The organism is Streptomyces sp. NPDC087901, assembly GCF_044742205.1.
In the GTDB taxonomy this organism is placed as follows: Bacteria; Actinomycetota; Actinomycetes; order Streptomycetales; family Streptomycetaceae; genus Streptomyces.
Map to the genome: position 1 here is coordinate 55,654 of NZ_JBIUUC010000005.1, position 113,879 is coordinate 169,532.

Consider the following 113,879-nt stretch of genomic DNA (forward strand, 5'->3'; position numbering starts at 1 on the left):
AGGCATCCGGTCGAGCGCGGCCACAAGCCCGGCGAGGTCGTGTCCCAGGAGGTGGCAGGCCGCCACGGAGGCGAGTGCGTTGGAAACCGAGAAGCGCCCCGGCACCGGGATCGCCGCCGGATACTTGTCGCCTTCGTGGTGGAGGGTGAAGCGGGTACCGAAGGCGTTCATGCTCAGGTCCGTGGCACGGTAGTCGGCCGGCGCGTCGATTCCGTATGTGGTGACCATGCCCGGCATCGTCGGCACGATCGCGGCCCCCACCGGGTCGTCCGCGTTGACGACGGCGCTGCGGCACAGCCCTTGGAAGAGGCGGAGCTTGGCGTCGCGGTAGTGCTCCATGGTGCCGTGGTCGTCCAGGTGGTCCTGGGTGAGGTTGGTGAAGATGCCCACGTCGAGGAAGGCACGGTCCACCCTGTGGTGCAGCAGGCCCATCGAGGTGGCCTCCAGAACCACGGTGCCGACGTCCTGGTCGCGCATGTGTCCGAGGAGGTACTGGAAGTCCGGCGACTCCGGCGTGGTCAGGACCGAGCGGGGCATCGGGATGAGTTCGTCACCGATCCGGCTGCCGGCCGTGCCGATCACACCGACTTTCGCGCCCTCGGCGATCCTCAGTACGGATTCCACCATGTACGAGACCGAGGTCTTCCCGTTGGTGCCGGTGACGGCAACCATGTCCATGGACCGGCCGGGTTCTCCGAAGTACCGGGATGTGACGACTGCCGCCGCGGTCCGCGCGTCCGCCACCCGCACCACGCACGCACCGGTGGCCGCGGCCCGCACGGCCGCCAGGATCTCCGGTGCCTCGCTCTCCAGGAGCACGGCGACGGCTCCGCGCGCCAGTGCCGGGCCGACGGCCTCGGGACCGCCCTCACGGTGATCGGGCACGGCGATGTACAGCGAACCGGGCACGACGCGATGGGCGTCGAAGCAGGCTCCTGCGGTGATCGGGGTCTCCGGATCACCGAGGAGGACCTCGTGATCGTGACCGGCCAGCAACTCCCTCAGATTCATGCAGGGGTCCTCTCGAAAATGCGGCTCGGCCCGTCGGCCGCCGTCGTGGGATCGCCGACGGCGTGCCGCGGGAGCTGCGCATGGTGCGGGGTGCTGCGGTCTGCGCAGCGAAGGGGGTGGAACGGCTCCGGTGGCGGAGCGGGAGAGCGCGGCCGGGACGGGGAGTGCGTCGCGGTGCGGCCGGCTGCGGTGAGGTCCTGGTCAGCCGTGACCGTGCAGGGCGCGGCAGCGCGCCCGGGGAGCGGCGGGGCCCAGCAGGTGAGGCACCTGTCGCAGGCACTCCCTCACCGCATCTGTATGACCCATGAGTGGAGTGTACGTCCCGTGGACCGTGCCAGATCCCGGTCGCCTTCCCTGCCATGGTCAGAGGTTGTCCAGGTGGGGCTGTCGGGGCGGTGACGCGGCTGCCCCGGCCGGTCCCGGTGACCCGCCCGGCTCACGCGCCGGGGGCCTGCCACGCGGGAGCGGTGTGCTCCGCGTGACAGGCCCCCGGGACCGGTCGGCCTGGATCAGGCCGTGTGCAGCGTCAGCCCGTACCGGTTCAGGATCTCGTTGATCGGCTGGTGCCAGGTCTCACCGCCGGAACTGCAGTTGCCCCACCCGCCCGAGGTGACGCCCTGTGCCTGGTCCCCGCTGATGAAGGATCCGCCCGAGTCGCCCGGTTCGGCGCAGACACTGGTCTTGGTCATCTCGTGGACCGCGCCCTGGCTGTAGTTCACCGTCTCGTTGGTGGCGAGCACGTTCCCGCAGTGCCAGTGCGAGGTGGAGCCCGAGCGGCAGATCGAGGCGCCGACCGGGGCCACGGCAGAGCCACGGACCAGCTGATCGGAGACGGTGCCCCAGCCCAGGACCACGGGGACGGTCCACCAGCCGTTGCCCACGCTGACCCAGGCGTAGTCGTTGTCGGGGAAGGAGGATCCCTGGAAGTTGCCTATCCCCGATCCGTCCCAGCCGCTGACGGACGCGCCCGCCTGTCCGCAGTGTCCGGCGGTGACGAAGCCGCCGTACACGGAGAAGCCGATGGAGCACCGGACGTTCCCCGTGTAGTAGGGGTCGCCGCCCACCGTCCCCGCGGAGAAGGTCCGCGGCGCCTCGGCGATCCGCTCGACGGCCACGGGGCCGGCGTCCCGGGCCCGTTCGACGAACTTCCGGACATCGTTGTCGGACCGCGCCGAGGAGACGACGTTCACGACTATCTTGTTGGCCTCCGGGTCGACGTGCCAGCTGCTGACGCCGGCGGGCGCAGGGAGCTGGTCGATCCGCGCCTTGGCGGCGTCGAGGCTGCGCGCGGTGTGCGTCACCAGGCGGACGGCGGCGCCCGTCGCCCGTACGGCAGCTGCCTGCTTCTCGCTGGTGACGGCGACCGTGAGACCGCCCGTCGACCGGTCGAACCAGGAACCGCCGTACGAGGCCCCGGCGGCGCGTTGCGCGTCGGGCTGTATGGCGGTCGCCGTCTTCTCCGCGGAGAGCCGCGCCCTGGCCTGGCTCTCCGTCAGGCCGAGGTCCTTCTGCATGGCGGCCAGCAGACCGGCGGACGCCTGTGGCGTGCCGGTGGCGGTGCGGAATTCGGCGGAAGGGGCGTCCGCTGCCGAGGCGGACGGGAAGCCTGCGCCCGCCCAGGCTCCGACGAGGAGGACGGCGGACAGGGCTGTGCGTAAAGCCGTGGTGCGTCTCATGGTGTTGGCCCTTCTGTTGTTCCGGCGACGTGGGGGAGGAACAGCAGGCGTCCGGGAGACGACTCTTTTGAGAGCGCTCTCAGAGTGTGCCGATCCGGACTGTAGCCGAGCACCGTTAGCAGGTCCATGCCAATGACATCGCGGGGCCGCGCCGACGGGCCCGTCTCAGGGTCTCGCCGGGCAGTAGGCGAACGTGTTCCACAGCTCGCGGAGAGCCTCGCCGTCACGCCAGAAGTCGGGCCCCGCAGCAGGGTCCGCCGCCCCCCAGATCCTGATCGCGTCGCCCGAGACGTCGCCGACCTGCTGCCACCCCGGTTCACCGGTGGCCGCGAATCCCGCCCAGGCCGCGACCATCCGGGCCGAGAGTCGGTGGTCCTCCGGAGTCGGCGGACCACCGATCAGGAACTGGACTCTCTCGTCGGCGATGTTCCCGAAGGCGAAGGGAACGTCCGCACAGTGCCAGGCGTACACCCCCGGCTCCGCTTCACGCCGCTGCCGGGCGAATCGCGACAGGAAGGTGCGCCCGCCGCTCCGCGCATGCGCGGCGACGAGCCGGTTGCTGTACTCGCCGTACATCAGGTCCCCGCACAGCGCCAGACGGATCTCGCACACGGACGCCTCGGGCGCGATGCGGCGATAGCCCTCCGGCACGGAGTCCGGGAGCCCGAAGTCCTCGGCCAGGCGCGCCAGTTCGGACTCCGTCGTCACCTCGGCGCAGCTCCCGACGGCGTCGAACAGCCAGTACTCCTGGGTGGTGTGACAGACGAGGAGATCGACGTCCGAGGCCTCCCCGGCCGCGATGAGGCCCAGCGGATCGGCACGCAGGAGACGGCCGTCGGCGACCGGGCCGAAGATGACGGGGTCCCAGTACAGGTGTCCGGAGTGCGGATCCTTCCGGTACTCGTCGACGACCGCGTCGGAGCCCTGCACCAGGGCTAGCGGGGAAGCGGCTGCCAGTCCGGCGTGCGTCGCGGGGACCCCCGCCGAGGCGGCCACCTTCTGCAGGACGTGCTCGGCAAGTTCCGGTGCGAAGACCGGGCCGACCGCACTGTGCGCGATCGCCCGCCGGAACAGCCCCCGTGCCCCGTCCATGACCATCAGGCAGGCCACGGATGTCGCTCCGGCGGACTGCCCGGCCACGGTCACATTGTCCGGCTCACCGCCGAAGGAGGCGATGTTGTCGCGTACCCACTCCAGTGCGGCGATCTGGTCGAGCAGCCCGCGGTTCGGCGGACAGGTGTCCTCGCCGTCGGACGGTACATGGCCGAAGCCCTCGAACCCGAGACGGTAGTTGAACGTAACCACCACAAGGCCGGCGCGGGCGAGCACCGTGCCGTCGAAGTCCGGCTGGGCGCTCGACCCGAAGGTGTAGGCCCCGCCGTGGATCCAGACCAGCACCGGCAACGGGCGGTCCTCCGTCCCGTTCCCGCGTTCGGGGGTCCAGACGTTGAGGGCGAGGATGTCCTCGTCACCGGGCGACCACCGCGGAGCGCCCGGCAGCTCCGCCGACTGCGGCGAAACGGGGCCGTATTCCACGCAGTCGCGGGTCCCCTCCCAGGCCCGGCGCGGGCGCGGCTCCCTGAACCGGTCGGCGCCGAAGGGCGGTTCGGCGTACGGAATACCGAGTACGGCGACGACGCCCCGGTCCGGGGCGCGTCCGCGTACCCGGCCGCTCACCGTTTCGAAAACACTCATCAAGGGCTGCTCCGCCGTCCTTCACTCCCCCGCCCCGGCCGGGCGGCACGAAGATCAGAATGGCAGAGCAGCCGGTCTCGGTGCGAGCGGATTGACCGTCACCGCGCAGGGTGCGTCAACGCGTGGAGAACGCGTGCACGGTCGTCGTCCGGTAGGATCGGCCGGGGCGCAGCACGGTGGAGGGGAAGGACGGCTGGTTGGGCGAGTCGGGGAAGTGCTGGGCCTCCAGGCAGAACGCGTCGCCCTGCCGGTAGAGGCGGCCGGAGGTGCCGGTGAGGGTCCCGTCGAGGAAGTTCCCGGTGTAGAGCTGCATGCCGGGTTCGGTGGTGTACATCTTCATGACCCGGCCGGATCCGGGGTCGGTGACGGTCAGGGCGTACTCGGGGCGGGACGTGATGCCTTTGTCCAGCACGTAGTTGTGGTCGATCCCCTTCGCGATCACGGTCTGCTCGTGCGGGGTGCGGTCCTGCGTGCCGATGCCTCTGGTGCGGCGGAAGTCGAAGGGGGTGCCCGCGACGGGGGCGAGTTCGCCGGTCGGGATGAGCGTGGAGCCGACCGGGGTGTAGCGTGCGGCGGCGAGTTCCAGCAGATGGCCGTCGATCGTGCCGCTCCCCTCCCCCGCCAGGTTGAAGTAGGTGTGGCTGGTGAGGTTGACGACGGTGGCCCGGTCGGTCGTGGCCTCGTAGTCGATGCGCCATGCGCCGCGCGGGGTGAGGGTGTAGGTGACGCGGACGGCCAGGGTGCCGGGGTAGCCGGCCTCGCCGTCCGGGCTGGTCCGGGTGAGGATCAGGCCCGTGTCGGCGCCGCGGGTGAACGGCTCGACGTCCCAGATCCGCTTGTCGAAGCCCCGGTCGCCGCCGTGCAGGCTGTTCGGGCCGTCGTTGACGGGGAGCTGGTGGGTGGTGCCGTCGAGGGTGAACCGTCCGTCGGCGATGCGGTTGCCGTAGCGGCCGATCAGCCCGCCGAAATAGGGCGACTTGGCCACGTAGTCGTCGAGGTTGTCGAAGCCCAGGGCGACATTGGCGGTTCTGCCGTGGCGGTCGGCTGTCTCCAGGGACTGGATGACGCCGCCGTAGGAGAGGGCTCTGAGAGTTGTCCCGCCGTTGCTCAGGGTCCAGCGGTGCACCGCCGTGCCGTCGGCGAGCCGGCCGAAGAGCTCCTTGACGGGCGTGTTGCCGGTTGCGCTGCGACGGCCGTCGGTCGCGCGGGCGGTTCCTGCCGCGGTGACGGTGATGCCTGCGGCGGCCGCGGCCGTCAACACGGTGCGTCTGGTGGTGCTGGGCATGGGTGACTCCTTGACGGGGAGGGGAGTTACGAGCCGACCTTGCGTTTGTTGTAGACGTCGAACCCGACGGCGGCGAGCAGCACCAGCCCCTTGATGACCTGCTGGTAGTCGGTGCCGATCCCCACGAGCGACATGCCGTTGTTGAGTACGCCGAGCACGAGGCCGCCGATGATGGCGCCGAAGACCGTGCCGACGCCGCCGCTCATGGAGGCTCCGCCGATGAACGCGGCGGCGATGGCCTCCAGTTCGAAGTTGGTTCCGGCCTGGGGCACGCCGGCGTTGAGGCGGGCGGCGTAGACGATGCCGGCGAGCGCCGCCAGTACGCCCATGTTCACGAAGACGAGGAACGTGACGCGCTGGTCCTTGACGCCGGAGAGCTTCGCCGCGGCGCGGTTGCCGCCGAGCGCGTACACGTGGCGGCCGATGATCGCGTTGCGCATGACGTAGCCGAAGCCGATGAGGAGGACGGCGAGCAGGAGGAGCACGACGGGGACGCCGCGGTAGCTGGCCAGGGTCATAGTGAAGGCGAGTACGGCCGCGCCCATGGCCACGCACTTGGCGAGGAAGATGTTCCGGGGCAGGACGTCGAGTTCGTAGCGCTGCTGGCGGCGGCGGTCGCGGACCTCCTGGAGGAGAGCGAAGACCAGCAGTGCGCAGCCCATGAGGAGGGTCAGGTTGTGGTAGTTGGTCTCGGGCCCGATCTCCGGAAGGTATCCGGTGGAGATCTTCTGGAAGCCCTCGGGGAACGGGCCGAGCGAGCGGCTGCCCAGGAGGATCTGCGTCCCGCCGCGGAACAGCAGCATTCCGGCCAGCGTGACGATGAACGAGGGGATGCCGACGTACGCGATCCAGAAGCCCTGCCAGGCGCCCGCGACCGCTCCGACGATCAGCGAGAGCACGAGAGCGAGGACCCAGGGCATGTCGTGCTGGACCATCATGACCGCGGCGGCCGCGGAGACGAATGCGGCCAGTGAACCGACGGAGAGGTCGATGTGCCCGGCGATGATGACGATCATCATCCCGATGGCGAGAACCAGGATGTAGCTGTTCTGGAGGACGAGGTTGGTGACGTTGTTCGGCTTGAGCAGGACCCCGTCGGTCCATATCTCGAAGAGGACGACGATCAGCCCGAGGGCGATGAGCATCCCGTACTGGCGCATGTTGCGGCGGACCGCGTCCAGGAGGAGGGTGCTGGTCGTGGGAGGCGCGGCCAGGGCTTGCTTGACGGTGCGCTGCGGGGTGTCGGTGGGGGCCTGGGGCATTCCTGCTACCTCTTGTCGCTGGTCATATGGCGCATGAGGACCTCCTGGGTGGCCTGCGCGCGCGGGACTTCGCCGGTGAGCCGGCCGGCGGCCATGGTGTAGATGCGGTCGCACATGCCGAGCAGCTCGGGAAGTTCGGAGGAGATGAGCACAACGGCCTTGCCCTGGGCGGCCAGCCGGTCGATGACGGAGTAGATCTCGTACTTCGCGCCGACGTCGATCCCGCGGGTCGGCTCGTCGAGGATGAGGACGTCCGGACCGGCGAAGATCCATTTGCCGAGGACGACCTTCTGCTGGTTGCCGCCGGAGAGGCGGCCCACCTGCTCGAAGACCGTGGGGGTCTTGATGTTCATGGAGGTGCGGTACGACTCGGCGACGCGGGTCTCCTCGTGCTCGTCGACGATCCCGCGCCTCGACACCTTGTCCAGGGCGCCGAGGCTGATGTTGCGGCCGATGGTGTCGATGAGGTTGAGGCCGTACTGCTTGCGGTCCTCGGTGACGTAGGCGATCTTGTGGCGGACCGCCTCGGAGACGGTGCGGGTCCGGATCTCCTTGCCGTCCTTGAGTACGGTGCCGCTGATGTTGCGGCCGTAGCTGCGGCCGAAGACGCTCATGGCGAGTTCGGTGCGGCCGGCGCCCATCAGCCCGGCGATGCCGACGATCTCGCCGCGCCGGGCCAGGACGGAGACGCGGTCGACCACCTTGCGGTGCTGGTCGATCGGGTGGTGGACGGTCCAGTCACGGATTTCCAGGGCCGGGTGCGCTCCCGGGTCGCCTTCGTACGGCGTGCGTTCGGGAAAGCGGTGATCGAGGTCGCGGCCGACCATGCCGCGGATGATGCGGTCCTCGGTGGTCGATCCGGCTCTCACGTCAAGGGTTTCGACGGTCCGGCCGTCGCGCAGGACGGTGACGGAGTCGGCGACCGCCGTGATCTCACCGAGCTTGTGCGAGATGATGATCGACGAGATGCCCTGGCCCTTCAGCTCCTTGATCAGGGCGAGGAGCTTGGCACTGTCCTCGTCGTTGAGGGCGGCGGTCGGCTCGTCGAGGATCAGCAGTTCGACCTTCTTGGAGAGGGCCTTGGCGATCTCGACCAGTTGCTGCTTTCCGACGCCGATGTCCGCGACTCTGGTCTGCGGGTGCTCCCGCAGACCGACCCGGTCGAGGAGGACGGCCGCGTGGCGCAGGGTCTCGTTCCAGCTGATGAAGCCGCGTGTGGCGTGTTCGTTGCCGAGGAAGATGTTCTCGGCGATGGAGAGGTACGGCACCAGGGCGAGTTCCTGGTGAATGATCACGATGCCGCGTGCCTCGCTGGCCCGGATGTCCTTGAACGCGCAGCCCTCGCCCCTGAACCGGATCTCGCCCTCGTAACTGCCGTGCGGGTGCACCCCGCTGAGGACCTTCATCAGGGTCGACTTCCCGGCGCCGTTCTCCCCGCAGATGGCGTGCACCTCACCCTGGGCGACGGTCAGGGACACGTCGGAGAGCGCCTTGACACCGGGAAACGTCTTGATGATGGATCGCATCTCCAGGACGGGTACGGCGGCGGCCACCGGCTCCGCCGTCGGGGCCTTCATCGGAGGTCGCTCTCCTTGATGTAGCCGGAATCGACCAGCTCGGCACGGTAGTTGGTCTTGTCGACGCTGACCGGGTCGAGCAGGAACGACGGGACGACCTTCTTCTCGTTGTTGTACGTCGTGGTGTCGTTGACCTCGGGCTTCTTGTCGTTCAGTACGGCGTCGGCCATCTGGACGGCCTGCTTGGCGAGGGCGCGGGTGTCCTTGTAGACGGTCTGCGTCTGCTGTCCCGCCATGATCGACTTCACGGAGGCGACCTCGGCGTCCTGACCGGTGACGACGGGGTACGGCTTGGATCCGGTGCCGTATCCGTCCGATTTCAGGGCCGAGATGATGCCGATCGAGATGCCGTCGTAGGGGGAGAGCACCGCGTCGACCTCGGCCGATGAGTAGGCGCTGGTGAGGAGGTCGTCCATGCGCTTCTGGGCGGTGCCGCCGTCCCAGCGGAGCGTGGTGATCTGGTCCAGCTTCGTCTGTTTGCTGCGGACGACGAGCTGCTTCTTGTCGATGTACGGCTTGAGCGTCTTCCAGGCGCCCTGGAAGAAGTAGCGCGTGTTGTTGTCGTCGGGCGACCCGGCGAACAGCTCGATGTTGAACGGCCCCTTCTCGGCACCGGACTTCAGCCCCAGCTTGTCGAGGATGTATCCGGCCTGGAGCTCACCGACCTTCTCGTTGTCGAAGGAGGCGTAGTAGTCGACGTCCGGACTGCCGAGGATTAGCCGGTCGTACGAGATGACCCTGATGCCCTGCTCCCCCGCCTGGTGCAGTACGTCGCTGAGGGCGCGGCCGTCGATGGCGGCGATCACGAGGACGTCCACACCCTTGGTGATCATGTTCTCGACCTGGGAGACCTGCTGGTCGACGTCGTCCTCGCCGTACTGCAGATCGGTCTTGTATCCGAGCTTCTTGAACTCGGCCGCCATGTTCCTGCCGTCGGCTATCCAGCGTTCCGACGACTTGGTCGGCATGGCGATTCCGATGGTCGAGCCCTTGCCGCCCGTCTTCTTGGCCTTGCTGCCACCGTCGCTGCTCTGTCCGCAGGCGGCGAGGGTGACGGAGAGGGCGAGCGCGGTGAGGACCGTTGCGGTCCGGGCTACGCGCGGGGCGGACGCGGTTCGTGAGGTGCGCATGGTCGGTCCTCCGGGTGCGAGGGGAGCGGCTGGGCGGGCCGCATTGCCCTCATCGACTGTTCGGTATATCGGACATGGTTCGGCGTGTGCGGCATACGGAGACGCTCGAAAACCTGCCACCTCCGGGCATCCCTCCTGCGCGGCACGACAGTTGAGCTGACCGCTGTTCGAAATTTCGTCATGCGTTCGAAATGTGGGCGTGACGGTAGTGAGAGAGCGGGGAGACTGTCAATGGTTCACGCACGCGTGGTCGAGGCAACTCCCTCGACAGGGGGGCGGTTCCGGCCGAAGTGCCTGCCATCTCCGCCGTTCCGCCCAGCCGGAACGGCGGACCGCCCTCTGCCCGGAACGGCGCAGAACCCATGCCCGCGCCGGTCGCGCCGACACCCGGCATCACCCCGTGGTGCCGGAACCGGCCCGCGCTCGACGCCGCCACCGGATCATCGAGCGGAACCGGCCGGCATGGCGGTGGTCAGCCGGCCTGGCCGATCGCGCCGCGGAGCATGGCCACGGTGGTGGCCGCAGCGGCGCGTTCCGCCTCGTCGCCCGTGGCGCGTACCCGCTCCTCCAGCAGCACGACGGCCGCCTGGAGCACACCCACCCGCACCGGAACGCTCTGCATGGCCGTCAGCACGGCCGCCGCCTGTTCGGCAGGCGTCGCGGTCGCGGCCTGCGGAATGAGGGTGGAGATTCCGCGCCCGAGTGCACGGTCACGAGGCGGCTGAGCCGCGGCAGTGGTCACCGAGGAAGTCTGCCCCACCCGGGGCGCGGAATGGGTCAGCGACTTGGCCGCCGCACCCCTGATCCGCCCTGGAGGTGACCATGAACTCGCGCCAACAGAGCTGTCAGTTGATCGCGTTCGCGCGTGTTCAACGGCTCCAGAACATCGTCCTGCACAGCCGTCGCATCGGCCTGGAGGCTGTCGAGCAGTGCGCGGCCGGCCGGACTGACGGTGACCGTCACTCGCCGCCGGTCGGCCACGTCGCGCGCCCGCTCCACCAGTCCGGCCGTGCCCAGATCGTCGACGATCTTCACCATGTCACTGCGGTCGATGGCCAGTCGCGCTGCCAGTTGCCGCTGCACATGGGGCCCGAAATCCACGAGCGCGGCCAGCACCGCCATGTGCCGGAGCCGCAGGCCGCGGTCGGCCAGCCGCTCGGCAAGCCGGCTCCGGGCCGCCTTGCCGGTCCTCGACATGAGGTAGGTGGTGAATCCCAGGAGACTGGGCGGGATCTCGTTCTCGTTCACATGTATATCGTAGGCGCTTACCAATTATGGGTCAGCACCCACCATTGGAGGAGGGCGTCATGCCGGCTTGCCGCGCAGGTCGAAGACGAGGCGGCCAGACACCCTGCCCCTGAGGACCTCGTCGATCGAGGCGTTGATGTCCGCCAGGTCGCGGCTCTCGCGCACCACACGGGTACGGCCGAGGCCGTGCAGCCGGAAGACCTCGGCCAGGTCCTGCCGGGTGCCGACGATCGAGCCGACGATCTTCGTGCCGTTCAGAACGGTGTCGAAGACCGGGATCTCCAGCCTGCCCTCCGCCGGGAGCGCCACCAGAACGAGAGTGCCGCCCCGCCGCAGCGCCCCGTACGCTGCCGCGAACGACTCGTTGCTCACAGCGAGCGAGATGGCCGCGTCGACGCCGCCGAGACGGCGCGCCTCCTCGGCGACATCCTGGACGCGGGCATCGATCACATGGTCGGCACCAAGCTCCCGGGCGAGGGCCAGCTTCTCGTCGGTCACGTCGACGGCGATGGTCTCCGCGCCGAAGATCCGCGCGTACTGGAGGGCGAGATGCCCCAGGCCGCCGATTCCGGAGACGAGGACCCGGGTCCCGGGCCGCGCCCCGGACAGCTTGACCGCCTTGTACGTAGTGACGCCCGCGCACGTCAGGGGCGCCGCGTCCAGCGGGTCGATGCCGTCGGGCACGGGCACGACGTACGTGCCGTGGGCGAGGGCGTACTCGGCATGACTGCCGTCGACCGAGTAGCCGCTGTTCTGCTGCTCCAGGCAGAGCGTCTCCCAGCCGGAGACGCAGTGGTCACAGTGTCCGCATGCCTCGCCGAGCCACGGGATGGCCACCCGGTCCCCCACTGCGAGATGACCGACCTGGTCACCTGCCGCCTCGACGATGCCGATGCCCTCATGGCCGGGGACGAACGGCGGACTCGGTTTGACCGGCCAGTCCCCTTGGGCCGCATGGATGTCGGTGTGGCACAGCCCTGAGGCCTCCATGCGGACCAGGACCTGATGTCCGGCCGGGGTGGGTACCGGCCTGTCCTCGACAACCAGGGGCTCGGTGAAGCTGCGGACAACGGCGGCTCTCACGGGTGCTCCTCCGCTTCGATGTACGCGCCCGGCCGGCGCCTCTCGCACAGACCGGATGCGCAAGGCTCGAAACAGGATATTTCGATTGGCTGGTTCTCGCCTTCCCTCCCCTTCCCTCCCCACCCCCGCCCCGCCGGTCGCTACCCCCGTGCCCAGGTGCGCATGGCCGCCCGCGAGGAGAAGGCGGCGACATCCTTGTCAAGTGGCTGATCGGTGTACTGGTGGATACGCCAGGAAGCCTTGATGCGCGGCTTTCCGGCAGTGACGTAGTCGGCGATCCAGAGGCCGTCCCCGGCGTACGACGTGGTGTCGTGATTCAGCCAGAAGTAGCGGTTGCAGTAGAGCAGGACCTTGTGATGCGGCCGCAGCCGTTTGACCTCGCGGATGAAGCGGTCCTTCTCGGCATTGCTCGCATGGGTGCCCTCGCTGTTCTGCTCCCAGTCGACGGCCAGCAGCTCGCCCGCCTTTTCCGGCGCCCTGCTCAGGAAGTATTCCGCCTGCGCCGTGATATTCCCCGGCCAGAGGAAGTGGTAGAAGCCGACCACACATTCCGCGTCGCGGGCACGTTTCGTCTGCGCGGCCAGACGCGGATTGACGTACGAACGGCCCTCGGTGGCCTTGATGAGGACAAAATCCCGCCCGTCCGTTTCGAAGGACGACTGATAGGCGCTGACGTCGACACCGTGCAGCATGGGTACCGCCTCACACATGATCCGGGTGATTCCGTTTCCTTCTCTGTTACGTGCCCGCAGCCTGGGGGTCCCATCCGTCCGACGCGCCGGGAAATCAATGTGCCGCCGCACGGAATAGCTTCCGGGAGGGCGGAGTTGGTGAACCGACGAGAGCCCTTTCATGTACCGAACGCACCATCGGAAGGTCACACCCATGAAGATCGGCATCATCGGGGCAGGGAATATCGGAGGCAACCTCACCAGGCGCCTCACTGCGCTCGGGCATGAGGTGTCCGTAGCCAACTCGCGTGGTCCGCAGACGCTCACCGCACTCGTGGAGGAGACCGGCGCGACCGCCGTAACCGCCGCCGAGGCGGCGAAGGGCGCGCAGGTCGTGGTCATCACGGTCCCGCTCAAGGCCGTCCCGGCTCTGCCCGGCGGCCTCCTCGCCGGGGCCGCGGAGGGCGTCGTGGTCATCGACACCGGTAACTACTACCCGCGCGAGCGCGACGGCCGCATCGCGGCGATCGAGGACGGACTGCCCGAGAGCCTGTGGACGCAGGGGCAGATCGGTCACCCGGTCATCAAGGCGTTCAACGGGACGTACGCGCAGGACATTCTCTCCAACGGCCTGCCGAGGGGCAGCGCGGACCGTCAGGCCCTGCCGGTGGCCGGGAACGACGCTGCGGCGAAGCAGGTGGTCCGTGACCTGATCGACGAGCTGGGCTTCGACACCGTGGACGCCGGCGAGCTCGACGAGTCGTGGCGCCAGCAGCCGGGCACGCCGGTGTACGGCAACCGAGGTGATGTCGCGGCGATCGAGAAGGCTCTGGCCGCGGCGTCCGCCGAGCGGACCGCCGAGTGGCGGGCCTGAGATCCTGTGCGGCGCGCGGGTGCGATGAGGTGCAGACCTCGTCGCACCCGCTGCGCCGGCGGGGTGCAGCCCCCTTCGCGCCCACCTCGTCGGCAGGGCGCACACGCCATCGCACCCGCCCCGCCGTCAGTCGTCGAAGCCGGTGCTGCGGCTGATCCTCTCCCAGGCCAGCACCTCGGTGCGGGCGGTGTCGAGGCTTGCGAGGACCGCGTCCGTCGCGTCATTTCCGAGCGGCAGCCGTAGCGGGGTGTCCTGGGCGGCGAGCGCGGTCAGGATGGCGGCCGCCGCCTTGTCCGGGTCGCCCTCCTGCTTCCCGTCGGAACCCGGCAGGTTACTGCGGACCGGGCCCACCGTCTCCTCGTAGGCCGGAAGGGCCGCGGACTGGCGCAGGGCACCGCCGCCGGCGAAGCCCGTCCGGAACGACCCGGGCTCCACGATCAGCACCTTGATCCCGTGCGGGGCCACCTCGGCAGCCAGCGCCTCCGAGAGGCCTTCCAGGGCGAACTTCGTCGCCGAATAGGCGCCGACGCCGGGGAACGTGAACCGGCCCCCCATGCTGCTCATCTGGACCACGGCACCCGAACCGTTGCGCCGCATGTGCGGCAGCACGGCCCGCACCAGCGCGGCGGGCCCGAAGAAGTGCAGGTCCATGAGCGCGCGCAGCTCGCGGTCGCTCGTCTCCTCGACTGCGCCGATCAGCCCCATCCCCGCGTTGTTGACCACCACGTCTATCCGGCCGTACCAGAGCACGGTGTCCGCGACGACATCCGCGATGCGCGCCGTGTCGGTGACGTCCAGCTGCACGGCGACGGCCCGGTCGGGGTGTGCGGCCACCAGGTCGTCGAGCGTCTCCGGCCTGCGGGCCGTGGCAACGACGGTGTCCCCGGCCGCGAGAGCGGCTGTGGCGATGGCACGTCCGAAGCCGGAGGAGGCCCCGGTAATCAGCCAGACGCGGCCCGGCGCGTGGTCGCGGGCGGCGGCTGCCTCGTGTGCTTCGTGTGCGCTGGTCATGTCCAACTCCTGTGGTTCACAGTGGCGTTGCGGTGACTCAGTTATGTCATCCGGCTCCCGCGACGGTCCAAGACAGAGACTCGTCGGATCGATAAGCGCGCTTTATGATCGCTGCATGGAGCTGCGTCAGCTGCACTACCTCACCGTGATCGCCGAAGAGGAGAACCTGGGACGGGCCGCCAGGCGGCTGTTCGTCAGTCAGCCGGCTCTGTCGTACGCGCTCAAGAGCCTTGAGTCCGAGCTGGGAGTGCGGCTCTTCGACCGTCACGCCGGTGGCGTGACGGCCACCCCCGCGGGCCGCGACGTGGTCTCCGAGGCGCTGCTCACGGTCCGTCAGTCCGAGCGTGTGACGGCCGCTGCCGAGCGGCACACCCGAGGGGAGACCGGCGTGCTGCGGGTGGGATTCGAGGCGAGTGGCGCGGGCGAACTGACCACCCGGGCAAGGGCGGAGTTCGCCCGGCGCCACCCCGGGGTCCGGGTGGTGCCCAGGCGCTACGACTGGGGGCAGGAGGCCGCCGCGCTCCGGGACGGTCTGGCCGACGTCGCCTTCGTCTGGCTGCCCAACGATCTCACCGGCCTGCACAGTGAGCCGGTGCACACCGAGCCGCGCGTCGTGGGTCTGCCGGCCGGCCATGCGCTGGCGTCCCGATCCGGTGTCTCGGTGCTCGAGGTCGGGGACGAGCCGTTGCTGTGGACGGAGCGGGCGCCTCGCGAGTGGGTGGACTGGTGGGCCGTCAATCCCCGTCCGGACGGCTCGAGTCCACGTTGGGGTCCGACCAACGACAACGTCGAGGAGATGCTGGAACAGGTGGCGGAGGGAGCCGCGATCTGCTTCGCTCCCCTGAGCATGGCGCGGTACTACGCGCGGCCTGATCTCTCCTGGGTCCCGCTGACGGACGTGGAGCCGCTGCGCGTGGTGCTCGCCTGGGCGGCCGGCACGGACAACGAACTGGTCCGGGGTTTCGCCGGCGTGGTGCGGGAACTGGCCACCCTCCGGGCCGATGAGTGAATGACGTGGCCCGAGGTCCTCGCCTCCGGAGCGGCGGGGCAGGGCGGTTGCCCCCGCACCACGATTCGTGGTGCGGGGTACGGGGACGAGTCGAGGCGGGCCATGCGGGGCTATACCGGTGCGTTGTTCGGATTTCTGGCGTTCGCCACGCTCTGCTGTCTTCCGGTCCCGGTGGCCTTCGTGGTGGCGTACACCGCCTGGAGCGAGGGGGAGGACTGGGCCTGGATCGCGCTCGTCGCAGCGCTGGCCGGCTCGGTCCTGATCGTTGGCACGGCTCACAGGTACGCACGGAATCAGCATCCCCGGATCACACGACGGGACCTCGTGAAGGAGGAGAACTTCTCCTACGGGGAGGAGACCTTCGTGATGTGGGCTCCCCGGTCCCCGAAGGGGTCTCCCCGGGCGCGGCTGGTCCGGGCGGACGTCCTGGAGGCGTCCCTCGTGCAGTACAGCCCCGAGGGCAGCACGGGCTTCACTACGTACGGGAACGACCACACGCCTGACGAGTTCACACCCCTGATACGACTGAGGCTGCGGGTCCACGACGCCGGTGACGCCGGTGAGGCCGTCGATTCCGCCGGGTTCGAGCTGACGGACGACTGGCGGGTTCCGTCCGTCTGCCTCTCGGCCGTGACAGCGGGCCGCCTGGCCGTACTCGTCGAGCCGGACGGTCCACGGGCTCACGGGAAGGTGACCCCGCTGTGGCCGGGCAGTGCTCTGCTGGCCGGCACACGGACCTGCAGGGTGGTCGACCTCGAAGGGCGGCTGAGCGATGCGACCCGGCGGCCGGACCGGCTGTTGCGCCAGATGCGGATCTCGCGGTCGGCGGGAGGCATCGCAATGGCCGGTGACACCATCGGCCTGCGCCACCTGGACGCACCGACGGCGGCGCGGTACACCGCCGTGGCCGAGCGGGACCGCGCCTTCCCCGAGGCACGGGCACCGGTGAGCGAACCGGGGGAGGAATCCCGGTGGCTCGTGAACAGCCTCCCGGGCGAGCGGGCGGCGTTCGGTCACGTCGGCCGGTGGTCGCGCCGTGGTGGCGTCCTGGTCCGCGCCCGGTTTCTGGAGATGCGCGCCACGCGCACCTTCCAGGGCCACGGCCCGGTCCTGGACACGGTCATGCGCATCCAGCCTGCGGACGGCACACCGCAGTTCGACGCCGCCCGCCGCCTCACGGTGCCGATGAACTATCTCGCCGTCCTGCACCGCACCAGGGAGGTCGTCCTGCTGGCCCATCCGAACGGCGGGTCGTACCTCGTCGACTGGGCCCGCACCAACCTCCTCGCCGGCACCACCGCGGCCGGGGTCATCGCGCCCGACGGCCGGGAACTCCCCCTGACGGGACGCCCTGACGTGGTCTGGTCCCTGATGAACCTGCTGGCCACCCACGGCGTCTCGAACCCGGCTCCGGTCCTGGACCTCCGCCGACGCCGGATGAGCGCACTGGCGGGGGCGGTCCTGGAAGCCGTGCCGGAGGTGGCGTAGCGCCTCTCCGGGAAGCACCGGCCCAGCCCGGTCCGGCCTCTCGGAGCATCAAGGCGACAGGTCCTGGGCCGGGCCCTCCTGACGGGCCGGCAGGCTGTCCATGAACGAGCTGACGGAGAACACCGCCTGCCCGGGGCCGGGCAGGCCGTAGCCGGGAGGCGAGCTGAGCCCGTACTCCTCCATCGTCGCGCGGTACGCCTCCAGCAGCCGGATGTGGTACTCCAGCGGCGCACCGTCCGGGTTGGTCTTGCCGAGCGGTGTCGTCGGTTCGGGGCACCAGGTGGTGAAGCGCGGGGTGATGCCGTGCGACATGAAGAACCGCAGGCCTTCGGTGGTGGAGTCGATCGCCTCCTTCACCGTGGTGAAGCCGAACGGCTCGGCCATCTCCACACCCGCGACGAAGTTGGGGATGACGTTGCGGGCGCCGAAGACGTCGGCGGAGTCCAGGATGCGGCGGTGCCATTCGTCGCGGCCGACGTAGCGCTCCTTGCCGGGGCAGTAGAGCTCGAACAGCCGGCGGTCCCACACCTCGTAGTTGGGGTGGTAGATCTGCACGCCGTAGTCGTGGAAGCGCTGGACGTCGGACTTGGGCAGGGCCTGGGCGACGACCTTGCCGATCCAGCGGCCGGGGAAGCGCTCCTCGATGGCCTTGGCGTACTGGCCGTAGAAGTCGGCCTCGTCGCGTCCGCCGATGTGGGAGGTGATGGCGCCGCCGGTGAGGGTGTAGGCCGTGGAGGTCTTCGCCGTGTCGTACCGGTCGATGATGGCCAGTGCCTCCAGGACCTCCTCGACAGGCTTCACTCCGGTGTAGGGGCGTCCCGCCGCCTTGTGCTGGCGCCAGTTGTGGTTGATGTCGCAGTACTGGCACTCCTCCTTCGCGCCGAAGTACTGGCAGACGCGGAAGACCGTGAGGTAGACCAGGTATCCCCACTGGATGGTGGGCGCGACCTCCATGACCGACTTGCCGTTGCCGAGGGTGTGGCGGTAGTAGTCCGGCATCGGAGGCAGACCTACGTCGGAGATCCGCCGGCCGTCGAGGTACAGCCCGAGCACACCGTCGTCGTCGGCCGCCACGCGGTAGGGGGACGCCGGGTTGACCCGCACGGAGACGACGGTGCGCCGCAGTTCGTGCGGGCCGCCGGTGAGGACGATCTCCTCGGGCGGCCGGCGCAGCGCGGCCGCGCCGAGCTCGGGAAGGGTGCCGTGGTCGAAGGAGAAGATGAAGTACGACTTGGGCTTGACGTCACCCCCCTCGTTGTCGCTGAGCGCGGACTCGTCGAAGGCCAGGCCGCCGCGCAGCAGGTCCTCCTTGATGACGGCCTCCCGCGGTACGTGCGGGAACTGCTCCATGAGCCGCTCGATCAGTCGGGTGCGGCTCGTGTCGGTACTGCCGGGGTCGGTACGGCTGGGCATGTGCGGGCTCCTGGATCCGGTCGTCGAAGGTGATGCGGGCAAGCCGTCCTGTCCAACGAACCGGAGCCGTGAAGCGTTCGCGCTCCGGTCCGGCGGAATGGCCGGAACCCGCCGCGGAGGCCTAAGTGACCGGTGAGTAAGGTGTGGGACCCGGGAGCCCGTCGGCCGTGCGGCCGTTCCGACGCCCCGGTGGTTACCGCAGTCGGCCGCGGAACGGGAAGTGCCTCATGCCCCGCACCATGTCCGTGTCCGACAGCATCGTGGTTCTCGCCGAACCCTCGTTCGTGTATGAGCGGTTGAGCGACCCCACGGCGATGGGGAGCTGGAGTCCGGAGAACAGGGGCGCGAAGGTGCTCGGTGAGCGTCGGGGCGCGTACGTCGGGATGGTCTTCGAGGGCCGCAACAAGCGCGGGGCCATGCGCTGGACGACCCGGTGCACGGTGACGGCTGCCGATCCGGGTGAGCGGTTCGCTTTCCGCGTCCATGCCATCGGGGCCAAGCGGCCGCGGCTGCCGGGCTCGATAGCCACCTGGGAGTACCGCTTCGAGGCCGTGGACGGCGGCACCAGGGTCACCGAGATCTGGACCGACGACCGCCGTGCCTGGCCGGACTTCCTGGCCAACGCCTTCGACCGGGCGGCGACCCGGGGGCACACCTTCGCCGAGTTCCAGCGCGGCAACATCCGCACCACGCTCCAGCGCCTGAAGGCGGCGCTGGAGGCCCCGGTGGACGACGAGGCCCCCCGGGCATGACGCGATGGCGGTCCTTCACCTCACCCAGTGCGCGGGACGCACGAGCGAGGGAGGAAGCCGGGTGGCGCCGTTCCCCCTGGCGGCGTTGAGCTGGGACTGCGTCAGGAAGAGCGCACCGGTCAGGTCGGTGCCCGACAGGTCCGCATCCCGGAAGTCGGCGCCGATGAGATCGGCGAGCCGCAGGTCGGCGCCGGAGAGATCCGCCGCGATGAGGTAGGCGCCACGCAGATCGGCTCCCCGAAGATCCGCTCCCCCCAGACGGGCGGCGATCAGATCCGCTCCGCGGTGGCTGCGCTTCTTCTTGCGGGGCGCGGTGGCGCGCACGAGTTCGCTGGTGCGCGCCAGCAGGGCGGCGACCTCGTCCCGGTGCGCTGCCACGTCCAGGCCGGCGAAGGCGTCGGCGTCGAGGCGGGTGAGGCGTTCGGTCGCCTCCAGGGTGCGCCGGATCTCACCGTGGAGGGAGCGGGCCGGTGCCAGGGTCGCCGCCTCCGTGAGGTACCAGAGGAGTTCGTGGAGCTGTCGCACGACCGGGAACACCTGAAACATCTGCTGGGCGCTCTCCGGTGCCGTACGCCAGTCCCGGCCGCCGAAGGTCTCCCCCGACACCTTCTGGCCCGCCCCGAAGCAGTCGTACACGGTGCAGCCGGCAAAGCCTTCGGTGCGCAGGCGGGTGTGGATGCCGCAGCGGAAGTCGTCCTGGAGGTTGCGGCAGGGTTTGCCGGCGTCCTTGTTGATGGCGAAGTCCGCTGACCGGGTGAGGGTCAGCGCGACGCAGCACAGTCCGAAGCAGTTCCCGCAGTCGGCGCGCAGAGCGGCACGGCCGGTGCCCTCCGCGCGGTCGGTGCCGGGGACTTGGTCTTTGTCGGGCACGGTACGTGGAGTCCTTCGGTGTGCGTGGTCCATGAGCGGCCGAGCCTACCGAGGTTCGGTGTGCCCTGCCACGATGTGCCCTCATCGGACGGCTCCCCCGGTGCCCGGCCGCCACGGACCGGGACCGCCCACGCCTCCCGGCGACACCACGGACCATAATGATGGGTAATACATCTTTTGGGAGGTGGCCACCATCGTGGCGAACGCACCAGTCGACAGCATTCCGGCCCAGCGGGTGCTGACCGATCCGGCGGGCCTTGCCCGGTACCAGCACGACGAGGCCGAGTGGGCTCCGTACGGGACTCCGCTGGCAGTGGTGCGCCCGCAGAACACCGAAGAGGTGCGGGACGTGGTGCGCCACTGCATCACCCATCACATCCCCTTGGTTCCGCGCGGTGCGGGCACCGGCCTGTCCGGGGGCGCGAACGCCGTCGACGGTGCGATCGTCCTGTCTTTCGAGGACATGAACCGCATCGTCACCATCGACGGCGCGGAGCGGCTGGCCGTCGTCCAGCCCGGTGTGGTCAACGACGATCTGCGCGCGGCGAGCGCCGAGCACGGGCTGTGGTACCCGCCGGATCCGGCCAGTTCGCCCTGGTCCACCATCGGCGGGAACGTCGCGACCAACGCCGGGGGCATGTGCTGCGTCAAGTACGGCGTGACGCGCGACTACGTCCTGGGTCTGGAGGTCGTCACCGGACTCGGCGAAGTCGTTTCGCTCGGGCGCAGAACCGCGAAGGGCGTGGCGGGGTACGACCTGGCCGGGCTGATGGTGGGTTCCGAGGGCACGCTCGGAGTCATCACGGAGATCACGGTGCGTCTGCGGCCGGCGCGGCTCCAGGAGCGGACGGTGGCGGGGTACTTCTCGTCCGTCGTCGCCGCCGGCGAGGCGGTGAGCGCCGTGACCGCGTCCGGTGTCATCCCCTCGGCGCTCGAACTCGTCGACCGCCACTGCCTGGCCGCGGTCGACGCCTGGAAGAAGATGGGCCTCTCCGCGGACGCCGACGTGGTGCTGCTCGGTCGCGTCGACACCCCCGGCGCCGAGGGTGACGCCGAGGCCGAACTGGTGCGTGAGTGCTTCGACCGCGCCGGGGCGACCTGGGCTGCGGTCTCCACGGACCAGCAGGAGGCGGACGCACTGTTCCAGGCCAGGCGGCTGGCCTATCCGGCGCTGGAGCGACTCGGTCCGGTGCTGACCGAGGACGTCTGCGTGCCCCGTACCGCGGTGCCGGAGATGCTGGCCCGGATCGAACGGACGGCGGCCCGGCACGACATTCTCGTGGCCAACATCGCGCACGCGGGAGACGGCAATCTCCATCCCCTGATCATCACGCCGCCCGGGGACGAAGCCGCACGCGCCCGCGCCCAGCTCGCGTTCGAGGACATCCTGGACGACGCGATCGCGCTCGGCGGCACGGTCACCGGTGAACACGGGGTGGGGCTGCTGAAGATGCGCGGCATGAACAAGGAACTGGGCCCGGCCGTGCTCGGGATGCACCACGCGGTGAAGGCGGCGCTCGATCCGCACGGCATCCTCAACCCGGGCAAGGTGCTCGGGAGCGCCTGACCCGGTTGTCAGTGGGGCGGCGCACACTGCACCCATGCGGTACGGCGAAGGGGAGTCGGATGAGCGCCGAGGAAGAGACCGGTTTCGAACCTGCCACCGGGGACGGCCCGCCGTCCCCGGCGCCGGCCGAGCAGCGGGCTGCCTCGGTGCGGACCGCTTTCGCCGGGATGCTGCAGATCCGGCGTCTGACGAACACGGGGCACTCCGAGCCGGAGGCGGTTCCTGCGGCGTGGGAACTGCACAGGACGGTACGGGCCGTTGCCCTGGCCCTGGAAGCATCGGGCCTGTCCGCGTCCGCCGTTGACGCGTCGGGCCGGCGCACGGCCACGGGCTTCCGGGTGGCGGCGGGCGACTCACCGGCCACTGCACGGGTGGAGTGGCTCGGCCCGCCGGGCAGTGGCGCGGCACACGAGGAGGAGGGTGAGCTGACCCGGTGTGCGGCGGTACTGCGGGAGTTGGGCTGGACCGCCCTGCTGTACCGCGGGCCGCGCCGCCACCGGTTCCTGGAGGTGGAACCCCCGGTGGGTACGGCTCGGCCGGACAGCCGGTAGGAGGCGTACCGCAGCCGTCGCCGAGGGACGTTGTCAGACCCATGAGGGATGCTTGTGGGTCCGACACCTCTGACCTGGAGATGCCCAGATGCGCAATGACGAACTCGCCGCGGCGCAGGCGTACGTCCGTTTACTGGAGGCGACGCGGGCGGCGCTCTCCGATCCGGACGACGCCCCGCTGTACATGGCGTTGCTCGCCTCACCGATCGAGGAAGCGGACGGCGCGCTGCGGCGGGCGGGGCTCTCGGGCAATGAGTCCCGTTTCTTCGACCTCGTACGCTCGCTCCAGCCCAGCATGTCGGACAGCGGGCACTGAACCGCGCCGAGCGGAACACGGCCGCACGGCATGCGCGCAGAGGCGGCCTCACAGGCTTCCGGGAAGCCGTCCACCTCGCTCTGACGGGCCCGCCCCGCCCTTGATCTCCGGGACGGGCCGGGCCCGTCTTCGGCCGGGACGCCCCGATCCGTGGTGAATTGATTCAACCCTGCGCCCTCCCAGATGAAGAGCGCCTGACCGCTTGACTAGTGAGCGTCGGCATACCTAGCGTACGTTCGGATGAAACGATTCACTTCATTCTGACGATCACGGTCGTCGGATGACTCTGCTTACGAGGTGTTCATGTCTGATGTGTCGGCCGTCAAGGCAGCCCTGAAGTCCCAGGTGATCGAGACCCCGTCGTGGGGCTACGGCAATTCCGGGACCCGGTTCAAGGTGTTCGCGCAGCCGGGGGTGCCACGCGACCCGTTCGAGAAGATGGAGGACGCCGCGCAGGTGCACGCCTTCACCGGCGTGGCCCCGAAGGTGTCGTTGCACATCCCCTGGGACAAGGTCGCGGACTATGCCGCCCTGACCCGCCACGCCGAGGGGCTCGGGCTGCGGATCGGCGCCATCAACTCCAATGTCTTCCAGGACGACGACTACAAGCTGGGCTCGGTCACCCACCCCGACGCGGCTGTGCGGCGCAAGGCGACCGACCATCTGCTGGAGTGCGTCGACGTCATGGACGAGACGGGTTCACCCGATCTCAAGCTGTGGTTCTCCGACGGCACGAACTACCCGGGGCAGGATGACATCGTTGCCCGTCAGGACCGGCTGGCCGAGGCACTGGCGGAGGTGTACGAGCGTCTCGGCGACGACCAGCGGATGCTGCTGGAGTACAAGCTCTTCGAGCCGGCCTTCTACACGACGGACGTGCCCGACTGGGGCACGGCGTACGCACACTGCCTCAAGCTCGGCCCGAAGGCCCAGGTCGTCGTGGACACCGGGCACCACGCCCCCGGCACGAACATCGAGTTCATCGTGGCCCTGCTGCTCCGGGAAGGGCGGCTCGGCGCGTTCGACTTCAACTCCCGCTTCTACGCGGACGACGACCTGATGGTCGGGGCCGCCGATCCCTTCCAGCTCTTCCGGATCATGCACGAGGTCGTCAAGAACGGCGGCCTCCGCTCGGAGACCAACGTCAACTTCATGCTCGACCAGTGCCACAACATCGAGGCGAAGATCCCTGCGGTGATCCGGTCGGTCGCCAATGTGCAGGAGGCGACGGCCAAGGCGCTGCTGGTCGACACGGCCGCGCTCGTCGTCGCGCAGACGTCGGGTGATGTGCTCGCGTCGAACGCCGTGCTGATGGACGCCTACAACACCGACGTCCGGCCGCTGCTGGCCGAGGTGCGGGAGGAACAGGGCCTGGCAGGCGACCCGTTCGCCGCCTATCTCGCCTCCGGCAACCAGGAGCGCATCGCCGCCGCCCGGGTCGGCGGCACCCAGGCCGGCTGGGGCGCCTGACCCCGGTTGCGCCCGTACGCCGCTGCCCGTCGACCACGCACTTCTCGTCCCGAAGGAATTGCCATGACGTCCCCGACGCACGCCGAAGTCGCCGCGCTCCTGGAGCGCGCGCACCGGATCGGATCCGACCCCCGCAACACCAACTACGCAGGCGGCAACACCTCCGTGAAGGCCGCCGGCGCCGACCCGGTCTCCGGTGGCGAGACCGAACTCCTCTGGGTCAAGGGCTCCGGGGGTGACCTCGGCACTCTCAAGGAGGAGGGTCTCGCCGTGCTGCGCCTGGACCGGGTCCGCGCGCTCAAGGACGTGTACCCGGGAGTGGAGCGCGAGGACGAGATGGTGGCGGCCTTCGACTACTGCCTGCACGGCAAGGGCGGCGCCGCACCGTCGATCGACACCGCCATGCACGCCCTGGTCGAGGCGGCGCACGTCGACCACCTGCATCCGGATTCGGGAATCGCCCTGGCGTGCGCGGCCGACGGGGAGAAGCTGACCGCCGACTGCTTCGGTGACAGAGTGGCCTGGGTGGGCTGGCGCCGGCCGGGCTTCCAGCTCGGGCTGGACATCGCCGCCGTCAAGGAGGCCAACCCGCAGGCCGTCGGCGTCGTCCTGGGCGGTCACGGAATCACCGCCTGGGGCGAGACGTCGGACGAGTGCGAGCAGAACGCCCTGTGGATGATCCGTACGGCCGAGACGTTTCTCCAGGAGCACGGCCGGCCCGAGCCGTTCGGGGCGGTGCTCCCCGGCCGGGCGGCGCTCTCCGCGCGGGAACGCCGGGAGCGGGCAGCGGCGCTCGCCCCGGTGATCCGCGGACTGGCGTCCAGCGACCGCCCCATGGTCGGCCACTTCACCGACGCCGAACCGGTGCTGGACTTCCTGTCCCGCACCGAGCATCCGCGGCTCGCCGCCCTGGGCACCTCCTGCCCGGATCACTTCCTCCGTACGAAGGTCACCCCGCTCGTCCTCGACCTTCCCGCGGACGCACCCGTCGTGGACGCCGTGGAACGGCTGAAGACGCTGCACGGTGAATACCGCGAGGCGTATCGCGCGTACTACGAGCGGCACGCCGTCCCCGGCTCCCCCGCCATGCGCGGCGCGGATCCGGCGATCGTCCTGGTGCCCGGAGTCGGGATGTTCTCCTTCGGCAAGGACAAGCAGACCGCCCGCGTCGCCGGAGAGTTCTACCTCAATGCCATCAACGTGATGCGTGGCGCCGAGGCCGTCTCCACGTATGCGCCGATCGAGGAGTCCGAGAAGTTCCGGATCGAGTACTGGGAGCTGGAGGAGGCCAAGCTGCGCCGGATGCCGAAGGCGAAGCCGCTGGCCACCCGGGTCGCGCTGGTGACCGGGGCGGGTTCGGGGATCGGGCGCGCCATCGCGCACCGGCTGGTGGCCGAGGGCGCCTGTGTGGTCGTGGCGGACCTGAACGCCGAGAACGCGGCCGCGGTCGCGGAGGACCTCGGCGGACCGGACCGGGCCGTGGCCGTCACCGTCGATGTCACGAGCGAGGAGCAGATCGCGGAGGCGTTCGCGGCCGCCGTGCTGGCGTTCGGCGGGGTGGACCTCGTCGTGAACAACGCGGGCATCTCCATCTCCAAGCCCCTGCTGGAGACGACAGCGCGTGACTGGGATCTTCAGCACGACATCATGGCGCGCGGCTCGTTCCTGGTAGCGCGCGAGGCCGCACGGGTCATGCAGGCGCAGAACCTCGGCGGAGACATCATCTACATCGCTTCCAAGAACGCCGTGTTCGCCGGCCCCAACAACATCGCGTACTCGGCGACCAAGGCCGACCAGGCCCATCAGGTACGGCTGCTGGCAGCCGAGCTCGGCGCAGACGGCATCCGCGTCAACGGCATCAATCCGGACGGAGTGGTGCGGGGTTCGGGGATCTTCGCCGCGGGCTGGGGCGCCCAGCGGGCGGCGACGTACGGCATCGAGGAGGAGAAGCTCGGTGAGTTCTACGCCCAGCGGACGCTGCTCAAGCGCGAGGTGCTGCCCGAACACGTCGCCAACGCCGTGTTCGCTCTGACCGGCGGCGACCTCACCCACACCACAGGTCTGCACATTCCGGTCGACGCCGGCGTGGCTGCCGCCTTCCTGCGATGACCCGGACACGATCCCCATGGCTGTGAACTCCATCGACACCGCGCCCGGCGAAGCCGTCTTCGCCGCCGTGGACCTCGGCGCGACCAGCGGCCGGGTGATCACCGGCCGGGTCGGGCCCGGGACGCTCGAACTGACCGAGGCGCACCGGTTCGCCAACACACCGGTGCGCCTGCCGGACGGTCTGCGCTGGGATGTACTCGCTCTGTACCAGGGCATGCTGGACGGGCTCCGGGCCGCCGGCCGCTCGGGTCCCGTCGCCTCCATAGGCGTCGACACCTGGGCGGTGGACTACGGGCTGCTGGACGCTGACGGAGCTCTGCTGGGTCTGCCGTTCCACTACCGGGACGAGCGCAACAGCCGGGCGTCGGAGCGGCTGCCGGACGGCTGCGGTGTGCGGGAGCTGTATGCGGTCAGCGGTTTGCAGCACCTGCCGTTCAACACGGTGTTCCAGCTCCTCGCACACCGGGCGACGGCCCAGTGGGGAACGGCTCGGACTCTGCTGCTCATGCCGGATCTGCTGGTGCACTGGCTGACCGGATCGGTGGGCGCGGAGAGCACGAACGCGTCCACGACCGGTCTGCTCGACGCACGCAGCGGTGACTGGTCCCCAGAGCTGATCGGGCAGTTGGGGCTGGAGCGGTCGCTCTTCCCGCCGCTGCGCGAGCCGGGCGATCCGGCGGGGACGCTGCTGCCGCACGTCGCCGAGTTCACCGGTCTGCCGGCGGGCACTCCGGTGACGACGGTCGCCTCGCACGACACCGCGTCGGCGGTCGCGGCAGTTCCGGCCACGGAAGCGGAGTTCGCGTACATCTCCTGCGGCACCTGGTCGCTGGCCGGGCTGGAACTGGATGCTCCGGTGCTCTCCGAGGAGTCCCGGGAGGCGAACTTCACCAATGAGCGCGGGGTGGACGGCACCGTCCGCTATCTCCGCAACATCATGGGGATGTGGCTGCTGGAGGAGTGCCGCAGGGTGTGGGACCGCGCGGGCATGCCTCTCGGCCTGGCGGGCCTGCTTGCCGACGCGGCCGCGTCGGAGCCGTTCGCCGCGGTGATCGACCCGGACGACGCGTCGTTCCTCGCACCGGGTGACATGCCGGCCCGGATCGACGCGTATCTGCTGCGGACGGGGCAGACGCCGCCACGGACGCCGGGCGGGTACGTGCGCTGTGTGCTGGAGAGTCTGGCGCTGGCGCACCGCAGGACGTTGCGCAGAGCAGCCGAGCTCGCCGGGCGGGACCCGGTACGGATCCACCTGGTCGGCGGCGGTTCGCGCAACGAGCTGCTGTGCCAGTGGACGGCCGACGCGAGCGGCCTTCCGGTGACGGCGGGACCCGCGGAGGCGACGGCTCTCGGCAACATTCTGCTCCAGGCCCGCGCCCATGGCCTGGTGGGTGACCTCGCCGGTCTGCGGCGGCTGGTCGCCCGTACCCAGGAACTGCGGCTTTACGCGCCGCGGGGGGACCGTCGTGCCTGGGACCGCGCCGAGGCGCGGCTCGGGCCCTCGATCGGTTGCGTGGACACGGGAGCGACGGCCGGGCCGAAGGGAACGGAGGTCTGACCGTACCCCGGCCGGGACCGTCGGCGTCCGACCGCTGTCGCGGCGGAGGCCGGCGGCTGTCCGGCCGGGGCCGGGCGCGATCGGAAGCCGTCTGCGCGGCCAGCCGGAGCCGCAAGCGGAGACCACGTTCCCCCGGGCATGGCCGGTGCCGGACCAGGCGTCGAAGGGGCAGCGCTGCAGCCCTGGTGCTGCCATCGCCGAACTCGCTGCCGCAGCAGTAGCTCCCGCACCAGCACCCGTGAGCGAGTACAAGACGGCGACTTCCACGGCCTCACCGCCTACGGACACGTTCGCTGCATCTTCGCGCCCCACACGTTGAGCACCGCAGAGCTTGATCCACTTTCTGCGACACGCCTCAGTAAGCAGTGCTGAGTTCCCAGAACCGGAAGACGGTCGAGGTGTCCAGACAGTTCTGCAGGCCTCGGACGTTCTCGTGGGCGACCGCGTACTGCTTGCCCTGCCAGAGCGGCAGAATCGGCAGCTGATCCGCCACGATGTCCTGCAGCTTCATGTACTGCGGCCGCGTGCTCGCGCGATCCGTCATGGACGAGGTCCGCGGGATGATCCGGTCGACGATCTCCTCGTTGTCGTAGTTGTTCGACAGGACGTTGCCCTCGCCGAAGAACGGCTGGGTGAAGTTGTCCGGATCGGGGTAGTCCGGCACCCAGCCCTTGACGTAGATGCCGTACTTGCCTTCGGCGATGCCCTTCTCGTACTCGTCGAAGGGGACGGACTTCATGCGGGCGTCGAAGAGCCCGCTCTGGTTCAGCTGATCGGCGATGGTATGCAATTCGTCGTCGGTAGCGGGCCCGTACCGGCTCGGGGTGGACCAGAGGGTGAGTTTCACCTTGTCCGCTATACCGGCGTCCCGCAGCTCCGCCTTCGCCTGTTTCGGCTTCGGGCTGTCCCCGTAGGTGTCGAAGAAGGAGGTGCCGTGGCCGGTGATGCCGACCGGGATGACCGAGTAGAGCGGTGCCGCCGTGGACTGATAGACCTCGCTGACCAGGGCGTAGCGGTCGACGAGGTAGGCGATGGCCTTCCGGACGGCGAGCTTGCCGACGACCGGGTCGTCAACGTTGAAGACCATGTGCTGGACTTCGGCGCTGTTGCCCTGGACTACCTCGATGCCACCCTTCTCCGCGGTGGACGAGGTATCCAGAGCGGCTATCGCTTTGGCGCTGAGGCCGCGGTAGGCAATGTCGACGTCGCCCTTCTCAAGAGCCGACTGGAGGGCCTGCTGGTTACCTCGGAAGAGCTCCAGGGTCACGCCCGAGTTCTTCACCTCGGCGGTTCCTTGATAGCCCGAGTAGACCGAGAAGACGGCTTTCCCCTTGTCGATGGAGTTCAGCTTGTAGGGACCCGAACCGACCGCCTCGCCACCCTCGAGCAGGCTGTCCTCGGGGTAGACCTGATGGTCCACTATGGAACCGCCCCCCGAGGCGATCTTGCTGGGGAACGTCGCGTCGGGCACCTTGAGGCGGAAGACGACGGTCTCGTCGTCCGGGGTGCTGATCGACGAGATCGTGGAGAGCAGCGGCGCGGGGCCCGCCGGGTCGTTGATCCTGATCGTCCGCTCGAAGGAGTACTTGACGTCCGCCGAAGTGAGGCTGTTGCCGTTGCTGAACTTCAGCCCGTCACGCAAGGTGCAGGTGTACGTTTTGCTGCCGTCGGAGAACTTGCACTCCTCGGCAGCCTCCGGCACGGGAGTGGACGCTCCGGGCGGGAAGCTCAGCAGGGACTGGAAGACGTTGTTGAACAGCAGCCAGGAACCCGGGTCGTATCCCGAGGCCGGATCCGTGGCGAGGATGTCGTCGGACATCCCGACGACCATCCTGCTATCGGAGCCCTGGGAGCTGCAAGCCGTCAGTAATAACATCGCTGCCAGTCCCCCGGCGATCAGGGTGCTCGGCCGCCTCGTACGAACCTTCACAGAACGTTCCTCATGCTTTCGGCCGGCCGCGTGGGGGGTGTCCCCGGACAACCGGATCAGGTCGGAAACGAAAGCGAACACCGCGACCGTCCCGCACTGTCGGCCCGACCGGGCTCGATTGCGGACCGACGGACTGCCCGGACTCGGTGTTCGCCAGGAACTCTTTACATGATGACTGACCACCAAATGCCAGTCGGTGAACTGCAGTTGGCAGGTCGATATCAATCTCGTAGTGATGTTGACAATCTACTTGTATACCTCGATGCGCGCTGTCACATCGTACGGAAAAAAAATCTTCATCCAACAGCCCGCGAACCCAATGGGCTCAGCCCTGCGACCTGGTCTGTCCGGATACCTCAGCGATTTACCCCTTCAAGCCGGACGCTTCGTACCTCTGTATAACCTGTCGGTGTATACGAACAGATTGAGGGTCCTCAGGTGAACGCCGGACGATCCGATATCGCAATCGAGTTGCCCGAAGGTTCCGGGTGGGACTGGAATGTCCTCGCCTGGGACGGTGGTCGATTCCGGCTTGCCGAGGGGCCGGCATCACCTCTCACCACGACCTGGAACCGACCTTCACCAAGCCGGCCTTCGTCTGCCGCGCCGCGCACTTCGAAGATCCCGTCTTCCGCACAGTCACATCCGAGGAACTGCCGGCTCTCTCCCGCCGGTTCGGTGGATGCCCACCCGTAGTGGTCGCCTTCGAAGCGGACGCCGGCGGGGTGGACCCCGTCACCAGTGCCCCGCCTGCCAGCAGCTCAGCATCGTGCGCGAGGAGGGCTTCGTCTGCGTCTTCTGCGATGAGGCCCTGCCGAGGGAGTGGAACGTGGACCGGCCCGGACGCCGGGCGGTCGGTAGCTCGTCCACGACCACGCCGTACGCGTCGAACCCAACGTATAAGTCCACCGAGCACTCTGACGGGTCAATACCTGCGGTCGTAGATACCTTGTCCGAGACCGAGTTCGCCGTCGCCCAGCGGTGCGAAGTAGCGTGCCACCTCCTCGTCGGTGACCTCGGCGAGTTCTGCCGGGCTCCACCGGGGATTCCGGTCCTTGTCGACGATCTGGGCGCGCACGCCCTCGACCAGATCGGGCCGGGTGAAGGCGGCGGACGAGACGCGGAACTCCTGGTCCAGGACTGCTTCCAGGCTGTCGAGATGACGCGCGCGGCGGATGGCCGCGAGCGTCACCTTGAGCGCCGTGGGCGACTTGGCCAGGATCGTCGTCATGGCCTGTTTCGCAGCAGGCACTCCGCAGTCGTCGAGGCGCTCGATGATCTCCTCGACCGTGTCCGCCGCGTAGCAGGCGTCGATCCAGTCGCGGTGTCCGGCCAGCTCTCCGCCGGGAGCGGTGCCCGCGAAACTCTCCGCCGTCGCGACGACGGCCTCGGGCGTGGTGCATGTGTCGAGCGCGGCAATGAGGGCGGGAAGGTCCCCCGACGGCACGAAGTGGTCGGCGAGGCCGCACGCGAGCGCGTCGGCCGCGCCGACCGCGTCGCCGGTGAGCGCCAGGTGCGTACCGAGTTCGCCGGGGGCGGCTCCGAGCAGGTAGGTGCCGCCGACGTCCGGGACGAACCCGATGCCGGTCTCGGGCATGGCGATGCGTGAGCGCTCCGTGACGATGCGGAGCGATCCGTGAGCGGACACACCTACCCCGCCGCCCATCACGATGCCGTCCATGAGGGCGACGTACGGCTTGGGAAATCGGGCGATCCGGGCGTTGAGCCGGTACTCGTCACGCCAGAAGTCCAGTGAGGTCCGGCCGCCTGCCAGGGCGTCGTCGCGGATGGAGCGGATGTCGCCGCCCGCGCACAGTCCCCGCTCCCCCGCACCGGTGAGCAGCACCGCGACGACCGAGGCGTCCCGCTCCGCCGCGTCCAGCGCCTTCCCCATCCGAAGCACCATCGCGTGGTCCAGGGCGTTGAGGGTGCGCGGCCGGTTCAGCGTGATGTGGCGGACGCGTCCCTCGGTGTGCAGCAGGACGGAATCCTCGTGTTTCATGCGTGCGCTCCGGTCAGCCCCAGTGCCATACCGTCCGCCGGTCACGGACGATCTTCCGCTCCCATTGTGCGCGGCGGTCCGGGGGCGCGGCAGGAGGGGTGGCAACAGCGGGGGCCCGAGCGGGAGCACCGTACGGCGAGGTTTCCGCTGTGGCAGTCGTACCGAACCCGCCAGACAATTGAGTCACGCCGTACGGCAGCCCCGCCGGACGATCCTCGGAGCAGGAATGACCGATCACGACCGGCCACCGTTCCCCGTCCCGCCCCGTCTGTTGGTCGAGAAGACACACAACAGCGAGACGGCGACGGAGGAGCGGCTTGCCCTGAACCGCACCGGCAGTTTCGAGTGGGACCTGGACGCCCGGACGCTGGACATCGACGAGGCGGGACTGCTGGTCTTCGGCCTGGATCCCGCAGTGTTCGACTCACGGCCCGAGTCCCTCATGGAGCGGCTCGAGCCGACGGAACGCATCCGCCTCGATGTGGCGATCGACGAGGCCATCAAGGGTGGAAGTGCCTCCTACAGCATCCATTTCCGGGTTCCGCTCGAGGACGACACTGATCAGTGGACCCATGTCCAGGCACGGATCCTGCGCGGCGCCGACGGGCGGGCGCACCGGGTGATCGGTCTGGTGCGGGACGCGACAGCGGAAGTCACCCATTCGGCCTTCGTGCTGGAACTGGAAAAGCGTCGCCAACGACAGACCGACATAGTTGAGCGAACAACCAGTGCGTTGTCGCGAGCGGTGACCGTGGACGATGTGACGGCCGCGCTGACCGGACCGGGCGGACTGGCACGGCTGGGCGCCGACGGGCTCGCGCTCGGCCTGCTGGACAACACCACGCTCAACGTCATCGCGCTGAGCGGCGAGTCGCTCGAGGTCGTCGACGAACTGGGCTCGGGCCGGCTCGACCGGAACTTCCCCCTGGCCGACACCGTCCTCAGCGGACGACCACGGTTCGTGAGCTCGCTGAGCGCGCTCACGCGGCGCTATCCGGTGCTGGAGCCGTTCGTGGGGCAGCTCAAGTTCCAGGCTGCGGCCTATCTGCCCCTCATCGCCCAGGCCCGCACCCTCGGCGGGCTTGCCCTCTTCTACCGCGAACGCACGGCCTTCACCGCCGACGAACGCAACCTGTGCCTGGGGCTGGCCGCGATCGTCGCCCAGTCCCTCCAGCGGGCCACCCTTTTCGACGAGGAACGCGAATTCGCGACGGGGCTCCAGGCCGCGATGCTGCCCCGCCGGATCCAGGACATCGAGGGCGGCGAGATCGCCGTCCGGTACCACGCGGCGTGGAGCGGCCGCCAGGTCGGCGGTGACTGGTACGACGTGATCGCGCTCCCCAAGGACCGCTTCGGCATCGTGGTCGGTGACGTGCAGGGCCACGACACGCACGCGGCAGCGATCATGGGCCAGTTGCGCATCGCGCTTCGGGCGTACGCGGGCGAGGGGCATCCGCCCTCGACGGTGCTGGCCCGGGCCTCGCGGTTCCTCGCCGAGCTGGACACGGACCGGTTCGCCACCTGTACGTACGCTCAAGTCGATCTGGGCACCGGCACCGTGCGGGTGGTCCGGGCAGGCCACTTCGGTCCGCTGATCCGGCACATGGACGGCCGCGTCGGTACCCCGCAGGTGCGCGGCGGCATCCCGCTGGGTATCGCCACTGACTTCGGCGACGAAGAGTTCCCGGAGACCCGGCTGGATCTGGTCCCGGGCGAGACGCTTGTCCTGTACACCGACGGGCTGGTGGAGGAGCCGGGCGCCGATATCGACGCGGGAGTGCGCACGCTCATCAACGAGGTCAGCGCGGGACCGGCGAGTGCCGAGGCGCTGGCCGATCATCTGTCGGACCGGCTGTGGGAGCGCTGGGGCTCGGGCGACGACGTCGCGTTGCTGGTGCTTCGGCGCAGCCCGGACCCGGGGTCACCACGGGCGCCCCGGTTGCACCAGTACATCCACCAGGCCGATCCCGAGGGCCTCTCCGACGCGCGGACGATCGTGCGTCAGGCCCTCACCGACTGGGACATGGCCGAACTGGCGGACGACGCCGAGCTGGTGACCGGTGAACTGTTGGTGAACGTGCTGCTGCACACGGAGGGCGGCGCCGTACTCACCCTGGAGGTGCTTCCGGAACCGGTGCGACGCGTCCGGCTGTCGGTGCAGGACCGCTCCAGCGCATGGCCCCGGCGCCGCACACCCGGCGAGACCGCGACCTCGGGCCGGGGGCTGCTGCTCCTGGACGCCATCGCCACCCGCTGGGGCATCGAGCCCCGTGGCGAGGGCAAGGCCGTCTGGTGCGAGATCGGTCCGGCTGGGCCGCCCGCGTCCGCCCCGGCCTCCACGGACACCGCAGAGACCGTCGAGCCCGCAGAGAACGCGGGGCCGCCTGTCGGCCGAGCCAACACGGACCTTCCCGGCGATGACCGCCCGGAGCGTACCGGCTCCACGGGCGGAAAGCGCTGAGCGGACAGCACCGAGGGGCGCGCCGTCTCGTCCCGCAGGACACGGCACGCCCCTCGGCCGCAACCCGGGCGCGCTCAGTGCACCCGGGCTACCGGACTGCGTCAGTGCTGGGCGGTGCGACGCTTGCGCACGGACCACATGATGCCGCCACCGGCCAGCAGCACGGCAACAGCCGCACCACCGATGACCGGCGTGGCGGACGACGAACCGGTCTCGGCCAGGTCCGGCGAGCTCGGGCTCGGCGTGGCTGCGGCAGGCGCAGACGACGAGGCGGTCTCACTGGGAGTGTCGGTCGGCGTCGGCGTCGCCGTGGTGGGCGTCTCGGACGGCTTCGTCTCGGTCGGCGTCGGCGTCGGCGTGTGCGTCGGCGGCTTCTCCTCGCACACCGGCGCCTGCTTGCTCTCGTCGCGCGAGTACTGGGCGCCGTCGCCGGCCTTGACGACCAGACGGACCGTCAGCGCCTTGTCGTGCTCAGGCAGGGTGAGCGTCTTGTCGATCCCCTTGCCGAAGGTCTCCGCCGGCAGCAGGTCCTTACCGTCCACGGTGACGGTCACCTGGTTGGTGACGCGGTCGTTGTACGCGGTCAGGTGCAGGTTCACTTCAGTACAGGTCACGTCCCAGGTGGGGGTGTGAGCTGCGGCCGGACCAGCGGTGAGAACCGCACCGGTCAGGCCGACAACCGCGGCGGCGGCGAGGGTTCCCGCAGCACGCCACGATCTCCTGGGTATGGTCATGGATTCTTCCTCCGCAAATGTTTCATCGCCCGAATGGCGGTGGGGCGCACAGTACTGCCCCCGTCCCCCATGTGTGCACCCGCCCCACGTATCATTCGGCGTCACAACTAGCCGCACTTCGTCGCTGGTTGGGGCAACACGGACACTCATACCGGCGCCCGGTCCACCCGGGCCGTGGCGCGAAGTGAACGTCCGGCGCCGGACCGTGTCCATGAGGGCGATCCGCACCCACGTCCCCAGCCGGGCCCTCAGAGCGGCCGGTGCATGATGTGCAGTCCCACGAACCCCTTCTTCGGGTGGTTGAAGCCCTCCGGCAGGGTCCCCAGTACCTCGAAGCCGAGCGATCGGTAAAGCCCGACCGCGGCGGTGTTGCCCTCCACGACGGCGTTGAACTGCATGGCACGGAACCCGGCCGTGCGAGCCCAGTCGATCGTGTACTCGCACAGGGCCCGACCCACGCCCTTTCCGGAGTGCCGGGGGTCGACCATGTAACTGGCACTGGCAATGTGCGAGCCGTTGCCCATCTGGTTGTTGTTCATCTTCGCCGTGCCCAGGACGCTGCCGTCCTCGTCGACCGCGACGACCGTGCGGTTCGGGGGCTTCAGGAGCCACCAGTCAAGGGCATCGGTCTCTCCGAGGTCGAGGGGGTAGGTGAACGCCTCGCCCGCGGCGACGATTTCATGGAAGAAGGGCCAGATGGCAGGCCAGTCCTCAGCGGTTGCTTCCCTGATCAGCATGGTGCAAAGAATGCCTGGCCCTGGTTTCGGTGGCGAACGGATTCCCCCTGCCGCCGGCCGCCTGGCGAGGACGTCGGCGCCCACCAGTCCTGCGTAGGCGGAGCCGGGCCAGCAGGCCCGGCGTGCCGCCACCGCCTCCATCCTCACCGCCCTGCCCGCCTCCCTGCCCGCCGCCCTCCTGCGTAACGGACTCCGGCCGTTCGGCGGAGGCGAGCCCCGGTCCCGTCGGCCCCGCCGATTCCGCTGGGCCCACCGGGACCGCTGGTTCGGCCGAGGTCTCTGATTCGCCCGACATCACTCCGGCCGGCTCGCCTGCCTGTCCGGGCCACCGCTCCTCTGTCTGTCCGCGCCACCGCTCCTCTCCCGGGCGCGGGGCCGGGCGCAGCTCGCGTGCACTGTCCAGCTCCATCCCAAGAGTGACCCTCCGCCAGAGGATCTCGTCCGGCTCATCGGCGAGCATCAGCTGCGCCATGGCCTCGCGCCCGGCAGCCGACCCCCGTTGGCCGAAGGCCGGTTCGGGCCGGATCCTGCCGAAGTAGGAGCGCTCGTAAGGATCATCGACCACCTCGGCCAGCTGGACCGGGTCCAGCGCTTCCGCGACGACGGCCGCACGGGCCCAGGGGTCCTCGGTGAGGATCAGCAGCCGCTCGATCCGGCGCGAGCGCCAGTTGCGCGCCCGGCAGTCCGTGCCCGCGTCCAGCCGGCTGCGCATCCAGGGCGGGCTGGTGCCCACCAGAAGCTCGGGTGACCGGGCAGCCAGTCCGCCCAGCTCCTGCGCGAGATAGAGCCACACCACGGCTCGGTAGCGATTGAGGTAGAACGCGACCGGCGTGACACAGCCCGCGCGTGCCAGCCGAGTGAAGCGGACCGGACTGATCCCCAGCAGCCTGGCTCCTTCCGCGGTACCCACCGTGCACACCCGCTCCCGCAGCGTCTCCGGGAACCCGTCCTGCGATTTGAGGCGGTCGATCTCCTCCCGACGGACCCTGGCCCTCCCGCCTGCCTGCGGCACGTCCACCCGGATGATGCCGAGGTGCACCGCCAGGCCGAACTCTCCGCGCTTCAGCTCAAGTTCCGCGGCGGCCCTGCTTACGGTGACCGTGCGAGCGCCCTCGTCGCGCCCCGCTTCCGTCATCGGCATGATGGTTCTCCCCCGTGAGACTCGGATACTCTCCGTGACCACGGTAGCCCGGGAAAGGCAACTGCCGCCCGGCCCTGTGGATAACTCCAGGGCCGGGCGGCAGCACCGATCGGGCCGTCAGATCCGCTTGGCCCCCACGCCCCCGTCCTGTCGCGCGGCCACACCGAGATGCTCCCCGACCCTGTTGACCAGCAGCGTCATCTCGTACGCAACCTGACCCACGTCGGCCTCGGCCTCGCTCAGCACACACAGGCAGCTACCGTCCCCGGCGGCCGTCACGAAGAGCAGTGCCTCGTCGAACTCCACCATCGTCTGCCGGGCCTTTCCGGCGCGGAAGTGCCGCCCCGAGCCACGGGCAAGGCTGTGCAGCCCGGACGAGACCGCGGCCAGGTGTTCCGCGTCCTCACGTGCCAGCCCCGTGCTCGCTCCGGTCACCAGGCCGTCGTTCGACAGCACCAGGGCGTGTCGTATGTGCTCCACCCGGCTGGTGAGATCATCAAGCAGCCAGTCGAGTCCCCTGTCCAGCGCCATTCTGTTCCTCCCCGTTCATACGTTCCCCGTGCCCCACTTGTACGCAAGCCTTTCGCACCGGTCACGTACGGGCAAGCGCCCCGCTGTGCAACAGCGGGGCGGGATCAGGCCAAGCCGGCTCAGCCCACCGAGTCGAGGAGCCGCGCTGTGTGCATCCGGCCCGCGTACTCGACCATCCGAATCAGGACCTCCTTGCCGGAATCCCGGTCTCTGGCGTCGCACAGCACCACGGGCGTTCCGGGATCGAGGTCGAGGGCGCGGGACACGTCCCGTTCGCTGTACGAACGCGCTCCCGCGAAGCAGTTGACAGCGACGACGAAGGGGATGCGGCGGTGCTCGAAGTAGTCGACTGCCGGGAAGCAGTCCTCCAGCCGCCGGGTGTCCGCCAGAACGACCGCGCCGAGTGCGCCTTGGGAGAGCTCGTCCCAGAGGAACCAGAACCTGTCCTGCCCCGGAGTGCCGAACAGGTACAGGGAGAGTCCGGACCTGATGGTGATGCGCCCGAAGTCCATGGCGACCGTCGTGGTGGTCTTCTGGGCGACGCCGTCGGTGTCGTCCACCGACTGTCCGGCCTCACTGAGGAGTTCTTCCGTACGCAGGGGCCTGATCTCGCTCACCGCGCCGACGAGCGTCGTCTTGCCGACCCCGAACCCGCCCGCGACCAGGATCTTCAGGGCCAGGGCTTCGGTCGGGGCAGCCCCGGCGGTCTCGTCCCGGATGCTGTCAGCGTGCTCGGTCGACATCGATCACTTCTCTCACCAGTGAGCCTCAAGACGTCGAATGCGCAGGTCAGAGCCATCTTGAGAGGTCTCGGATTCAGTGAATCATCGGCAGGCGTACGGCGACAGCATGGCAAACCAGCACCTGACTCGTGGGGTGCGATCGCAATTTTGGGGATGTGACAGTTTCGGGTCGCTCTGCGCCTGGAACGGTACGAATTTCGGTGTGATTGTCAGCCATTCGATTATTCCTGGCCGATCAGCACGTGCAGCCCTTCCATGGCGCCCTGTTCCTGCTCCCGTAGCAGTCTCCTCCCGACGGCGGACGTCACGGCGGCTCCGCCGATCGTCCATCCGCGCGAGACGGTCGAGTTCATGTCGATCACCGGACCGCACAGCCTCGCGATCGCCCTCACGCTGCGCTCGCACGAGGATCTGCCGGCCTGTGCGTCCACCCTCGTGGGGCGGATGCCGGGACTCAGGATCGCGGAATCGTTCGTCGTCCTGCGCTGTCACAAGTTCGCCGCGCAGGTGCTCGGCCCCGACGGCCGCCGGACCCGCACCGTGCCGCAGGACATCCGGACCCGGCCGGTTCCGCTGCCGACGCGGCGCTGACCGTACGGCTGCGAACAGGCCCGGGGGCTTCATGTCCGGCGCCTACACTGGTCGTCTCGGGTGCGAGGAGTCGGCCCACGCGGACAGGAGTGCAGAAGTGTCGACAGGTGCCGGCGGCGGTTCCCAGGATCCGCCCGCGGATGTGCTGGCCCAGGCGGCGGCCGCCTTCGGTCTCCTGGCCACCCCGGCCCGGCTGCACATCATCTGGGCGCTGGACCAGGGCGAGTGCGACGTGACCGGTCTGGCGGAGCGGGTCGGCGGCACGCTCCCCTCGGTCAGCCAGCATCTGACGAAACTGAAGCTCGCCGGTCTCGTCCGCTCCCGCCGCGAGGGCCGCCGCCAGGTGTATCTGGTCGATGATCCCAGTGTCGTGACGGTGGTCCGGTTGATGGTCGGCCAGCTCGCGGAGCGGTCCGGGTACCAGGCCGCGCAGCCCGCGCATCTCCGTGAACTCGGTGCCTGAGAAGGCTGCCGCTGCGGAGTCCGGACAGACCGGCGAACAGTCGTCCGTCGTCGTACCGATGCCCGGCGCCGCATCCGGTGCCGGTGCCGCACGGCCGGCTGCCCCACCGACTTCTCTGCAGGTCCTCCGCTCCCTGGACAGTGGGCCGCGGGGACTGCTGGAACGGGAAGCGCAGGAGCGGCTGACACGGTTCGGCGAGAACACCCTCCCTGCCCGGCGCCCGGTCTCCTGGCCGCGGCGGTTCCTGCGCACCCTGCGGGACCCGTTCACTTCGGTACTGCTCTGCCTGGGGCTGGTCTCAGCCCTGATGGACGCCTGGGGCACGGCTGCCGTGACCTCGGCGCTCGTGGTCGTCAGCTGCCTGTTGCGTTCCATGGAGGAGCACCGGGCCGACCGGGCGACGGCCGCGCTGTACGAGCTGGTGGCGACGACCGCGACGGTGCTGCGCCGCAACGGCCCGGACGCGGTGGCTCAGGCCCGCGAACTGCCCGTAGGGGAGCTCGTGCCGGGTGATGTGATCAGGCTCGCCCCGGGCGATCTCGTCCCCGCCGACGTGCAGCTGCTCCGGGCCGGCGGCCTGACCGTGCACCAGTCGGCCCTCACCGGTGAGTCCGCGCCGGTCGCGAAGCATCCCGTCGACGCACAGGCCCTGTCTGCGGCCGCGACCGGGCCGCACTGCGTACCCGATGCCGTGAACGACGTGTTCGCGCAGCATCAGTTGTGTTTCCAGGGCAGCAGTGTGGCGTCGGGCAGCGGTACGGCGGTGGTGGTGGCCACCGGCGGCCGCACCCGGTTCGCCGCCGCATATGACCGGTCGGCGCGCCGCCGCGGTGCGAGTGCGTTCGACCGCTCGGTGCGGGGGATCTCCTGGACGCTGATCCGGTTCATGCTCTTCACTCCGCCGCTGGTCCTGATGGCCAACGCCGCGCTGCGCGGACGTGGTCTGGAGACGTTGCCGTTCGCGGTCGCGGTCGCAGTGGGGCTGACGCCCGAGATGCTGCCGGTCATCGTCACCGCGGCGCTGGCCCGGGGTGCCTCGCTGCTCGCTCGCGACCATGCGGTGATCGTGAAACGGCTGCCCGCGCTGCACGACCTGGGTGCGATCGATGTGCTCTGTCTGGACAAGACAGGCACCCTCACCCAGGACCGCCCGGTCGTCGACCGGACGCTCGGTCGTACGGAAGAGCCCGATCCCCTCGTGCTGCACTGGGCGGCCGTCAATGCGCTGTGGACGCTGCAGCTCGCCGACCTGCCGGCGCCGGACGCCCTCGACGGGGCCGTGCTGGACGCCTGGGACCGACGGGGCGGGCGGGTTGCGGCGCCGCTCCAGCCGGTCGAGGAGTACGACGCGGTGGCCGCGCTGCCGTTCGATCCGGTGCGTCGTCTCTCCACTGCGGTCGTCCGGCCTCCCGGCCGGTTCGCAACCCACGTCCTGGTGACGAAGGGCGCGGCGGAGGCCGTCCTGGAGCGTTGCGATCTGGACCCGGCTGAGCGGGACCGTCTGAGTGCGCTGGCGGCGCGCGAGGCCGCGGACGGTCTGCGGCTGCTCGCCGTCGCCCGCACCGAGCGGCCTGCCCGGCTCGGTGCGTACACTCCGGCCGACGAGCGCGGGCTGACGTTTCTCGGGTTCGTGGCGCTGCGCGACGCGCTCACGCCTGGCGCCGCCGAAGCCCTCGGCGTACTGACGCGTCGGGGTGTCGCAGTGAAGGTCCTGACCGGCGACCACCCGGGCACCGCGGCCCGCGCCTGCCGGGATCTCGGCCTGGACCCGGGGCAGGTCCTCTCCGCCGGGGAGATCGACGGTCTGGGCGACGTGCAGCTCGCCGGCATCGCCGGACGGGCTACGGTCTTCGCGCGTTGCACCCCTGCGCACAAGGCCAGGATCGTCGACGCGCTGCGCGCATCGGGCCACACCGTCGGGTTCCTAGGCGACGGTGTCAACGACCTGCCGGCCCTCTACGCGGCCGATGTGGGAATCTGTCCGCGCAACGCGGTGGATGTGTCGCGGGAGGCCGCCGACGTCGTTCTCGCCGAGAAGGACCTCGGCGCCATCGATCACGCGATCAGCGCGGGCCGCCGCAGCAGCGGCACCATCGCCACGTATCTGCGCATCACGCTCTCCTCGAACCTCGGCAATGTCATCGCGATGCTCGCCGCCGGTCTGCTGCTGCCCTTCCTCCCCATGCTGCCGGCGCAGGTACTGGTCCAGAACCTGTGCTTCGACGCGGCACAGCTCGCGTTCGCCTTCGACCGGCCCGCGCCCTCGGTCCTGAGGCGTCCGGCGGTGCTGCGCCCCAGGGACTTCCTCCGCTTCATCACGGCCTTCGGGCTGCTGAACGCCGCCGCAGACCTGGCCACCTTCGGCGTGCTCGCCCTGGCGCTGCACGGTTCGGCGACGGACGGCCAGGCGTCCTTCCATTCCGGCTGGTTCACCGAGAACCTCCTCACCCAGGCCCTGGTGATGCTGCTCCTGCGCACCGGCCGGGGAGCCGTGCAACGGCACGGCGGCGGGCCCCTGCGGGCGGCGGCGGCCGGGCTGGCGGTCGTCGGTGTCCTCCTGCCGCTCACCGCGCTCGGGCCGCTGCTGGGGATGGGCGCCCTGCCTCCGCTCTATTACCTGTTGCTCGCCACCGTCCTCGCGTTGTACGCATGCGGTCTGGGGTGGGCGCGCACCCGCTACGAACGGAACCGGAGGATCTCATGACCGTGAACACCGGCCGCACGGCTGCCGGGCCCCCCGGCGGCAGACCGGTGCGGGTGCGCCGGGCCACACTCGCCGATGTCGGCGCGCTGGTGCGCCTGCGGGCACTGATGCTCGCCGACATGGGGGCGGAGGTCGGGGACGACCGCGCTCCCTGGCGGGCGGGCGCGGCGCGATGGTTCACCGAACGGATGCCCCTGTCCGACGAGTTCGCCGCGTTCCTCGTCGAGGATGCGGAACTGGGCGTGGTGGCGTGCGCGGTGGGGGCGTGCGACGCGCACGCGCCGAGTCCGGCCAATCCGAGCGGGCTGCACGGGCACGTGTCCAATGTGAGCACCGATCCCCGGCGGCGCAGGCGTGGGCATGCCCGGGCCTGCGTCGAGGCACTGCTCGTCTGGTTCCACGAGGAGGCGCGGGTGACGGTCGTCAATCTCAACGCCACGGGGGACGGGGCCGGTCTGTACGAGTCGTTCGGGTTCGCGCCGCCTCGCCACCCTTCGTTGCAGCTGCGGACGGCTCTGCTCCAGGGCTGAGCCGTCCGCGGAGGTCTCAGCCGTAGGAGAGGTCACTGCACGGGTCGTCGTCGGCGGACCGGGCCTCGTCGGCAACCGTGGACGGTACGGTGTCGGGCGTCGGTGACGCGGGGGCGGCCGAGGGGTTCTCGGCGAAGTCGCCGCCCACGATCACCTGGATTCCCGGCCGGCCGGACTCCGTGGTCCGCGCGCCCCCGAAGAGCCGGGCCGTGGTGTCCGACTCGCCCTCCAGTCCGGGCCCGTAGGTGACGACGGTGCGCGCCTGGTCCTGGGAGTTCGCGGTGGCCGTGCCGGTGACGGTGAACCCATGCGTACGCAGGAGCTCGGCGGCCCGGGCGGCGAGCCCGGTCACCGTGGTGCCGTTGTAGACGGCCACATCGATTCCCTCGCCCGAGACGGGCCCGGTGGGAGAGGCTGACGCAACCGGCGCGGGGGTGGAGCGCCCGGCCCCTGACGTGCCCGCGGCGTCCTGGCCGTCGATCGTGCGGTCGGCCTTGAGCGCCGCCCACAGCGCGTCGGCCTCCGGCTCCACGATGGCGACGCGGGCTCCCTCGTAACGCCAGGGGACGGTGACGAACTTGGTGTTGTGCAGATCGATGTTCTTCATCGACATGGCGAACGACAGGAGTTTGTCGGCCGAGCCGAGGCCGGGGTCGACGGTCATCGCGTCGGTCGCCGCGTTGGCCAGCGGCAACAGGGTGGTGGGGTTCAGGCCGCGGGACTTCACCTTCTTGACGAGGGAGCCGACGAACGCCTGCTGCCTCTTGATCCGGCCTATGTCGGAGCCGTCGCCGATGCCGTGCCGGATCCGTACGTAGTCCAGTGCACGCTGTCCGGAGACCGTCTGGGGCCCCTTGCCGAAGACCAGTTCGCCGCGGGTGGGGCGCTTGGGGTTCAGGTCTCGCTGGTAGATGTCCTGCGGAAGGCACACGGGCACTCCGCCGACTGCCGAGGTCAGCGCGGAGAAGCCGGCGAAGTCGACCACGACCGTGTGGTCGACGCGCAGGCCGGTGAGGTGCTCGACCGTGTTCTGGGTGCATGCAGGGTTGCCCTCTGCGGTCTCCCCCACGGAGAACGCCCCATTGAACATGACGTGGTGCTGAGGGGCTGTCCAGTCGCCGTCGGGCTTCTTGCAGGCCGGAATGTCGACCATCGAGTCACGGGGGATGGAGACAGCCACGGCGTGCCTGTGGTCGGCGTAGACGTGCAGCAGGAACGCGGTGTCGGAACGGCCCACCTCACCCGTGCCGCCGCCCAGTCCGCTGTTGTCGCCCGATCGGGAGTCCGACCCGATGACGAGAACGTTCTGCCCCGCGGACGTGTCGGGTGGCCGGTCACCGGAGATCCCGTCGGCACTGAACGTATCGATGCTGCCGGTGAGTTTGAGGTATCCCCAGCCGACTCCGGCGACCAGCAGGACGAGGAAGGAGAGCCCGATCAGAGCCGTCCGCCGCAGCCGGCCTCCCCTGCTGCCGCCGGCCGCCCCCTTGTGACTGCCTGTCATCGACCACCCCGTTCGTCCGGCTGCCATGGAGGACGACTGCACCGGCCTCACATGGTTGTACAGTTGCGCAATGTAGCAAGTGTTGCTTTTCTCGTGGATCAACGGCCCCGTCCATCGTCGGTCCGATCCCCTGTCCATAAACGCCTGCTGGAAACATTGACCGGAAGACGTCTCAAGAAAGGGCGTGCCGCACATGCTGCGCAACGGCCTCGAACCCTGGCACCTGTTGATCGTGGCGATCGTCGTGCTGATGCTGTTCGGCTCGAAGAAGCTGCCGGACACCGCCCGCGCCCTGGGCAAATCCATGCGGATCCTGAAGAGTGAGGCCAAGGCCATGAAGGAGGATGCGCCACCGCGGGCCGCCGACGGCAACTCCCGCGACCACGCCACTGCTCCATGACCTGCACAACCAGAGAACCATAGGGGAAGGGCCGCCGCCCTCGTCGGTGGCGGCCGAAGGAACGCTGATCAATGGATCACCGGATCATTGGAGGAAGTTCATGGGTGTGACCCTGGCCAAGGGCGGCAACGTCTCCTTGTCGAAGGAGGCGCCCGGCCTGACCGCGGTGACCGTGGGCCTGGGCTGGGACGTACGGACGACGACGGGCGCCGATCACGACCTCGACGCCAGCGCGCTGCTGTGCTCGGACGCCGGCAAGGTCCTCTCCGACCAGCACTTCGTCTTCTACAACAACCTCAACAGCCCGGACGGTTCCGTCCAGCACACCGGTGACAACCTGACCGGCGAGGGCGAGGGCGACGACGAGTCCATCAACGTGGACCTGGCGGGCGTTCCCGCGGATGTCGCGAAGATCGTCTTCCCGGTCTCCATCCATGACGCGCAGAGCCGGGGGCAGAGTTTCGGCCAGGTGCGCAACGCGTTCATCCGCGTGGTGAACCAGGCCAACGGGGTGGAGCTCGCCCGCTACGACCTCAGCGAGGACGCCTCTACGGAGACCGCGATGGTGTTCGGCGAGTTGTACCGGCACGGTGCGGAGTGGAAGTTCCGTGCAGTGGGCCAGGGTTACGCCTCCGGCCTGGCCGGAATCGCGTCGGACTACGGCGTCAACGTCTGACCCGTCCGACACGGCGTCCCGCAGCACGCCCGGGCCCCGGCCCCGCCCCGGACCTCCGGAGGCGGGACCGGGGCCCGGATGCGTCACCCGGCTTCACCGCCCCGTCCGGCTCCGGCCGGGATCCGGCTGATCCTGCTCGGCCACCAGGCCCTGGGGCCGATGTCCACGACCAGGGCGGGGGCCAGGAGCGAACGCACCACCAGGGTGTCCAGCAGCACGCCGAAGGCCACGATGAACGCGATCTGGGCGAGGAACGCCAGGGGAATCACGATGAGCGCCGCGAAAGTCGCGGCCAGCACCACTCCGGCCGACGTGATGACACCGCCCGTGCTGACCAGCCCCCGAAGCACTCCCTGCCGGGCCCCGTGCTCCAGCGCCTCCTCCCGGACGCGGGACATCAGGAAGATGTTGTAGTCGACGCCGAGGGCCACCAGGAAGACGAATCCGTACAGCGGCACGGACGCGTCGGTGCCACTGAATCCCAGGACGTGCTTGAAGACCAGCGACGAAACCCCGAGGGTCGCGAGGAAGTTGAGGCCCACGGTGGCCACCAGCAGGACGGGGACCAGTACCGATCGCAGCAGCCCCATCAGGATCAGGAGAATGATCACGAGCACCACCGGCACGATGATGTCGCGGTCGCGCTCGGCGGTCTGCTGCGTGTCGTACTGCTGAGCCGTGTAGCCCCCGACGAGCGCATCGGCTCCCGTGACGCCGTGCACTGCGGTACGCAGACGCTGGACGGTCGACTTGGCCGCGTCGCTGTCCGCGGCGTCGTCCAGGGTGGCATCGATGCGCACCCGGCCGTCGACCACCAGGGGCGGCCCGCCGCCCGGGGCACCGGACGCGGTGACGGGTACCGCGGCGGCGACACCCGGGGTTGCCGCGGCCGCGGCGGTCACCTCGTCGACGCGGCCGGCCGCCGCGACGACCACGGCGGGATTGCCGGAGCCGCCGGGGAAGTGTTTGCCCAGTGTGGCCTGGGCCGAGACGGACGGGGCGTCGTTCACGAAGATCTCGTTCAGGGGCACGCCCTGCGACTTGAGTGTGGGTGCGAACGCCGCGCAGGCTACGAGGACCAGGGTGGTGGAGACCCACACCTTGCGCGGGGACCGGTCGACGCGGCCGGCGACCCGGCGCCAGATGCCGCGTCCGCCCGACTCCGCGTCCGCCGGACGCGGCCTGGCCGGCCAGTAGGCGGCCCGGCCGCACAGGACCAGCACCGCGGGAAGGAACGTCAGCGTGCTCAGCACCGCGCAGACGATGCCGATGGCCCCCACCGGCCCCAGGGCCCGGTTGTTCGTCAGATCGCTGAGCAGCAGGGCGAGGAGACCCAGGGCCACGGTGGCGGCGCTGGCGGTGATCGCGCCGAAGGAGCGGCGGAGCGCGGCAAGGGCCGCGGCCGTCCGGTCGCCGTGCCGGGTGAGTTCCTCCCGGAAGCGGGCGGTGAGGAGCAGGGCGTAGTCGGTGGCCGCCCCGATCACCAGAATGGACAGGATGCCCTGGACCTGCCCGTCCACGCGGACGAGGTCGCGGTCCGCGAGGACGTACACGACGGCGCAGGCGAGGCCGAGGGCGAGGACGGCGCTGAAGATGATCAGGAAGGGCAGCAGCAGACTGCGGTAGACGAGCAGAAGAATCACCAGCACGGCGGCCAGTGCCACGCCCAGGAGCAGCCCGTCGATCCCCGCGAACGCGTCCTTGAGGTCGGCCTGACTGGCCGCGGGCCCGGCGATCTCCGCCGTCGTGCCCGGCACGGAACCGGCCGCGGCGCGTACCCGGTCGAGGGTGTCCGGCAGCGTGTCACCCAGATCCGAACGCAGTTGCACCACGCCGGACAGCGCCTCCCCGTCCTCCGAGGGCCGCGCGGCCGACGGCGTGCCGACCACACCGGGCTGCCCGGCCAGAGAGGCGAGCGCCCGCGTGGCAGCCTCCTGCCCGCCGGCGGGGATCCCGCCCGGCCGGCCGGTCCACACGACGATCGCGGGCACTGTCCCCGACTTCTGGAACGCCTTCTGCGCCTCGGACACCTTCGTCGACTCGGCGCTGCGCGGCAGGAAGGCCGCCTGGTCATTGGTGGCCACCTCGCCGAGCTTTCCGGCGTAGGGACCCAGCGTCCCTCCGATGCCGAGCCAGACGACGAGCAGGGCTACGGGCACCAGCCATCGGACGATGCGGTGCCGCGGTGCGGGCTTCATTGCTTCCCCATGGGTCGACGCACGACCGATATCTCGGCCATTGATTATCTCAATGAGTGAGAGATACTACTCTGGGGGTATGCGCACCGCAGACGGAGGCCCGGACAGAGGCATGAGCGACGGTCCCACCGGACTCCAGTCGTTCGCTGTGCTGCTGCGCCGTATGAACAGCGAGTTCAATCGCATCACCCATGAATTCGCCCAGGCCCAGGGGCTTCACCCGACGGATGTGCAGGCCCTCATCGCCATCCTGGACGCCGATCACGGCGAGGCGGGCTCGGTCATGACCCCGGGACGGCTGCGCGAGCAGCTGGACCTCACATCGGGTGCGGTGACAGCGTGTCTGGACCGGCTGGAGCGTGCGGGTCACATCCACCGCGTCAGGGACGGCGGCGACCGCAGGGTGGTGCGTCTGCATTACGCCGCCGCGGCGAAACTGGTCGCCCGCGACTTCTTCATGCCGCTGGCGGCAAGCACCGATGCGGCCCGTGGGCAGTTCGACGAGGGCGAACTGCATGTCGTCATCCGCTTCCTGGAAGCCATGAACGACGAGCTCACGCACCTGAGGGACAGCAAACGGCAGCTGTAGGCGGGGGCCCGCCCGGGGCCGACCGCCCCTCAGAGTGCGCGAAGGCCGTTGATCACCTCCCGCAGGATGCGTTCATCGGGCAGCTGGGCAGGGGGCACCGGGCGGCTGACCGTCACGTACCCCGATTCGAGCAGGTCGCCGAGCAGCACACGCACCACACCGACCGGGAGATCGGCGTCGGCGGAGAGCTCGGCGACCGACTGCGTCTCGGTCCGGCAGAGGGACAGCAGCGTCCGGTGCTCCGGCCCCAGCAGTGCGTCCTCGGAGCTCCCCGTCACGGTGTCGTCGAAGGTGACGAGCGCGATCAGGTCGAATCGTGCGCCACCGGGACCCGGTTCGGTCCGGCCACCGGTCATGGCGTACGGACGGACGAGCGGGCCCGCGTCGGCGTCGTACCACTGGCTGCCCGGCAGCTCGTACGGGTCGGGGGCGTCCGGGCCCTTGTCGGTACTGGACACTGATCTCCCAGCCCCCTTCAGCCGGCTGCCGACGGGTGCTCGGCGAAGCGCGCCGGGGTACGCAGGTGCTCACCGACCCGCTTGACGAGGCGGGCCATCTCGTAGGCGACCAGGCCGATGTCGGCGAACGCCGTGCTGAGCACGGCGAGGCACGACCCTTCGCCCGCGGCGGCGACGAACAGGAAGCCGTCGTCCATCTCGACCATCGTCTGACGCACGTCTCCCGCCCGGAAGTGCCGTCCCGCCCCTTTGGCGAGGCTGTGGAAGCCGGAGGCGACCGCGGCCAGGTGCTCGGCGTCCTCGCGGCTCAGCGCACTGGACGCGCCGACCGCAAGCCCGTCACCGGAGAGCACGACCGCGTGCCGGACCTCGCCGACGCGGGTCACCAGATCGTCCAGCAGCCAGTCGAGTTCACCGGACCGGCGGGGCACCCCGGGCCTCTCGTTCGCGATCATGCAGGATCTCCTTCGCTGAGCGGGCTGGGTTCGGTGGTGCTCGGGACTGCTGCCGTGGCCCCCGGAGCGGCCCCGCCGCCGCGTACCCAGCCGGCCCGGTACGCGGCCATACGGTCCCTGGCCTGTTCCGGAGTGCGTTGCGCGGCCGTGTCCTCGGCCGGTCCGTCGGCCCGCGGCGGTTCGGGCCGGGGTTCTTCGCGCAGTTGCGGTACGAGGCTGGCCTGCCGCACCCGGCGGGGCAGGGCGTCGTCGTCCTGTTCCCCGGCCGGCGGCCCCGGTGGTGCCGGCCGGGTCTCGTCCTTGTCCTCGGCCCGGCGGGGGCGCAGCGAGGTGACCTGGGCGGCGGGACCCGTGCGGGCCTCCAGCGCCGGGACCGGAACCGGCGCGGGAAAGGCCGTGCTCTGGGGCCGTACGGCACGGGGACCCGGTCCGAACGAGGTGCGTTCGTGATCGTCCTGGCGCTCGACGGAGGCCTGCTGCGGCACCGGCTGTTCCTCGGCCCGCGGCAGCGCGGTCTGCAGCAGCGCCGTCGGCAACAGGACCACCGCCGTCGTGCCGCCGTACGGGGAGGTGCGGAGCTGGACCTTGATCCGGTGCCGTACGGCGAGCCGGCTGACGACGAACAGGCCGAGCCGGTCGCTGTCGAACAGGTCGAGTGCCTCCGCCTGCTCGATGCGGCGGTTGGCGTCGCCGAGCAGTTCGGCTCCCATGCCGAGGCCGCGGTCCTCGATCTCCAGTGCGTAGCCGTTGCCCACGGGTTCGCCGGTGATGCGCACCTTGGTGTGCGGGGGTGAGAACTGTGCGGCGTTCTCGACCAGTTCGGCGAGCAGGTGGGTGAGGTCGGCGACGGCCGTGCCCTTCACCGCGGCGTCGGGCAGTCTGCTGACCTCCACCCGGGCGTAGTCCTCGATCTCGGAGACGGCGGCGCGCACGACGTTGGTCAGGGACACGGGAATCCGCCAGGCCCTGCCGGGGGCCGCGCCGGAAAGGATGATCAGGCTCTCGGCGTGCCTGCGCATCCGGGTGGTGAGGTGGTCGAGGCGGAAGAGGTCGCTCAGCTCGCCCGGGTCGTCGGCGCGGCGCTCCATGCTGTCCAGGAGGTTGAGCTGACGGTGGACCAGCACCTGGCTGCGCCGGGCGAGGTTGACGAAGACGCCGGAGATCCCGTCCGCGAGCTCGGCCCGCTCGACCGCGGCACTGAGGGCGGCCCGGTGGACCGTGCCGAGGGCCTCGCCGACCTGGCCGATCTCGTCCTGGGAGGCGAGGCCCGGCGGAGCCTCGGCCCGGATGTCGAGCTCTTCGCCCGCGCGCAGCCGCTGCATGGCGAGGGGCAGTTTGTGCCGGGCGATCTCCAGCGCGCTGTTGCGGAGGCTCACGAGCTCCACGACCAGGGCGCGCCCGATGCGTACGGAGATCACCAGAGACGCGGCGACGGCGACGCAGCCGAAGATCACGGCGGCTCCGGACGGGCTGAGCAGTCCGTGGGCGAGGGGGTCCGCGCGGTCGGCGGCACGCTCACCGGCACCGGTACCGATGCTGTGCAGTTCGCCGCGGACGCCGTCGGCGGCGCGCTGCCAGTCGTTGGCGGGCACGGCCAGGGCGGCCTCGCGGCCGGGCGCCGCTGCGAGCACCTTGTCCTCGGCCGCATGGACGGCGCGGTAGGCGGGCCGGGCGGTGAACTCCCGCCAGGCGGTGCGTTCAGTGGCGGGCAGGTCGACGCCGGCCGTCTCGGTGAGGCTGCGCCGGGTGTCGACTGCTCCGGTGAACAGCCGAAGCGGCCGGTCCTTGAGCGTGCCGACGCGTGCGGCGGTGGCCATCAGGGCGTCCTCACGGGCCAGCATCTCGTCGGCGCGGGCGAGTTCGAGCAGGACGCGGGCGTCTGAGCCGAGGGCGTCGTCCTGGATGCCGGTGAGGGCTCCGGAGACGGCGAAGGCGGCACTGACCGCCGCGGTGTAGCGGTCGTACAGAGCGCCCTCGTCGCCTCCGGCACCCTTCGGGGTTCCCTTGTCCGTCCGCAGGTCCTGGGCAAGGTCGAGGAATCGGTCGAGCCGTCCGGCCACTCCCCCGGGGAGGTTTCCGGTGTCGGCGATGGTGTGGCCGTCGTCGAGCCGCAGTGCGTCGAGGGCTGTGTCGGTGCGGCCGGCGCGCTCGTCCAGCGCGGAGGCGTGGGCGCTGCTGGGGCCGGCGGCCTGGAGCATGGCCGCCTTGCGTTCGATCTGGAGCGCGGCGACCGCCGCCGCCACCGGCGCCCTGACCTCTTCGTCGACGCGTTGCAACTGCCGCAGCCGTGCCACGTCCTGGGCCGTGGACACAGTGGCGAAGCCCCAGAGGGCCAGCAGGGAGACGACGGGCAGCATGAGCAGCGAGATGATCTTCGCGCGCACGGTCCTGGGACGCAGCGTCCGGCGTCCGCGCGAGGCGGATATGCCGTACTCGGGCAGCGGACCGTCGTGCTCGGCGCTCTCGTCGGCCGGCGGTCCTGCGTGCGCGCGGCGGCCCCGGACCGGCGGCGCCGGCGGGGTGGCGGGCCGGGCGTCGGAGGCACCGGGGTCCGGGGTCGTGCGGGGTGGGCGCATGGCCTCCTCGTTCCGGGTCGGAGCTGGGTGGGTGGCGGTGCGGCGGGCCGCGCCGCTCGTCAACGGATGCCGGCGGGTGAACCGGTGCCGACGGGTGGCGTGCCGGGGCCGCGGGCGGTGCGCCGCGACCGGAGGTCCGGGTCTCGGCCGACCGCGGCAGCCCCGTCGGCGGGTGTCCGCGCACCCTCGGCGTGGACGTACGCGGCACGTTCCGGGGCGGTCGGCGAGAGGGCCACGAATGCGGAGGTGAGGAAGAGGTAGGAGCCGAGCCCGACAGCGAGGGGGAAGATGAACTGCATCGCGGTGGCTCCGTGGAGTGTGCCGCCCGAGGGCGTCACCTGCACGGTCACGGCGAGCATTCCGGTGTAGTGCATGCTGCTGACCGCCGCTCCCATGACGAGCGAGGCGAGGGCCACGGCGCGCGTCGACCTGATGTTGAGCGCGGCCCAGAGAGCGGCCGTCGCGGCGATGACCGCGATGACGACGGAGAGGACGACCCGCAGCGGGTCGTAGTGGATGGTGCCGTGAAGGCGGAGTGCCGCCATGCCGAGGTAGTGCATGCTGGCGACGCCGAGCCCGGTGGCGAAGCCGCCGAGCAGCAGCGCCCTGGTCCGGTCACGGCTGTAGCCGACGGCGAAGACCCCGCCGCCGACCACCACCATGGCGCCGAGGAGGCTGAGGAAGGTCAGCGGCACGTTGTACCGGATGTCGGTGCCGTACACGCCGAAGCCGAGCATGGCGACGAAGTGCATGGTCCAGATTCCCGAGCCGATGGCCGATGCGGCCGTGATCAGCCAGTTGCGGCGCGAGCGCCCGGTCGCGTCGAGTGCGCGCACGGTGCAGCTCAGGCCCAGCGCGGCGCCGATGCAGGCCATCGCGTACGACAGCAGAGGTGTCAGCCAGCCGAAGGTGGCGTGGTCCAGGTGTCCCATGACTCGGGGACGCTAGTCGCGCCCGGGGCGCGCGCCCGGGGCGCATTCGAAAGCTGCCGAAATATGACAGAGAGATGTTCGCCAACGATCGCGGCGTGGTCGAACATGCGCGTCGATTCGCGACGTTTCGTTCGGGAGGACACTGCGCGATCATGTCCGTATGGCCGATGACCAGACACACGTCCAGGAGTTCTTCACCGCTCGCGCCGCGAACTGGGACACCCGTTTTCCCGACGACGGTCCGGCCTTCGCCACCGCGGTCGCCTCGTTGGGGCTCCGGCCCGGCGACGCCGTGCTCGATGCGGGTTGCGGTACGGGGCGGGCGATGCCGGCCCTGCGGGCGGCGGTCGGGCCCCGGGGCACCGTGCTGGGCGCCGACCTGACCGCGGCCATGCTGGAAGCGGCTGCGCGTGCGGGGCGCGGCAGCAGCGGGCTGCTGGTCCAGGCCGATGCCGCCCGGCTGCCGCTGCGCTCGGGGACACTCGACGCGGTGTTCGCGGCCGGGCTGATCTCACACCTGTCCCGGCCGGGCCCCGACCTGGCCGAGCTCGCCCGGGTGGTGCGGCCGGGCGGGCTGCTGGCGCTGTTCCACCCCATCGGCAGGGCGGCGCTGGCCGCGCGGCACGGCCGGCAGATCACGGACGGCGATCTGCGGGCCGAGCCGAACCTGGGTCCGCTGCTGGCCCGTTCGGGCTGGCGCCTCACCTCGTACGCCGATGAGGACAGCCGGTTCCTCGCCCTGGCCGAACGGACCGGGTGACACATTGCCCGGACGGCTCAGGGGGCGAGGCGACTCGCCTGTCCGGTCACCCGGCCTGCGGATCGGGGCCGCGAAGGTGCGGAACCGGGCAGCCTCCGGCTCCCGGTGTGGGGACCGTGCCGAGCGCGGCCACCTCGTATCCGTCCGGATATCCCTTGATCTCCGGGTTCTGCCGGGCGTAGTGCGGCTTGGTACGCGGCGGCAGCAGACGGACCGCGCGCGCTCTCAGGCGCAGGGCGCCCCGGGTGAGTGAGCGCGCTGCGGCGCTCGGCTGTGCGTAACGGAAGGCCCGCAGCAGCGAGTCGTCGAGGAGGGCGAGGCTCGCGCCCCGCACGATCGGCGCGAGGGCGCGCGGATACCAGGAGGCCATCAGGTCCAGTGTCGCGTCCGACACCGCGCGCGCCCCTGCGTCCCAGCCGAACTGGGCGTCCTCGTAGGTGTCGAGGGTGCGCTCGAAGTCCTCGTACGTCTGTGGCAGGTCCTTGATCCCCATGTGGGCGCCCAGGGTCCGGTAATAGGCGGCGCACGCCCGCAGTTCGTGGTCGGACAGCCGGCGCCAGCCGTAGGCGTCGAGCCACCGCTTCGGGGTGACGACGAAGGTGCACAGCACGTACCGCATGTCGTCGTTGCTGATGTCGAAGCTGTTGTGCATCCGGTTGATCCGGCGGATGGCCGTACGTCCCGGGTCACTGTCGAAGCCGTGCTCGACGACCGTGTCCAGGAGCAGCGCGGTGTCGTCGTAACGCTTCTGCGAACGGTCCGTCAGCTCGGCCGTCTCCGCGAGCAGCCGCCCGATGCCGGGGACGGCATACGTGCGGTACAGGGCCAGTTCGAGGGCACGGGTGATGTCCCAGGGGAACTCGTACGTCGCCGTGATCCGGTAGATCTCCAGGAAGTCCCGCTCGGGGTCGAGGCGTTGGATGTCCTTCAGCCGGTCGTAACGCTTCACCGCACCATCCCCCTTGTCCGGGTCGAGTGTCCAAGCCTACGTGTGGGGGCAGGACGGTGAGTACGTACGCCGGACAGGGACGGCACGCAAGCACGGCACGTACCCCTCACGCGTGTGCGAGGCACGGCCCCACACACGCATCGACGAAAGGCGGACCCCATGGCCAGCATGTTCGGCATATTGCGCAGAGCCGTGACTCCCGGGCACAAGGGCGGCCCGTCCACGGCCGCACGGGCGCTGGAGCGCCGGCAGCACAACCTCTTCGAGGCGGCCGCCACCTTCGTCGCGGCGTCGGTGGAGGACGATCAGGACCGGATGGACGAGGCGAGCGGCTGGGTGTCGCCGGAGGCGCTCTCGTTCGGCGTCGGGGAACTGGCCTGCCGGGCCGTCATCGCACTGGCCCGTGAGCGCGACGAGTCGCCGGACACGGTGGCCCGTACGCTGCTCGGCCTCGCGGACGGCTGAGCGGGGGCGTCCGGTTCACCGCCGAAGCCTGCGTCCGGCCTTGTCAGGGCCTCGACGAGCGGGTTACCCACTGGTTAAGGTGCGCCGACGACAAGCATGACGGAAGAGGAGGGTGCAGTGGCCGGGACGGACAACACAGTCGCCGACGACGACGCACTGTATGTGCTGACTGCGGTCCTGCTGACCCCTGCGCAGTTCCCGAGCGTCCTCGGCGACGACTACCCGGCAGCCTGTGCGGCCCTGGGCCTGGAGCCGTACGCCGAGGGGTACGGCCTGGTCCTGGGCCAGGACTCCGACGGGGCCCGATGGACCGTGGTCGTCGACGACGTGTCCCTGGTGGCCGTGGCGATAGCGTCCTGGGACTGCGGGATGGAGTACGACCTGTCCCCGGACGACCGCACGGTGGTCTGTGCGCTTCCCGGCTGGCCGCTCGCCGTGGCGGTCGCCGCTCCCGGGGTGGCCGCCCCGCACGATCCGGCGCCCGACCCGGATGCGGACGGCGAGGACCTGCCACCGCTGTCCCCGCCCGACACCGATGCGTGGGGGCCCGCCCAGCGTCGGCTGGGCGCGGACGCGATCGCACTCCAGTGGGCGGTCTGGCGGGAACAGATCGACGACGCGACGGCCTTCGCACGGGCGGACGGCGAGGACCGCGAGGACGTGGACGGCTCGGAGGAGACGGGCTCGGGTTCCGGCTCGGAGGAGACGGGCTCCCGCCCCGGTTCCGAGGAGACGGCCGGAGCCACGGAGGAATCGGAGACCGAGGCCACGGAGGGCTCTGCGGCCGGAGAAGTGCCCGCGCCGCCCGCAGACCACGGCGTCGCCCGCCCCGTATCGCATCCCGGCGTACGGCGGGCGCTGGCCGACGCGCACGCCTATGTCGACACCCCGCCGCCTCCCGGCCGAGTCCGCTCGTCCTTCGCCCCCGGGGACGCCCGGATGATCCGGGCCGACGGCCCCGGCTGGTCCATGGTCGCCAGGACCGACGACATCGCCTTCCTGCTGCTCGACGAGGTGCCGGGGGAAATCCTGACCGTGGGGCGAGGGACGGAGCTCCCCCAGCTGCTGAAGGCCCTGGACGCGATGGCCGTTCGGCCGTCCTGATCTCGGCAGCGGCCGGACGCCGCGTGCGGGAGCCCCGGGATCATCCGATCCCGGGGCTCCCGCACGTCAGGCTCTCGGAGCCGTCAGGCTCTCGGAGCCGTCAGGCTCTCAGACCCGTTCCAGCGGCCGGTGGGGCTCTGCGGGGAGCTCGACCTGGACCGGGTCCCCGGGCCGGACAAGGCCGCCCACGGCGACCACGCTCATGATCCCGGCCTTGCGGACGATGTTGCCCGCCTCGTCCCGGCCGACGACCTGCTTGAGCAGTCCGTCCTGGAAGTTGTCGATCTGGAGACACGGGTTGCGCAGCCCCGTGACCTCGACGACGGCCTCGTCGCCGAGGTGCAGCCGGGTGCCGACGGGGAGGGCCAGCAGATCGACACCACGGGTGGTGACGTTCTCCCCGAGGTCACCGGGGGCGACGTCGAAGCCCGCCTCCCGCAGCTCGTCGAACAGCTCTTCCTGTATGAGATGCACCTGCCGCAGATTCGCCTGGGTGGGATCCTGCGCGATCCTGGAACGGTGTTTGACCGTCACCCCCGCGTGTACGTCTCCTTCCACGCCCAGCCCGGTCAACAGCGTCACGCTGTCCCGGTTCGGCTTGGTGAAGCTGTACTTCTCATTGCTGCTCACGACGGTGACTGTCCCGCTCACTGCGCAGGTCCCCCCTCAGCGGCCTATTTCCTTACGCGTGATCCTACGGAGCCTGCGCCGCTGGCTCGGATCCAAGGCCAGGTAAGCGATCGCGGGAACTCCGATGAGCACCAGCAGTGACAGCCAGAACCCGATGAACGGCATCAGGACGACTGCGACGACGACTCCCCCGATGGCGATCTTTGCGCTGTTCGACATCGTCCACGCCTCCTTCGCGGCCATTGGCCGCTCCTGCTGTGAGAACGCCTGTGGGCGCCCATCGGTTCCTGTCGCCGCAGGTGCATCCGCGGCGGTCACCTCAGAGGGGCGCCGACCTCGTGCATGTGCTCCAGCGCCTGCCGGTAGGACTCGATGAGTCCGGTCTCGGCATAGGGCATGCCGAGCGCCTCGCAGTGAGCCTTGACCAGGGGCTGGGCCAGCCGCAGATGCGGTCGCGGCATGCTCGGGAAGAGGTGGTGCTCGATCTGGTAGTTCAGCCCCCCGAGGAACCAGTCGGTGAGGACGGCACCACGCACATTGCGCGAGGTGAGGACCTGTCGCTGCAGGTGCCCCCAGCGGTCCCCGTCCGGATCGGGCATCTCCATGCCCTTGTGGTTCGGGGCGAAGGCCATGCCCAGGTGGAGGCCGAAGAGCGCGTGGTGCACGAGAGCGAAGACGACGGCCTTTCCGGGGGACATGACGGTGAGCAGCAGCGTGGCGTAGAGGCCGAGGTGCGCGACCAGCAGAAGGCCGGACAGGGCCCGCTCCCTGACGGGCTGCTGTCGCAGGTACTGGAAGCCGGAGATCTTCAGGGCGATGCCTTCGAGGAGCAACATCGGGAAGAACAGCCGGGCCTGGTTACGGGTGAGCCAGCGGGCGAATCCCTCGCGCTGCGCCGCCTGCTTCTGGGTCCAGACGAGAGCGCCGACGCCGACGTCGGGGTCCTTGTCGATGTGGTTCGGGTTGGCGTGGTGACGTACGTGCTTGTCGTTCCACCACGCCTCGTTCATGCCGAGCAGGAGGTTGGCGTGGAGCAGGCCGATGGGCCGGCTCACCCGCCGGTCACCGGATATCTGGGCATGGCCGGCGTCGTGTCCGACGAAGGCGGTACGGGACCAGATGATGGCCAGGGGCAGTGTGAGCAGCAGGGTCCACCAGGTGTTCCCGAGAAGGACCACTGCGGTGACCACCGCGCCCAGTGCGAGCAGATTGACGGCAATGCCTGCCGCGTACCAGCCGGTGCGCCGTTCGAGGAGTCCCTGCCCCTTGACGGCCCGCAGCAGTGGCGCGAAGTCACTTCCTGTACTTCCGGCACTTCCGGCACTGTCGCGGGTTCGTTCCGCGACGGTGGTTGCGGCCTGAGGCATGATGTCTCCGGTCTTATAGGTGCGCTGACCTGATGAAACGTACGGGTCGCAGATGTATAGCAGCCATGGAGCCACCACCCCACGTTTCCTGGTGCCAACCCCCTCATTCCGACGGGGGGCTGGCACCACTGGGCAGACAAAAGGGATATTCGCAAGTGATTTGAATCACGCACTCAGCACTCCCTTTGCTGACCGCGATGGAGTACCCTCGGCGACCTCGGCCCACTAGTCAAACTTGAGGACTCTGACATCGCTGTGCACCGCCTCCCCGCAGCAACGCTCTCCGAGATCTCCGCGCTCGCCGGCTGTTCCGTGGTCTTCCTGCCCTCGGATCCTTCCCGGACCGGACGAGTAGCCTTCTGGTATCCGGACGGCAGCAGTCCGCCCGACGCCCCGGGAACCGTGGAGGAAGTCACCGTCGCCGGCGCCGATGCCCTGCCGTACGCGGTACCCGCCCGGATCCTCCCGGTGCGGGACGCGCTCCCGGTGCTCACGCGCGCCCGGACCGCGGCTCACGCCTCCGCGGCAGCCCTGTTCTGGGGCGCGGCGGGGCTGCTGGCCCTGCAGTTCGCCGCCCGGGGGCTGTTGCTGCCGGGACTGAGCGCCACGGATCACGACGCGTGGCGGGCCGGCCCGCTCACGGCGGACGACCGGACGCGGATCCGCATTCTCGCCGCGTCCATGCCTCCCACCGCCCACGCGGTACCGGTCGACGCCTTGGCGCAGCCCCTCCTGCTGCCCGAACCGGAGTGGCTGGTACGGGAGTTCCTCGACGCCGTAACGGACGGGCTGCCGCGCACACCCGGTGCCCCGATCGCCGCCGGCGGCCCCGCGTTCACCGCGGACACGCCGCAGCACCTGCCCCTTCAGCGCGCCTGGGTCACCGACGTGGCCGCGGGGCACGATGCGGGCGTCCGCCTCTCGCTGCGCGTGGAGGTGTCGGGCCTCGACCGGACCGAGGAGACGGCCGCGGGGCAGCCGTCCGACCTCCCCTCCTTCCGGGTCGTTCCGCAGATCCACGGCGTGAGCGATCCGACGCTGGTCGCCGACGCCGCCGAGATCTGGACCGGCTCGGGACCGGCGGCAGCGGCCCTCGGGCCGCGGGCCCGGATGGACACCCTTCTCATGCTGCGCCGGGCCGCCCGCGCCTGGCCGCCCCTGACACCACTCCTGTCGGCAGCCGTCCCGGACGCCGTGGAGCCGGCCGACGAGGAGATCGCCGAACTCCTCGGACCCGCCTCACGGGCCCTCGCCGCCGGCGGTGTTCAGGTGCACTGGCCGCGGGAACTGGCGCGCAAGCTGACGGCGCGCGCGGTGGTCGGCCCCTCGGACGAGGACGGCGAGGGCGAGGGCGAGCCGCACGGGAACCGGGACCCCGCGCGCAACGCGTCGGACACCGCCCCGCTCCTGTCCGCCGACTCCCTGCTGACGTTCAACTGGTGGTTCGCCCTCGGCGACCAGCAGCTCAGCCGTGCCGAGCTCGACCGGCTCGCCGAAGCGGGGCGGCCGCTGGTGCGGCTGCGCGACCAGTGGGTGCTGATCGATCCCGAAGAGGCACGTCGCGCCCGGCAGACGCAGGACCGCAAGGTCACCCCCATCGACGCGCTGGGCGCCGTACTGACGGGTTCCACGGAGGTCGACGGACACCGGGTCGACGTCCGGGCGACGGGCTGGCTGGAGCGCCTGCGGCAGCGGGTCGCGGACCCGGAGTCCCGGCAGGGCGACGAGCCCGCGGTCGGTCAGCCGGCCGCACTCACCGCGACGTTGCGGGACTACCAGCTCCGTGGCCTGAACTGGCTGCACACGATGACCTCGCTCGGGCTCGGCGGCTGTCTCGCGGACGACATGGGGCTCGGCAAGACCATCACGCTGATCGCTCTGCATCTGCACCGCCAGACCCTCACAGGGGCCGCCGGGCCCACCCTGGTGGTCTGCCCGACCTCGCTGATGGGCAACTGGCAGCGGGAGATCGAGAAGTTCGCCCCGGGCACCCCGGTCCGCCGCTTCCACGGCGGATCGCGCAGCCTGGAGGACCTGGCGAACGGCGAGTTCGTCCTCACCACATACGGCACGATGCGGCTGGACGCGCCCCGGCTCGCGACCGTGCGTTGGGGCATGGTCGTCGCCGACGAGGCGCAGCACGTGAAGAACCCGTACTCGGCAACGGCCAGGCAGCTGCGCACGATCGGCGCACAGGCGCGGGTCGCCCTCACCGGCACCCCCGTGGAGAACAACCTCTCCGAGCTGTGGGCCATCCTCGACTGGACGACCCCCGGCCTCCTCGGCAGGCTCGGCACCTTCCGCACCCGGTACGCGCGCGCGGTGGAGGGCGGCAGCGACCCGGTGGCGGCCGAGCGCCTCGGCGCTCTGGTGCGGCCCTTCCTGCTGCGCCGGCGCAAGTCCGATCCGGGCATCGCCCCGGAGCTCCCTCCGAAGACGGAGACGGACCGCGCGGTGTCCCTGACGGCCGAACAGACGGGCCTGTACGAGGCCGTGGTGCGGGAGACGCTCGCGGCCATCTCCGAAGCCGACGGGATGGCCCGGCGTGGCCTGGTGGTGAAGCTGCTGACCGCGCTCAAGCAGATCTGCAACCATCCCGCGCAGTACCTCAAGGAGGAGGACCCGCAGGTCGCGGACCGCTCGGGCAAGGTGGAGCTGCTCGACGAACTGCTGGACACGATTCTCGCGGAGGGCGCGGGCGTCCTCGTCTTCACCCAGTACGTGCAGATGGCCCGGCTGCTCGAACGGCATCTGGCGGCGCGCGGGATCCCCACCCAGTTCCTGCACGGTGGAACGCCGGTGGCCCAGCGTGAGGCGATGGTCAGTAGGTTCCAGTCGGGTGGGGCGCCGGTCTTCCTGCTGTCGCTCAAGGCCGCCGGAACCGGGCTCAATCTCACCCGGGCGGGCCATGTGGTGCACTTCGACCGCTGGTGGAACCCTGCCGTCGAGGCGCAGGCCACGGACCGTGCGTACCGCATCGGGCAGACCCAGCCGGTGCAGGTCCACCGGCTGATCGCCGAGGGCACGATCGAGGACCGGATCGCGGAGATGCTCGCCCGCAAGCAGGGGCTCGCGGACGCGGTGCTCGGTTCGGGCGAGAGCGCCCTGACCGAGCTCAGCGACGCGGAACTGGCCGATCTGGTGGAGCTGCGAGGGGGCACACGATGAGCGACGGACACGAGTCGGACGCGTTCGGCGACCGGTACGACGGGGACGGGGACGACACACTGCCCGGGCAGGAGCGCACCTTCGCCGCGCTGCCCCCTGCCCAGGGGCACGGCTTCGCCGAGTCCTGGTGGGGCCGGGCATGGCTGAAGGCGCTGGAGGACACCGCGCTGGACGGACAACAACTCAAGAAGGGCCGTCGGTTCGCCCGTGAGGGCCGGGTCGGAGCGGTGTCCGTGCGGCCGGGCCGGATCACCGCAGTGGTCCGCGACCGGGACGAGAGCGGCTGTCGCAGCGACGTACTGCTCCAGGAGCTGACCGACGGGGAATGGGACCGTTTCCTGGACATGGCCGTCGACCGCGCCGGGCACATCGCCGCTCTGCTCGACCGGGAGATGCCGCCGCATCTGGTCGAGGACGCGGCGGCGGCCGGGGTGGATCTGCTGCCGGGGATCGGCGACCTCGATCCGGAGTGCACCTGCGAGGCGTGGGACCACTGCCCGCACACCGCCGCGCTCTGTTACCAGGTGGCGCGGCTGCTGGACCAGGATCCGTTCGTCCTGCTGCTGATGCGGGGCCGCGGGGAACGACGGCTGCTGGACGAGCTCCAGGTGCGGATCGCCGCCAGGGCGGAGGGCCACGGGCCGTCGGACACCGCGGACGACCCGGTCGAGGAGACCGAGGACCGGGCCGCTGTGCGCGGGGTGGTGGCGGCAGAGGCCTACGCGGCGGCCGGCATCCTCCCGCCGCTGCCACCGGTCCCGGCGCTCCCCGTCGAACCGGCACCGGCTCCCTCCCTGGACACGGAGACCGACCCCGAACCGGGCGTGGACCCGACCGCCCTGGAGATGCTCGCAACGGACAGCGCAGCGCGTGCTCACCGGATGCTGGCGGAGGCGCTTTCGCCCGGCCACGGGCAGCAGCCGGTCCCGGCCGGGCTGACACCCGGGCAGGACGCCGTACGGCTGGCAGCCGACGCGCGCCCCGAACCGTGGATCGCGAACCGGCTGGCGACCGGATCGGGCCGTCAGCGCGCCGGTCTGCCGGCCGCGGTGCGCGCCTGGCGGTACGGCGGCACGGCCGCGCTCGCCGTGCTCGACGAGGAGTGGACACCGGACACCGACGCCCTCGCCCGGGCCAGAACGCGGCTCGCCGGAGCCTGGGAGGAGGACGAGGCCCCGCGGCTGCGCGCCGAGCGCAACCGCTGGACGTCGGCGGACGGCACGGTCCAGCTGCGCTACGGGCGGGACGGACGCTGGTATCCGTACCGCAAGGAGAGCGGCCGGTGGACTCCGGTGGGGCCCGGTGACGAGGATCCGGCGGCGGCCTGGGCGGACGCGACGGTCCCCGCAGACGTCTGACCACGGCTCACCAGCAGCGGGCAGGGGCACATCACCCCTGCCCGCCGCCGCGTTCCGCCCCGGAGTTCAACTCGATGTCACCGGTCGTTGAGGAGCGCGGCGGAACGTGACGGCCGTCAGATCCTTATGCCCTCAGGAGGCCCCATGTCCGCGCGTGTCGTCCGTCGATCCCTTGCCGTCGGGCTGCCGCTCGCTCTGCTCGGCACGGTGTGTGTCGCAGGCACCGCAACCGGCGCGCAGGGCCGGCACCACCGCCCCGCGGGCACCGCACGGGTCACCGCGAGCGCCGTGCTCGGAGACGTCCCGCTCGCAGGCTTCAGCAACGGGCTGCTGCCGGGGACCGTCGGCGACGACCGCGGCGTGATGCTCGGCGGAATCGGCAGCGACATCTACCCGGCCGGCCGAAAGGGCGAGTTCTGGACCGTCACGGACCGTGGCCCGAACGGCCAGATCAAGGTCGACGGCACCAAGCGGCGCACCTTTCCCGTCCCCGGCTTCGACCCGGCGATCGTCAAGGTACGGGTGAGCGGCAAGCGCGTCGAGGTACTGCGTTCCATCCCGCTGACCACACGTTCCGGCGCCCCCGTCACGGGCCTGTCGAACCAGGCGGGCAGGGACGAGGCCCCGTACTCGTACGACGCGAAGACGCCTCTCGCGTACGACCCGAACGGTCTGGACACGGAAGGCATCGTCCGCAGCCCGGACGGCTCGTTCTGGCTGGTCGACGAGTACGGTCCGTCGCTGGTGCACGTCTCCGGACGCGGCCGGGTGCTGGCCCGTTACGTCCCCGAGGGCCTGAACCTCAAGGGCACGGACTACCCCGTCGTGGAGGCCCTGCCGGGCGTCCTGCTCCACCGGAAGATCAACCGCGGTTTCGAGGGCCTGGCGCTGCTGCCGGGCGGCGACCTGGTGCTCGCCGTCCAGAGCCCGCTCTCGCTGCCCGACCAGGACGCGGGAGAGGCCTCGCGCAATGTCCGGCTGCTGCGCTTCTCCACGCAGAAGCGCGCGGTCACGGCGGAGTACGCCTACCGCTTCGACGCCGTGGGTGTCGTGGACCCGGGTGAGGACGACACGTCCGAGCTGAAGGTCTCCTCGGTCGTCGCGATCGGCGGCAACGACCTCCTGATCGAGGAGCGCACCGACCGGGCGGCCCGTCTGCACCGGGTCACACTCCCCCGCGGCGCCGGCATCCTGGGTTCCCGCTGGGACGCCCAGGCCGCTTCGCCCTCGTACGAGGAGCTGGCGGACCCGGCGGCTTCGGGGGTTCCGGTCCTGCGCAAGAGCCTCGTCGTCGATCTGGGCACGGTCGAGGGCGTGCCCGGGAAGATCGAGGGCGTGGCGGTGACGGGCCCGGACACGCTCGCCCTGATCAACGACAACGACTTCGGGATGACCGACGGGACGGGCGCCTTCGACGCGGACGGCCGGCTGGTCGACTCCGGTATCGAGACATCCGTGACGCTGCTGAAGCTGCCGCGCCCCCTCACCCCCTGACACGCTGACCCGCTGACGGGTCGAAGTTTCCGGGCCGTCGGACCTCACCGTCCGGCGGCCCGGAGACGGCTCCCGCGAAATCATCAACTCCCCCTATCCCACACCGATTTCGGGCTCCTGCCGTCTTCCGCCACTCGCATGACGCCCGTACGGTGGTGCGCGCAGCTGCTCGGCCGCACATCGGACATCGCATTCCGGTCATCGGACAAGAGGGAGTCACGGGATGTCGGGGGAATCGGGTACGGGACTCCTGCGCAATGCCGTAGGGCGGCGCGAGGACCTGTTCCGAAGTACCACGGCGATGGCGCCATCGGCCGCCGTCGCCGCGTCCGTGCCCGCGGGAGCCGCGTTCGCGGGCGGCAGTCTGCCGCTGCCGGTTCTCGTCGCGCCGGCCGCATGCCCGTTCACTGCCTCTGCGTGGCGACGGGCAGGATCCACCCCGGCGAAGACCCGCCGGTCCCGGCTGGCGCCTGAACCGGGCAACTGACCTGCCATCCACGCCTGTTGCTCTCCCCCCACACTCAGGAGTACACATGGACCGCAGAACGATCCTTCAGGGCGCCGCGGCGACGGCCGCGGGGGTGCTGCTTCCCGCCTCCGTCCGCGCCACTGCGGCGACGGCCGGCGAGACGGACTATCCGGCGGCCCACTGGGTACCGGCCTCGACGTCCAACTACACGGTCTCGACACGGCCTTCGGCGTATCCCGTGCAGTACGTGATCATCCATGTCACCCAGGAGACGTTCTCGGACGCCGTGGCGATCTTCCAGAATCCGGCGAAGCAGGTGTCCGCGCACTATGTGGTGCGCTCGGCCGACGGGTACATCGACCAGTGTGTGCGGGAGAAGAACATCGCCTGGCACGCGGGGAACTGGGACTACAACACCCGTAGCATCGGCATCGAGCACGAGGGCTACGTGGACCAGCCCTCCTACTTCACCAACACCATGTACGAGAAGTCTGCGCTCCTGACCGCCTCGGTGTGCGACCGCTACGGCATCCCCAAGGACCGCGCCCACATCCTCGGCCACGTGCAGGTCCCGGGTACGGACCACACGGACCCGGGCCCCCACTGGGACTGGGTCCGCTACATCCGTATGGTCAACCTCCTGGGCGCGGCCTGAGCCGCGCACGGGCCGGCGGGATCTCCGGGTCCCGGGCGTCCTCCGTCCGCGCCCCGGGGGCGCGGACGAGCACGAACCGGCTCCGGCGGCGCAGGGTGAAGCCGATCGACTCGTAGAGCCGGATCGCGTCGGTGTTGCTCGCGGCCGCGTGCAGGAAGGGGACGTCCCCCCGCTCCCGGATCCCGGCAGCGACGGCGCGGACGAGCTGGGTGGCCAGGCCCCGGCCGCGATGCTCGGGGTGGGTGCAGACAGCGCTGATCTCAGTCCAGCCCGGCGGACGCAGCCGTTCGCCGGCCAGGGCGATCAGCCGTCCGCGGTCGCGGATACCGAGATAGGTACCCAGTTCGACGGTGCGGGGCAGGAAGGGTCCCGGCCTGGCGAGGGCGATCAGTCCGAGGATCTCGGGTACGTCGTCGGGTCCCAGCCGCACCGCTTCGGGCGCCGGTTCGGCGTGCAGTGCGGTGTCGATCAGCTGGACTCCGTCGCCGCTCTGCTCGGTCTCCCATCCGTCGGGCACGGACTGGACGCCGGTGACCGGGGTGACGGTTCCGGGCCCGACCAGTGCGGCCAGGTCGTCCCAGGCGCGGGGGTCGGTGGGATCGTCGAGGGCGGTGAACGGGGAGACGTCCGTGGGGTAGCGGGCGGCCCGGCCGACACGCTCGGCGAACCGGGTGTGCGGGCCGGTCAGGGCTGCCCAGGCCGCGTTGTCCAGGACGTGTGGCGGGTGGGGGCTCGGGGGCGGGGTGTGATGGCTGGTGCGCATGGCGGTACGGAGTCTCCGTGTCGGGAACGCGCGGGGCGCGGCGGGGACCCGGCCGCGGCACGGCGGGGTCCCCGGACGGGCGGTGGATCAGGAGTTGTCGAGCGGCAGCCCGGGCGGGTCGACCCGTGAGCTGTCGACGGCCTCGTTGGAGAGGTTCCAGGCGGCGAGCCACTGGGCGTACTGGCCGCTCTTGATCAGGTGGTTGACCGCGGCCGCGATCGGCTCGGCGAGCCCGCTGTCCTTCTTCGCGGTGGCCGCGATCAGGCCTTGGAGCGTCGAACCCGCGCCGGAGAACTTGCCCGCGTTACGCGTCGCGTTCGGCGTGTTCGCCGTCTGGGTGATGTGGTAGGCGATGCCGGGGTTGGGGCCGAAGGACGTGTCGATCTTCCCCCCGGCCAGTGCCAGCGCGGTGGCGTTGCTGTCCCGGTAGTACTTGACGTCGAGTGTCTTGCCGTCCTTCGCCAGTTTCTCCTTCCACTCCAGAAGGATCTTCTCCTGGTTGGTGCCCGCGCTGACGGCGACGGTCTTGCCGGCCAGGTTCCGGTAGTCGCCTTCGAAGTTCCAGGTGCTCTTCTTCGCCACCTCGAAAGCGAGGTTGTCCTGCCGGTAGGAGGCGAACTCGTACTTCTTCTTGCGTTCCTCGGTGTCGGTGACGTTGGACAGGGCCACATCGACCTTGCCGCTGTCGATCCCGACGAACATGTTCTCCCAGGTCGAGTTCTTGATCTCCGCCCTGAGCCCGAGGACCGCCGCGACCAGTCGGCCGAGGTCGGGTTCGGCGCCGGTGAGCGTCTTCTGGTCGTCGCCCACGTAGGCCAGGGGCGGGAACCCCGCCGGCAGCGCGCCCACGCCGATCACCAGCGTGCCTCGCTCGGCGACCTCCGCGGGCAGTCCGGCACTGATCGACTTGACCTCGGACACTTTGAGTCCGGTCTCCTTCCCGGCGCCGTTGGAGAGGGCGCCGACGGTGACCGTTCCGGCCGCCGCTGTGCCGCTCCTGGAGGCGGCGTCGCTGTCGCCGCACGCGGCGAGACCTATGGCGAGGGAGGCGACGGCCACGGAGGCGGTGACGCCGCGGATGAGGCTGCTACGGAGGCTGAGGGTGTGCATGACTGTCCTTGTCGGGTGGCGGGTGGCGGGTGGGCGGTGGTGATGCCGAAGGAATGCCGGATGGGCGGTGGTGGTACGGAAGGAATGCCGGGTGGGCACGGCCGGACCGCCTCGCTCCACGAAGTGCGGGGGTCAGAGCACCTTGCTGAGGAAGTCCCTGGTCCGGTCGTGCTGCGGGTCGTCCAACACCTGGGCGGGCGAGCCCTGTTCGACGATCCGGCCGTCGTCCATGAAGACGACCCGGTCGGCGACCTCACGGGCGAAGCCGATCTCGTGGGTGACGATGACGAGGGTGGTGCCGCTGCTCGCCAGGTCCTTGATGACCGCCAGCACCTCGCCGACCAGTTCCGGGTCGAGCGCGGACGTCGGCTCGTCGAAGAGAATGACGCCGGGCCGCAGGGCGAGGGCACGGGCGATGGCCACCCGCTGCTGCTGGCCGCCGGACAACTGCCGGGGGTACGCCCCGGCCCGGTCGGCGAGGCCCACCCGGGCCAGCAGGTCGCGGGCCCGCTCCCGGGCCGCGCCCTTGGCGAGCCTGCCCGTCGCCACCGGGGCGGCCGCCACGTTGTCCAATACGGTCAGATGCGGGAAGAGGTTGAAGTTCTGGAAGACGAAACCGATCCGGCTGCGCTGGGCCAGAATGACCCGCTCGCTGAGCTCCTTGAGCCGTTCACCCTGCCGGCGCACACCGATCATTTCGCCGTTCAGGCTGACATGGCCGATCTCCGGCTTCTCCAAGTGGTTGATCACCCTGAGGAGGGTGGACTTGCCCGAGCCCGACGGCCCGAGGATGACCGTGACCTCGCCTGGCCGCACGGTCAGCCCCACACCGTCCAGAACCCGTTGGCTGCCGTACCACTTGTACACGTCGTGCACCTCGACCGCGGCCGGGCGTATCTCCTGCGTGTCGGTGGTCATGTCGCCGTCTCCCTCCGGACCCGGGCCCTCAGTTCGCCGAGGCCGGTCCGTACCTTCCGCAGCGGGGTCGGCGGCAGGGTGCGCAGCGCGCCCCTTGAGTAGTGCCGCTCGACGTAGAACTGGATGACGGACACTGCGCTGGTGAGGATCAGGTACCAGACGGTGGCGACCAGCAGCAGGGGCACGATGTCGCCGGGGTAGGTGCTTCCCATGCTCTGTACGGAGCCGAACAGGTCGAGCAGGGAGACGTAGAAGACCAGCGAGGTGCCCTTGATCAGACCGATCAACTGGTTGACGTAGTTCGGGGTGATCGAGCGCAGCGCCTGCGGGAAGACGATCTTCGCGAACTGGTACCGCCTCGGGAGGCCGAGTGCGGCGGCCGCCTCGTGCTGCCCCTGGTCCACGGAGAGGATGCCGCCGCGCACCACCTCGGAGGCGTAGGCCGCCTCGTTGAGGCTCAGTCCGACGACCGCGACGGCCATGTCGGTGGCAAGGCGCGACTCGTCGAAGGTGAAGAAGGCCGGACCGAACGGCACCCCGACGCTCACCGTGCGGTAGAGCGCACTGAAGTTGTAGAGGAACAGCAGGACCACGATCAGCGGCACCGAGCGGAACAGCCAGGTGTAGAGCCAGCTGGCCGTGCGCAGCACCGGGTTCGGGGAGAGTCTCGCCAGGGCCAGCAGGACACCGCCGAGCAGGCCCAGCGCAGCGCTGTACACCGCCACTTCGAGGGTGATGACCAGCCCGTCGAGGATCGCCGGCCGCAGGAACCAGTACTGGAAACGGCCCCATTGGTAGAACGGGTTGGTCACCAGACCGTGAATGATCTGGGCGACGAGTACGAGCACGACGACCGTGACGATCCAACGGCCGGGACGTCTGAGCGGGAGGACCCGCTGCGCCGCCAGGGGCTCGGGCGCGACGGTCGGGCCGGGACGGGGGTTCGCCTCGGTGGGCGGCGCTGGTCCCGGGGACACAGCGACGCCGGAGAGTTCACTCATGGAGGGCTCCAGCGGATACGGACACCCCGGACCGCGGGAGGCCGCGGCACCGCACCCGTCGGGGACGGGTCCGCGGGACGCGGCACACAGCGCGGCACAGGGGCCGGGTGGGGAGAGGACACACCGCGACAGCGGTGGATGTCAGGGGATCGGAGGGCCGTCAGCCCTGACAGAGAGGGCGGGAAACGGCCGTACACAGCGCGCTGCTGACACGCAGCAGGTCGACGGAGCGGTCCGCGCACAGCAGGACGCAGCCGCGAGGCCGTCGAGCGGCCATCCCGTCAGCTGCGTTCATCCCGCTCACCGTCACCATTCCGCCCCGCGGGGCCTCACGCTTACCGAACGTCATCCGGTCCGGTCCTCACCTGGGGCACCCCACTGCGTGCGAGGGTTGCCGGCCGGCAAGCCAGGGCTCTTCGCCGGCACTCGTGACCGTTCTGCTCTGCGCCGGAGGTTAGGGCCGCACCGAAAAGGATGTCAACGCCGGTGACCACCAGTCGAGACGGCTTGTCCCGCCTTCTTGACGGCACCACCGGACGCACCGAAACTGGCGTGGACGGTCACGATTGTCAGCGCTGCACGTGCGGGATCTCCCGCTCGTGCGGTCATCGGCCCCGGCCCGCTGACAGGCAACCCTTCCACCGCGATGGGGTGCCCCGGGTGACGACCGGGTCCTGTTGGAGCAACAGGACAAGCGCGGTCTCGCGTCTCGCGAGCCCCGATGGCAGGACCGGTGGGAATTGCCCAGGAACGGCTTGACGAGGCGCCTGCACATCGATCTGTTGCGCGTCTCCAGCGCTTACTAGTCCGCGTCGGACCCGTCCCCGTCCGATCGGCCGGACTCCTTGTCCCGGCGCGCTCGAACCGGGATCGAACGGGTCCCCTCGGTCCGGACCGGTACGCAAGCGCAGTCGCTCCGCATCCGTCCGCCGGTGCCGGCATGGCGGCGGTGGCTTTGTCGTTCCCCCCAGGGATCCCCATAGGGAGAGTCATGCCCGAGACAGCATCGCGCGGTTCCAGTACAGGCAACTCGCCGCAGCGCGGCCCCGTTTCCTCCGCCTCCGCTTCACGCGCCGCGGGCCTGCGCCCGTCGTCGGGTGTTCCGTCCCCCCGCTTCGACAGCCGGATCGGTGTCGGCCTCGCCGGCGGCTTCTATCCGGCTCCGCACCGCTACGAACTGTTCCTGTCGGCGAGTTGTCCGCGCTCGCTGCGCATCTCCATCACGCTCGGCCTCCTCGGTCTGCGGGACTCGGTCGCCACCACGCTCCTGACCCACCCGGCCGGAACACCCGAGGCCTTCGCCTCGCTGCGCAGTGCGTACGAGGCGACGGTGCACCACTACGACGGACCGCTGACGGCTCCCGCTCTGTGCGACCGCTGGAGCGGCCGCATCGTCAGCAACCACACACCCGACATTCTCCGCGACCTGGCCGGTCTGCTGTCCGGGCACAACGAGGCCTGCCCCTCCGCGCTGCACCCGCCGGAGCTCGCTGCGGACATCGAAGCCCTGCGTGAACTGCTGGACCAGAAGGTCACTCCGTCCGCATCGCCCTCGGAGCGAACGGCGGCGCTCGACCTGATGGAGCGCCGGCTATCCTCGCATCCCTATGCGCTGGGTGCGGAGCTGACGGCCGCCGACGTGGACCTGTGGGTGGCGCTCGTCCAGCCCCACCCGGTCAACTCCTTGTCCCCGTACCCCCGGCTCCAGGACTTCGTGCGCCGACTCGGCGACCACCCCGCTTTCCCGCGCGCGAACGACGTGGCGGCCGACGCGGCGTGAGCTTCTGCGCTCAGCCGTCGTCGCGCACGGTTCCCCGGCCATCTCCCCCTGCGAGCTCCCCCGGCGGGGGATAACGGACGAAGAGGATGCCCTGCACATCCCCGTCGGGCGCGCCGTAGACATGGGGTGCGTCGGCCCGCCAGTGCGCGGAGGCGCCGGGGCCGGCCGTACGGGTGTCGTCCGGCGGCCCGACGACGGCGGTGCCGGCCAGCACCATCAGGCTCTCCTGCGTACCCGGGACGTGCCCTTCCGACTCCTGTACGGGGCCCGCCGCGATGCTGATGCGGAACACGTCGGTGACCGCGGCCCCGTCCTCGTACCGCTCCAGAAGAACGGCGGTGACGGCACTTCCCGAGACGCCGGGAAGTGCCGAGCCGGAGCCGTCCCTCGGGCGCAGGTCGCTCAGTACGGCGCTGAGCGGAAGACCGAGCGCGGTGGTGAGTGCGTACAACGTCTCCAGGGTGGGGTTGCGCGTGCCGCTCTCCAACTCCGAGAGCGTGCCCTTGCCCACGCGGGAGCGCCGGGACAACTCCGACAGCGACAGGTCCCGCTCGCGCCGCAGCGCTCGCAGCCTGAGTCCCACGTCCTCGTTCAGCCCCATCGGCCGTGCACCTGCTCCACTGTCCTGGTTGACGGGCGTCGGCCCGCCTCTCTAGTGTTCCACATACAGAACGTTCCGTATACGGAACGCCCCGCGGGCGCACCGGTCGGCAGCCGCCATCGGCGCAGCCAGGGACCGCACCCGGTCCGGCAAGCACCGGGCCGGACGCGCACCCGGCCGGACACAGCACAGGAAAGTGGCTCACTCATGTTCGCGATCACCCGCATACGCTCCGCCGCGCCGCCCTCGGCCGTGGTCGCCGGCCTGATCGCCGTCATGGTCGGGGTCACCAGTTCGGCGGCGCTGGTCTTCACGGCCGCGCAGGCGGCGGGGGCGGACTCGCGCGAGATCTCCTCCTGGATGCTGGCGCTCGGTGTCGGACTGGCCTGCACCTGCATCGGGCTGTCGCTGCGTTACCGGGCGCCCGTCGTGACCGCCTGGTCGACGCCGGGCGCCGCGCTGCTCACGACCGGTCTGAGCGGTGTGCCGATGGCTCAGGCGGTCGGGGCGTTCGTCTTCTCGGGCCTGCTCATCCTCGTGAGCGGTGTGACGGGCTGGTTCAGCCGTCTCATGGGCAGGATCCCGGTGCCGCTGGCGGCCGCACTGCTCGCCGGGGTGCTGCTGCGGTTCGGCACAGGTCTTTTCAGCACGATGGACGGCGGATTCGCGGTCGCGTTCCCCATGTTCGTGCTCTACCTGCTGGGCCGGCGCCTGCTGCCCCGGTACGCGGTGCTGCTGGCGCTCGCCGCGGGCGTGGTGGCCACCGTGTTCACCGGCGGCTGGCAGCTGGGCAAGGTCCGGCTCGCCCTGGCCACCCCGGTCTTCACCGCGCCGGAGTTCGACTGGAAGGTCCTCGTCAGCGTCGGTGCGCCCCTGTTCGTCGTCACGATGGCCTCGCAGAACCTGCCCGGCGTCGCCGTGATCCGCGGTGCCGGCTACGACGTGCCGGTCTCACCGCTGATGACGTGGACCGGCGCGGCCAACGCCGTCCTGGCGCCCTTCGGGGCGTTCGGCCTCAACCTGGCCGCGATCACGGCCGCCATCTGCACCGGCGAGGAGGCACACCCCGACCGCGACAGACGCTTCCTCGCCGCCGTGTGGGCGGGCGTCTTCTACCTCTGCGTCGGCCTCCTCGGCGCCACCGTCGCCTCGCTCCTCACCGCGATGCCGCAGGAACTCGTCCTGGCGATCGCGGGGATCGGTCTGCTCGCCACCATCGAGGCCTCCCTGTCCGCGGCACTGGCCGACAAGGCGTCCAGGGAGGCGGCCGTGGTGACGTTTCTCGCCACCGCCTCCGGCTTGACGCTGCTGGGGATCGGCTCCGCCTTCTGGGGTCTGCTGGCCGGCCTGGTCACCAGCGTCATCGCCTCGGCGGGCCGACCGCGCCGCGAGGAGCCGGCACTCGGGCCCCAGCCGGACGAAGTCCGCGTCCACTGAGGCCCATCGGGCCCCATGGCGGTCTCCCGGGGCCCCGGTGTCCCGTCCGTGGGACGGGGTTGCCCCGGACCGCGGGAGCGGGGTGGGATGGACACCATGCAGAAAGCGGTTTCCCCACCCTCCGCCGAACCCCTGGCGCCCTTCGACCACCTCGACCACCGTTACCGCGGCGAGAACCCGTTCCGCACTCTCGGCCACCTCTTCCGGCCCGACCGCGGGAGGCTGGCACTCGCGGTCGCCTTCTTCGTCGTGAAGCACAGCCCTATCTGGCTGCTTCCCCTGATCACCGCCACGGTCCTGGACGTGGTCGTCCAGCACGGACCGGAATCCAGGCTGTGGAAGGCCACCGGCGTCCTGTTGTTCATCCTCGTGATCAACTACCCGCTCCACCAGTGGTACGTACGCTGCCTCGGCGGCAGCATCCGCCGCATGGGCACGACACTGCGCTCGGCACTCTGCCGCCGGATGCAGCAGTTGTCCATCGGCTATCACTCACGGGTCAGTTCGAGCGTCCTGCAGGCCAAGGTGGTCCGCGACGTGGAGTCCGTGGAGCAGATGATGCAGCAGAGCGCCGACATGGGACTCGGTGCCGTCGTGACGCTGGTCGGCGGTCTCGTCGTCATCGGCGTGCGCGTGCCCGCCTTCCTTCCCGTCTTCCTGATCGTGGTGCCCGCGGCCGGTCTCCTCGTGATGAAACTGCGCGCCCGGCTTCGGAGCCACAACGAGTCCTTCCGGCGCGAGGTCGAGCAGCTCTCCTCCCGCGTCGGCGAGATGACCACGCTCATCCCCATCACCCGCGCCCACGGGCTGGAGCGCACGGCGCTCGGCAGGGTCGACGGTTCGCTGCGCCAGGTCTTCGCGGCCGGTCTGCGCCTGGACGTGATCAACGGCCGCTTCGGATCGCTGGCCTGGGTCATCCTCAACACGCTGGGCGTCCTGTGCCTGACGGGGTCCGCCCTGGTCGCCTACCACGGCTGGATGCCCATCACCCCCGGCGACGTCGTCATGCTCAGCGCCTTCTTCACCGTCCTGACCGGCTCCGTGACCACGCTGCTGGGCCTGGCCCCCATCCTCACCAAGGGGCTGGAGTCGGTGCGTTCGGCGGGTGAGGTGCTCCAGGCACCCGACCTCGAACACAACGCGGGCAAGGCGCAGGTCGACCACGTCACCGGCCGGATCGACTTCGAGAACGTCGGCTTCGCCTACGACGACGCGGACCCCGCGGTCGACGGGTTCACCCTCTCCGCACGGCCGGGCGAGACGATCGCGCTGGTCGGCGCATCGGGCGCGGGCAAGTCGACCGTCCTGAATCTCCTCATCGGCTTCATCCGGCCCACGTCGGGCCGCATCATGCTCGACGGGACCGACATGGCGGGCCTCGACCTGCGCAGCTACCGGCGGTTCCTGTCCGTGGTGCCGCAGGAGTCGATCCTCTTCGAGGGCAGCATCCGCGACAACGTGACGTACGGAATGGGAGACACGGACGAAGCCACGCTCATACAGGCGCTGGCGGACGCCAACGCGCTGGAGTTCGTCAAGGACCTGCCGCTCGGCCTCGACACGGTCGTCGGCGAGCGGGGAGCGCGGCTCTCGGGCGGCCAGAAGCAGCGACTCGCCATCGCGCGGGCGCTGATCCGCGACCCCAGGGTGCTGGTGCTCGACGAGGCCACCTCCGCGCTGGACAACCGCTCCGAGGCCCTCGTGCAGGAAGCCCTCTCCCGGCTCGTGCACGGCCGTACGGTCTTCGTCGTCGCCCACCGGCTCTCCACGATCCAGGGCGCCGACCGCATCGTGGCGATGAAGGGCGGCCGGATCGCCGAGGTGGGGACGCACGACGAACTGATCGGCAGGGAAGGGGTTTACGCGGGCCTTCAGCCCGCCTACCCGTAGGCGGCCCGGTCAAAGCCCGCCGTGGCGCCGCCGGACGGCGGCGCCACGCGGCTTCACCAGTCGTGAACGCTGCCGTCCCGGAGACGGTTGACCGGAAGATAGGCCTGCACGTACGGATGCGCGGCCGCCGCCTCCTCGTCCAGCTCCACACCGATACCCGGTGCCTCGCCCGGATGCAGGTACCCGTCGGTGAAGGTGTACGCGTGCCGGAACACCTCCTCGGTCAGAGGGCTGTGGCCCGAGTACTCCTGGATGCCGAAGTTGTGAACGGCGAGATCGAGGTGGACGGCCGCGGCCATCCCGACCGGCGAGATGTCCTCCGGCCCGTGGACGGCGCTCTTCACCTGGTACTGGGCGGCGAAGTCGAAGAGTTTGCGCAGCGGCGTGACCCCGCCGAAGTGGGTGACCGCCGACCGTGCGTAGTCGATCAGCTGCTCGGTGATCAGTGCCTGGTAGTCGTACACGGTGTTGAAGACCTCGCCGACGGCCAGCGGCGTGGTGGTGTGGCGGCGGACCAGACGCAGCGCCTCCTGGTTCTCGGCGGGGGTGCAGTCCTCCAGCCAGAACGGCCGGAACGGCTCCAGGTCCTTGCCGAGCCGCGCCGCCTGGATCGGGGTGAGCCGGTGGTGTGCGTCGTGGAGCAGCGGCAGCTCGGCACCGAACTCCGCACGTACCGCCTCGAAGACGGCCGGAGTGTGACGCAGGTACGCGTCCGTGTCCCAGTCCTCCACCAGGGGGCGGGCCTGCTGGTGGGCGACCGCCGTGCCGTCGTCATCCTTGCTGTACACGCCGTACACGGCCTTGAGTCCGGGGATGCCCGTCTGGATCCGGACGGCTGGATAGCCCTCGGCGAGCCTGGCCCGTACGGAGTCGAGGAGTTCGGGGATGTCGCGGCCGTTGGCGTGGCCGTAGGTGCCGATGCGCTCCCGGCTCGCGCCGCCCAGCAGCTGGTAGAGCGGCAGGCCGGCGGTCTTCGCCTTGATGTCCCACAGCGCCACGTCGACGGCGGCGATCGCGGCCATGGTCACCGGCCCGCGCCGCCAGTAGGCGCCGCGGTAGAGGTACTGCCAGGTGTCCTCGATCCTGTGCGGGTCGAGGCCGGTGAGCAGGGGCGCCACGTGGTCGGTGAGGTAGCTGACGACAGCCAGCTCCCGTCCGTTGAGTGTGGCGTCGCCCAGCCCGGTGACGCCTTCATCGGTCGTCAGCTTCAGGGTGACGAAGTTGCGTCCTGGGCCGGTGACGACGACCTTCGCGTCGATGATCTTCATGCGCGCTCCCTTTCGGAGACGGAACCGATGAACATGGGGTCGTCCACGCCTGCCTGCCGGCAGGGGGATCTCAGTCCTCGATGTAGCCCGTCGCCGGGTCCACCTGCTCCAGGAACCCCCGGGCCGCGTTCTCGAGCTGCGCCCGGTCCATGGCTACGGCCCCGTGAACGGCCGACGTGAATCCGTATCCCGGGTTCGGCCCGGATTCCCAGTCGAAGTCGTAGACCCCGGGACTGCCTGCCCGGCGGGTCACGGTGAACCGCTGACCATCCACGTTCAACACCATGCGCCACTCTCTCCGTCCGTACCGTCTCGGCGCAGCCAACCACAGATCACCGCGGCCCTGCTCCGAGAAACTGCCCGGCGAGCGTGTGCGGCCGGTACGCGGCCGCCGTCCCGGAGGCCGGGGTGTGGACGGGAACGCGCCCGCCTGCGTACGCGCTGAGCGGCACGGTCACCGGGTGACGGCCCGAGGGGTGCTGTCCCGGCCGCGCCGGTCAGCACCCCTCGTCGATCAGCCGCACTCCGTCCCGTTGAGGGTGAAGGGGGCCGGATCCTGTGCCGGCGCACCGGTGGCCTGGAACCCGAAGGAGACGCTGCCGCCCACCGGTATGCCCGCGTTGTGCCCGGCGTTCTTCACCGTCACGCGGGAACCGGACTGGGTCGCGGTCGCGTTCCAGGCGTTGGTGACCGTCTCGGCCCCGCCGAAGGCGAAGCCCAGCTGCCACCCGTCGACCGGGGCCGTTCCGGTGTTCCGCACCGCGACGTCGGCCGTGAATCCGCTGCCCCAGGACTGACTGACCCGGTATGTGACCGCGCAGGATCCGGCCGGGCCGGGCGTCTCTGTGGGATCGGGCGTCGGCGTCGGGCCGGGTGTCGTGGTCGGATCGGGGTCGGGCGTCGGTTCCGTGCCGCCCGGGGCGGTCCCCCACTGCGGCGCCGCACCCTCCAGAAGCACCATGTGGGGCGCGTCCACCGGTGTGGTGCCGGGGGTCGTGGCCGACGACGGGTAGGACCAGTCGTCCGACGGGTCCCAGGCGCCGGCCGACGTGATCCGGAACTGCACCTCCTTGCGGTACGCGGACTGGCCGGCCGGCGCGATGTCCGTACCGGAGCAGTCCACCGTCACGTGGTAGACGTCGCCCTCGTCATGCGTGGGGCCGGTCACCTCACCGCACTGGTTGTAGTTCGTGGTGAAGCTGATCTGTTCGGGCGTGACGCCCGGTTCCAGGGTGAAGTAGTAGCGCACGGACGCATCGGTAAGGGCGCGCGCCGGCCATGCGGACCGGTTCACCAGATAGGCCTTGATCTCGGTGAAGTTGCTGCCCGCCGCGTTGACCGACGCCTGGACGGACATCTCGGGCCCGTCCGGTGTCTCCTGCTGCGGGAAGTCCGCGAGCGGGGCGCCGCCGTACTCGCCGTAGAGCCGGGCCAGGGCCCCGGTGAAGGCCGCGTTGTAGTCGGTGGCGACCTCGTTGTTCACGTAGTTGGAGCGGTCGTCGGTGTACGTGTCGTCCGCCGCACCGGGCCCGCCGACCAGCGCTCCGTACAGCGTGTGCCGGCTCTCCACGGGGCTGGTGATCTGGTCGGTCCACGAGCCGTGGGCGGTGCGGTGGTGCGGCTCGGTCGGCGGGTTGCTGCCGAAGCCGACCACGTAACTCGACTTGCGCGGGTTGTCGCCGAGCGCGTAGTCGATCTGACGGACCGCGAAGTCGTGGTAGCGGGTCTTGCGGGTGGTGTCGGTGGTCAGCCAGTCGGAGTAACTCAGCGCAACATAGGCGGTGTTCGCCGCGTACCGCAGCGATCCCCAGCTGTCCAGCACGGCCTGGCCGCCGGGCGAGTAGGCCACCCGCTGCCCGTTGACGCCGACCGTCCACCAGTCCAGCCAGCGGTTCGCGTCGTCGACGTACTTCTGCTTCCCCGTCAGTTGTGCGAGCAGCACATACGCCCCGTAGGAGCTGTCGTCCCAGGAGAGCGTCCAGCGGTAGGACCGTACGGTGCTCTGCGGCTCGGTCGAGAGGTTGTCGTAGTACGACTCGGCCTTGGCCAGGTACGCGGTGTCACCGGTGGCCTTGTAGAGCCAGATCGCGCCCCAGACCAGCTCGTCGTTGTACCCGCTCCAGGAGTTGTAGTACGCCTGCGCGTCGGTGATGCAGTCGCTGTACTTGCCGCGGTAGGTGTCGGCGAAGGTGTACAACTGCTTCGCGTGGGTGACCAGCTTCGCGGCGTACGCCGGGTCGCTGCCGGCGAACACCATCGACGACGAGGCCAGGGCCGCGGCCGTCTGGCCGGCCAGGTCGGTACCGGGACAGGAGGCGTCGATCCTGTAGGCGGGCCGCGCCATCGGCATCACCTCGGCCGGCCCCCACCACTTGTGGTCGTCACCGCCGTTGCCCACCTGCCCGTAGAGGACATGGGGTGACGGGTGCGCCTTGAGGAAGTAGTCGTTGACGAAGCGGAGGTTGTTCCTCAGGTACGGAAGCTGGCCCGAGGCTGCGTACGCGTCCTCCTGCTCGACACCTCCCCAGGCCAGCATGGTGGTGGAGAAGGCCATCGGCAGGCCGAACTTGACGTGGTCACCGGCGTCGTACCAGCCGCCCGTCAGATCGAGGCCGACGTCCTTCCCGTCGTCGAGGGCCGAGCCGCCGCGCCAGCCGACCCGGTTGCTGTCGGGGAGGGTGCCGGACTGCTGCGCCTCGTAGAACAGCACCGACTTCTGGAGCGCCTCGCCGTAGTCGAAGGCCGGTGCGGCAGTCGCGTTGCCGGACAGCGACAGCGGAAGCAACAGACCGGCGCCAAGAGCGAGTGCCAGCGCGATGGCTCCGGGGCGGGCGGACCGGTGCGCGGACAGGCTGTCTCCGGCCCGTCGGCGTCGTCTTCGCAGGGTGGGGAGAGTGAGCGCGCGCAACGGAACATTCCCTTCCGTACGTCGGTGGGGGGCGGGACCGCAGCCCCATGGGAGCACCAGACATGGGAGCGCTCCCACGCTTGGTGCTCATAAAGCCAGCCACCGGAGGGGGTGTCAACAGTTCTGACAGGAACACCTCACGGAAGCGAGGGGAGCCCTTGCATGCGGGGGATACGCCGCCCCCTCCCGTCCATGGCCGTCCGGCCACCCATTCGGGTGACCCCGCGCGCGATTCGGCGCAGGCCACAAGAAGCTGGCGTCCCGAACGCCCCGCATCTGTGGCGTTGCAACCGGAGGTACGCATGAGCGCGATGGACATGCCGACTGACCTGCCCAAGGAAGCGGCACGACCCGTGGCCAGGACCCGGCCGGCGGCACCACGACTCAGCTGGCTGACGCTGGCTCTGATGACCACGGCATCGGTGGCGAGCCTGCGGGCGGCGCCAACCATGGCCGTCTACGGGCTCGCCTGTGTTTTTCTCTACCTCATCCCCGCGATCGTGTTCCTGCTCCCGACCGCCCTGGTCTCGGCCGAACTGGCATCGGGCTGGCCGGGTGGTGTGTACCGCTGGGTGAGCGAGGGGCTGTCGAAGCCGCTCGGATTCCTGGCTGTGTGGTGCCAGTTCGCGATGACGATCTTCTACTATCCGAGCCTGCTCGCGTTCGTGGCATCCACCATCGCCTACGTCATCGATCCGGCCCTGGCCTCCAACGGCATCTACACCGCGATCGTGATCATGGTGCTCTACTGGACCGGGGTCTGGATCTCCTCGCGCGGCACCAAGGCGCTGGCCGGGCTTTCGTCCTGGGGCCTCGTCATCGGAACACTGATCCCCGGCACCGTGCTGGTCGTGCTCGGCATGGTCTTCCTCGGGCAGGGCAACAGCTCCGCCGCACCGATGACCTCCTCGCACCTGCTCCCCCAGTGGGCCGGGCTCGCCAGCCTCGTACTTATCGTCAACAACTTCCTGTCGTACTCCGGCATGGAGATGAACGCCGTCCACGTCTCCTCGCTGAAGAACCCGGCGAAGGAGTACCCGAAGTCGATGTTCCTGGCGATGGGTCTCGTGCTGCTGATCTTCATCCTGCCCGCGCTGGCGATCAGCTGGGTGGTGCCGGCGAACCAACTGAGCCTGACGGCCGGTGTGATGCAGGCGTTCGACGCGTTCTTCGCCCACTTCCACGTCGGCTGGATGACACCGATCGCCGCGGTGATGCTGGTGTCGGCGGCCCTCGGCGGCATGCTGACCTGGCTGGCCGGACCGTCCAAGGGCCTGCTGGAGATCTCCCGCAGCGAGGGCTACCTGCCGCCTTACCTCCAGCGCCTCAACAAGAACGGGATCCAGCAGAACATCCTGGTCACCCAGGGTGTGGTGACGACCGTCATCGCCCTGATGTACGCGCTGATCCCGAACGTCTCGAACGTCTACTGGATCTTCTCCACCATCACCACGCAGGTCTATCTGATCGTGTACCTGCTGATGTTCGTGGCGGCCATGCGGCTGCGGAAGACACAGCCGGACCACCCGCGCGGCTATCGCGTCCCGGCGCTCAACCTGCTGTGCGTGGTCGGCCTGCTGGCCTCGGTCGCGGCTCTGGCGATCGGCTTCGTACCGCCGTCGCAGTTCGGCGGCGGAAGCGTCGGCGTGTACGTCGCGATCATCGGCAGCGGTCTCCTCATCCTCGGTCTGCTGGTCCCGTATCTGTTCCTGAGACTGCGCAAACCCGGCTGGCGTACGAATGCGGCCGACCCGACCGGTGAGGAGGCCGCATCATGAGCCCCACCCGGTTCGCCTCGGAACACCGCTGGCTGTACATCGGCGCGATCGTGCTCCTGGTGGCGCTCGCCGTCGTCGGTGTCATCCGGTACGAGAACGTCACAACCGACAACCAGGCGACGGCGAAGGCCGAACAGCTCGCCGACGCGGCGGAGGATGCCGGGCTCCCCCGCCCGAACGTGAACACCCTCAAGCGCGCCCTGGGCAACGACGGCGGCCAGGTCTGCGACGAGCCCGGCTCCGCGCTCAACACCGCGCTGTGGAAGATCAATCTGGGCAACGGGGCCACCGGCCCCGGCATGCGTCCCGTGATCGCGGACACCGAGGCGGTCCGCGCCGAGGCCAAGATCCTGGAGATCTACTGCCCGGACAAGCTGCACAGGATCCAGGGCAAGATCGACGACCTCAGGACCGACGACACTGTGAGGCGCTGATGACCACCGACGAACTCGCGGGCCGCATCGCCGGGCTGATGCCCCGTGCCCAGGCCGATCTGACCGAGCTGGTCTCCATCCCGTCGGTCGCCGACCCTCGCCAGTACCCGCCCGAGGAGTGCCGCCGGGCCGCTCAGTGGGTGGCCGACGCCTTCACCGAGGCCGGGCTGCACGACGTACACCTCGTCGAGACGCCGGACGGCAGCAACGCGGTGATCGGGCACCGCCCGCCGCCGCCGGGCGCCCCGACCGTGCTGCTCTACTGCCACTACGACGTGCAGCCCCCGCTGGACGACGACGCGTGGACCACGCCTCCGTTCACCCTGACCGAACGGGACGGCCGCTGGTACGGGCGCGGCACGGCCGACTGCAAGGGCAACATCGTCATGCACCTCACCGCCCTGCGGGCGCTGGGCGACGACATCCCGGTGGGGCTGAAGTTCGTGGCCGAGGGCTCGGAGGAGCAGGGCACCGGGGGCCTGGAGCAGTACGTCGACGCGCACCGTGACCTGTTCACGGCCGACGCCCTGCTGGTGTGCGACACGGGGAACGCGGCGGTGGGTGTCGGGACCGCCACCACCTCGCTGCGTGGACTCGTCAATGTCGTCGTGACCGTCGACACCCTGGCCGGCGAGATCCACTCCGGCATGTTCGGCGGTCCCGCCCCTGACGCGCTGGCGGCTCTGATCCAGCTGCTCTCCACCCTGCGCGACCCCGAGTCGGGTGCGACGCGCGTCGACGGCCTGGACGCCTCGGGCAGCTGGGAGGGCGCGGGCTACGACGAGCGGCAGTTCCGTGCTGACGCGGGCGTCCTCGACGGTGTGCCGCTCACCGGCACCGGCAGCGTCGCCGACCGGCTGTGGGCCCGCCCGGCCGTCACCGTCCTCGGGATCGACTGCCCGCCGGTGGTCGGTTCGGCAGCCGCGGTGCCGGCGACCGCCGCGGCCCGGGTCAGTCTGCGGATCCCGCCCGGCACCGACGCGGAAGCCGCGCGGACCGCGCTCACCGGCCACCTCACGAAGCGGGCGCCGTGGGGGGTGCGGGTGAAGGTGGAGCCGGAGTCCACCGGCTCGCCGTTCCGCGCGGCCACGGACGGTGCCGCGTACGGGGCTCTCGGCGAGGCGATGCGTGCGGTGTACGGCAGACCGATGACGTTTCTGGGTCAGGGCGGGTCCATCCCGCTCTGCAACGTCCTCGCGGACGCCTATCCGTCGGCCGAGATCATCCTGATGGGCGTGGAGGAACCGCAGTGCCTCATCCACGCCCCGAACGAGAGCGTGGACCCCGGCGAGATCGAGCACATGGCGCATGTGGAGGCCTTGTTCCTCCATGAGTACGCCCGGGCGTACCGCTGAGTCCGGTGGCGGGGAGAGTGGGATGACCGAGGGTCTGCGGAACGTAGTGCGGGAGACCGGGCACGACGATCTGGCCGGCTTCCTCGGCCGGCTCACCCGGTTGATGCTCGGCTCCAGCGGTGAGGGGGCCGAGCAGATCGAACGGTCCGTCTCCGCGGCGGCCCGGGGGCTCGGTGGCACGGCGTCCCTGGCCCTGCTCCCGGACGCCGCCACTGGCGCCGTGACCTCGCACGGCAGGAGCTCCACGGTGGTGGTGCGTGCCTTCCCCGAGGTCTTCCGGATGGATCAGGTGGCGGCGCTCAGACCGTTCCTGCACGAGGTGGCGGCCGGCCGGCTGGACCTGGAGCAGGCCGGGCGCCGCCTCACCTCGATCACCGGATCCCCTCCCCCGTATCCCTGGTGGGCGAAGCTGACCGGCATCGTCCTGTTCTCGGTCGGCTTCGCGCCGTTGATGCAGCCGACCTGGTACGAGGTGGGGAGCACCGCGGTCCTCGCGACGGTCGCCGCGTGCCTCGTCGTCGCGGCCGACCGGCTGCCGCGGCTGGCGAAGGTGCTGCCGCTGATCGTCGCGGTGACCGTCTCGGTGCTCACGCTGGAGGTGTTCGCGCGGACCGGCGCGCACGGCGGTCCGGTCCTGCTCATGCTGCCGGCGCTGTTCTTCTTCGTGCCCGGTGACTATCTGAGCGCGGCGGCGGCCGAACTCGCGGCCGGGTACCTCACGACGGGTGCCATCCGGCTCGTCCACGCCGTCGCGCTGCTCGTCCAGTTGTACGTGGGGGTGGTCCTGGGGGTGGTCATCACCGGCCGGTCCCGCGAGGCCCTGTTCGATGTCGCCGCGCAGGGGGATCTGCCGCGCTGGGCGCTGTTCATGGGCTGGATCGTCTTCACGGTCGGTGTGCTGCCGGCCTTCGCCGTGCCGGCGGGGATGTTCGGCAGGCTGCTGGTGCTGGTGTACGTGACGGTGGGGGTCCAGTCGGGTTTCACCGCGCTGCTCGGTGACCTGGGCGGCACGTTCGCCGCGGCCGTCGTGCTGGGCGGGGCCACCACCTGGCTCGCGCGCCGCCCGGATCAGCCGCCGCGCGTCATTCTCGGACTGCCGGGCTTCTTCACGCTGACGGTCGGTTCGCTGGGGATGCGTGGTCTGACAGCACTGGCCGGCGGCGACACCGTCGAAGGGTTCCGCGATCTCACCGAACTCGTGACGCTCATGACGGCGATCGCCGCGGGGCTGCTGCTGGGCGCGGTGGTGTCGCAGCGGCCCGGTCGCGAAAGCTGACCGGGCCGCTCCGCCACCGGGCCGTGCCGGGTCTGCCTAGGGCACGAGCAGCCGGAACAGGTGCGCGCACGCTCCGGCTTCGTCCGGGTGTCGGGCGATCGCCTCGTACCTGCCCCGTTCGTACGTCCCGGTCTCCCACTCCCCGTCGGACGCCTGCCTCATGAACAGGAAGTCGGTCGGGGTGGGGGCCGGTTCGTGGACTCCCTCGATGCGGTAGTAGCCGTCGGCCACGCCCGCGGCGCTGAGCGCTGCTCGCAGTTCCCGGCGGTCCACGGCGGGGTTACGCGCCCGCGGGGGTGAGGTAGTCGTGCTCCAGTAGCCACTTGACGTTCAGGCGCTGGCCCTCGCCCGGGTCGAGGAAGACGGCGTCGAGCTTGATCTGCTGGCCTCCGCCGGGCTGCTCGAACCACGGGGCGATGCTGCCCTGCCACACCCAGAACGGCTTGGCGACCTTGTAGACGCGGTAGTCACAGGCGACGGCGGCGTCACGGGTGTTGAGGTTCTGCGGGGGCAGTGCGCGCTCCGCGTACGCGTCACCGGCCGGGGCCAGGTAGCCGCCGTACTCGGAGCCGAAGCGGTCCAGGCGCTGACCGGGGCGCAGCTTCGTGGGCTCCTTGTCGATCTCGCCGTTGACCTCGCCGAATCCGTCGTTGGGCGGGTACTTCCAGCTGCCGGAGTCGGCGGGCCCGTCCCAGTACTTCTTGAGGAAGGCCTGCGGGGACAGGGCGCCGGTGCGCTGGTAGCCCTTGAGGAGCGGGCCGACCGGGGCCAGATTCCTGTTGGGCAGCCACTTCGGGCCGAGCCGCGCGTCGTCGTGGAACTCGCCGGTACAGGGCTCGTGCCTGGCCGTGGCGTCGGTCTTCGGGCTCTCCGGCTTCGCGGAGGCGGAGGCCGCGGGGGCCGTGATCAGCCCGGCAGTGATGCCGAGTGCGGCAAATACGGTGCGCATGCGGTGCATTCAGGGGTCCCCTCGGGTACTGATGATCAAACGGGAGGTGACCCAGAGTATCCGCACGATCACTCCTGGATTTCACACCATGCCGTTGTGTACCCCTGAGGGGGCGGGGAATTGTCGTCCCGCGGCGGTGTCGCCACGGGTCGGGGTCAGCCGACGGCGGCGTCGCCGGCATCCGCCGGCGGCGCTTCGGCGAGCGCGAACCAGGCTGTCTTGCCCTCGGGTTCGGGGCGCACGCCCCACTGGTCGGCCAGGATGTCGAGCAGCATCAGGCCACGGCCCGACGAGGCGAGTTCGCCGGGGGTCCGCTGATGGGGCAGTTCGTCGCCGCGGTCCATGACCTCGACGAGCAGTCGGCGATGGCCGGTCTCGCCGGTGACGTACGCGTTGAGGGCGCCGTCCTGGTCGGTGTGGACGAGTACGTTGCCGAGGAGTTCGGTCGCCAGGAGCACCGCGGTGTCCACCTGGTCCGGCCGCGCCCAGTCATGCAGCAGCGCCTTCAGTTCGGCCCGGGCCTCGGCGAGCCCCTCGCCCTGGTCCTGTCCCACGGTCAGCATCAGCCGACGCCGGCTGACCTCCGCTCGCACCTGTCCGGGGTCCCGGCGCAGGAGCAGGAGGGCGATGTCGTCACCGTCGCGTGTGATGTCACCCTGCCGGTTCCCGGGTTCGGGGCTGAGCACGGCCGACATGAGCCGGTCGGCCATCCCTTCGAGGTCCTCGACGGGGCCGGGCGAGAAGGCGTCGCGCACCCGGACCCAGCCGGTGTACATGTCATGGCCGCCGTTCTCGATCAGCCCGTCCGTGCACAGCATCAGGACCTCGTCGTCGTGCAGGCGGACGATGTCGACGGGGTAGTCCTCCTCGCCGGGCATCAGGCCCAGCGGCAGGCCGCCGCTGATGTGCTTGATCAGACAGGTGCCGTCCGGCGTGCGCAGGACCGGGTGCGGATGTCCGGCCCGCGCGATGTGCAGGTCGCCGGTGGAGGGATCGGCCTCGATGTAGAGGCAGGTGGCGAATCGGTCCTCGTCGAGGGTGGTCAGGAAGCGTGAGGCCCGTGCCAGTACGGCGTCCGGCCCGTGTCCCTCCGCGGCGTAGGCGTGCACGGCAGTACGCAGCTGGGCCATCAGCCCGGCTGCGTGCACATCGTGTCCCTGGACATCGCCGATGACCAGGGCGAGGCGGCCGTTGGGCAGGTCGATGCTGTCGTACCAGTCCCCGCCGACCATGAGCCCTCCGCCGGTCGGCACGTAGCGCGTCGCCACACTCAGTCCGGTCAGGGCCGGTCCGTCGGTGCGCATGCTGTGGCGCAGGCCACGGGAGAGTTCCAGTTCGGCTCTGCCGGCCCGGGCCCGTTCGAGTACCTGGGCGATCATCCGCCCGGTCATGGTCAGCAGGGCACGCTCGGCGGCGGTGAACGCCATGGGCGTGCGGAAGGCGGTCAGCCAGACTCCGGTGATCCGTCCGGCGGTCACGAGCGGCACGAAGGCCCACGCCTCGCGGCCCCTGCGGGCGGAGATGTGCCAGGTCGCCGGGAAACGGCGACGGTACTCCTCCTGGGAGGCCAGGTAGACGGCTCGACCGGTTCTGGCCACCTCGGCGGCCGGATATCCGGTCGTCAACGGCATCCGGAACCCTCGGTCGGCTCCCCCCGGCCGGAAGCCGTACTGCCCCAGAACATTCAGTTTTCCCTCGCCCCTGCCGAACACGCACTGTCCGTCCAGCGGGAAATCCGGGGCGTAGAGGGCGGCCACCTGCTTCAGCGCCTCTTCGACGGAGTCGGCCTCGGCCAGGGCGGACCCGGCGGACAGCAGCCCGGAGTCGCGGCGCCTGGCGTCCTCCGCCGTCCCGTCGGCCGGTGCCTTCGGGGCCGGGGGGCCGGGGCGGGGCGCCTCCAGATGGTTCAGGGCGTCGATCTGGTCCAGCTCGGCCTCGAAGCCGTCCGGTGGCGGCTCATGCCGTTCACCACCCATCCGGCATCCCTTCGTCCCGATGTCGTCGGCGACTGTTCGTTCCATGCTCCGACGGGAGAGCCCGGTCCGCAGTGCGAGACGTCGTGACAGCAGCGGAGCGCAGGGTGCCGCGCCCCGCTGCGAGGCGGGTGATCAGAACGTCGGCCGGGGCGCGATCGCGGATTCGAAGGGGTACGCCGGTCGCGTGGGCCCACCGCCTCGCCGCCGGGGCGGCTCCGCCCCCACCAGGCCTGTCCCCGACTGCTAACGGTAGGCAGCGGCCCTGTGCACGTCACTGAAGTCGATGGCCCGCTCGGCCTCGCGCAGCGTCTCCTCAGCCACCCGGCGCACGTCGGCCGGTACATCCCCGTGTTCTTCCACGAGTCCGGCGTAGATCGGTGCATCGGTACTGTCGGTGAAACTCACGTCGCACTGCCTCAATCGGTTGTGTTTGCCATCGTTCGGCCGGAAACAGGGGCCGATTCTACGTGGTCCGCATACGCTGCCGCAGACGGCACCGCGGATTGGGCGTCCACGCGTCCGACCTGCGCTCTTGTCGCACTCTTTGATCTTCGGGGCCGCGCTTTCCCCGGCCTCACGGAGACATCCGTTGACCTCAAGCATGCTTGAGGTCATAGCGTTCCTTCTGCGCCCCGGTCCGTGTCCGGGAGCCACGCAGGCTTTCCCGCATCCCGGAGGCACCGCATGAGTATGGAAGTCACCGCTTGGTCATCGCTGCACAGCGCGATGAACGCCCAACAGGACCGCAGGCCCTTCTCCCGGGCCACTGTCCGCCGGATCGCCTCCTTCGCCCGGCCGCGCCGCCGTGAGCTCTACCGCTTCCTGCTGCTGAGCGTGGTCATGGCTCTGCTCGCGGTGGCCACGCCGGTGCTGGCCGGCAAGGTGGTCGACGCCATCGTGCAGGGCAGGGCCAACGGCACCGTCACCCGGCTCGCGGTGCTGATCGCCGTGATCGCCGTGGCCGAGGCGGGGCTCGGTCTGCTGACCCGGCTGCTGTCGGCCACCCTCGGTGAGGGCCTGATCCTGGATCTGCGTACGGCCGTCTTCGACCACGTACAGCGGATGCCCGTCGCCTTCTTCACCCGGACCCGGACCGGCGCCCTGGTGAGCCGGCTCAACAATGACGTGATCGGGGCGCAGCGCGCGTTCAGCAACACCCTGTCCGGGGTGGTCTCCAATCTGGTGACCCTGCTGCTGACGCTCACGGTGATGCTGACCATCTCCTGGCAGATCACCCTGCTCGCGCTCGTCCTGCTGCCGGTGTTCGTCGTGCCCGCCCGCCGGATGGGCTCCCGCATGGCGCGGATGCAGCGCGAGGCGGCCGCTCACAACGCTGCCATGGGCACGCAGATGACCGAGCGCTTCTCCGCCCCCGGCGCCACACTCGTCAAGCTGTTCGGCCGCCCCGACGACGAGTCCGCCGAGTTCGCCGCCCGCGCGAGCCGGGTCCGTGACATCGGCATCCGTACGGCCATGGCGCAGTCCACGTTCATCACGGCGCTCACCCTGGTCTCGGCGCTGGCGCTGGCCCTCGTCTACGGACTCGGCGGCTACTACGCGCTGCGCGGCAGCCTGGAACCCGGCGCCGTCGTGGCCCTGGCCCTGCTGCTGACCCGGCTCTACGCCCCGCTGACGGCGCTGGCCGGTGCCCGGGTCGAGGTGATGAGCGCGCTGGTGAGCTTCGAGCGGGTCTTCGAGATCCTCGATCTGAAGCCGCTGATCGCCGAGAAGCCGGATGCGCGCAGGGTGCCGGAGGGGCCGGTGTCGGTGGAGTTCGACAGTGTCTCCTTCGGCTATCCGTCGGCCGACAAGGTCTCGCTCGCCTCGCTCGAAGACGTCGCGACGCTCGACACCCGCGGGGGTACTGAGGTCCTGCACAAGGTCTCCTTCCGTGCCGAACCCGGCCGGATGATCGCCCTGGTCGGCTCGTCCGGCGCCGGCAAGTCGACGATCGCCCAGCTGCTGCCCCGGCTGTACGACGCCGATTCCGGAGCCGTACGCCTGAGCGGCATCGACGTACGCGACCTGACCGCCGAGTCGATCCGCGAGACGCTCGGAATGGTCACCCAGGACGGGCACCTCTTCCATGAGTCGGTCCGCGCCAATCTGACCCTGGCCAGGCCGGGGGCCACCGAGGACGACATCTGGGACGCGCTGCGGCGCTCCCGCCTCGACGGCCTCGTGGCCTCGCTGCCCGACGGGCTCGACACGGTGGTGGGTGAACGCGGATACCGGCTCTCCGGCGGTGAGCGCCAGCGGCTGACGATCGCCCGGCTGCTGCTGGCCCGCCAGCGCGTCGTCATCCTCGACGAGGCGACCGCCCACCTCGACTCCACGTCGGAGGCCGCGGTGCAGGAGGCCCTGGCCGAGGCGCTGGAGGGGCGAACCGCGGTGGTCATCGCGCACCGGCTGTCGACCGTGCGGGCGGCCGACCTGATCCTCGTCGTCGAGGAGGGCCGGGTGGTCGAGCGCGGGACCCACACCGAGCTGCTGGCCGCGGGGGGCCGGTACGAGGAGCTGTACCGGACGCAGTTCGCGTCGCCGGAGCCCGAGGAGGCGCATTCGGAGTCCGTCTGAGCCGGCCGGACCGCGAGCCGTGGCTCCGCACGGGGTGAAGAACGGGGCCCGGCGGAGGCACGGCGAGCACGCTCGTCGCACCGCACGAGTACGCTGGGCGGTGAACAGCGGGCAGCGGTGGGCAGCGAGTCCGAACTCGGCGCCGCGTACACCGAATTGCGCGCAGGGGCTCGGGCCGTTTTGGCCCTGCCCCCAGAACCGGCTGATGCCATCGGCCGGCCGACCGGGACAGCAGCGGCCGCGTCCGTGCCTCAAGGAGAAGGCGTCGTCCTCATGCCTTGCCGAGCCAGGTCAGTGCCGCCACGACCAACGCCTCCACACCTGTGCTCAGCGTCGGTTCGATGACCGGCGCGAAGACCGCGGAATGGTTGCCCGGCAACTCGTCCATACGCCCCTCGGTGAACGCGGCGACCGTCGGCTCCGTCTCCAGGCCGCCCCAGAACCAGAACACCGTCGGCACCCCGAGCGCCTCGCCGAACACGCCCACGTCCTCGCTCGCGTTCACCTGCGGCATCGGCAGAATCCTCTGCGCACCGAAGTGTTCGGAGAACGCCGCCACTGTGGTCTTCGTCGCCTCCGGTTCGCTGACGAGCGCGGGTGCGGACGCGAACCAGGTGAAGTCCGGCGGCTTCGGCGCACCGCTCGTCCGCGACTCCCCCGCCACGATGCGCTCCACCGCGTTGCGGACCAGGTCGCGTACGGCCGGCGTGAAGGCACGGATGTTGATACCGAGTTCGGCTGTCTCCGGGATGATGTTGTCCTTGGTACCGGCCTTCAGACGCCCAACCGTCACCACGGCGGTCTCTGCCGGCGGGACCTCCCGGGCGACGATGCCCTGAAGCCGGGTGACCACGTTGGCCGCCATCAGCACCGGGTCGATCGCCGCCTCCGGCCTGGATCCGTGGCCGCCCCGGCCGTGGAGCGTGATGTTCACCGAGTCGGCGCCCGCCATCACCGGCCCGTTGCCGTAGCCGATGAATCCGGCCGGCAGGGGGCCGACGTGCTGCCCCAGGACGATGTCCGGCTTGGGAAAGCGTTCGAACAGCCCGTCGTCGACCATTCCGCGGGCGCCGACCGCCAGTTCCTCGGCCGGCTGGAAGACAACCAGCAGGGTGCCGCTCCACTGCTCGCGGGCCCCGGCGAGCAAGGTGGCGGCACCGGTCAGGCAAACGGCGTGCATGTCGTGCCCGCAGGCGTGCATCACGGGCACTTCGTGGCCGTCGCCGTCCACGGCCCGGACCGCGCTGCCGTACGGCAGCCCGGTCTTCTCCTCGACCGGCAGCGCGTCGAAGTCCGCGCGCAGCATCACTACCGGACCCTCCCCGTTACGCAGGACGCCCACCACGCCGGTGAATCCCACCTGCTCGGTGACCTCGTCGAATCCTCCGGCCCGCAGGCGCTGCGCCAGCAGTGCTGCGGTCCGGGTCTCCTGAAGCGACAACTCCGGGTGGCGGTGCAGGTCCCGATAGAAGTCGGCAAGGTCCTCGCATAGCTGCGGCAGACCGTCAGTCACCGTGCTGGACATGTCCCATTCCTCCTCCATGCCGGTCCGGGCACCGTACCTTCCGGACAGTCGGACCGCATGGCGACACCTGCCGTTCCGGAGCGGCCCCCGCCTGCGGAGACACCGCCGTTGAAGAGGATGCCGAAGAGGACGGGGGCGGCGGCCGGGCAGGCGGGAGCGATGCGGGCAGGGTCCTTCGGGCAGCGGTCGAGCGGCCGTACGCCCTCGCGGCGCCGGCCGGACGAGCCGCTCCGGATGTGAACCGGGCCTGATGGGCATGCCGGTCGCGGCGCCGGCTCAAACCGGCCCCGGCCCCGGCCCCGCGGGTCCCCGCCCAGCACGGACCAGTGCCTGAACCTCGGCGTAGGCCGGGGCACTCGGATCCGTCGGCCGTCCGTCCCGGACGGCGGTCGCCGTGGTCACGGCCGCTGCGAGCGCACTGCGGTAGAGCAGTGAGCCGAGGCTGACCCTGCGCACGCCCAGCGCGGTCAGTTCGGAGAGAGTGGGGCCGGTCGGTGTGTACAGAATGTTCAGCGGCACGGAGATCGCCGTGGTCAGCTCGGCGATGCCGGCCGGATCCGACAGCCCCGGTACGAACACCCCATCGGCGCCGGACTGTTCGTACAGGGCAAGGCGCGTCGCGGTCTCGTCCTCCTGGCGGGCCGCCCAGTGGGTGTCGGTACGTGCGTTGACGAACAGCGAAGGCACCGCGCGTTTGCACGCGGCGATCTTCGCCGCGTGCAACCCCATCGGCGCGAGGGTGCCGTCGGCGCGGCCGTCCTCGATGTTGATCCCGGCCGCGCCCGCCTCGTACAAGCTCCGGGCCAGCTCGGCCACTTCCTCCGCGTCGTCGCTGAACCCGCCTTCGGCGTCGACGGTGAACAGGAAACGGCCTTCTCCGAGGCGGCGGGCCAGCGCCAAGGTCGCCTCGACCGTGACGCCCGCCCCGTCCGGCAGTCCGGCGGCAGCGGCTACGCCCAGGCTCGTGGTGCCCACGGCTGCGAAACCCTCGGCTGCCAGTGCTGCCGCGGAGGCGTAGTCCCAGGCGTTGGGCAGCAGCAGCGGGCCGGTCTTGTGGTGCAGGCGGGCGAACGGGGTGAGGGCCGGGCCGGCAGGAGCCGACCGTACGTTCTCGAAGTGACCGGACTCATGCATCGTGTGCGTCATGGCTCCGACGCTAGGGCCGGCACGGTTCGGCGCGGCCCGAACCGTCGCGACGGCATCATGGCTGTATGTCCTCACTCTCCGAGACCGCCGCTCTGCTCGCCGACCACACCCGGGCCACCTTCTGCCAGGCCCTGCTCGACGGCCGCGCCTGGACCGCGGGCGAACTGGCCCGGAGCGCCGGAGTCAGCGCGTCCACCGCGAGCGAGCAGCTCTCCCGTCTCGTCGAGGGCGGTCTCCTGGCCGAGGAGCGGCAGGGCCGCCACCGCTATGTGCGGCTGGCCGGCCCGGAGGCGGCCGCCCTGATCGAGGCCATCGCCTCGTTCGCGCCCAGCACTCCTCGCCCGCGAAACCTCCGCCAATCCGCGCAGGCGGGCGCCGAGGCGAGAGCCCGGACCTGCTACGACCACCTGGCCGGTGAACTGGGGGTGGCCCTGGCTGACGCGATGGTCTCCCGGGGTCTGGTCTCCGACGACGCCGGGCCGGCCGTCACTCCGGCAGGCGTGACCTGGCTGGCCGACGCTCTCGGCTACCGGCACCCCGCGGGCGCGCGCCGGCCCCTGGTGCGGAGTTGCCTGGACTGGACCGAGCGCCGGTCGCATCTGGCCGGGGCGGTGGGAGCGGCCCTGTGCGCCACGGCGCTGGAGAAGCAGTGGGTGCGGCGGATCGGCTCCGGACGAGCGGTGAAGGTGACTTCGGCGGGGGCCGGGGCGTTCCGGGAGCTGTTGGGAGCGGAGGTCACGTGAAGCAGCGCGAAGGGCCGGGGACAAGCCGGGCGAAGCGGCAGTGGGTGCGCCGAGCCGCTGCCGTCCGTCCACACCCGCAGGTGTTCGAAGTGGCGCCCCGGACGGGGCCTGCCCGCCGCCTCTGCCGACGCGGGTCGGCGTACCGATGCGGCCGTGGACAAATTTGCCGGCCCGCGCACCTGACCGTCCCCGACGCGCCCACCAGCCGATCGCCCCGGGCTCTCGGCGTACGCGTTCCCTCTTTCCCGGACCTCCGCCGAGGCGTATGCGGCCTGATCCCGGCCGTGGATTACCTCCGGGGTAATCGACGGCTCTCCCCCTCTCCCGGCAGGATCGAGCACAGCGACGGGAACCCCCGCCGGTAGCCGGCCCCAGCCGCAAGGAGCCCCACATGACTGTCAAGCCCACTGCCGGCAGCCCGAGTTCCGCCGCCGCGGCCACCCGGGCTGTCGTGCAGGAGTTCCTTGCCGCCCGACTGGCAGGGGACACCGAGCGGCTCGTCGCGCTCTTCGCCGATGAGGTCGACTGGCTGCTGGCCGACAACCCCGCGGTCCCGTGGATCCGGCCTCGGTCCACCGCCGCCGAATGCGCAGCCCAGGCCGCAGAGTTGGCGGCGCATACCGTGCCCGAGGACGCGCGCGCATCCGTCGGTACCTTCCTGGTCGACGGCACCGACGCCGTCCTGATGGGGCATCTGTCAGGAACCGTACGGTCGACGGGCAAGTCCTTCGAAGGCCCGTTCGCACTGCACCTCACCGTAGAGGGCGGCCGCGTCACCCGGCACCACCTCTACGAGAACAGCCTGTCGATCGCCGAAGCCTGCACCCCGTAAGGACCCTGGCGCGCCCGGCTTCCGGTCAGCCGAGGGCAGGCGGAGCCTTCGGGGAAAGGTTCTCCCACAGGAACGTGTGCGTCAGAGCGTTGTTGTGGGCGGCCTGTTCGTTGTCGCCGGCGCCCGCGTGGCCACCGCCGGTGTTCTCGTGGAGCAGCACCCGGTGGCCGAGTTCACGCATCCGTGCGGCCAGTTTGCGGGCGTGACCCGGGTGGACGCGGTCGTCACGGGTGGAGGTCGTCAGGAGCAGCGGCGGGTATGCCCGGCCCGCGGCCAGCCGGTGGTACGGGGAGAGCCCGCGCAGGTGCTCGCGGTCGTCCTCGTTGTCCGGGTCACCGTACTCGGCGATCCACGAGGCACCCGCCAGGAGCTCATGGAAGCGGAGCATGTCCAGCAGCGGGACTTGCGCGACGATCGCACCGAACAGTTCCGGGTAGCCGGTGACCATCGCGCCCATGAGCAGTCCGCCGTTGCTGCCTCCCGTGGCGCCCAGCATCGCCGGGGTGGTGATACCCCGCGTGACGAGGTCGGCGGCGACGGCCGCGAAGTCCTCGAAGGCCCGTGCCCGGCCCGCGCCGAGCGCGGCCCGGTGCCATGCCGGCCCGTACTCGCCGCCGCCGCGGATGTTCGCGATCACGTAGGTACCGCCTCGCTCCAGCCACGCCCGGCCTGTCACCGCGCCGTAGTAGGGGGTGAGCGAGACCTCGAAGCCGCCGTATCCGTAGAGCAGGGCGGGGGCGGGGCCCTGGCGGGTGCGGTCGGGGCCGATCACGAAGTACGGCACTTGCGTGCCGTCCTCGGAGGTCGCGAAGAGCTGCTCCACGGTCAGGCCGGCCGCGTCGAAGCGGGCCGGAGCCTGTTTGAGGACCTCCGTACGGCTCCCGATCCTCCCGTGGTAGAGCGTGGACGGCTGCAGGAAGCCCGACACGTCCAGGAAGAACTCGTCGGAGACGTCCGGGTCCGTGTCCACCACGGTGACGGCGGACAGCGCAGGGACGTCCGCGAGCGGCTCGCGTGCCCATCCGGCGCCGGGGGTGTGGGTGAGTACCTCGATGCTGGTGCTGACGTCGCGCATCGTCTCCAGGATCAGGTGGTGACGGGTCCACGCGTGCCCGGCCAGAGCCGTCCGCGCGTCCGGCGTGAACAGCACCTCCGGGGTGCGGTCACCCGCCAGGAAGGAGTCGAAGCCGAAGGCCAGCATGGAGCCCGCCCGCTGTCCGAGCCAGTCGGACTTCAGGATGACGATCAGATGCTCGCGATGGGCATACGCAGTGGCGTCGTCCGGGACGTCGATCCTGACGAGCGAGGAGTCGGGGGCGATGAGATATATCTCGCTGCGGTGGAAGTCCGTCGACCGGAAGACGAAGTCCCGTTCGAAACCAGGTGTGGAGTCATGCCGGCCTCCGGCCGCCACGTCCCGCATCTCGCCCTCGAAGACCAGGTCGGCTGCTTCGAGTGGTGTGCCGCGGCGCCATCTGCGCACCGTCCTCGGATAGCCGGATTCGGTAAGGGAGCCGGGCCCGAGGTCCGTGCCGATGAAGACGGTGTCGGCGTCGATCCAGCCGATCTGGGTCTTCGCCTCCGGCACGTGGAACCCGTCCTCGACGAAGGTCCGGGTGCCGAGGTCGAACTCGCGGACCTCGACGGCATCGCCGCCGTCGCGCGAGAGGCAGACCAGGGCCCGGCCGCAGTCGGGGCGGCGGACCCGTGCACCGGCCCACATCCACTTCGTTCCTTCTGTGGCGGCGAGAGCGTCGACGTCGAGGAGGACCTCCCATCGGGGAGCGTCCGTGCGGTACTCCTCCAGTGTCGTACGCCGCCACACACCCCGCGCGTGCCCCGCGTCCCGCCAGAAGTTGTAGAGGAACTCCCCGTGGCGCGAGCCGTAGGGGATCCGGTCGGGTGCGTCCAGAACCTCCAGCAGGCGCTCCTTCAGCGCGGCGAAACCGCCGCCGACCGCCAGCGCGGCCTCCGTCTCGGCATTCCGCTCGGCCACCCAGGCGAGCGCGGCCTCGCCCTCGACGTCTTCCAGCCACAGGTACGGGTCATCAGTGATCACCACAGAATTGTGCAGGTTCGCGAGGCGCTGCGGGACCATGTCCGTCCCATGGAGCCGGAGGCAGCCGGGTTCGAGAACGCGGTGCTGCTCCGTCGGTTCCGAAGCCGAGGTTCTCCACGTACACGGTTGCGCGGGCACAGCAGCGCCGGCAGTGCGTCGGCCGCCGGTCTGCGCAGATCTGCCGGACGTTCGATCATCGGGGCTATGGTTCCGAATCCTTCCGGCGCCCTCTGGTCGCCGCCGCCGGTCGCACCGATGCTGGCTGTGCCGGGTCCGCTGCCCGTGCCCGACTCGGGCTGGGCGTTCGAGACCAAGTGGGACGGCGTCCGCTGCATCCTGAGCACCACGGGCGACGGATCGGTGCGGCTGACCTCGCGGGCGGGCAACGACATCACCGTCGCCTATCCGGAACTGCAGGCATTGGGCGGCGAGCTACGCGGGCGCGGTGTCGTCCTGGACGGTGAACTCGTGGTCCTCGATGCTTCCGGACGGTCCGACTTCGGCCGACTCCAGAGCCGGATGGGCGTGGTCAACGCGCGCCGCGCCGGCCGCCTTGCGCTGGACTGCCCGGTCCATTTGATGATCTTCGACGTCATGTATCTCGACGGCCATGCCCTGCTCGGCGCCTCGTACGGCGAGCGCCGCGAGGTCCTGTCCGTCCTGGGGCCGGCCGGAGCGCACTGGTCGGCACCCTCGTACGTGCACGGCCGCGGGGCACAGGTGTGGGACGTGGTGGTCCGTGAAGGGCTGGAGGGCGTGGTGGCCAAGAGACTCTCCTCGCCGTACACGCCGGGCACTCGATCGGCTCACTGGCGCAAGACCAAGCGAGTGGAGACCCTGGACGTGGTCATCGGCGGCTGGACCCAGCGACGAGGCGCGGCTGCCGGTGTGCCGGGAGCGGTGCTCGTCGGCGTGGCCGGTCCTGCCGGGCTGCGGTACGCGGGATCGGTGGGATCGGGAATGTCCGAGCGTGAACAGAGCCGGCTCACGGCGTACTTCGCGGTCATCGCACGATCGACGTCCCCGTTCGCGGACCAGGTCGACGTGACCGGCGCGCACTGGGTGGAGCCGCGGCTGGTCGCCGAGGTCACCGCATCGGAATGGACCAGGGCCGGCCGTCTGCGCCATCCGGTCTGGCAGCGGTTGCGGCCGGATCTGACCCGGCTGGACTGATGGAACGGCCTACGGGCTCATTGGCTGCGTGTATCGCGACCTCGTGCGGACGCGGCCCGGTCCGTGGCAGGATGACAGGATGCTGATCCGAAAGACTGATGCCGCGTAGGCGTCCGAAGGGGCTGCGCGCGGAGCGTTGGCGGCCCGGAAGAGGTATTCCTGTTCGCAGGATCGGCGGCGTATCCGCGGCGACTCGGGTAGCGGTCCGGAAGCTGGAAGAGGACCGGTTGTGGCCGGGGGCTGTGGCCGCTGCCCTGGCCGGGTGCCGGCTACATCTGGGGCAGCCGGGGCGTGTGCTGCCGGATCCGGTGATGGCCTGCGAATGCTGTGATCCTCTCGTGGCACGAGACACTCTGGAAGACGTGCTGTTGTGGCTGCCCCGCGGTGCTCGGGCTGACCTGGGCAGGCATGTCGCCAGGCTCGATGCCGAGTTCGACCGCCGGGCTGTTCCCCTCGGTCCTCACCTCGTGCTGACAGCACCGTGGGGCGCGTGCGGCTGGTGGCGTCGGCGGCTCATGGAGTACTGCGGGGGCTGAAGGTTCTTCGACGCTCAACCGAAGGCCCGCTGTCCGGCGCGGGCGGGTCGCGGCGACGCTGCGGGGCGTCACCGAGCCGCAACGGGTGATGCCGACGCGGCGTCCAAGGCCCGCCGTGCCGTCGACGCCCTGCGCGGAGGGATCCGACTGCGGGAAACCACGGCGGCCGGGTAGAAGACAGACCGAATCGGCGGGATCGGTCAGGAATCAAGAAGCGCGGGTCGCAGGGGCGGCCCTAGCATGATCGTCATGGACATCAGCATTCACACGAGCTTCCTGCCGCACGACGACCCGGACGCGTCCGTGGCCTTCTACCGCGACGTCCTCGGCTTCGAGGTCCGCAGCGACGTCGGGCAGGGCAAGATGCGGTGGGTCACGGTCGGTCCCGCCGGTCAGCCCAGCACGTCCATCCTGCTGGCGCCGCCTGCCGTCGACCCCGGCATCACCGAGGACGAGCGCCGCACCATCACCGAGATGATGGCCAAGGGCACCTACGGGTGGATCCTGCTGGCCACCCCGGACCTCGACGGCACGTTCGAGAAGGTGCAGGCGGGCAACACCGAGGTCGTCCAGGAGCCGACCGAGCAGCCCTACGGCATCCGCGACTGCGCCTTCCGTGATCCCGCGGGCAACCTGGTCCGCATCCAGGAGCTTCGCTGAACCGTCCGGTCATCGGTCCGGCCTCGATGGCCGGCACCGCGACGGCCGGGAAGGACTTCGCGGCCGGCCCACCCGGGCCCCGTATCCGGCCGCCGTACCAAAGGCATGCACGGACGTCGACGAAACGGAGCTCGCATGTGTCAACCCGCGTGGGGGCGCGCGCGAATAGCGGCGCAGCGCCTGAGCGATCTCGCACGACTGCGTCGCGTCCGCGACCGGATCGACCGGGAGTACGCGCAGCCGCTGAACGTCGAGACGCTCGCCCGCGGCGCGAACGTACCGGCCGGACACCTCAGCCGCCAGTTCCGGCTGGCCTACGGAAGATCGCCGTACGCGTACCTGATGGCCCGTCGCATCGAGCACGCGGCTGCCCTGCTCCGGCTCGGTGATCTCAGCGTCGCCGAGACGTGCCGCACGGTCGGTTGCCCATCGCCGGGCATCTTCCGTACGCACTTCACCGAGCTCGTCGGCGTACCGCCCCACGTCTATCGGCACCGCGCAACGGGCGCCGCCGCAGGGATGACGCCGCGGGTGCCGCAACAGGCGACGCGACCGTCCGGGCAGCGGGAGGTGCCGGCCGTCGGACCGGAACGGGCCTTTACGTGAACGGGGTTGCGCAGGCGCAGGGCTCCCGCAGGTGATCGGCACACCGGAGGCCGTGGCCTCCCACGGCGACGTGTCTCCGGGCCGGAGCCACGTCCCGCGCTTCCACATCGCGCGCCTCCGTCACCGGACGCGACACGCCGGCGGCTGGTCAGCTACGGCTCAGCCTCCGGCCGACCCGCGGCATCGTCGTCGTGGAAGGAGCGCAGCAGGATCGGTGCATCGCACGGGACAGCCCTTTGGCCGTGTATCCAGAGTGCGGCGCCCTGGGCTGACCCGTGGTTCGCCGTAGTCGCGTCCGCGGACCGGTGGGCCGAGGGGGGGCCGGCCCGCGCAGAACAGGGGCGGCCGGCGCCCGGCGGCCGGACCTCACAACCCCCTGGCCCCGTCGATCCGTTCGCGAAGCAGGTCCGCGTGCCCGTTGTGCCGGGCGTACTCCTCGATCATGTGGATCAGCACCCAGCGCAGCGACACCGTTCCGCGCCAGGAGTCGTGGCCGCGAATGTCGAGGTGAGGCGCCTCCCCGACCAAGCGATCGGCGAACGCCACCTCGGCCCGCCAGGCCGCCCAGGACGCCGCGACCGACTCGGGGCCGGAAGCCACCGTGTCGAAGTCACCGTCGGCGTTTCCCTCGGAGCAGAAGAGGGGCGAGACATCCTGCCCGGCCAGCACCTGTCGGAACCAGCGGCGCTCCACCTCCGCCAAGTGCCGGACCAGGCCCAGGAGCGACAGCGTGGACGGCTCCACGGACCGCCGCGCCAGCTCCCCCTCCAGCCCGGCGCACTTCATCTCAAGCGTCGCGCGCTGGTCCCCGAGGAAATCGACGAGCATGCTCCGTTCGTCGCCGGTCCCGGACCCGCTGAACCGGCGGTCGGGCCCGGGACCGGCGAATACCTCGGCTCGTCTGCTCGATGTGGTCATGTCCCTCATCGTCCACGCCGGCCGGCCGGGCGCTGCAGCCGGACCCCGGGGGCACGCGTCCCGGCGACGGGTGGCAGGCAGGCGTGGGGGTACGGCGTTCTGCCGTGCCGTGGAGATCCTGAGTGAGGTGGCCCTTCTCGCCCCGCCCGCCTGTTCGGCAGGGATGCGGCCGGTACCACTGAGCGCGAAAGGGAGTAAGCACCTCTCGCCACTCTTAACTTATAGCGCAGTGGGGGGCTTGCGGCAAGGCCCCGGTCATACCGCAGAATCACTCGTCGAGGCCAGAAGCTGCGGAAATGGGAGATTCACGAAGTGCGTATGTTTTTGCCGGTTCACGGGTTGCGCGGCGACGGCGGCCCGATGGTGGGGCTCGACGTGTGGTGGCGGGCGCCGCACAACGAGGTGCGGGAGTACGCACCGACGGAGTTCCCGGGCTCGATCTCGGACGGGAGCTGACGCCATGAACTCCCTGACCACCAGCGCGTTCGACCTCCCGGACCGCCTCTCCCCCAAGGCCGACCCCAGGCTGACCGCCGGCGACGAGAAGCACTTCGCGGCCATCGCCGAGTGCCTTGAGCAGTCGATCGCCGAACTGTCCGCACGCCTCGATGCCGAGCTCAGGTCGCCCGGCGGCATGGGCCGTCAGGCGATGGACCGGGACATCGAGATCCACCGGCTGACCGCCCGGCTGCGTACGCTGCGCCGGTTCGGCCTGGATCTGTGTCTCGGGCACATGGTCGGCACGGACGCCCCCGAGCCCGTCTACGTCGGACGGCTCGGACTTACGGACAGCGCGGGCCGTCGGCTGCTGCTCGACTGGCGCTCCCCCGCGGCCGAGCCGTTCTTCGGAGCCACCCATGCCAACCCGATGGGCCTGGAGAGCCGCCGCAGGTATCGCTGGACCCGCGGCCGGGTCAGTGACTACTGGGACGAGGTGTTCACCCCGGGTGGGGGCGCCGGGCACGCGGCTCTCGACGACCAGTCCGCGTTCATCGCCACCCTGGGCGGCAACCGGTCGGCGCGGATGCGCGATGTGCTCAGCACCATCCAGGCCGATCAGGACGCCATCATCCGAGCGGGATCCCGTGGCGCGCTCGTTGTCGACGGCGGTCCCGGTACCGGCAAGACCGTCGTCGCTCTGCACCGTTCCGCGTACCTCCTCTACTCCGATCCCCGCCTCGGCCACCACCGTGGTGGCGTCTTGTTCGTCGGTCCGCACGAGCCCTACCTGGGTTACGTGGCCGACGTGCTGCCCAGCCTCGGGGAGGAGGGAGTGCAGACCTGCACCCTGCGCAACCTGGTCGCCGAGGGAGCCGCAGCAGCGGTCGAGGCGGACCCGGATGTGGCCCGTCTGAAGTCGTCCGCGGATCTGGTGAAGGCGATCGAGACGGCCGTGAGGTTCTACGAAGAGCCCCCCGCCAAGGGGATGACGGTCACGACCCAGTGGTCCGACATCCGGCTGAGCGCCGACGACTGGGCTGTGGCGTTCGAGGCGGCCCCCGGCACTCCGCACAACGAGGCCCGTGATCAGATCCTGGAGGAGCTGGTCACGATCCTGGTGGAGAAGCACGACGGTGATGTTCCGGACGAACTGCTCCGCAAGTCCCTGACGCAGAACCGGGAGTTGCTCGCGGTCCTCGACGGCTCGTGGCCGCTGGTCGAAGCGGCCGACCTCGTCGGAGACCTGTGGTCGGTACCCGCCTACCTGCGCACCTGCGCCCCCTGGCTGAGCCGCGACGACGTGGCACGGCTGCAGCGCGCGGACGCCCAGGCCTGGACGGTGTCCGATCTGCCCCTCCTGGACGCGGCACGCCAGCGGCTCGGTGACCCGGAGACGTCGCTGCGCAGGCGTCGGCACAACGCCTACGTCGCCTCCGAACGCGAGCACATGTCCCACGTCATCGACGCCCTGCTGGAGGCTGATGCCGACGGCGAAGGCGCGGTCACGATGCTGCACGGACAGGACCTCAAGGACACCCTGGTCGACGGATTCGCGCTTCCCGGCGGGGAACCGGACCTGCTCGCCGGGCCGTTCGCGCACATCGTCGTGGACGAGGCTCAGGAACTGACCGATGCGGAATGGCAGATGCTCCTGCTCCGCTGCCCGTCGCGGAGCTTCACCATCGTCGGGGACCGCGCCCAGGCCCGGCACGGTTTCACGGAGTCCTGGCAGGAGCGGCTGGAGCGGGTCGGACTCGACCGGATCAGCCAGGCCTCCCTGAGCATCAACTACCGGACGCCGGAAGAAGTCATGACCGAGGCCGAGCCGGTCATCAGGGCCGCGCTCCCCGACGCCAACGTGCCTGCCTCCGTCCGCAGCAGCGGCATCCCCGTCGTCCACGGCTCCGCTGCCGAGCGCGACACCGTCCTCGACACCTGGCTCGCCGAGCATGCCGACGGAATCGCCTGCGTCATCGGCGATCCCGAGTTCAGGGCGACTCCCAGAGTCCGTTCCCTGACCCCGGAGCTGTCGAAGGGGCTCGAGTTCGACCTGGTCGTCCTCATCGACCCGGAAGGATTCGGCAAGGGCATCGAAGGAGCGGTCGACCGCTATGTCGCGATGACCCGGGCGACCCAGCAACTGGTCATCCTCACGAGTTCCTGACCCGGGCCGGCCCGACCGCCACTACGGCCGGGCCGGTGTCGCACCCACGTGTGCCGCTCGCCGCCGCCTGTCGGGACCCTTCGCTGCCGGGTCCGGACAGGCGGTGCGAGACTGCCGCTACCCCGCGTAGGTCTCGAACTCGGCGATCTTCGGGGTTCCGGTCGAGCCGGTGATCTCGAAGGTGATCTTGCGCAACGAGGTCTTCGGGATCGTGATGGCACCCGCGCCGCTACCGGACGTCAGCACGGCCCCGGTGTCGCCGTTGAGCACCTTCCAGGATCCGATGCTGCCGGCAGAGCCCGACGCCTCCCGGATGTTGACCGAGGAAACGGCGGTCGCCGAGGCCCACTTGACCGAGACCGAGCCGGTGGCTCCGGCGGGCGACCAGTAGGTGCTCAGGTCACCGTCCCGCACATTTCCGTAGCTCGTCCCGTCGGCCTTGCTGGTCCCGTCGGAACCTGCGCCGATGCTGAGGTTGGTTCCGGCGGGGTCGGTCGGGTCCGGAGTGGGGTCGGTCGGGTCCGGGGTCGGGTCGGTCGGGTCCGGGGTCGGCGTCTGCGTCGAGCAGTTGCCGTCCGACACCTTCAGCCCCTTGTTGGCGCCTGCCGTCTGGGCCACGATGCCGGGCACGCAGGATGCCGCGTCGAGGCTGTAGGCGTAGGGGATGCTGACGGTGGTGTTGGACTTCGGGTCGGGCCCGGCCGGGTTGTTCTCACTGCCGGGGGCGGACCACGTCACGTTGTCGAAGGTGTTGCCGCTGACCTGCCAGTATCCGGCCGCGTCGGTGTAGAAGGTGCCTAGGACGTCCTTGGAGTCCTTGAAGTAGTTGTTGTCCACCTTGGCGCGGGCCCCGGCCCGGGAGTTGATCCCGGACTCGTTGAGCTTCACGTAGTAGTTGTTGTAGATGTGGGCGATGCCGCCGCGCAGCAAGGGGGTGCGGGAGTCCAGGTTCTCGTACAGGTTGTGGTGGAACGTGACGAAGCCGTTGGAGAGTTCGGTCTCGCTCGACCCGATGAGGCCACCACGGCCGGAGTTGCGCAGGGTGCTGTAGGACAGCGTCACGTACTGCGTGTTGTCCTTCATGTCGAAGAGGCCGTCGAACCCCTCCGACTCCCCTCCCGACGCCTCCAGGCTGGCGTGATCGACCCAGACGTTGCGGACGTCGCTCTCCATGCCGATGGCGTCGCCGCCGTTGGACGTGGGCGAGCCGGACTTCTTGACGTTCTTGACGGTCACGTTCTGGATGATGATGTTGCTGGACTGGCGTATGTGGATGCCCAGTTGATCGAAGACGGCGCCGCTGCCGACACCGACGATCGTGACGTTGCTGATCTGCTTGAGCTCGATCACCCCGGCAGCGGTGTTGCAGCTGTCGCCGGACACCTTGGCGGTGTTGGCGTGGTTGATGGTCCCCTCCACCTCGATGATGATGGGGGTGCTGCTGCTGGCCCGGCCGCAAAGGGCCTGGTGGATCGCGGTGCCCGTGGTGGCCCGGACCGTCTGTCCGCCCGCACCGCCGGTGGTGCCGCCGTTCTGGGTCGCGTAGCCGGTAGCTCCACCGGTCGCGGCCGATGCCGAGGGCATCGACACGACGGCACCGGTCGCGGCGGCAAGAGCGGCCGTGGTCAGCGCCGCGTACAGTCGCAGTGCGACTCGCCTTTTCATGATGGTTTCTCCCTGTTCGTCTTCTGGGCCGGACCGTAAAATGGCATGCCCATGTCATTCAGTCCGGCGGCCGCCGGCCGCCGACTTCCGTGCTGGACAAGCCCTGATCGGCGTGGTTGCGGGTGCTCTTCTTCGGTGCGATCGAATCTTCGGTGCGATCGAACGGGCCGCGCCATTGCGGCCTGGAGCTGCGCGTACGTCGGCGCCGGCCGCGGGATCACCGCCACCGCCACTGCAGGAAGCCGCCACCTCCGAAACCGCGCAGGACGACGGGACGCGCCGTCGCCATGGCGCACGTCCTCGACCCCATGACATGCCGGCGCCGTGGGTACAGCACCGCACCGGATCAATGGCGGCTCAATCGTGAAGTCGCGGCAGCTGCCGTGTCTTCACCGTCACCGGAACGGAGTTCTGAGATGGAAAGCGCTTTCTCGTCGTGAGAATAGGACTGCTTCGGCTGGGCTGGCAAGACTCTGGACACCCCTGCCCCGGGAAGCGCTTCGACTCGTGCACCAACTGCCCTACGATCGCTGCATTTAGAGGTCGATTCACGGCACGGTCGGCGAGCTCCGAGGCTATGGATCCCGCATCACACCCGATGATCCACACGAAGCAAGCGCATTCTTTCCGAGCGTGCCGTGGATGCCGGTCGTCTCATCGGGGTGAACGGTGATTGACGGCAGCACGGGTCAGTGTGACGATGCGCCGATGCCTGGCCTACATGCACGGATGGCTGTTCGCAGCGGCGATCTCACCGCGACCGTGGTCGCTCGCTGTGCTGCGGAAGTACCGTTCTACGGGGAACTCCCGCGGCGCACCCTCGACGGTGAGGTGACGCGGTCGATCACGGCGGTGCACGAGCTGCTGCTGCGGGCACTTCGTGACGGCGGCGCCATGGACTCGGGGGACCTGACCCGGCTCATCGAGTGGTCGGGGCGCCGGGCCGAGGAGCGTGTGCCCCTCGAAGCGGTGATCGCCGCCTATCTCATCGGTGCCGAGGTGTGGTGGCAGGTCCTGACCGAGACAGCTGAGCCCGAGGAGCTGACCGGGGCGGGTGCCAGTCTGCTGGCTTGGCTGCACGCGGCCATGCCTGCTGTCGTGCTTGCTCACCGCAACGCCCAGGAGGACATCCACAGCGAGGACAAGCGGGTACGGCGGGCCCTGCTGACCGCCCTGCTGGCCGGGCGGCCTTACGAAGAGCTGGCGGAGACGGCAGGGGTGACAGTGACCGGCGAACACGAGGTGGTCGCCTTGTCGTTCGAGTCGAATCCGCCGGCCAGGCTGGTCCAGTCGTCCCTGGAGGCCCGCGCCGGTGTCCCGGTCCTGATGGATCACGTCGCCGGGATCGCGCTGCTGCCGGGCGGCTGCGACGTGCTCGGCCTGCCGGGCTCACTCGGCAAAGAGGTGGGACAGCGCGTGTTCGCCGCCGCCGCCCCGGCCGTTGATCCGGCGGCCGTTCCCGCAGCCGCTGCGGAGGCGGGGCGCGTACTGGAACTCGTACAGCGGCTGGGCCGCCCACCCGGGTTGTACCGGCTCGATGACGTACTGCTGGAGTACCAGCTCGCGCGCCCCGGTGACGCTCTGCTGCGGCTGGCCGCCAAGCTCGACCCGCTGGATGAGCATCCGTATCTGCTGGAGACGCTGCGGGTGTTCGTCGACCATGGCCACAACCGCCGCCAGAGCGCCTTGGAGCTGTGCGTCCACCGCAACACGCTGGACTACAGGTTGCACCGGGTGAGCACGCTGACCGGGCTGGACCTCGCGGTCCCTGCCGAGGCGCGGCTGCTCCAAGCGGCCCTCGTCGCCAGGGATCTCGCCTGACCGATGACCGATCCGGGCCTGGTCCGGAGACCGCCGCGAGCGGGACAACCACGACCCGGACCACCACGGACCGGCGCCGCGGGCCCGAGGAATCCGCACCCTCGTCGGCGAGCATGCGGATCGCGCGGGCCGCGGTCGACCGGGGCCGTGCGGATTCCTCGGGCCCAGTGGGCCGGGGCGGTGCGGATCGCTCGGGCCGCGGTCGGCCGGGGCGGTCGGCGGCGAAGCGGGTGGCTAGAGCCAGGCCTGCAGTTCCTCCTGGCGTGGCGCGAGGACCACACCCGTGTCGGGGTCGTCGAAGACCATGACCGGCCGGCGCGCGTCCCAGGCCGACCAGCCCGGGTCTCCCGAGGAGGCGAAGGCGACCCAGGCCCGGTGCATGCCGTCGGCCAGCGCCTGAGGAGCATCCGGTCCGGTGAGCCCCTCACCGTGGCGGAGGTTGTCGAAGACGAAACCGATCTCCAGTGCATGGCACGCCCCCAGCCCCAGCGTGGGCGAGCGCCAGGCGAACTCGTACAGGAACGTCCGTTCCGGCCGCGAGTCGGCCAGACGGTTGAGCGGCCCTCGCAGCAACAGGTCCGTGGCCATCTCGCCGAGGATCACCCCGGGCTTCGCGCCAGGTCTGGCCGCCCTGTACAGCCGGGCAACACGCCCTGGGATCCGGAACTTCAGCAGAGCCAGTCGCAACGTGAATCCGCTGACGCGGTCCACCGCCCCGCTCGGGACGAACCACAACCGGTACTCCTCCCGGTTGGCGCCCATCAGCAGGTCGACCGTGGGCAGCGAAGGTTCTGCCGGAACCACATCGTCGTCGACCACGAGGTGGAAGCCGGGGCCGCCGCTGATGGGATCGGCTTTGCCGATCACCTCGTTCTGTACGTCCAGCAGCCTCGCGCGGTCCACCGCCGCGAACGCCTCCGCCGTTGCGGGCACCCGCAGCGCCTTCGCCATCGCCTGCACCGTCTTCGCGCCCCGGCTGCGCGGCACCGTCTGCGGAGGCCCGCTCTGCAGGACCGCCCGGTGGAACAGACCGGCCGCACGAGGGCTGGTCATCAGGGCGGCGATGCTGATGGCCCCGGCGGACTCTCCGCACACCGTGACGTTGTCCGGGTCGCCGCCGAAGGCCGCGATGTTCTCCCGCACCCAGGTCAGGGCAGCGATCTGGTCCAGCAGGCCCCGGTTGTCGGGTGCGTCGGGGAACACCCCGAACCCCTCCACACCGAGCCGGTAGTTGACGGTGACCAGAAGCACTCCGTCGCGCGCGAAGGCCCGGCCGTCGTACAACGGCACGGCGCCCGAACCGTTTCGCAGGGATCCTCCGTGGATCCACACCATCACGGGCAGCGACCCTCCACCGGCTTCCGGTGCCCAGATGTTGAGGTTGAGGCACTCCTCCCCCGGGATGTCCACGTCGGGAATCAGCTCGTCGAGAGGCGGGCGGTAGGGGCGCTGCGGCGCGGTCGGCCCGTAGTCCAGCGCGTCGCGCAGCCCCTCCCAGGGCGTGACGGGAGCAGGGGCGCGAAAGCGGTGGGCGCCGAACGGTGCGGCGGCGTAGGGGATTCCCAGGAAGGTGGCGATTCCTTCCCGGACGCGGCCCCGGACCTTGCCTTGGCACGTGGTCGCGATGGCGTCCATGTCGGTCCTTTCACGAGATGTGCCCGCCTCCCCCGCGGCGGCAGCGCACAGGGGAGACGGATAGGGAAATCGGGCATCACAGGCATTGTGGTGCCCTCATGCGGCGGACGCCGGTTACGGGGTGCCGGCAGGGACGCTCAGGGCCAGGTCGTTGCGACGGACATCGGACCAGGTGGTGGTGTCGGTGCAGATGCCGCACGCGGGGCCGAAGAACTGGGCACGGGCCGTCTGGTCGCCCATGAGCTGGGCACGGAACCACGCCGTGGTGGGCGCGGCGAACGGGCCGGCGTCGCCCACGACCGTGAAGTGATCGGCTCCGCGCACCTCCCCGTACAGGGCCGGTATGTGGTCGGCCGCGTTGTAGAAGGCCTTGACGAGGAAGGGAAAGACGATGCTGTCCTTCTGCCCGGCCAGGAGAAGTGCGGGGACGTGCACGGAGTTGATGTTTGCCAGCGGGCCGGGCTGGATCGGCAGGATGGTGTCGATACGGGGGTCCGAGCCGACGACGATGGCGGCCGCGCCGCCCTGGGAGTGGCCCGATGCGCCGATGTGCTCCAGGTCGACGTGGTCGCGGAAGATGCTGTCCGGGTCGGCGTTCCTGCGGGTGAGCATGTCGATGCCCTCCCGCATGGAGATGCCGAGGTTGGACTGCGGCGTGTTCGCCGCGGCGACGATGAAGCCCTGGCTGGCCCAGTGCAGCAGCAGGTCCCGGTAGACGACGGGGAAGGCGAACGTGCCGTTGCCCCAAACGATCACGGGGTGGCGGCGGTCGCTGTTCGCGATGTCACGCGGGTAGTACAGGGTGGTGATCGCCCCGACTTCCACGGCGGTGGCGTAGGGCCCGGGGGCGCCGAAGTCACCGGCGGCCGATGCCGTGGACGTACTGGCGGGGGCGGGCGGCGGCGCTGCGCCCGCGCCGGCCGACGCGGCCAGGACGAGGGTGAGTGCGGCCAACGGGACGAGCAGCTTCTTTCTCCACAACACGGCGACTCCTGACGTCAGGGCGAGCTGAATGATTCATCCGGATCACATCGGTGCCTGAGGGCACATCCTGTGGGAGCGATCGGCGGGCGTCTCTGCGCAATCGCGGCAATCACCGACCGCGGAGTTTGTGCAACTTGCCGACGGTCGTGACTGGGTGGTGGTGCCGTGCCCTGTCCGGCCGCAGCCGTTTCCGGCGGAGAACGGACGCCGGGCCGTCGCGCGGGCGGTTGTCGCGTGGCTCGGCGGGCGGTCAGGCGGGCCGGGCTCCCCCGTCGGCCTCCGTGGTCAGTTCACGCTTGAGGATCTTGCCGGTGGACGTCAGGGGCAGACTGTCGCGGAACTCCACGCTGCGGGGGTATTTGTAGGCCGCCATGCGCTCGCGGGACCAGGCGATCAGTTCCTCCCCGCTCAGCTGTGTGCCGGGCACGCGGATGACGAACGCTTTGACGTCCTCCCCGTGCGTGGCGTGGGGGACTCCCACCACGGCGGCCATGCTCACGGCCGGATGGGTGATCAGGACCTCTTCGATCTCGCGCGGGTAGACGTTGAAGCCGCCGCGGATGATCAGGTCCTTCACCCGGTCCACGATGTAGTAGTAGCCGTCCGAGTCGCGCCGGGCGATGTCTCCGGTACGGAACCAGCCGTCACGTATCACCGCGGCCGTGTCGTCGGGCCGCCGGTAGTAGCCCTTCATGATGTTGTGGCCGCGGATCGCGATCTCGCCCGGGCCGCCGCCCGGGACGGACTGCCAGGAGTCGTCGATGAGCTTCATCTGCACACCCCACACGGGCCGGCCGATGGACCCGGGCCTCGGCGGGAGTCCGGGCGGGTTGAAGCAGGCGACGGGCGAGGTCTCCGACAGGCCGTACCCTTCCTGCACCCCCACGCCGAAGACCTTCCCGAACTGCCGCAGCACTTCGACGGGCAGGGCGGCTCCCCCAGACACGGCGGTGCGCAGGCGCGTGGGCGGTGTCTGTTCGTCGAGCGCGCCGAGCAGGGCCCAGTACATCGTCGGGACGCCCGCGAAGAACGTGACGCCTTCGCGGTGCATCAGCCGGAGGGCCTCCGCCGCGTCGAAACGGGGCTGCAGGACGAGGGTGGCGCCCCGGAGCAGGCCCATGTTCATCACCGCGCTCTGGCCGAAGGCGTGGAAGAGCGGGAGCGAGGCCAGCATCACCTCGTCCTCTGCCGCCGTGAACAGCCTGTCGGCGACCATGGCGTTCATCGCCATGTTGCGGTGGGTGAGTTCGGCTCCCTTGGGCCGTCCCGTCGTGCCGCTGGTGTAAAGGATCACGGCGGTGTCCTCCGCCGCGGTGGCCACCGCCTCAGCGGGCTCGGCACTCCCGGAGCCCGTGTGCTCGATCCGGTGCAGCAGAAGGAAGTGCTCGCAGCCGGGAGCCTGGTCGAAGCCGGCCTTCGCCACTTCGGCCAGGGGCAGCTGAGGCGTGCCCTCGGAGCAGAGCAGAGCTTTGGCGCCGGAGTCGGTGAGGTGGTACGCGACCTCCTGCGGACGCAGCAGCACATTGAGAGGGACCACGACCGCTCCGACTCGGAGGATGCCGAAGTAGGCGGCCGGGAAGTCCGGCACGTTCGGACAGGACAGGGCCACCTTGTCGCCCTTTCCCACACCGCGGTCCCTCAGCACGTCGGCGATGTCCTGGGACCGTGACTGCAACTCGGCGTAGGTCAGGCGGGTGTCACCGAGGACCAGCGCGGTTCGCTCGGGGTGCTCCTGGGCGCTGTGTTCCAGCAGGGACGACAGGTTCAGCATCAGTTCTCCTCAGCGGCTCGTGAGGAAATGCTGAGGCACAACACGCTCCGTGCACGGTGGGCGGACGACCTCGGATCCGGCAGCCGCCTTGTGCGTCTGCACAATTGCGGTCCAGGGGGTGAACCGTATGCTGGCCGGCATGTCAGAGCAGCACGTCGATGGCGGTCTGATCGTTCCTCCGCTGTTGTCCGTGTGTGCCGCGGAGCTGTTGGAGCGGGTCGATGTCCTCGCTGACGACCTGTTCCGTGCGATCACCGCCGAGATCGCCCCCTACGCACTGTTGAGCGAGGAGATGCAGGCCGAAGTGCGCGACTTCAACGAGCGCAACCTGCACGAGCAGCTGACGTGCATGGCCGACCACCGGCCGGTGCGCACGGACTCCACCCGGCAGTGTGTAAGGCGCCGGGCCACTCAGGGCGTTCCTCTCGACGCGGTCCTGCATGCGTTCCGCATCGGCTACCGCTTGATGGCCCACGCGCTGATCGAGCGTGCCACGGAACAGCCCGGCACGACGATGGACGACATCGCCCAGGCCTCCATGTCGGTCTGGTCCCTGTTGGATGCCGCGTCGCAGACGGTCAACGATGTCTACCGGGAGACCCTCGTGGGCCTGGCACGGGCCGACGAACTGCAGCGGCTCCTGCTGCTCGACGCGATCCTCACCGGCAAGACGGCCGACTGGGCGAGGCTCGGCGGCACCGCCGCCTCTCTCGGTCTGCCCGAGCAGGGGCCGTACATCTGCGTCGTCGCCGAGCACAGCGACGCCACCGCGATGGAACAGGCCCTGCTGCGCAGCGGACTGCGCTCCGCCTGGCGGCCCCGTCCTGACGGCCTGGCGGGCATCGTCGCGCTGCCCGACCCCGCACTCGCCTCCGGCTCCGCCCGTGTTCCGGGAGCTGCGCTGGTCCTGGAGGCTGTCGGCACCGCGGTCACGGGGCGCGCGGGCCTGAGCCCTGCGTACACGCGGCTCCGGGAGAGCGCCGACGCGCTCCGCCTCGCCACGCTGGCCCGGGCCTCGCTGCCTTCCGGGACGCACCGGGCGGTCACGCTCGATCACGACCCGGCCGCGGCCCTGGTCGCGGCCGGGCACGACCTGGCGTTGCGGCTGGGCATCGCCCTGCTCGACCCGGTCCTGGCCGCGCCGGACCGCAAGGACCTCATGGAGACGCTCACGGCGTGGCTGGACTCCGACACCGGTTCCACCACCGAGATCGCGGAGACCCTGTACTGCCACCGCAACACCGTCCGCAACCGGCTCGACCGCGTCTCCCGCCTCACCGGGCGCTCCCTGCTCCGCCCGTCCGACGTCGCCGCCCTCTACGCCGGAGTGCGGGCTCTCAAGCTCCGCGCGCACTGACCCGCGCGCCCGCTCCGCCGGTGTCAGGGCACTCGTGCGCGTGCGGCGGGATGCGCCCCGCCACCACGCACGTGTCCCGCCGCAGGGCGGATGAATTCGGTTGCGGCGGGCCGTCGAGCCAGGTGAGGTCATTCCATGGACGGTGGCGCGGAGCAGGTGCATCGGGCAGGGACGGGCAGCGACCGTACGGGCGCGCCGCACGCGGCTCCTTGGCGCGGCGCGGCGGTGCTCATGGCCCTGATGCTGGCCGCCTTCACCTTCAACACGGCGGAGAACCTGCCGATCGGCCTTCTGGAACTCATCTCCGAAAGCCTGCGGGTGCCGGTGTCAGCGGTCGGTCTCCTGGTCACCGGCTACGGCGTGACGGTGGCCGTGGCGTCTCTGCCGCTCGCCCACTTCATGCGGGCAGTGCCCCGGCGCCATGTGCTCACGGGACTGCTGACCGTCCTGGTCGTGTCCAGTCTCGTCGCGGCGCTGGCGACCTCCTACGGACTGCTCCTCGTGGCCCGGCTGCTGACCGCGCTCGCCCAGGCTCTGTTCTGGGCCGTGATGGGGCCGGTCGCGGTGGGCCTGTTCGCGCCCGGGTTCGTGGCCGGGTGGTCGGGGCGCTGTCCGTCGCCGGTTCGCTCGCTCTCGTGCTCGGTGTCCCCGCCGGGACCTGGCTGGGCCGACAGAGCGGCTGGCCGGTGCCGGTCGCCGTACTGGCGGCTCTGGGGCTCGTCTCCCTGGTGACGATCGCCGCTCTGCTGCCGACCTCCCGCCCTGAGGAGGAGCACGCGGCCTACGGAGTCAGGCCCGATGCCCGCCGGTTCGGGATCGTGCTGGTGGCCGGGACCCTGGCCGCTGCCGGGGCGTTCGCCGGGTTCACGTACATGGTGATGTTCCTGGGCGACGTGAGCGGGTTCCCGCCAGGCACGGTCAACGTCCTGCTCGTGGCCTTCGGTACGGCGTGCCTGGCCGGGGTGAGCATCACCGGGGCATTGCTGGACCGATTTCCGGACTCCGCGCTGACCGCGGCCGTGACCACGCAGGCGGTGGGCATGCTCGGCCTGTACACGGTTGGAACCCACCCTGTGGTGGCGGTGGTGTTCCTGGTGCTGATGGGCGCTGCGATCGGTCCGGTGTTCATGACCACCCAGAACGCGATGCTGCTCAGTGCACCGGGCCGTACGGATATGGCGCTCGCGGCCAACTCCGGTTGCTACAACGCCGGGATCGCGGCGGGCGCGGCACTCGGGGGTCTGATCCTGCCGCTCGCCGACGTGCGGGCGACCTTCCTCGCCGGCGGGCTGCTGACCGCGGGCGCGTGCACGGTGCTGCTCGTCGGACGGCTGCTGCCCGGGCAGCACGCAGTCCGCCGGCGTCAGCGAGAGGACGCTGATCCAGCACCCGCACCAATGGGATGACGAGCTTGTTCATCGCGGGATGTGCCGGATGGGATGACGGGCTTGTTCATCGCGAGGTGTGCCGGAATTGACGCTGAAGTCCGAAGCACGGCCTGCGCCTGTTCACTGGCCTCTGCCCCGTCAGTCCAGCAGGGCAGCGGTGAACACCTCGTGGTGAGCCACCAGCCATCCCTGCATGCGGTCCCAGCGTTGCCACCCACCGCGCTCGGACAGCACCTGGGTGTAGACGGGGTCACCGTCGGCCACCCGGTCGGCGACGAAGGCCCGGCAGGACGCGGTGGCCTGTTCGATGAGGCCGGGCAGTTCAGCGCGCTCCTGAGCGGAGAGGCCGTAGCTATCGGAGAGGATCCGCAGTCGCGTCGGAACGTCCAGCCCTTCGGGATAGAGAGCTTCCGCGGAGACGGGATCGAGCATGGGAACCCAGTAGCGGGCGGTCATGGCGACGTCCCACAGTGGTCGGCCGGGTGCCGCCAGGTCGAAATCGATCACGGCCGTCGCACGGCCGTCGCGGAAGACGACGTTGTCCGGGCACACATCGTTGTGACACAGCATCGTTCCCCCCTCCGGATCGGCCAGGGCGCGGGGCCATGCGACGCTGGTGTCGACCGCGATGGACTCGCTGGCCTCGTGCAGACGCCGCAGCAGGCTTCCCACCGATCTCAGCGCGGCCTCCGTCATCGCCCAGTGCGGAAACGGCGGCAGAGCGACGTCGCCAGGGATGAATGTCAGCTGCTCACGGCCGTCCGCGGTGAGACGCACGGGCGTCGGAGCGGCGTCGAAGCCATGCGCCTCGAGTGCGAGGAGATGGGTATGGAGGGCGCGCGCGGTGCTCGGTGCCGGACGTTCCACCAGGGCTCCGCGGCGGAATACCGCGCCCGCGTTCACCATGCCGCCGACCAGTGCTCCGCCCTCTGTCTCATCGCCCTCAGCTGTCATGTCGATCAGGCTACCGCCGGGTCGGACGGTGTGGGACGGTCTCGAAACCGGCTTCGAACCCGGTCACTCACCTGGTCATGTGCGGGACGTCGAGGCGGACTTCGGCTGCTCACGCCGCCGGTGTGGCGCGCGGATTCTCGGTGGCCGAGGCGGACGAACCGCCCTCCGCCGAGGCCACCGGCTCCGGGTACCGGGCGCGGCCCCGGAGCCGGGCCGAGATGCCTCGTACGCCCTGTCAGCCGTCCACTGCCGTGGTGGTGAAACGGTCGCCGCAGATGTGGAGCTGAGGGGCCCGCAGGGTCAGGGCCTCCTTGGAGCCGGGCGGGTAGACCCGCAGGTAGTCGGGGCGGCTCCAGCAGCCGGAGTCCGTGATGCCCTGGTTCAGGGTGTGCAGGGTTACCTCTGCTGTCTTTCCGGGCCCGATCACCGTCCGCCCCCGCATGGCGCCCTCGCGCTCGGCCGGCACGCCGATCGCGCTGCCGTCCCGCTTGATCAGTGAGACACCGGGGAAGCCACGCAGCGTGCACGCGGTGGTGGACTTGTTCGCGAACGTGAGCCGGTAGTGGATCTGCCCCGCGCCCGCGTCGGCACGGCCGAGGCGCATGCTCAGGCCGACGGCCGTACAGCGCCGGGCGGCCGAGGCGGCCCCGGCGGTGGCACTGCCGGTGGCGGGATCCTGGGCGGCGGGCTCTTCCGGGGCGACGGGATCCGAGGCGGGCGCGGACGAGGTCCTGCCGGAAGGGCTTTCGGCCCCCTGCGCGGAGACGGCGGGTCCGGAACCCGTCGCGCCGGGCGGCCCGGCCGAGGCCGGGGTACCGCCGCAGCCGGCTGCGACAAGGGCGAACGACGCGATCGCGACCGGGACAAGGACATGCCGACGGAGCATGCGAGCCCTCCGGGCTGTCCTCCCGCTCCGCGGCCGGCGCAATCGCTCGGACGGTGGTGGAGTGGTATGCGAGAGTGAACTCATACCACTCACCTGCTCGATTTTGCGGCGTTCGAACCTGTCCCGTCGCGCACCGGCACAACGGGCAGAGGTATGGCAACAAGCAGAGAGAGCGGCTGTCGGCAAGGAGTCCC

Annotated in this window: 97 protein-coding genes, 1 pseudogene and 2 riboswitches (1 of these 100 running past the window's edge); of the genes and pseudogenes, 44 read left to right on the forward strand and 54 right to left on the reverse strand. The window is 70.3% G+C overall.

Annotation, left to right across the window (positions count from 1 at the left end):
- The 11 genes from ACIOEW_RS17435 to ACIOEW_RS17485 all read right to left on the reverse strand — a co-directional run.
- Positions 1-1,011: the 5' portion of a UDP-N-acetylmuramoyl-L-alanyl-D-glutamate--2,6-diaminopimelate ligase gene (locus ACIOEW_RS17435; RefSeq protein WP_401964510.1), read on the reverse strand. The gene continues 480 nt to the left of window position 1, outside the view; only the first 1,011 of its 1,491 coding nucleotides appear in the window; its start codon is at positions 1,009-1,011; its stop codon lies off the left edge, out of view.
- 509 nt (positions 1,012-1,520) lie between these two features.
- Entirely contained in the window at positions 1,521-2,687 is a 1,167-nt protein-coding gene (locus tag ACIOEW_RS17440) for a S1 family peptidase (RefSeq protein ID WP_401964511.1), read from the reverse strand.
- Positions 2,688-2,852: 165 nt separating this feature from the next.
- A complete protein-coding gene (locus ACIOEW_RS17445; RefSeq protein ID WP_401964512.1) occupies positions 2,853-4,382 on the reverse strand; it encodes a carboxylesterase/lipase family protein in 1,530 nt (509 codons plus the stop codon).
- A 115-nt stretch (positions 4,383-4,497) separates the two neighbouring features.
- Positions 4,498-5,667, reverse strand: coding sequence for an aldose epimerase family protein (locus ACIOEW_RS17450; protein WP_401964513.1), 1,170 nt, complete (start codon positions 5,665-5,667; stop codon positions 4,498-4,500).
- Positions 5,668-5,693: 26 nt separating this feature from the next.
- A complete protein-coding gene (gene mmsB / locus ACIOEW_RS17455) occupies positions 5,694-6,929 on the reverse strand; it encodes a multiple monosaccharide ABC transporter permease (protein WP_401964514.1) in 1,236 nt (411 codons plus the stop codon).
- Between the two features lie 5 nt (positions 6,930-6,934).
- A complete protein-coding gene (gene mmsA, locus ACIOEW_RS17460) occupies positions 6,935-8,506 on the reverse strand; it encodes a multiple monosaccharide ABC transporter ATP-binding protein (protein WP_362547178.1) in 1,572 nt (523 codons plus the stop codon).
- Positions 8,503-9,636: a multiple monosaccharide ABC transporter substrate-binding protein gene (gene chvE, locus ACIOEW_RS17465; protein WP_362547175.1), complete on the reverse strand. Its 1,134-nt coding sequence runs from the start codon at positions 9,634-9,636 to the stop codon at positions 8,503-8,505. Before chvE ends, mmsA begins: the two co-directional genes overlap by 4 nt.
- Positions 9,637-10,108: 472 nt before the next feature.
- A complete protein-coding gene (locus ACIOEW_RS17470; protein WP_362547172.1) occupies positions 10,109-10,378 on the reverse strand; it encodes a hypothetical protein in 270 nt (89 codons plus the stop codon).
- Positions 10,379-10,413: 35 nt separating this feature from the next.
- Complete coding sequence (locus tag ACIOEW_RS17475; protein WP_401964960.1) at positions 10,414-10,833, reverse strand: MarR family winged helix-turn-helix transcriptional regulator; 420 nt, start codon at positions 10,831-10,833, stop codon at positions 10,414-10,416.
- A gap of 108 nt (positions 10,834-10,941) precedes the next feature.
- Positions 10,942-11,967, reverse strand: coding sequence for an alcohol dehydrogenase AdhP (gene adhP / locus ACIOEW_RS17480; protein WP_401964515.1), 1,026 nt, complete (start codon positions 11,965-11,967; stop codon positions 10,942-10,944).
- A 140-nt stretch (positions 11,968-12,107) separates the two neighbouring features.
- Complete coding sequence (locus ACIOEW_RS17485; RefSeq protein WP_362547166.1) at positions 12,108-12,659, reverse strand: GH25 family lysozyme; 552 nt, start codon at positions 12,657-12,659, stop codon at positions 12,108-12,110.
- A 160-nt stretch (positions 12,660-12,819) separates the two neighbouring features.
- Here ACIOEW_RS17485 and ACIOEW_RS17490 point away from each other — a divergent pair, with 160 nt between their 5' ends.
- Positions 12,820-13,512 carry an NADPH-dependent F420 reductase gene (locus tag ACIOEW_RS17490; protein ID WP_401964516.1) on the forward strand — a complete coding sequence of 231 codons (693 nt, stop codon included), beginning with the start codon at positions 12,820-12,822 and terminating at the stop codon, positions 13,510-13,512.
- 126 nt (positions 13,513-13,638) lie between these two features.
- On the opposite strand, the gene ACIOEW_RS17495 is transcribed toward ACIOEW_RS17490, so the two are convergent.
- Complete coding sequence (locus ACIOEW_RS17495) at positions 13,639-14,523, reverse strand: oxidoreductase (RefSeq protein WP_362547160.1); 885 nt, start codon at positions 14,521-14,523, stop codon at positions 13,639-13,641.
- Between the two features lie 115 nt (positions 14,524-14,638).
- Between ACIOEW_RS17495 and ACIOEW_RS17500 the strand changes: the two genes are divergently transcribed.
- Together ACIOEW_RS17500 and ACIOEW_RS17505 are read left to right on the forward strand one after the other, a co-directional pair.
- Positions 14,639-15,532 (forward strand): LysR family transcriptional regulator, encoded by an 894-nt coding sequence (locus tag ACIOEW_RS17500; RefSeq protein ID WP_401964517.1) that lies wholly within the window; start codon positions 14,639-14,641, stop codon positions 15,530-15,532.
- On the forward strand, positions 15,533-17,020 hold the full coding sequence (locus ACIOEW_RS17505; protein WP_401964518.1) for a hypothetical protein: 1,488 nt from the start codon (positions 15,533-15,535) through the stop codon (positions 17,018-17,020).
- Positions 17,021-17,068: 48 nt separating this feature from the next.
- Here ACIOEW_RS17505 and ACIOEW_RS17510 read toward each other — a convergent pair whose 3' ends face one another.
- Positions 17,069-18,433: a radical SAM protein gene (locus ACIOEW_RS17510; RefSeq protein ID WP_401964519.1), complete on the reverse strand. Its 1,365-nt coding sequence runs from the start codon at positions 18,431-18,433 to the stop codon at positions 17,069-17,071.
- 227 nt (positions 18,434-18,660) lie between these two features.
- On the opposite strand from ACIOEW_RS17510, the gene ACIOEW_RS17515 reads away from it, so the two are divergent.
- Positions 18,661-19,185, forward strand: a complete 525-nt coding sequence (locus ACIOEW_RS17515; RefSeq protein ID WP_401964520.1) for an SRPBCC family protein — start codon at positions 18,661-18,663, stop codon at positions 19,183-19,185.
- 15 nt (positions 19,186-19,200) lie between these two features.
- Here the strand turns inward: ACIOEW_RS17515 and ACIOEW_RS17520 are convergent, their stop codons facing one another.
- A complete protein-coding gene (locus ACIOEW_RS17520) occupies positions 19,201-20,088 on the reverse strand; it encodes a pentapeptide repeat-containing protein (RefSeq protein ID WP_401964521.1) in 888 nt (295 codons plus the stop codon).
- 163 nt (positions 20,089-20,251) lie between these two features.
- Here ACIOEW_RS17520 and ACIOEW_RS17525 point away from each other — a divergent pair, with 163 nt between their 5' ends.
- The 6 genes from ACIOEW_RS17525 (at position 20,252) to ACIOEW_RS17550 (ending at position 27,626) form a co-directional block, all read left to right on the forward strand.
- Positions 20,252-21,622, forward strand: coding sequence for an FAD-binding oxidoreductase (locus ACIOEW_RS17525; protein WP_401964522.1), 1,371 nt, complete (start codon positions 20,252-20,254; stop codon positions 21,620-21,622).
- Between the two features lie 59 nt (positions 21,623-21,681).
- On the forward strand, positions 21,682-22,173 hold the full coding sequence (locus ACIOEW_RS17530; protein ID WP_401964523.1) for a hypothetical protein: 492 nt from the start codon (positions 21,682-21,684) through the stop codon (positions 22,171-22,173).
- A gap of 88 nt (positions 22,174-22,261) precedes the next feature.
- Positions 22,262-22,489, forward strand: coding sequence for a hypothetical protein (locus tag ACIOEW_RS17535; RefSeq protein WP_362547136.1), 228 nt, complete (start codon positions 22,262-22,264; stop codon positions 22,487-22,489).
- Positions 22,490-22,792: 303 nt separating this feature from the next.
- Complete coding sequence (gene rhaI, locus ACIOEW_RS17540; RefSeq protein WP_362547133.1) at positions 22,793-23,959, forward strand: L-rhamnose isomerase; 1,167 nt, start codon at positions 22,793-22,795, stop codon at positions 23,957-23,959.
- A 63-nt stretch (positions 23,960-24,022) separates the two neighbouring features.
- Entirely contained in the window at positions 24,023-26,068 is a 2,046-nt protein-coding gene (locus ACIOEW_RS17545; protein ID WP_401964524.1) for a bifunctional aldolase/short-chain dehydrogenase, read from the forward strand.
- A 16-nt stretch (positions 26,069-26,084) separates the two neighbouring features.
- Positions 26,085-27,626: a rhamnulokinase family protein gene (locus ACIOEW_RS17550; protein ID WP_401964525.1), complete on the forward strand. Its 1,542-nt coding sequence runs from the start codon at positions 26,085-26,087 to the stop codon at positions 27,624-27,626.
- 355 nt (positions 27,627-27,981) lie between these two features.
- Here the strand turns inward: ACIOEW_RS17550 and ACIOEW_RS17555 are convergent, their stop codons facing one another.
- Positions 27,982-29,556, reverse strand: coding sequence for an ABC transporter substrate-binding protein (locus ACIOEW_RS17555; protein ID WP_401964526.1), 1,575 nt, complete (start codon positions 29,554-29,556; stop codon positions 27,982-27,984).
- A gap of 925 nt (positions 29,557-30,481) precedes the next feature.
- Complete coding sequence (locus tag ACIOEW_RS17560; protein ID WP_401964527.1) at positions 30,482-31,558, reverse strand: enoyl-CoA hydratase/isomerase family protein; 1,077 nt, start codon at positions 31,556-31,558, stop codon at positions 30,482-30,484.
- Positions 31,559-31,784: 226 nt separating this feature from the next.
- Here ACIOEW_RS17560 and ACIOEW_RS17565 point away from each other — a divergent pair, with 226 nt between their 5' ends.
- Positions 31,785-34,019, forward strand: coding sequence for a SpoIIE family protein phosphatase (locus ACIOEW_RS17565; protein WP_401964528.1), 2,235 nt, complete (start codon positions 31,785-31,787; stop codon positions 34,017-34,019).
- 101 nt (positions 34,020-34,120) lie between these two features.
- On the opposite strand, the gene ACIOEW_RS17570 is transcribed toward ACIOEW_RS17565, so the two are convergent.
- The 6 genes from ACIOEW_RS17570 to ACIOEW_RS17595 form a co-directional block, all read right to left on the reverse strand.
- Positions 34,121-34,753, reverse strand: a complete 633-nt coding sequence (locus ACIOEW_RS17570) for an LAETG motif-containing sortase-dependent surface protein (RefSeq protein ID WP_362547103.1) — start codon at positions 34,751-34,753, stop codon at positions 34,121-34,123.
- A 248-nt stretch (positions 34,754-35,001) separates the two neighbouring features.
- Positions 35,002-35,490: a GNAT family N-acetyltransferase gene (locus tag ACIOEW_RS17575; RefSeq protein WP_401964529.1), complete on the reverse strand. Its 489-nt coding sequence runs from the start codon at positions 35,488-35,490 to the stop codon at positions 35,002-35,004.
- Positions 35,465-36,631, reverse strand: a complete 1,167-nt coding sequence (locus ACIOEW_RS17580) for a DUF6397 family protein (protein WP_401964530.1) — start codon at positions 36,629-36,631, stop codon at positions 35,465-35,467. The genes ACIOEW_RS17575 and ACIOEW_RS17580 overlap by 26 nt, the downstream gene beginning before the upstream one ends.
- Before the next feature lie 117 nt (positions 36,632-36,748).
- A complete protein-coding gene (locus ACIOEW_RS17585) occupies positions 36,749-37,162 on the reverse strand; it encodes a roadblock/LC7 domain-containing protein (protein WP_362547094.1) in 414 nt (137 codons plus the stop codon).
- 119 nt (positions 37,163-37,281) lie between these two features.
- Positions 37,282-37,905, reverse strand: a complete 624-nt coding sequence (locus tag ACIOEW_RS17590; protein ID WP_362547091.1) for an ATP/GTP-binding protein — start codon at positions 37,903-37,905, stop codon at positions 37,282-37,284.
- Positions 37,906-38,126: 221 nt separating this feature from the next.
- Positions 38,127-38,258, reverse strand: a complete 132-nt coding sequence (locus ACIOEW_RS17595; RefSeq protein WP_401964531.1) for a hypothetical protein — start codon at positions 38,256-38,258, stop codon at positions 38,127-38,129.
- Here ACIOEW_RS17595 and ACIOEW_RS17600 point away from each other — a divergent pair.
- From ACIOEW_RS17600 to ACIOEW_RS17615, 4 genes are all read left to right on the forward strand, one after another.
- Complete coding sequence (locus ACIOEW_RS17600; RefSeq protein WP_401964532.1) at positions 38,257-38,496, forward strand: hypothetical protein; 240 nt, start codon at positions 38,257-38,259, stop codon at positions 38,494-38,496. The genes ACIOEW_RS17595 and ACIOEW_RS17600 overlap by 2 nt on opposite strands.
- A 97-nt stretch (positions 38,497-38,593) precedes the next feature.
- Positions 38,594-38,959 carry an ArsR/SmtB family transcription factor gene (locus ACIOEW_RS17605; protein WP_401964533.1) on the forward strand — a complete coding sequence of 122 codons (366 nt, stop codon included), beginning with the start codon at positions 38,594-38,596 and terminating at the stop codon, positions 38,957-38,959.
- Positions 38,952-41,663 (forward strand): magnesium-translocating P-type ATPase, encoded by a 2,712-nt coding sequence (gene mgtA, locus ACIOEW_RS17610; RefSeq protein WP_401964534.1) that lies wholly within the window; start codon positions 38,952-38,954, stop codon positions 41,661-41,663. Before ACIOEW_RS17605 ends, mgtA begins: the two co-directional genes overlap by 8 nt.
- Positions 41,660-42,193: a GNAT family N-acetyltransferase gene (locus tag ACIOEW_RS17615; RefSeq protein ID WP_401964535.1), complete on the forward strand. Its 534-nt coding sequence runs from the start codon at positions 41,660-41,662 to the stop codon at positions 42,191-42,193. The genes mgtA and ACIOEW_RS17615 overlap by 4 nt, the downstream gene beginning before the upstream one ends.
- A 16-nt stretch (positions 42,194-42,209) precedes the next feature.
- Here the strand turns inward: ACIOEW_RS17615 and ACIOEW_RS17620 are convergent, their stop codons facing one another.
- Complete coding sequence (locus tag ACIOEW_RS17620; protein WP_401964536.1) at positions 42,210-43,697, reverse strand: LCP family protein; 1,488 nt, start codon at positions 43,695-43,697, stop codon at positions 42,210-42,212.
- A 193-nt stretch (positions 43,698-43,890) separates the two neighbouring features.
- Here ACIOEW_RS17620 and tatA point away from each other — a divergent pair, with 193 nt between their 5' ends.
- Positions 43,891-44,097, forward strand: coding sequence for a Sec-independent protein translocase subunit TatA (gene tatA, locus ACIOEW_RS17625; protein WP_362547082.1), 207 nt, complete (start codon positions 43,891-43,893; stop codon positions 44,095-44,097).
- 100 nt (positions 44,098-44,197) lie between these two features.
- Positions 44,198-44,773, forward strand: coding sequence for a TerD family protein (locus tag ACIOEW_RS17630; RefSeq protein ID WP_362547080.1), 576 nt, complete (start codon positions 44,198-44,200; stop codon positions 44,771-44,773).
- An 83-nt stretch (positions 44,774-44,856) separates the two neighbouring features.
- On the opposite strand, the gene ACIOEW_RS17635 is transcribed toward ACIOEW_RS17630, so the two are convergent.
- A complete protein-coding gene (locus tag ACIOEW_RS17635) occupies positions 44,857-46,971 on the reverse strand; it encodes an MMPL family transporter (protein ID WP_401964537.1) in 2,115 nt (704 codons plus the stop codon).
- A gap of 79 nt (positions 46,972-47,050) precedes the next feature.
- On the opposite strand from ACIOEW_RS17635, the gene ACIOEW_RS17640 reads away from it, so the two are divergent.
- Entirely contained in the window at positions 47,051-47,560 is a 510-nt protein-coding gene (locus ACIOEW_RS17640; RefSeq protein ID WP_401964538.1) for a MarR family winged helix-turn-helix transcriptional regulator, read from the forward strand.
- Positions 47,561-47,589: 29 nt separating this feature from the next.
- Here ACIOEW_RS17640 and ACIOEW_RS17645 read toward each other — a convergent pair whose 3' ends face one another.
- The 4 genes from ACIOEW_RS17645 to ACIOEW_RS17660 are packed head-to-tail and all read right to left on the reverse strand — an operon-like array spanning position 47,590 to position 51,981.
- The gene (locus ACIOEW_RS17645) at positions 47,590-48,018 is read right to left on the reverse strand and encodes a DUF742 domain-containing protein (protein ID WP_401964539.1); all 429 of its coding nucleotides are present in this window, start codon (positions 48,016-48,018) and stop codon (positions 47,590-47,592) included.
- A 17-nt stretch (positions 48,019-48,035) separates the two neighbouring features.
- The gene (locus ACIOEW_RS17650) at positions 48,036-48,473 is read right to left on the reverse strand and encodes a roadblock/LC7 domain-containing protein (protein ID WP_362547068.1); all 438 of its coding nucleotides are present in this window, start codon (positions 48,471-48,473) and stop codon (positions 48,036-48,038) included.
- Entirely contained in the window at positions 48,470-51,049 is a 2,580-nt protein-coding gene (locus ACIOEW_RS17655) for a nitrate- and nitrite sensing domain-containing protein (RefSeq protein ID WP_401964540.1), read from the reverse strand. The genes ACIOEW_RS17650 and ACIOEW_RS17655 overlap by 4 nt, the downstream gene beginning before the upstream one ends.
- Positions 51,050-51,108: 59 nt before the next feature.
- Positions 51,109-51,981, reverse strand: coding sequence for an MHYT domain-containing protein (locus tag ACIOEW_RS17660; protein ID WP_401964541.1), 873 nt, complete (start codon positions 51,979-51,981; stop codon positions 51,109-51,111).
- A 160-nt stretch (positions 51,982-52,141) separates the two neighbouring features.
- Here ACIOEW_RS17660 and ACIOEW_RS17665 point away from each other — a divergent pair, with 160 nt between their 5' ends.
- Positions 52,142-52,741 (forward strand): class I SAM-dependent methyltransferase, encoded by a 600-nt coding sequence (locus tag ACIOEW_RS17665; RefSeq protein ID WP_362547059.1) that lies wholly within the window; start codon positions 52,142-52,144, stop codon positions 52,739-52,741.
- Between the two features lie 46 nt (positions 52,742-52,787).
- Here ACIOEW_RS17665 and ACIOEW_RS17670 read toward each other — a convergent pair whose 3' ends face one another.
- Positions 52,788-53,690, reverse strand: coding sequence for an oxygenase MpaB family protein (locus tag ACIOEW_RS17670; RefSeq protein WP_401964542.1), 903 nt, complete (start codon positions 53,688-53,690; stop codon positions 52,788-52,790).
- A gap of 159 nt (positions 53,691-53,849) precedes the next feature.
- Here ACIOEW_RS17670 and ACIOEW_RS17675 point away from each other — a divergent pair, with 159 nt between their 5' ends.
- Together ACIOEW_RS17675 and ACIOEW_RS17680 are read left to right on the forward strand one after the other, a co-directional pair.
- Positions 53,850-54,155 (forward strand): hypothetical protein, encoded by a 306-nt coding sequence (locus ACIOEW_RS17675; protein ID WP_401964543.1) that lies wholly within the window; start codon positions 53,850-53,852, stop codon positions 54,153-54,155.
- Positions 54,156-54,251: 96 nt separating this feature from the next.
- Positions 54,252-55,259, forward strand: coding sequence for a hypothetical protein (locus ACIOEW_RS17680; RefSeq protein ID WP_401964544.1), 1,008 nt, complete (start codon positions 54,252-54,254; stop codon positions 55,257-55,259).
- 108 nt (positions 55,260-55,367) lie between these two features.
- On the opposite strand, the gene ACIOEW_RS17685 is transcribed toward ACIOEW_RS17680, so the two are convergent.
- The 3 genes from ACIOEW_RS17685 to ACIOEW_RS17695 form a co-directional block, all read right to left on the reverse strand.
- Positions 55,368-55,910, reverse strand: coding sequence for an MOSC domain-containing protein (locus tag ACIOEW_RS17685; protein ID WP_401964545.1), 543 nt, complete (start codon positions 55,908-55,910; stop codon positions 55,368-55,370).
- Between the two features lie 15 nt (positions 55,911-55,925).
- Positions 55,926-56,108, reverse strand: coding sequence for a hypothetical protein (locus ACIOEW_RS17690; protein ID WP_136325839.1), 183 nt, complete (start codon positions 56,106-56,108; stop codon positions 55,926-55,928).
- A 95-nt stretch (positions 56,109-56,203) separates the two neighbouring features.
- Positions 56,204-57,256: a fatty acid desaturase family protein gene (locus ACIOEW_RS17695; protein WP_401964546.1), complete on the reverse strand. Its 1,053-nt coding sequence runs from the start codon at positions 57,254-57,256 to the stop codon at positions 56,204-56,206.
- Between the two features lie 255 nt (positions 57,257-57,511).
- Here ACIOEW_RS17695 and ACIOEW_RS17700 point away from each other — a divergent pair, with 255 nt between their 5' ends.
- From ACIOEW_RS17700 to ACIOEW_RS17715, 4 genes are all read left to right on the forward strand, one after another.
- Positions 57,512-60,424, forward strand: a complete 2,913-nt coding sequence (locus ACIOEW_RS17700) for an SNF2-related protein (RefSeq protein ID WP_401964547.1) — start codon at positions 57,512-57,514, stop codon at positions 60,422-60,424.
- On the forward strand, positions 60,421-61,782 hold the full coding sequence (locus tag ACIOEW_RS17705; RefSeq protein WP_401964548.1) for an SWF or SNF family helicase: 1,362 nt from the start codon (positions 60,421-60,423) through the stop codon (positions 61,780-61,782). Before ACIOEW_RS17700 ends, ACIOEW_RS17705 begins: the two co-directional genes overlap by 4 nt.
- Before the next feature lie 144 nt (positions 61,783-61,926).
- Positions 61,927-63,276, forward strand: coding sequence for an esterase-like activity of phytase family protein (locus tag ACIOEW_RS17710; protein WP_401964549.1), 1,350 nt, complete (start codon positions 61,927-61,929; stop codon positions 63,274-63,276).
- Between the two features lie 533 nt (positions 63,277-63,809).
- The gene (locus tag ACIOEW_RS17715) at positions 63,810-64,400 is read left to right on the forward strand and encodes an N-acetylmuramoyl-L-alanine amidase (RefSeq protein WP_401964550.1); all 591 of its coding nucleotides are present in this window, start codon (positions 63,810-63,812) and stop codon (positions 64,398-64,400) included.
- On the opposite strand, the gene ACIOEW_RS17720 is transcribed toward ACIOEW_RS17715, so the two are convergent.
- From ACIOEW_RS17720 to ACIOEW_RS17735, 4 genes are all read right to left on the reverse strand, one after another.
- Positions 64,378-65,163, reverse strand: a complete 786-nt coding sequence (locus tag ACIOEW_RS17720) for a GNAT family N-acetyltransferase (RefSeq protein ID WP_401964551.1) — start codon at positions 65,161-65,163, stop codon at positions 64,378-64,380. The two genes, ACIOEW_RS17715 and ACIOEW_RS17720, sit on opposite strands and share 23 nt — an antisense overlap.
- An 87-nt stretch (positions 65,164-65,250) precedes the next feature.
- Positions 65,251-66,273 (reverse strand): transporter substrate-binding domain-containing protein, encoded by a 1,023-nt coding sequence (locus tag ACIOEW_RS17725; RefSeq protein ID WP_401964552.1) that lies wholly within the window; start codon positions 66,271-66,273, stop codon positions 65,251-65,253.
- Between the two features lie 132 nt (positions 66,274-66,405).
- On the reverse strand, positions 66,406-67,191 hold the full coding sequence (locus ACIOEW_RS17730; RefSeq protein WP_401964553.1) for an amino acid ABC transporter ATP-binding protein: 786 nt from the start codon (positions 67,189-67,191) through the stop codon (positions 66,406-66,408).
- On the reverse strand, positions 67,188-68,192 hold the full coding sequence (locus ACIOEW_RS17735) for an amino acid ABC transporter permease (RefSeq protein ID WP_401964554.1): 1,005 nt from the start codon (positions 68,190-68,192) through the stop codon (positions 67,188-67,190). Before ACIOEW_RS17735 ends, ACIOEW_RS17730 begins: the two co-directional genes overlap by 4 nt.
- A 326-nt stretch (positions 68,193-68,518) precedes the next feature.
- Positions 68,519-68,626: riboswitch (SAM riboswitch) on the reverse strand.
- Between the two features lie 124 nt (positions 68,627-68,750).
- Positions 68,751-68,895: riboswitch (SAM riboswitch) on the forward strand.
- A 52-nt stretch (positions 68,896-68,947) separates the two neighbouring features.
- On the opposite strand from ACIOEW_RS17735, the gene ACIOEW_RS17740 reads away from it, so the two are divergent.
- Together ACIOEW_RS17740 and ACIOEW_RS17745 are read left to right on the forward strand one after the other, a co-directional pair.
- Positions 68,948-68,998 carry a putative leader peptide gene (locus ACIOEW_RS17740; protein ID WP_393063431.1) on the forward strand — a complete coding sequence of 17 codons (51 nt, stop codon included), beginning with the start codon at positions 68,948-68,950 and terminating at the stop codon, positions 68,996-68,998.
- A gap of 185 nt (positions 68,999-69,183) precedes the next feature.
- Entirely contained in the window at positions 69,184-69,972 is a 789-nt protein-coding gene (locus ACIOEW_RS17745; RefSeq protein WP_362545999.1) for a glutathione S-transferase C-terminal domain-containing protein, read from the forward strand.
- A gap of 10 nt (positions 69,973-69,982) precedes the next feature.
- Here the strand turns inward: ACIOEW_RS17745 and ACIOEW_RS17750 are convergent, their stop codons facing one another.
- On the reverse strand, positions 69,983-70,573 hold the full coding sequence (locus ACIOEW_RS17750) for a helix-turn-helix domain-containing protein (RefSeq protein WP_401964555.1): 591 nt from the start codon (positions 70,571-70,573) through the stop codon (positions 69,983-69,985).
- Positions 70,574-70,780: 207 nt separating this feature from the next.
- Between ACIOEW_RS17750 and ACIOEW_RS17755 the strand changes: the two genes are divergently transcribed.
- Entirely contained in the window at positions 70,781-72,010 is a 1,230-nt protein-coding gene (locus tag ACIOEW_RS17755) for a benzoate/H(+) symporter BenE family transporter (RefSeq protein ID WP_401964556.1), read from the forward strand.
- Between the two features lie 96 nt (positions 72,011-72,106).
- Positions 72,107-73,900 carry an ABC transporter ATP-binding protein gene (locus tag ACIOEW_RS17760; protein ID WP_401964961.1) on the forward strand — a complete coding sequence of 598 codons (1,794 nt, stop codon included), beginning with the start codon at positions 72,107-72,109 and terminating at the stop codon, positions 73,898-73,900.
- Positions 73,901-73,953: 53 nt separating this feature from the next.
- Here ACIOEW_RS17760 and manD read toward each other — a convergent pair whose 3' ends face one another.
- The 3 genes from manD to ACIOEW_RS17775 all read right to left on the reverse strand — a co-directional run bounded on the left by manD (position 73,954) and on the right by ACIOEW_RS17775 (position 78,076).
- Positions 73,954-75,168 carry a D-mannonate dehydratase ManD gene (gene manD, locus ACIOEW_RS17765; RefSeq protein ID WP_401964557.1) on the reverse strand — a complete coding sequence of 405 codons (1,215 nt, stop codon included), beginning with the start codon at positions 75,166-75,168 and terminating at the stop codon, positions 73,954-73,956.
- Positions 75,169-75,238: 70 nt separating this feature from the next.
- Entirely contained in the window at positions 75,239-75,454 is a 216-nt protein-coding gene (locus tag ACIOEW_RS17770) for a hypothetical protein (protein ID WP_362545987.1), read from the reverse strand.
- Between the two features lie 228 nt (positions 75,455-75,682).
- Complete coding sequence (locus ACIOEW_RS17775) at positions 75,683-78,076, reverse strand: glycoside hydrolase family 9 protein (protein WP_401964558.1); 2,394 nt, start codon at positions 78,074-78,076, stop codon at positions 75,683-75,685.
- A 302-nt stretch (positions 78,077-78,378) separates the two neighbouring features.
- Between ACIOEW_RS17775 and ACIOEW_RS17780 the strand changes: the two genes are divergently transcribed.
- Genes ACIOEW_RS17780 through ACIOEW_RS17795 form a run of 4 tightly spaced genes read left to right on the forward strand, consistent with a single transcriptional unit; the run spans position 78,379 to position 82,919 of the window.
- Complete coding sequence (locus tag ACIOEW_RS17780; RefSeq protein WP_401964559.1) at positions 78,379-79,854, forward strand: APC family permease; 1,476 nt, start codon at positions 78,379-78,381, stop codon at positions 79,852-79,854.
- Positions 79,851-80,288 (forward strand): hypothetical protein, encoded by a 438-nt coding sequence (locus ACIOEW_RS17785; RefSeq protein ID WP_401964560.1) that lies wholly within the window; start codon positions 79,851-79,853, stop codon positions 80,286-80,288. Before ACIOEW_RS17780 ends, ACIOEW_RS17785 begins: the two co-directional genes overlap by 4 nt.
- Positions 80,288-81,643, forward strand: a complete 1,356-nt coding sequence (locus tag ACIOEW_RS17790; protein ID WP_401964561.1) for a dipeptidase — start codon at positions 80,288-80,290, stop codon at positions 81,641-81,643. The genes ACIOEW_RS17785 and ACIOEW_RS17790 overlap by 1 nt, the downstream gene beginning before the upstream one ends.
- 22 nt (positions 81,644-81,665) lie before the next feature.
- Positions 81,666-82,919, forward strand: coding sequence for a threonine/serine exporter family protein (locus ACIOEW_RS17795; protein ID WP_401964562.1), 1,254 nt, complete (start codon positions 81,666-81,668; stop codon positions 82,917-82,919).
- Between the two features lie 36 nt (positions 82,920-82,955).
- Here the strand turns inward: ACIOEW_RS17795 and ACIOEW_RS17800 are convergent, their stop codons facing one another.
- From ACIOEW_RS17800 to ACIOEW_RS17815, 4 genes are all read right to left on the reverse strand, one after another.
- The gene (locus ACIOEW_RS17800; protein WP_401964563.1) at positions 82,956-83,192 is read right to left on the reverse strand and encodes a hypothetical protein; all 237 of its coding nucleotides are present in this window, start codon (positions 83,190-83,192) and stop codon (positions 82,956-82,958) included.
- Between the two features lie 7 nt (positions 83,193-83,199).
- On the reverse strand, positions 83,200-83,877 hold the full coding sequence (locus ACIOEW_RS17805; RefSeq protein WP_362545964.1) for a TNT domain-containing protein: 678 nt from the start codon (positions 83,875-83,877) through the stop codon (positions 83,200-83,202).
- Between the two features lie 146 nt (positions 83,878-84,023).
- Positions 84,024-85,889 carry a SpoIIE family protein phosphatase gene (locus tag ACIOEW_RS17810; RefSeq protein ID WP_401964564.1) on the reverse strand — a complete coding sequence of 622 codons (1,866 nt, stop codon included), beginning with the start codon at positions 85,887-85,889 and terminating at the stop codon, positions 84,024-84,026.
- A 198-nt stretch (positions 85,890-86,087) separates the two neighbouring features.
- On the reverse strand, positions 86,088-86,249 hold the full coding sequence (locus ACIOEW_RS17815; protein ID WP_362545962.1) for a hypothetical protein: 162 nt from the start codon (positions 86,247-86,249) through the stop codon (positions 86,088-86,090).
- 279 nt (positions 86,250-86,528) lie between these two features.
- On the opposite strand from ACIOEW_RS17815, the gene ACIOEW_RS17820 reads away from it, so the two are divergent.
- Positions 86,529-88,421, forward strand: a complete 1,893-nt coding sequence (locus ACIOEW_RS17820; protein ID WP_362545959.1) for an ABC transporter ATP-binding protein — start codon at positions 86,529-86,531, stop codon at positions 88,419-88,421.
- A 271-nt stretch (positions 88,422-88,692) separates the two neighbouring features.
- Here ACIOEW_RS17820 and ACIOEW_RS17825 read toward each other — a convergent pair whose 3' ends face one another.
- Together ACIOEW_RS17825 and ACIOEW_RS17830 are read right to left on the reverse strand one after the other, a co-directional pair.
- On the reverse strand, positions 88,693-89,946 hold the full coding sequence (locus tag ACIOEW_RS17825; protein ID WP_401964565.1) for an amidohydrolase: 1,254 nt from the start codon (positions 89,944-89,946) through the stop codon (positions 88,693-88,695).
- A 276-nt stretch (positions 89,947-90,222) separates the two neighbouring features.
- Positions 90,223-91,092 carry an isocitrate lyase/phosphoenolpyruvate mutase family protein gene (locus ACIOEW_RS17830; RefSeq protein ID WP_401964566.1) on the reverse strand — a complete coding sequence of 290 codons (870 nt, stop codon included), beginning with the start codon at positions 91,090-91,092 and terminating at the stop codon, positions 90,223-90,225.
- A gap of 65 nt (positions 91,093-91,157) precedes the next feature.
- Between ACIOEW_RS17830 and ACIOEW_RS17835 the strand changes: the two genes are divergently transcribed.
- Both ACIOEW_RS17835 and ACIOEW_RS17840 read left to right on the forward strand, forming a co-directional pair.
- Positions 91,158-91,835: a winged helix-turn-helix domain-containing protein gene (locus tag ACIOEW_RS17835; protein ID WP_401964567.1), complete on the forward strand. Its 678-nt coding sequence runs from the start codon at positions 91,158-91,160 to the stop codon at positions 91,833-91,835.
- Between the two features lie 391 nt (positions 91,836-92,226).
- Complete coding sequence (locus ACIOEW_RS17840; RefSeq protein ID WP_401964568.1) at positions 92,227-92,667, forward strand: nuclear transport factor 2 family protein; 441 nt, start codon at positions 92,227-92,229, stop codon at positions 92,665-92,667.
- A 25-nt stretch (positions 92,668-92,692) separates the two neighbouring features.
- Here the strand turns inward: ACIOEW_RS17840 and ACIOEW_RS17845 are convergent, their stop codons facing one another.
- Positions 92,693-94,726, reverse strand: coding sequence for a prolyl oligopeptidase family protein (locus ACIOEW_RS17845; protein WP_401964569.1), 2,034 nt, complete (start codon positions 94,724-94,726; stop codon positions 92,693-92,695).
- A 204-nt stretch (positions 94,727-94,930) separates the two neighbouring features.
- Here ACIOEW_RS17845 and ligD point away from each other — a divergent pair, with 204 nt between their 5' ends.
- The 3 genes from ligD (at position 94,931) to ACIOEW_RS17860 (ending at position 97,701) form a co-directional block, all read left to right on the forward strand.
- Positions 94,931-95,899 carry a non-homologous end-joining DNA ligase gene (gene ligD / locus ACIOEW_RS17850; protein ID WP_401964570.1) on the forward strand — a complete coding sequence of 323 codons (969 nt, stop codon included), beginning with the start codon at positions 94,931-94,933 and terminating at the stop codon, positions 95,897-95,899.
- Between the two features lie 785 nt (positions 95,900-96,684).
- Entirely contained in the window at positions 96,685-97,095 is a 411-nt protein-coding gene (locus tag ACIOEW_RS17855) for a VOC family protein (protein ID WP_362545941.1), read from the forward strand.
- Positions 97,096-97,230: 135 nt separating this feature from the next.
- The gene (locus ACIOEW_RS17860) at positions 97,231-97,701 is read left to right on the forward strand and encodes a helix-turn-helix transcriptional regulator (RefSeq protein ID WP_401964571.1); all 471 of its coding nucleotides are present in this window, start codon (positions 97,231-97,233) and stop codon (positions 97,699-97,701) included.
- A 366-nt stretch (positions 97,702-98,067) separates the two neighbouring features.
- Here ACIOEW_RS17860 and ACIOEW_RS17865 read toward each other — a convergent pair whose 3' ends face one another.
- Positions 98,068-98,619: a DinB family protein gene (locus ACIOEW_RS17865; protein WP_401964572.1), complete on the reverse strand. Its 552-nt coding sequence runs from the start codon at positions 98,617-98,619 to the stop codon at positions 98,068-98,070.
- A gap of 318 nt (positions 98,620-98,937) precedes the next feature.
- Between ACIOEW_RS17865 and ACIOEW_RS17870 the strand changes: the two genes are divergently transcribed.
- Complete coding sequence (locus tag ACIOEW_RS17870) at positions 98,938-99,075, forward strand: hypothetical protein (RefSeq protein ID WP_362545934.1); 138 nt, start codon at positions 98,938-98,940, stop codon at positions 99,073-99,075.
- Positions 99,076-99,079: 4 nt separating this feature from the next.
- Positions 99,080-101,224 carry an RNA polymerase recycling motor ATPase HelR gene (gene helR, locus ACIOEW_RS17875; RefSeq protein ID WP_401964573.1) on the forward strand — a complete coding sequence of 715 codons (2,145 nt, stop codon included), beginning with the start codon at positions 99,080-99,082 and terminating at the stop codon, positions 101,222-101,224.
- 117 nt (positions 101,225-101,341) lie between these two features.
- On the opposite strand, the gene ACIOEW_RS17880 is transcribed toward helR, so the two are convergent.
- Positions 101,342-102,889: a polysaccharide lyase family 1 protein gene (locus tag ACIOEW_RS17880; RefSeq protein ID WP_401964574.1), complete on the reverse strand. Its 1,548-nt coding sequence runs from the start codon at positions 102,887-102,889 to the stop codon at positions 101,342-101,344.
- A gap of 729 nt (positions 102,890-103,618) precedes the next feature.
- Between ACIOEW_RS17880 and ACIOEW_RS17885 the strand changes: the two genes are divergently transcribed.
- A complete protein-coding gene (locus tag ACIOEW_RS17885) occupies positions 103,619-104,710 on the forward strand; it encodes a PucR family transcriptional regulator (protein WP_401964575.1) in 1,092 nt (363 codons plus the stop codon).
- A gap of 234 nt (positions 104,711-104,944) precedes the next feature.
- On the opposite strand, the gene ACIOEW_RS17890 is transcribed toward ACIOEW_RS17885, so the two are convergent.
- The 3 genes from ACIOEW_RS17890 to ACIOEW_RS17900 form a co-directional block, all read right to left on the reverse strand.
- Entirely contained in the window at positions 104,945-106,345 is a 1,401-nt protein-coding gene (locus tag ACIOEW_RS17890) for a carboxylesterase family protein (protein ID WP_362545922.1), read from the reverse strand.
- A 114-nt stretch (positions 106,346-106,459) separates the two neighbouring features.
- Positions 106,460-107,329: an acetylxylan esterase gene (locus ACIOEW_RS17895; protein WP_362545920.1), complete on the reverse strand. Its 870-nt coding sequence runs from the start codon at positions 107,327-107,329 to the stop codon at positions 106,460-106,462.
- A gap of 250 nt (positions 107,330-107,579) precedes the next feature.
- Positions 107,580-109,100 carry a long-chain fatty acid--CoA ligase gene (locus tag ACIOEW_RS17900; protein ID WP_401964576.1) on the reverse strand — a complete coding sequence of 507 codons (1,521 nt, stop codon included), beginning with the start codon at positions 109,098-109,100 and terminating at the stop codon, positions 107,580-107,582.
- A 139-nt stretch (positions 109,101-109,239) separates the two neighbouring features.
- Here ACIOEW_RS17900 and ACIOEW_RS17905 point away from each other — a divergent pair, with 139 nt between their 5' ends.
- Both ACIOEW_RS17905 and ACIOEW_RS17910 read left to right on the forward strand, forming a co-directional pair.
- A complete protein-coding gene (locus tag ACIOEW_RS17905) occupies positions 109,240-110,457 on the forward strand; it encodes a PucR family transcriptional regulator (RefSeq protein WP_401964577.1) in 1,218 nt (405 codons plus the stop codon).
- A 240-nt stretch (positions 110,458-110,697) separates the two neighbouring features.
- A pseudogene (locus ACIOEW_RS17910) lies at positions 110,698-111,863 on the forward strand (MFS transporter).
- Between the two features lie 120 nt (positions 111,864-111,983).
- Here the strand turns inward: ACIOEW_RS17910 and ACIOEW_RS17915 are convergent.
- The gene (locus ACIOEW_RS17915) at positions 111,984-112,799 is read right to left on the reverse strand and encodes a phosphotransferase (protein WP_401964578.1); all 816 of its coding nucleotides are present in this window, start codon (positions 112,797-112,799) and stop codon (positions 111,984-111,986) included.
- Positions 112,800-113,034: 235 nt separating this feature from the next.
- Complete coding sequence (locus ACIOEW_RS17920) at positions 113,035-113,685, reverse strand: DUF4232 domain-containing protein (RefSeq protein WP_401964579.1); 651 nt, start codon at positions 113,683-113,685, stop codon at positions 113,035-113,037.
- Positions 113,686-113,879 lie beyond the last annotated feature (194 nt).

Coding starts and splice junctions, on each gene's coding strand:
- ACIOEW_RS17440 (WP_401964511.1), bottom strand. CDS start 2,687: ATGAGACGCACCACGGCTTTACGCACAGCCCTGTCCGCCGTCCTCCTC.
- ACIOEW_RS17445 (WP_401964512.1), bottom strand. CDS start 4,382: ATGAGTGTTTTCGAAACGGTGAGCGGCCGGGTACGCGGACGCGCCCCG.
- ACIOEW_RS17450 (WP_401964513.1), bottom strand. CDS start 5,667: ATGCCCAGCACCACCAGACGCACCGTGTTGACGGCCGCGGCCGCCGCA.
- mmsB (WP_401964514.1), bottom strand. CDS start 6,929: ATGCCCCAGGCCCCCACCGACACCCCGCAGCGCACCGTCAAGCAAGCC.
- mmsA (WP_362547178.1), bottom strand. CDS start 8,506: ATGAAGGCCCCGACGGCGGAGCCGGTGGCCGCCGCCGTACCCGTCCTG.
- chvE (WP_362547175.1), bottom strand. CDS start 9,636: ATGCGCACCTCACGAACCGCGTCCGCCCCGCGCGTAGCCCGGACCGCA.
- ACIOEW_RS17475 (WP_401964960.1), bottom strand. CDS start 10,833: ATGTCGAGGACCGGCAAGGCGGCCCGGAGCCGGCTTGCCGAGCGGCTG.
- ACIOEW_RS17485 (WP_362547166.1), bottom strand. CDS start 12,659: ATGCTGCACGGTGTCGACGTCAGCGCCTATCAGTCGTCCTTCGAAACG.
- ACIOEW_RS17490 (WP_401964516.1), top strand. CDS start 12,820: ATGTACCGAACGCACCATCGGAAGGTCACACCCATGAAGATCGGCATC.
- ACIOEW_RS17495 (WP_362547160.1), bottom strand. CDS start 14,523: ATGACCAGCGCACACGAAGCACACGAGGCAGCCGCCGCCCGCGACCAC.
- ACIOEW_RS17500 (WP_401964517.1), top strand. CDS start 14,639: ATGGAGCTGCGTCAGCTGCACTACCTCACCGTGATCGCCGAAGAGGAG.
- ACIOEW_RS17505 (WP_401964518.1), top strand. CDS start 15,533: ATGACGTGGCCCGAGGTCCTCGCCTCCGGAGCGGCGGGGCAGGGCGGT.
- ACIOEW_RS17510 (WP_401964519.1), bottom strand. CDS start 18,433: ATGCCCAGCCGTACCGACCCCGGCAGTACCGACACGAGCCGCACCCGA.
- ACIOEW_RS17515 (WP_401964520.1), top strand. CDS start 18,661: ATGCCCCGCACCATGTCCGTGTCCGACAGCATCGTGGTTCTCGCCGAA.
- ACIOEW_RS17520 (WP_401964521.1), bottom strand. CDS start 20,088: ATGGACCACGCACACCGAAGGACTCCACGTACCGTGCCCGACAAAGAC.
- ACIOEW_RS17530 (WP_401964523.1), top strand. CDS start 21,682: ATGAGCGCCGAGGAAGAGACCGGTTTCGAACCTGCCACCGGGGACGGC.
- ACIOEW_RS17535 (WP_362547136.1), top strand. CDS start 22,262: ATGCGCAATGACGAACTCGCCGCGGCGCAGGCGTACGTCCGTTTACTG.
- rhaI (WP_362547133.1), top strand. CDS start 22,793: ATGTCTGATGTGTCGGCCGTCAAGGCAGCCCTGAAGTCCCAGGTGATC.
- ACIOEW_RS17545 (WP_401964524.1), top strand. CDS start 24,023: ATGACGTCCCCGACGCACGCCGAAGTCGCCGCGCTCCTGGAGCGCGCG.
- ACIOEW_RS17550 (WP_401964525.1), top strand. CDS start 26,085: ATGGCTGTGAACTCCATCGACACCGCGCCCGGCGAAGCCGTCTTCGCC.
- ACIOEW_RS17560 (WP_401964527.1), bottom strand. CDS start 31,558: ATGAAACACGAGGATTCCGTCCTGCTGCACACCGAGGGACGCGTCCGC.
- ACIOEW_RS17565 (WP_401964528.1), top strand. CDS start 31,785: ATGACCGATCACGACCGGCCACCGTTCCCCGTCCCGCCCCGTCTGTTG.
- ACIOEW_RS17570 (WP_362547103.1), bottom strand. CDS start 34,753: ATGACCATACCCAGGAGATCGTGGCGTGCTGCGGGAACCCTCGCCGCC.
- ACIOEW_RS17575 (WP_401964529.1), bottom strand. CDS start 35,490: ATGCTGATCAGGGAAGCAACCGCTGAGGACTGGCCTGCCATCTGGCCC.
- ACIOEW_RS17580 (WP_401964530.1), bottom strand. CDS start 36,631: ATGCCGATGACGGAAGCGGGGCGCGACGAGGGCGCTCGCACGGTCACC.
- ACIOEW_RS17585 (WP_362547094.1), bottom strand. CDS start 37,162: ATGGCGCTGGACAGGGGACTCGACTGGCTGCTTGATGATCTCACCAGC.
- ACIOEW_RS17590 (WP_362547091.1), bottom strand. CDS start 37,905: ATGTCGACCGAGCACGCTGACAGCATCCGGGACGAGACCGCCGGGGCT.
- ACIOEW_RS17600 (WP_401964532.1), top strand. CDS start 38,257: ATGTCGATCACCGGACCGCACAGCCTCGCGATCGCCCTCACGCTGCGC.
- ACIOEW_RS17595 (WP_401964531.1), bottom strand. CDS start 38,258: ATGAACTCGACCGTCTCGCGCGGATGGACGATCGGCGGAGCCGCCGTG.
- ACIOEW_RS17615 (WP_401964535.1), top strand. CDS start 41,660: ATGACCGTGAACACCGGCCGCACGGCTGCCGGGCCCCCCGGCGGCAGA.
- ACIOEW_RS17620 (WP_401964536.1), bottom strand. CDS start 43,697: ATGACAGGCAGTCACAAGGGGGCGGCCGGCGGCAGCAGGGGAGGCCGG.
- tatA (WP_362547082.1), top strand. CDS start 43,891: ATGCTGCGCAACGGCCTCGAACCCTGGCACCTGTTGATCGTGGCGATC.
- ACIOEW_RS17630 (WP_362547080.1), top strand. CDS start 44,198: ATGGGTGTGACCCTGGCCAAGGGCGGCAACGTCTCCTTGTCGAAGGAG.
- ACIOEW_RS17635 (WP_401964537.1), bottom strand. CDS start 46,971: ATGAAGCCCGCACCGCGGCACCGCATCGTCCGATGGCTGGTGCCCGTA.
- ACIOEW_RS17640 (WP_401964538.1), top strand. CDS start 47,051: ATGCGCACCGCAGACGGAGGCCCGGACAGAGGCATGAGCGACGGTCCC.
- ACIOEW_RS17650 (WP_362547068.1), bottom strand. CDS start 48,473: ATGATCGCGAACGAGAGGCCCGGGGTGCCCCGCCGGTCCGGTGAACTC.
- ACIOEW_RS17655 (WP_401964540.1), bottom strand. CDS start 51,049: ATGCGCCCACCCCGCACGACCCCGGACCCCGGTGCCTCCGACGCCCGG.
- ACIOEW_RS17660 (WP_401964541.1), bottom strand. CDS start 51,981: ATGGGACACCTGGACCACGCCACCTTCGGCTGGCTGACACCTCTGCTG.
- ACIOEW_RS17665 (WP_362547059.1), top strand. CDS start 52,142: ATGGCCGATGACCAGACACACGTCCAGGAGTTCTTCACCGCTCGCGCC.
- ACIOEW_RS17675 (WP_401964543.1), top strand. CDS start 53,850: ATGGCCAGCATGTTCGGCATATTGCGCAGAGCCGTGACTCCCGGGCAC.
- ACIOEW_RS17680 (WP_401964544.1), top strand. CDS start 54,252: ATGACGGAAGAGGAGGGTGCAGTGGCCGGGACGGACAACACAGTCGCC.
- ACIOEW_RS17690 (WP_136325839.1), bottom strand. CDS start 56,108: ATGTCGAACAGCGCAAAGATCGCCATCGGGGGAGTCGTCGTCGCAGTC.
- ACIOEW_RS17695 (WP_401964546.1), bottom strand. CDS start 57,256: ATGCCTCAGGCCGCAACCACCGTCGCGGAACGAACCCGCGACAGTGCC.
- ACIOEW_RS17705 (WP_401964548.1), top strand. CDS start 60,421: ATGAGCGACGGACACGAGTCGGACGCGTTCGGCGACCGGTACGACGGG.
- ACIOEW_RS17710 (WP_401964549.1), top strand. CDS start 61,927: ATGTCCGCGCGTGTCGTCCGTCGATCCCTTGCCGTCGGGCTGCCGCTC.
- ACIOEW_RS17715 (WP_401964550.1), top strand. CDS start 63,810: ATGGACCGCAGAACGATCCTTCAGGGCGCCGCGGCGACGGCCGCGGGG.
- ACIOEW_RS17720 (WP_401964551.1), bottom strand. CDS start 65,163: ATGCGCACCAGCCATCACACCCCGCCCCCGAGCCCCCACCCGCCACAC.
- ACIOEW_RS17725 (WP_401964552.1), bottom strand. CDS start 66,273: ATGCACACCCTCAGCCTCCGTAGCAGCCTCATCCGCGGCGTCACCGCC.
- ACIOEW_RS17730 (WP_401964553.1), bottom strand. CDS start 67,191: ATGACCACCGACACGCAGGAGATACGCCCGGCCGCGGTCGAGGTGCAC.
- ACIOEW_RS17735 (WP_401964554.1), bottom strand. CDS start 68,192: ATGAGTGAACTCTCCGGCGTCGCTGTGTCCCCGGGACCAGCGCCGCCC.
- ACIOEW_RS17745 (WP_362545999.1), top strand. CDS start 69,184: ATGCCCGAGACAGCATCGCGCGGTTCCAGTACAGGCAACTCGCCGCAG.
- ACIOEW_RS17750 (WP_401964555.1), bottom strand. CDS start 70,573: ATGGGGCTGAACGAGGACGTGGGACTCAGGCTGCGAGCGCTGCGGCGC.
- ACIOEW_RS17755 (WP_401964556.1), top strand. CDS start 70,781: ATGTTCGCGATCACCCGCATACGCTCCGCCGCGCCGCCCTCGGCCGTG.
- ACIOEW_RS17760 (WP_401964961.1), top strand. CDS start 72,107: ATGCAGAAAGCGGTTTCCCCACCCTCCGCCGAACCCCTGGCGCCCTTC.
- manD (WP_401964557.1), bottom strand. CDS start 75,168: ATGAAGATCATCGACGCGAAGGTCGTCGTCACCGGCCCAGGACGCAAC.
- ACIOEW_RS17770 (WP_362545987.1), bottom strand. CDS start 75,454: ATGGTGTTGAACGTGGATGGTCAGCGGTTCACCGTGACCCGCCGGGCA.
- ACIOEW_RS17780 (WP_401964559.1), top strand. CDS start 78,379: ATGAGCGCGATGGACATGCCGACTGACCTGCCCAAGGAAGCGGCACGA.
- ACIOEW_RS17785 (WP_401964560.1), top strand. CDS start 79,851: ATGAGCCCCACCCGGTTCGCCTCGGAACACCGCTGGCTGTACATCGGC.
- ACIOEW_RS17790 (WP_401964561.1), top strand. CDS start 80,288: ATGACCACCGACGAACTCGCGGGCCGCATCGCCGGGCTGATGCCCCGT.
- ACIOEW_RS17795 (WP_401964562.1), top strand. CDS start 81,666: ATGACCGAGGGTCTGCGGAACGTAGTGCGGGAGACCGGGCACGACGAT.
- ACIOEW_RS17805 (WP_362545964.1), bottom strand. CDS start 83,877: ATGCACCGCATGCGCACCGTATTTGCCGCACTCGGCATCACTGCCGGG.
- ACIOEW_RS17810 (WP_401964564.1), bottom strand. CDS start 85,889: ATGGAACGAACAGTCGCCGACGACATCGGGACGAAGGGATGCCGGATG.
- ACIOEW_RS17820 (WP_362545959.1), top strand. CDS start 86,529: ATGAGTATGGAAGTCACCGCTTGGTCATCGCTGCACAGCGCGATGAAC.
- ACIOEW_RS17825 (WP_401964565.1), bottom strand. CDS start 89,946: ATGTCCAGCACGGTGACTGACGGTCTGCCGCAGCTATGCGAGGACCTT.
- ACIOEW_RS17830 (WP_401964566.1), bottom strand. CDS start 91,092: ATGACGCACACGATGCATGAGTCCGGTCACTTCGAGAACGTACGGTCG.
- ACIOEW_RS17835 (WP_401964567.1), top strand. CDS start 91,158: ATGTCCTCACTCTCCGAGACCGCCGCTCTGCTCGCCGACCACACCCGG.
- ACIOEW_RS17840 (WP_401964568.1), top strand. CDS start 92,227: ATGACTGTCAAGCCCACTGCCGGCAGCCCGAGTTCCGCCGCCGCGGCC.
- ligD (WP_401964570.1), top strand. CDS start 94,931: ATGGTTCCGAATCCTTCCGGCGCCCTCTGGTCGCCGCCGCCGGTCGCA.
- ACIOEW_RS17855 (WP_362545941.1), top strand. CDS start 96,685: ATGGACATCAGCATTCACACGAGCTTCCTGCCGCACGACGACCCGGAC.
- ACIOEW_RS17860 (WP_401964571.1), top strand. CDS start 97,231: ATGTGTCAACCCGCGTGGGGGCGCGCGCGAATAGCGGCGCAGCGCCTG.
- ACIOEW_RS17865 (WP_401964572.1), bottom strand. CDS start 98,619: ATGACCACATCGAGCAGACGAGCCGAGGTATTCGCCGGTCCCGGGCCC.
- ACIOEW_RS17870 (WP_362545934.1), top strand. CDS start 98,938: ATGTTTTTGCCGGTTCACGGGTTGCGCGGCGACGGCGGCCCGATGGTG.
- helR (WP_401964573.1), top strand. CDS start 99,080: ATGAACTCCCTGACCACCAGCGCGTTCGACCTCCCGGACCGCCTCTCC.
- ACIOEW_RS17880 (WP_401964574.1), bottom strand. CDS start 102,889: ATGAAAAGGCGAGTCGCACTGCGACTGTACGCGGCGCTGACCACGGCC.
- ACIOEW_RS17885 (WP_401964575.1), top strand. CDS start 103,619: ATGGCTGTTCGCAGCGGCGATCTCACCGCGACCGTGGTCGCTCGCTGT.
- ACIOEW_RS17890 (WP_362545922.1), bottom strand. CDS start 106,345: ATGGACGCCATCGCGACCACGTGCCAAGGCAAGGTCCGGGGCCGCGTC.
- ACIOEW_RS17900 (WP_401964576.1), bottom strand. CDS start 109,100: ATGCTGAACCTGTCGTCCCTGCTGGAACACAGCGCCCAGGAGCACCCC.
- ACIOEW_RS17905 (WP_401964577.1), top strand. CDS start 109,240: ATGTCAGAGCAGCACGTCGATGGCGGTCTGATCGTTCCTCCGCTGTTG.
- ACIOEW_RS17915 (WP_401964578.1), bottom strand. CDS start 112,799: ATGACAGCTGAGGGCGATGAGACAGAGGGCGGAGCACTGGTCGGCGGC.
- ACIOEW_RS17920 (WP_401964579.1), bottom strand. CDS start 113,685: ATGCTCCGTCGGCATGTCCTTGTCCCGGTCGCGATCGCGTCGTTCGCC.